General features: G+C 37.3%; 124 protein-coding genes, 1 pseudogene and 2 riboswitches (2 of these 127 cut by a window edge). Of the genes and pseudogenes, 89 read left to right on the plus strand and 36 right to left on the minus strand.

What is annotated here, in order from left to right; translation table 11 throughout:
* Together M3175_RS09180 and M3175_RS09185 are read left to right on the plus strand one after the other, a co-directional pair.
* Positions 1-523: the final stretch of a sensor domain-containing protein gene (locus M3175_RS09180; protein WP_251518200.1), read on the plus strand. It extends 1,742 nt beyond the left edge of the window; the window shows 523 of its 2,265 coding nt (coding positions 1,743-2,265); the start codon falls outside the window, past its left edge; it ends in the stop codon at positions 521-523.
* 132 nt (positions 524-655) lie between these two features.
* A complete protein-coding gene (locus tag M3175_RS09185; RefSeq protein ID WP_251518201.1) occupies positions 656-1,801 on the plus strand; it encodes a PstS family phosphate ABC transporter substrate-binding protein in 1,146 nt (381 codons plus the stop codon).
* Between the two features lie 92 nt (positions 1,802-1,893).
* Here the strand turns inward: M3175_RS09185 and M3175_RS09190 are convergent, their stop codons facing one another.
* Together M3175_RS09190 and M3175_RS09195 are read right to left on the minus strand one after the other, a co-directional pair.
* On the minus strand, positions 1,894-2,331 hold the full coding sequence (locus M3175_RS09190) for a GNAT family N-acetyltransferase (RefSeq protein ID WP_251518202.1): 438 nt from the start codon (positions 2,329-2,331) through the stop codon (positions 1,894-1,896).
* A 46-nt stretch (positions 2,332-2,377) separates the two neighbouring features.
* Positions 2,378-3,583, minus strand: a complete 1,206-nt coding sequence (locus tag M3175_RS09195) for an MFS transporter (protein ID WP_251518203.1) — start codon at positions 3,581-3,583, stop codon at positions 2,378-2,380.
* Between the two features lie 109 nt (positions 3,584-3,692).
* On the opposite strand from M3175_RS09195, the gene M3175_RS09200 reads away from it, so the two are divergent.
* The 3 genes from M3175_RS09200 to M3175_RS09210 all read left to right on the plus strand — a co-directional run bounded on the left by M3175_RS09200 (position 3,693) and on the right by M3175_RS09210 (position 6,532).
* Positions 3,693-5,663, plus strand: coding sequence for a methyl-accepting chemotaxis protein (locus tag M3175_RS09200; protein ID WP_251518204.1), 1,971 nt, complete (start codon positions 3,693-3,695; stop codon positions 5,661-5,663).
* Between the two features lie 116 nt (positions 5,664-5,779).
* Complete coding sequence (locus M3175_RS09205; protein WP_251518205.1) at positions 5,780-6,025, plus strand: phospholipase A2 family protein; 246 nt, start codon at positions 5,780-5,782, stop codon at positions 6,023-6,025.
* Between the two features lie 333 nt (positions 6,026-6,358).
* Entirely contained in the window at positions 6,359-6,532 is a 174-nt protein-coding gene (locus tag M3175_RS09210; RefSeq protein WP_251518206.1) for a hypothetical protein, read from the plus strand.
* 54 nt (positions 6,533-6,586) lie between these two features.
* Here the strand turns inward: M3175_RS09210 and M3175_RS09215 are convergent, their stop codons facing one another.
* From M3175_RS09215 to pdxR, 3 genes are all read right to left on the minus strand, one after another.
* Positions 6,587-7,957: an aldehyde dehydrogenase gene (locus M3175_RS09215; RefSeq protein ID WP_251518207.1), complete on the minus strand. Its 1,371-nt coding sequence runs from the start codon at positions 7,955-7,957 to the stop codon at positions 6,587-6,589.
* Positions 7,958-7,972: 15 nt separating this feature from the next.
* A complete protein-coding gene (locus tag M3175_RS09220) occupies positions 7,973-9,172 on the minus strand; it encodes an iron-containing alcohol dehydrogenase (RefSeq protein ID WP_251518208.1) in 1,200 nt (399 codons plus the stop codon).
* Positions 9,173-9,236: 64 nt separating this feature from the next.
* Positions 9,237-10,616 (minus strand): MocR-like pyridoxine biosynthesis transcription factor PdxR, encoded by a 1,380-nt coding sequence (pdxR, locus tag M3175_RS09225; protein ID WP_251518210.1) that lies wholly within the window; start codon positions 10,614-10,616, stop codon positions 9,237-9,239.
* Positions 10,617-10,721: 105 nt separating this feature from the next.
* On the opposite strand from pdxR, the gene M3175_RS09230 reads away from it, so the two are divergent.
* Positions 10,722-11,162 carry a GNAT family N-acetyltransferase gene (locus M3175_RS09230; protein ID WP_251518211.1) on the plus strand — a complete coding sequence of 147 codons (441 nt, stop codon included), beginning with the start codon at positions 10,722-10,724 and terminating at the stop codon, positions 11,160-11,162.
* Positions 11,163-11,233: 71 nt separating this feature from the next.
* Here M3175_RS09230 and M3175_RS09235 read toward each other — a convergent pair whose 3' ends face one another.
* Positions 11,234-11,476 carry a hypothetical protein gene (locus tag M3175_RS09235; protein WP_251518212.1) on the minus strand — a complete coding sequence of 81 codons (243 nt, stop codon included), beginning with the start codon at positions 11,474-11,476 and terminating at the stop codon, positions 11,234-11,236.
* Positions 11,477-11,641: 165 nt separating this feature from the next.
* Between M3175_RS09235 and M3175_RS09240 the strand changes: the two genes are divergently transcribed.
* From M3175_RS09240 to M3175_RS09260, 5 genes are all read left to right on the plus strand, one after another.
* Complete coding sequence (locus tag M3175_RS09240) at positions 11,642-12,163, plus strand: acyl-CoA thioesterase (protein ID WP_251518213.1); 522 nt, start codon at positions 11,642-11,644, stop codon at positions 12,161-12,163.
* Between the two features lie 276 nt (positions 12,164-12,439).
* Positions 12,440-13,084: a pentapeptide repeat-containing protein gene (locus M3175_RS09245; protein ID WP_251518214.1), complete on the plus strand. Its 645-nt coding sequence runs from the start codon at positions 12,440-12,442 to the stop codon at positions 13,082-13,084.
* Positions 13,085-13,257: 173 nt separating this feature from the next.
* Complete coding sequence (locus M3175_RS09250; protein WP_251518215.1) at positions 13,258-13,725, plus strand: DUF2062 domain-containing protein; 468 nt, start codon at positions 13,258-13,260, stop codon at positions 13,723-13,725.
* A gap of 19 nt (positions 13,726-13,744) precedes the next feature.
* Positions 13,745-13,921 (plus strand): hypothetical protein, encoded by a 177-nt coding sequence (locus M3175_RS09255; protein ID WP_251518216.1) that lies wholly within the window; start codon positions 13,745-13,747, stop codon positions 13,919-13,921.
* Between the two features lie 154 nt (positions 13,922-14,075).
* Entirely contained in the window at positions 14,076-15,782 is a 1,707-nt protein-coding gene (locus tag M3175_RS09260) for a methyl-accepting chemotaxis protein (protein WP_251518217.1), read from the plus strand.
* Between the two features lie 70 nt (positions 15,783-15,852).
* Here the strand turns inward: M3175_RS09260 and M3175_RS09265 are convergent, their stop codons facing one another.
* On the minus strand, positions 15,853-16,053 hold the full coding sequence (locus M3175_RS09265) for an aspartyl-phosphate phosphatase Spo0E family protein (protein WP_160546738.1): 201 nt from the start codon (positions 16,051-16,053) through the stop codon (positions 15,853-15,855).
* Positions 16,054-16,281: 228 nt separating this feature from the next.
* On the opposite strand from M3175_RS09265, the gene M3175_RS09270 reads away from it, so the two are divergent.
* Positions 16,282-16,659: a VOC family protein gene (locus tag M3175_RS09270; protein WP_251518218.1), complete on the plus strand. Its 378-nt coding sequence runs from the start codon at positions 16,282-16,284 to the stop codon at positions 16,657-16,659.
* A gap of 81 nt (positions 16,660-16,740) precedes the next feature.
* On the opposite strand, the gene yeiL is transcribed toward M3175_RS09270, so the two are convergent.
* A complete protein-coding gene (yeiL, locus tag M3175_RS09275) occupies positions 16,741-17,397 on the minus strand; it encodes a transcriptional regulator YeiL (protein ID WP_251518219.1) in 657 nt (218 codons plus the stop codon).
* An 83-nt stretch (positions 17,398-17,480) separates the two neighbouring features.
* Between yeiL and M3175_RS09280 the strand changes: the two genes are divergently transcribed.
* From M3175_RS09280 to M3175_RS09290, 3 genes are all read left to right on the plus strand, one after another.
* Positions 17,481-18,632 carry an MFS transporter gene (locus M3175_RS09280; protein ID WP_251518220.1) on the plus strand — a complete coding sequence of 384 codons (1,152 nt, stop codon included), beginning with the start codon at positions 17,481-17,483 and terminating at the stop codon, positions 18,630-18,632.
* 139 nt (positions 18,633-18,771) lie between these two features.
* A complete protein-coding gene (locus tag M3175_RS09285; protein WP_251518221.1) occupies positions 18,772-18,912 on the plus strand; it encodes a hypothetical protein in 141 nt (46 codons plus the stop codon).
* Between the two features lie 185 nt (positions 18,913-19,097).
* The gene (locus M3175_RS09290; protein WP_251518642.1) at positions 19,098-21,170 is read left to right on the plus strand and encodes a transglycosylase domain-containing protein; all 2,073 of its coding nucleotides are present in this window, start codon (positions 19,098-19,100) and stop codon (positions 21,168-21,170) included.
* Between the two features lie 54 nt (positions 21,171-21,224).
* Here the strand turns inward: M3175_RS09290 and M3175_RS09295 are convergent, their stop codons facing one another.
* On the minus strand, positions 21,225-22,667 hold the full coding sequence (locus tag M3175_RS09295) for an alkaline phosphatase PhoX (protein WP_251518222.1): 1,443 nt from the start codon (positions 22,665-22,667) through the stop codon (positions 21,225-21,227).
* Positions 22,668-22,957: 290 nt separating this feature from the next.
* Here M3175_RS09295 and M3175_RS09300 point away from each other — a divergent pair, with 290 nt between their 5' ends.
* The 6 genes from M3175_RS09300 (at position 22,958) to M3175_RS09325 (ending at position 27,847) form a co-directional block, all read left to right on the plus strand.
* Positions 22,958-23,146 carry a twin-arginine translocase TatA/TatE family subunit gene (locus M3175_RS09300; protein WP_251518223.1) on the plus strand — a complete coding sequence of 63 codons (189 nt, stop codon included), beginning with the start codon at positions 22,958-22,960 and terminating at the stop codon, positions 23,144-23,146.
* Between the two features lie 77 nt (positions 23,147-23,223).
* On the plus strand, positions 23,224-23,958 hold the full coding sequence (gene tatC / locus M3175_RS09305) for a twin-arginine translocase subunit TatC (RefSeq protein ID WP_251518224.1): 735 nt from the start codon (positions 23,224-23,226) through the stop codon (positions 23,956-23,958).
* Positions 23,959-24,091: 133 nt separating this feature from the next.
* A complete protein-coding gene (locus M3175_RS09310; protein WP_251518225.1) occupies positions 24,092-24,343 on the plus strand; it encodes a FeoA family protein in 252 nt (83 codons plus the stop codon).
* The gene (locus M3175_RS09315) at positions 24,336-25,028 is read left to right on the plus strand and encodes a FeoB small GTPase domain-containing protein (RefSeq protein WP_251518226.1); all 693 of its coding nucleotides are present in this window, start codon (positions 24,336-24,338) and stop codon (positions 25,026-25,028) included. Before M3175_RS09310 ends, M3175_RS09315 begins: the two co-directional genes overlap by 8 nt.
* Complete coding sequence (locus M3175_RS09320) at positions 25,029-26,432, plus strand: nucleoside recognition domain-containing protein (protein WP_251518227.1); 1,404 nt, start codon at positions 25,029-25,031, stop codon at positions 26,430-26,432.
* A gap of 176 nt (positions 26,433-26,608) precedes the next feature.
* Positions 26,609-27,847, plus strand: coding sequence for an ATP-binding protein (locus M3175_RS09325; protein WP_251518228.1), 1,239 nt, complete (start codon positions 26,609-26,611; stop codon positions 27,845-27,847).
* A 109-nt stretch (positions 27,848-27,956) separates the two neighbouring features.
* Here the strand turns inward: M3175_RS09325 and gltC are convergent, their stop codons facing one another.
* Positions 27,957-28,868 (minus strand): glutamate biosynthesis transcriptional regulator GltC, encoded by a 912-nt coding sequence (gltC, locus tag M3175_RS09330; RefSeq protein WP_251518229.1) that lies wholly within the window; start codon positions 28,866-28,868, stop codon positions 27,957-27,959.
* 147 nt (positions 28,869-29,015) lie between these two features.
* Here gltC and gdhA point away from each other — a divergent pair, with 147 nt between their 5' ends.
* Positions 29,016-30,398 carry an NADP-specific glutamate dehydrogenase gene (gdhA, locus tag M3175_RS09335; protein ID WP_251518230.1) on the plus strand — a complete coding sequence of 461 codons (1,383 nt, stop codon included), beginning with the start codon at positions 29,016-29,018 and terminating at the stop codon, positions 30,396-30,398.
* A 441-nt stretch (positions 30,399-30,839) separates the two neighbouring features.
* On the opposite strand, the gene M3175_RS09340 is transcribed toward gdhA, so the two are convergent.
* On the minus strand, positions 30,840-31,460 hold the full coding sequence (locus M3175_RS09340; RefSeq protein WP_251518231.1) for a helix-turn-helix transcriptional regulator: 621 nt from the start codon (positions 31,458-31,460) through the stop codon (positions 30,840-30,842).
* A 213-nt stretch (positions 31,461-31,673) separates the two neighbouring features.
* On the opposite strand from M3175_RS09340, the gene M3175_RS09345 reads away from it, so the two are divergent.
* From M3175_RS09345 to M3175_RS09360, 4 genes are all read left to right on the plus strand, one after another.
* Entirely contained in the window at positions 31,674-32,291 is a 618-nt protein-coding gene (locus M3175_RS09345) for a superoxide dismutase (protein WP_251518258.1), read from the plus strand.
* A 188-nt stretch (positions 32,292-32,479) separates the two neighbouring features.
* The gene (locus tag M3175_RS09350) at positions 32,480-32,686 is read left to right on the plus strand and encodes a hypothetical protein (protein ID WP_251518270.1); all 207 of its coding nucleotides are present in this window, start codon (positions 32,480-32,482) and stop codon (positions 32,684-32,686) included.
* 275 nt (positions 32,687-32,961) lie between these two features.
* The gene (locus M3175_RS09355) at positions 32,962-33,819 is read left to right on the plus strand and encodes a hypothetical protein (RefSeq protein WP_251518272.1); all 858 of its coding nucleotides are present in this window, start codon (positions 32,962-32,964) and stop codon (positions 33,817-33,819) included.
* A gap of 83 nt (positions 33,820-33,902) precedes the next feature.
* Complete coding sequence (locus M3175_RS09360; protein ID WP_251518274.1) at positions 33,903-35,087, plus strand: LL-diaminopimelate aminotransferase; 1,185 nt, start codon at positions 33,903-33,905, stop codon at positions 35,085-35,087.
* Between the two features lie 153 nt (positions 35,088-35,240).
* A riboswitch (cyclic di-GMP riboswitch) is annotated at positions 35,241-35,323 on the minus strand.
* Positions 35,324-35,328: 5 nt separating this feature from the next.
* Here the strand turns inward: M3175_RS09360 and sda are convergent.
* Positions 35,329-35,643 (minus strand): sporulation histidine kinase inhibitor Sda, encoded by a 315-nt coding sequence (sda, locus tag M3175_RS09365; protein ID WP_251518276.1) that lies wholly within the window; start codon positions 35,641-35,643, stop codon positions 35,329-35,331.
* A gap of 252 nt (positions 35,644-35,895) precedes the next feature.
* On the opposite strand from sda, the gene M3175_RS09370 reads away from it, so the two are divergent.
* The 8 genes from M3175_RS09370 to M3175_RS09410 all read left to right on the plus strand — a co-directional run bounded on the left by M3175_RS09370 (position 35,896) and on the right by M3175_RS09410 (position 43,681).
* On the plus strand, positions 35,896-36,462 hold the full coding sequence (locus M3175_RS09370) for a nitroreductase family protein (RefSeq protein WP_251518278.1): 567 nt from the start codon (positions 35,896-35,898) through the stop codon (positions 36,460-36,462).
* A 928-nt stretch (positions 36,463-37,390) separates the two neighbouring features.
* Positions 37,391-38,350, plus strand: a complete 960-nt coding sequence (locus M3175_RS09380; protein ID WP_251518280.1) for an MBL fold metallo-hydrolase — start codon at positions 37,391-37,393, stop codon at positions 38,348-38,350.
* A 425-nt stretch (positions 38,351-38,775) separates the two neighbouring features.
* Positions 38,776-39,870, plus strand: coding sequence for a mechanosensitive ion channel family protein (locus M3175_RS09385; RefSeq protein ID WP_251518289.1), 1,095 nt, complete (start codon positions 38,776-38,778; stop codon positions 39,868-39,870).
* Positions 39,871-39,990: 120 nt separating this feature from the next.
* Positions 39,991-40,836, plus strand: a complete 846-nt coding sequence (locus M3175_RS09390; RefSeq protein WP_251518291.1) for an STAS domain-containing protein — start codon at positions 39,991-39,993, stop codon at positions 40,834-40,836.
* A gap of 180 nt (positions 40,837-41,016) precedes the next feature.
* Positions 41,017-41,580 (plus strand): VanZ family protein, encoded by a 564-nt coding sequence (locus M3175_RS09395; protein ID WP_251518293.1) that lies wholly within the window; start codon positions 41,017-41,019, stop codon positions 41,578-41,580.
* Between the two features lie 20 nt (positions 41,581-41,600).
* Positions 41,601-42,284 (plus strand): response regulator transcription factor, encoded by a 684-nt coding sequence (locus M3175_RS09400; RefSeq protein WP_251518295.1) that lies wholly within the window; start codon positions 41,601-41,603, stop codon positions 42,282-42,284.
* The gene (locus tag M3175_RS09405; RefSeq protein WP_251518297.1) at positions 42,274-43,377 is read left to right on the plus strand and encodes a sensor histidine kinase; all 1,104 of its coding nucleotides are present in this window, start codon (positions 42,274-42,276) and stop codon (positions 43,375-43,377) included. Before M3175_RS09400 ends, M3175_RS09405 begins: the two co-directional genes overlap by 11 nt.
* Before the next feature lie 160 nt (positions 43,378-43,537).
* A complete protein-coding gene (locus M3175_RS09410) occupies positions 43,538-43,681 on the plus strand; it encodes a hypothetical protein (protein ID WP_251518299.1) in 144 nt (47 codons plus the stop codon).
* A 64-nt stretch (positions 43,682-43,745) separates the two neighbouring features.
* On the opposite strand, the gene M3175_RS09415 is transcribed toward M3175_RS09410, so the two are convergent.
* Positions 43,746-43,916 carry a hypothetical protein gene (locus tag M3175_RS09415; RefSeq protein ID WP_251518301.1) on the minus strand — a complete coding sequence of 57 codons (171 nt, stop codon included), beginning with the start codon at positions 43,914-43,916 and terminating at the stop codon, positions 43,746-43,748.
* 233 nt (positions 43,917-44,149) lie between these two features.
* Here M3175_RS09415 and M3175_RS09420 point away from each other — a divergent pair, with 233 nt between their 5' ends.
* The 3 genes from M3175_RS09420 to M3175_RS09430 all read left to right on the plus strand — a co-directional run bounded on the left by M3175_RS09420 (position 44,150) and on the right by M3175_RS09430 (position 45,717).
* Positions 44,150-44,467 carry a hypothetical protein gene (locus M3175_RS09420; protein WP_251518303.1) on the plus strand — a complete coding sequence of 106 codons (318 nt, stop codon included), beginning with the start codon at positions 44,150-44,152 and terminating at the stop codon, positions 44,465-44,467.
* A gap of 139 nt (positions 44,468-44,606) precedes the next feature.
* The gene (locus M3175_RS09425) at positions 44,607-45,203 is read left to right on the plus strand and encodes a nucleotidyltransferase family protein (RefSeq protein ID WP_251518305.1); all 597 of its coding nucleotides are present in this window, start codon (positions 44,607-44,609) and stop codon (positions 45,201-45,203) included.
* Positions 45,190-45,717, plus strand: coding sequence for a hypothetical protein (locus M3175_RS09430; protein ID WP_251518307.1), 528 nt, complete (start codon positions 45,190-45,192; stop codon positions 45,715-45,717). The genes M3175_RS09425 and M3175_RS09430 overlap by 14 nt, the downstream gene beginning before the upstream one ends.
* Before the next feature lie 75 nt (positions 45,718-45,792).
* On the opposite strand, the gene M3175_RS09435 is transcribed toward M3175_RS09430, so the two are convergent.
* Positions 45,793-47,496 carry a methyl-accepting chemotaxis protein gene (locus M3175_RS09435; protein ID WP_251518309.1) on the minus strand — a complete coding sequence of 568 codons (1,704 nt, stop codon included), beginning with the start codon at positions 47,494-47,496 and terminating at the stop codon, positions 45,793-45,795.
* Positions 47,497-47,807: 311 nt separating this feature from the next.
* On the opposite strand from M3175_RS09435, the gene M3175_RS09440 reads away from it, so the two are divergent.
* On the plus strand, positions 47,808-48,302 hold the full coding sequence (locus tag M3175_RS09440; protein ID WP_251518311.1) for a GNAT family N-acetyltransferase: 495 nt from the start codon (positions 47,808-47,810) through the stop codon (positions 48,300-48,302).
* A 40-nt stretch (positions 48,303-48,342) separates the two neighbouring features.
* Here the strand turns inward: M3175_RS09440 and M3175_RS09445 are convergent, their stop codons facing one another.
* Together M3175_RS09445 and M3175_RS09450 are read right to left on the minus strand one after the other, a co-directional pair.
* Positions 48,343-48,537, minus strand: coding sequence for a hypothetical protein (locus M3175_RS09445; RefSeq protein WP_251518313.1), 195 nt, complete (start codon positions 48,535-48,537; stop codon positions 48,343-48,345).
* 35 nt (positions 48,538-48,572) lie between these two features.
* Complete coding sequence (locus M3175_RS09450; protein ID WP_251518315.1) at positions 48,573-49,094, minus strand: J domain-containing protein; 522 nt, start codon at positions 49,092-49,094, stop codon at positions 48,573-48,575.
* A 442-nt stretch (positions 49,095-49,536) separates the two neighbouring features.
* Here M3175_RS09450 and M3175_RS09455 point away from each other — a divergent pair, with 442 nt between their 5' ends.
* Positions 49,537-50,556: an STAS domain-containing protein gene (locus tag M3175_RS09455; protein WP_251518316.1), complete on the plus strand. Its 1,020-nt coding sequence runs from the start codon at positions 49,537-49,539 to the stop codon at positions 50,554-50,556.
* Positions 50,557-50,812: 256 nt separating this feature from the next.
* Here M3175_RS09455 and M3175_RS09460 read toward each other — a convergent pair whose 3' ends face one another.
* On the minus strand, positions 50,813-50,935 hold the full coding sequence (locus M3175_RS09460) for an FbpB family small basic protein (protein WP_119708019.1): 123 nt from the start codon (positions 50,933-50,935) through the stop codon (positions 50,813-50,815).
* A gap of 391 nt (positions 50,936-51,326) precedes the next feature.
* On the opposite strand from M3175_RS09460, the gene M3175_RS09465 reads away from it, so the two are divergent.
* Positions 51,327-52,202, plus strand: a complete 876-nt coding sequence (locus M3175_RS09465; protein WP_251518318.1) for an alpha/beta fold hydrolase — start codon at positions 51,327-51,329, stop codon at positions 52,200-52,202.
* A 340-nt stretch (positions 52,203-52,542) separates the two neighbouring features.
* Here M3175_RS09465 and M3175_RS09470 read toward each other — a convergent pair whose 3' ends face one another.
* On the minus strand, positions 52,543-52,935 hold the full coding sequence (locus M3175_RS09470; protein ID WP_251518320.1) for a hypothetical protein: 393 nt from the start codon (positions 52,933-52,935) through the stop codon (positions 52,543-52,545).
* Between the two features lie 208 nt (positions 52,936-53,143).
* Between M3175_RS09470 and M3175_RS09475 the strand changes: the two genes are divergently transcribed.
* On the plus strand, positions 53,144-55,186 hold the full coding sequence (locus M3175_RS09475; RefSeq protein ID WP_251518321.1) for a methyl-accepting chemotaxis protein: 2,043 nt from the start codon (positions 53,144-53,146) through the stop codon (positions 55,184-55,186).
* A gap of 74 nt (positions 55,187-55,260) precedes the next feature.
* Here the strand turns inward: M3175_RS09475 and M3175_RS09480 are convergent, their stop codons facing one another.
* Positions 55,261-56,208, minus strand: coding sequence for a nucleoside hydrolase (locus M3175_RS09480; RefSeq protein WP_251518323.1), 948 nt, complete (start codon positions 56,206-56,208; stop codon positions 55,261-55,263).
* A 233-nt stretch (positions 56,209-56,441) separates the two neighbouring features.
* Here M3175_RS09480 and M3175_RS09485 point away from each other — a divergent pair, with 233 nt between their 5' ends.
* Positions 56,442-57,215 carry an SDR family oxidoreductase gene (locus tag M3175_RS09485; protein ID WP_251518325.1) on the plus strand — a complete coding sequence of 258 codons (774 nt, stop codon included), beginning with the start codon at positions 56,442-56,444 and terminating at the stop codon, positions 57,213-57,215.
* 26 nt (positions 57,216-57,241) lie between these two features.
* Here M3175_RS09485 and M3175_RS09490 read toward each other — a convergent pair whose 3' ends face one another.
* Both M3175_RS09490 and M3175_RS09495 read right to left on the minus strand, forming a co-directional pair.
* Complete coding sequence (locus tag M3175_RS09490) at positions 57,242-58,510, minus strand: MFS transporter (protein ID WP_251518327.1); 1,269 nt, start codon at positions 58,508-58,510, stop codon at positions 57,242-57,244.
* 30 nt (positions 58,511-58,540) lie between these two features.
* Positions 58,541-59,827: an ATP-binding protein gene (locus tag M3175_RS09495; protein ID WP_251518329.1), complete on the minus strand. Its 1,287-nt coding sequence runs from the start codon at positions 59,825-59,827 to the stop codon at positions 58,541-58,543.
* A gap of 116 nt (positions 59,828-59,943) precedes the next feature.
* Here M3175_RS09495 and M3175_RS09500 point away from each other — a divergent pair, with 116 nt between their 5' ends.
* The 15 genes from M3175_RS09500 (at position 59,944) to M3175_RS09575 (ending at position 71,033) form a co-directional block, all read left to right on the plus strand.
* Positions 59,944-60,426, plus strand: a complete 483-nt coding sequence (locus M3175_RS09500; RefSeq protein WP_251518331.1) for a hypothetical protein — start codon at positions 59,944-59,946, stop codon at positions 60,424-60,426.
* A 1,038-nt stretch (positions 60,427-61,464) separates the two neighbouring features.
* Positions 61,465-61,770, plus strand: a complete 306-nt coding sequence (locus M3175_RS09510) for a PTS sugar transporter subunit IIB (protein ID WP_251518333.1) — start codon at positions 61,465-61,467, stop codon at positions 61,768-61,770.
* Between the two features lie 12 nt (positions 61,771-61,782).
* Entirely contained in the window at positions 61,783-63,096 is a 1,314-nt protein-coding gene (gene celB, locus M3175_RS09515; protein ID WP_251518335.1) for a PTS cellobiose transporter subunit IIC, read from the plus strand.
* 19 nt (positions 63,097-63,115) lie between these two features.
* The gene (gene chbG / locus M3175_RS09520; protein WP_251518337.1) at positions 63,116-63,862 is read left to right on the plus strand and encodes a chitin disaccharide deacetylase; all 747 of its coding nucleotides are present in this window, start codon (positions 63,116-63,118) and stop codon (positions 63,860-63,862) included.
* Between the two features lie 13 nt (positions 63,863-63,875).
* Entirely contained in the window at positions 63,876-64,202 is a 327-nt protein-coding gene (locus tag M3175_RS09525) for a PTS lactose/cellobiose transporter subunit IIA (protein WP_251518339.1), read from the plus strand.
* Entirely contained in the window at positions 64,199-65,527 is a 1,329-nt protein-coding gene (locus M3175_RS09530; RefSeq protein WP_251518341.1) for a 6-phospho-beta-glucosidase, read from the plus strand. The genes M3175_RS09525 and M3175_RS09530 overlap by 4 nt, the downstream gene beginning before the upstream one ends.
* 452 nt (positions 65,528-65,979) lie before the next feature.
* On the plus strand, positions 65,980-66,195 hold the full coding sequence (locus M3175_RS09535; RefSeq protein ID WP_251518343.1) for a hypothetical protein: 216 nt from the start codon (positions 65,980-65,982) through the stop codon (positions 66,193-66,195).
* 26 nt (positions 66,196-66,221) lie between these two features.
* Positions 66,222-66,749 carry a GNAT family N-acetyltransferase gene (locus M3175_RS09540; protein WP_285852238.1) on the plus strand — a complete coding sequence of 176 codons (528 nt, stop codon included), beginning with the start codon at positions 66,222-66,224 and terminating at the stop codon, positions 66,747-66,749.
* 12 nt (positions 66,750-66,761) lie between these two features.
* Entirely contained in the window at positions 66,762-68,018 is a 1,257-nt protein-coding gene (locus M3175_RS09545) for a hypothetical protein (RefSeq protein ID WP_251518347.1), read from the plus strand.
* A 167-nt stretch (positions 68,019-68,185) separates the two neighbouring features.
* Positions 68,186-68,629: a MarR family winged helix-turn-helix transcriptional regulator gene (locus tag M3175_RS09550; RefSeq protein WP_251518349.1), complete on the plus strand. Its 444-nt coding sequence runs from the start codon at positions 68,186-68,188 to the stop codon at positions 68,627-68,629.
* Positions 68,629-69,138: a hypothetical protein gene (locus M3175_RS09555; protein ID WP_251518351.1), complete on the plus strand. Its 510-nt coding sequence runs from the start codon at positions 68,629-68,631 to the stop codon at positions 69,136-69,138. Before M3175_RS09550 ends, M3175_RS09555 begins: the two co-directional genes overlap by 1 nt.
* Positions 69,135-69,263: a programmed cell death 2 domain-containing protein gene (locus tag M3175_RS09560; RefSeq protein ID WP_251518353.1), complete on the plus strand. Its 129-nt coding sequence runs from the start codon at positions 69,135-69,137 to the stop codon at positions 69,261-69,263. Before M3175_RS09555 ends, M3175_RS09560 begins: the two co-directional genes overlap by 4 nt.
* Before the next feature lie 7 nt (positions 69,264-69,270).
* Complete coding sequence (locus tag M3175_RS09565; protein ID WP_251518355.1) at positions 69,271-69,573, plus strand: hypothetical protein; 303 nt, start codon at positions 69,271-69,273, stop codon at positions 69,571-69,573.
* Positions 69,552-69,836, plus strand: a complete 285-nt coding sequence (locus tag M3175_RS09570; RefSeq protein ID WP_251518358.1) for a CPBP family intramembrane glutamic endopeptidase — start codon at positions 69,552-69,554, stop codon at positions 69,834-69,836. The genes M3175_RS09565 and M3175_RS09570 overlap by 22 nt, the downstream gene beginning before the upstream one ends.
* 210 nt (positions 69,837-70,046) lie before the next feature.
* Positions 70,047-71,033 (plus strand): phosphotransferase, encoded by a 987-nt coding sequence (locus M3175_RS09575; protein WP_251518360.1) that lies wholly within the window; start codon positions 70,047-70,049, stop codon positions 71,031-71,033.
* A gap of 63 nt (positions 71,034-71,096) precedes the next feature.
* Here M3175_RS09575 and M3175_RS09580 read toward each other — a convergent pair whose 3' ends face one another.
* Genes M3175_RS09580 through M3175_RS09590 form a run of 3 tightly spaced genes read right to left on the minus strand, consistent with a single transcriptional unit; the run spans position 71,097 to position 72,135 of the window.
* Positions 71,097-71,399 carry a hypothetical protein gene (locus M3175_RS09580; protein ID WP_251518362.1) on the minus strand — a complete coding sequence of 101 codons (303 nt, stop codon included), beginning with the start codon at positions 71,397-71,399 and terminating at the stop codon, positions 71,097-71,099.
* Positions 71,371-71,760 carry an SHOCT-like domain-containing protein gene (locus M3175_RS09585; RefSeq protein WP_251518364.1) on the minus strand — a complete coding sequence of 130 codons (390 nt, stop codon included), beginning with the start codon at positions 71,758-71,760 and terminating at the stop codon, positions 71,371-71,373. Before M3175_RS09585 ends, M3175_RS09580 begins: the two co-directional genes overlap by 29 nt.
* Positions 71,761-72,135: a DUF2089 domain-containing protein gene (locus tag M3175_RS09590; RefSeq protein ID WP_251518366.1), complete on the minus strand. Its 375-nt coding sequence runs from the start codon at positions 72,133-72,135 to the stop codon at positions 71,761-71,763.
* A 285-nt stretch (positions 72,136-72,420) separates the two neighbouring features.
* Here M3175_RS09590 and M3175_RS09595 point away from each other — a divergent pair, with 285 nt between their 5' ends.
* From M3175_RS09595 to M3175_RS09635, 9 genes are all read left to right on the plus strand, one after another.
* Positions 72,421-72,927: an RNA polymerase sigma factor gene (locus M3175_RS09595; RefSeq protein WP_251518368.1), complete on the plus strand. Its 507-nt coding sequence runs from the start codon at positions 72,421-72,423 to the stop codon at positions 72,925-72,927.
* Positions 72,917-73,654 (plus strand): hypothetical protein, encoded by a 738-nt coding sequence (locus tag M3175_RS09600; protein WP_251518370.1) that lies wholly within the window; start codon positions 72,917-72,919, stop codon positions 73,652-73,654. The genes M3175_RS09595 and M3175_RS09600 overlap by 11 nt, the downstream gene beginning before the upstream one ends.
* 219 nt (positions 73,655-73,873) lie before the next feature.
* Positions 73,874-74,443 (plus strand): polysaccharide deacetylase family protein, encoded by a 570-nt coding sequence (locus M3175_RS09605; RefSeq protein ID WP_306663949.1) that lies wholly within the window; start codon positions 73,874-73,876, stop codon positions 74,441-74,443.
* 166 nt (positions 74,444-74,609) lie between these two features.
* Entirely contained in the window at positions 74,610-74,972 is a 363-nt protein-coding gene (locus tag M3175_RS09610; RefSeq protein WP_251518374.1) for a DUF4181 domain-containing protein, read from the plus strand.
* Between the two features lie 39 nt (positions 74,973-75,011).
* Complete coding sequence (locus M3175_RS09615; RefSeq protein ID WP_251518376.1) at positions 75,012-75,173, plus strand: hypothetical protein; 162 nt, start codon at positions 75,012-75,014, stop codon at positions 75,171-75,173.
* A gap of 100 nt (positions 75,174-75,273) precedes the next feature.
* Entirely contained in the window at positions 75,274-75,591 is a 318-nt protein-coding gene (gene ppnP, locus M3175_RS09620) for a pyrimidine/purine nucleoside phosphorylase (RefSeq protein ID WP_251518378.1), read from the plus strand.
* A gap of 158 nt (positions 75,592-75,749) precedes the next feature.
* Positions 75,750-76,196: a hypothetical protein gene (locus tag M3175_RS09625; protein WP_251518380.1), complete on the plus strand. Its 447-nt coding sequence runs from the start codon at positions 75,750-75,752 to the stop codon at positions 76,194-76,196.
* 1 nt (position 76,197) lies between these two features.
* Complete coding sequence (locus M3175_RS09630; protein WP_160549424.1) at positions 76,198-76,422, plus strand: helix-turn-helix transcriptional regulator; 225 nt, start codon at positions 76,198-76,200, stop codon at positions 76,420-76,422.
* A gap of 60 nt (positions 76,423-76,482) precedes the next feature.
* Entirely contained in the window at positions 76,483-77,187 is a 705-nt protein-coding gene (locus tag M3175_RS09635) for a DUF4386 domain-containing protein (RefSeq protein ID WP_251518382.1), read from the plus strand.
* A 542-nt stretch (positions 77,188-77,729) separates the two neighbouring features.
* On the opposite strand, the gene M3175_RS09640 is transcribed toward M3175_RS09635, so the two are convergent.
* A complete protein-coding gene (locus tag M3175_RS09640) occupies positions 77,730-78,128 on the minus strand; it encodes a (deoxy)nucleoside triphosphate pyrophosphohydrolase (RefSeq protein ID WP_251518384.1) in 399 nt (132 codons plus the stop codon).
* A 633-nt stretch (positions 78,129-78,761) separates the two neighbouring features.
* On the opposite strand from M3175_RS09640, the gene glnA reads away from it, so the two are divergent.
* Positions 78,762-80,117 carry a type I glutamate--ammonia ligase gene (gene glnA / locus M3175_RS09645; RefSeq protein ID WP_251518386.1) on the plus strand — a complete coding sequence of 452 codons (1,356 nt, stop codon included), beginning with the start codon at positions 78,762-78,764 and terminating at the stop codon, positions 80,115-80,117.
* 140 nt (positions 80,118-80,257) lie between these two features.
* On the opposite strand, the gene M3175_RS09650 is transcribed toward glnA, so the two are convergent.
* On the minus strand, positions 80,258-81,175 hold the full coding sequence (locus M3175_RS09650; RefSeq protein ID WP_251518388.1) for an AraC family transcriptional regulator: 918 nt from the start codon (positions 81,173-81,175) through the stop codon (positions 80,258-80,260).
* A 194-nt stretch (positions 81,176-81,369) separates the two neighbouring features.
* On the opposite strand from M3175_RS09650, the gene M3175_RS09655 reads away from it, so the two are divergent.
* Both M3175_RS09655 and M3175_RS25065 read left to right on the plus strand, forming a co-directional pair.
* Positions 81,370-82,221, plus strand: coding sequence for an aldo/keto reductase (locus M3175_RS09655; protein ID WP_251518390.1), 852 nt, complete (start codon positions 81,370-81,372; stop codon positions 82,219-82,221).
* Between the two features lie 33 nt (positions 82,222-82,254).
* Positions 82,255-82,867 (plus strand): annotated as a pseudogene (locus tag M3175_RS25065) (histidine phosphatase family protein).
* Positions 82,868-82,994: 127 nt separating this feature from the next.
* On the opposite strand, the gene M3175_RS09670 reads toward M3175_RS25065, so the two are convergent.
* Positions 82,995-83,459: a hypothetical protein gene (locus M3175_RS09670; RefSeq protein ID WP_251518394.1), complete on the minus strand. Its 465-nt coding sequence runs from the start codon at positions 83,457-83,459 to the stop codon at positions 82,995-82,997.
* Positions 83,460-83,642: 183 nt separating this feature from the next.
* Complete coding sequence (locus tag M3175_RS09675; RefSeq protein ID WP_251518396.1) at positions 83,643-85,073, minus strand: ATP-binding protein; 1,431 nt, start codon at positions 85,071-85,073, stop codon at positions 83,643-83,645.
* Positions 85,074-85,238: 165 nt separating this feature from the next.
* On the opposite strand from M3175_RS09675, the gene M3175_RS09680 reads away from it, so the two are divergent.
* Positions 85,239-85,709 (plus strand): peptide-methionine (S)-S-oxide reductase, encoded by a 471-nt coding sequence (locus M3175_RS09680; protein ID WP_251518398.1) that lies wholly within the window; start codon positions 85,239-85,241, stop codon positions 85,707-85,709.
* Positions 85,710-85,825: 116 nt separating this feature from the next.
* Here M3175_RS09680 and fabF read toward each other — a convergent pair whose 3' ends face one another.
* A complete protein-coding gene (fabF, locus tag M3175_RS09685) occupies positions 85,826-87,061 on the minus strand; it encodes a beta-ketoacyl-ACP synthase II (protein WP_251518400.1) in 1,236 nt (411 codons plus the stop codon).
* A gap of 121 nt (positions 87,062-87,182) precedes the next feature.
* Between fabF and M3175_RS09690 the strand changes: the two genes are divergently transcribed.
* Positions 87,183-88,031 carry a helix-turn-helix transcriptional regulator gene (locus tag M3175_RS09690; protein ID WP_251518402.1) on the plus strand — a complete coding sequence of 283 codons (849 nt, stop codon included), beginning with the start codon at positions 87,183-87,185 and terminating at the stop codon, positions 88,029-88,031.
* 130 nt (positions 88,032-88,161) lie between these two features.
* Here the strand turns inward: M3175_RS09690 and M3175_RS09695 are convergent, their stop codons facing one another.
* Positions 88,162-88,749: a TetR/AcrR family transcriptional regulator gene (locus M3175_RS09695; protein WP_251518404.1), complete on the minus strand. Its 588-nt coding sequence runs from the start codon at positions 88,747-88,749 to the stop codon at positions 88,162-88,164.
* A 161-nt stretch (positions 88,750-88,910) separates the two neighbouring features.
* On the opposite strand from M3175_RS09695, the gene M3175_RS09700 reads away from it, so the two are divergent.
* The 6 genes from M3175_RS09700 (at position 88,911) to M3175_RS09725 (ending at position 95,575) form a co-directional block, all read left to right on the plus strand.
* On the plus strand, positions 88,911-89,537 hold the full coding sequence (locus M3175_RS09700; RefSeq protein ID WP_251518406.1) for an FMN-dependent NADH-azoreductase: 627 nt from the start codon (positions 88,911-88,913) through the stop codon (positions 89,535-89,537).
* Positions 89,538-89,923: 386 nt separating this feature from the next.
* On the plus strand, positions 89,924-90,778 hold the full coding sequence (locus M3175_RS09705) for an oxidoreductase (protein ID WP_251518408.1): 855 nt from the start codon (positions 89,924-89,926) through the stop codon (positions 90,776-90,778).
* Positions 90,779-90,993: 215 nt separating this feature from the next.
* Complete coding sequence (locus M3175_RS09710; protein WP_251518410.1) at positions 90,994-92,493, plus strand: spore germination protein; 1,500 nt, start codon at positions 90,994-90,996, stop codon at positions 92,491-92,493.
* Positions 92,486-93,568, plus strand: a complete 1,083-nt coding sequence (locus tag M3175_RS09715) for a Ger(x)C family spore germination protein (protein ID WP_251518412.1) — start codon at positions 92,486-92,488, stop codon at positions 93,566-93,568. Before M3175_RS09710 ends, M3175_RS09715 begins: the two co-directional genes overlap by 8 nt.
* Positions 93,568-94,674 (plus strand): GerAB/ArcD/ProY family transporter, encoded by a 1,107-nt coding sequence (locus tag M3175_RS09720; RefSeq protein ID WP_251518414.1) that lies wholly within the window; start codon positions 93,568-93,570, stop codon positions 94,672-94,674. The genes M3175_RS09715 and M3175_RS09720 overlap by 1 nt, the downstream gene beginning before the upstream one ends.
* Positions 94,675-94,678: 4 nt before the next feature.
* Complete coding sequence (locus tag M3175_RS09725) at positions 94,679-95,575, plus strand: helix-turn-helix domain-containing protein (RefSeq protein WP_251518415.1); 897 nt, start codon at positions 94,679-94,681, stop codon at positions 95,573-95,575.
* A 117-nt stretch (positions 95,576-95,692) separates the two neighbouring features.
* On the opposite strand, the gene M3175_RS09730 is transcribed toward M3175_RS09725, so the two are convergent.
* Positions 95,693-96,445, minus strand: a complete 753-nt coding sequence (locus M3175_RS09730) for an SDR family NAD(P)-dependent oxidoreductase (protein ID WP_251518416.1) — start codon at positions 96,443-96,445, stop codon at positions 95,693-95,695.
* A gap of 274 nt (positions 96,446-96,719) precedes the next feature.
* On the opposite strand from M3175_RS09730, the gene M3175_RS09735 reads away from it, so the two are divergent.
* From M3175_RS09735 to M3175_RS09745, 3 genes are all read left to right on the plus strand, one after another.
* Complete coding sequence (locus M3175_RS09735) at positions 96,720-97,283, plus strand: TetR family transcriptional regulator (protein WP_251518417.1); 564 nt, start codon at positions 96,720-96,722, stop codon at positions 97,281-97,283.
* A 100-nt stretch (positions 97,284-97,383) separates the two neighbouring features.
* Positions 97,384-97,821 (plus strand): alpha/beta hydrolase, encoded by a 438-nt coding sequence (locus M3175_RS09740; RefSeq protein ID WP_251518418.1) that lies wholly within the window; start codon positions 97,384-97,386, stop codon positions 97,819-97,821.
* Positions 97,818-99,035, plus strand: coding sequence for a TolB family protein (locus M3175_RS09745; RefSeq protein ID WP_251518419.1), 1,218 nt, complete (start codon positions 97,818-97,820; stop codon positions 99,033-99,035). The genes M3175_RS09740 and M3175_RS09745 overlap by 4 nt, the downstream gene beginning before the upstream one ends.
* Before the next feature lie 369 nt (positions 99,036-99,404).
* Here the strand turns inward: M3175_RS09745 and M3175_RS09750 are convergent, their stop codons facing one another.
* Positions 99,405-100,133: a ZIP family metal transporter gene (locus M3175_RS09750; RefSeq protein WP_251518420.1), complete on the minus strand. Its 729-nt coding sequence runs from the start codon at positions 100,131-100,133 to the stop codon at positions 99,405-99,407.
* A gap of 136 nt (positions 100,134-100,269) precedes the next feature.
* Positions 100,270-100,551 carry a hypothetical protein gene (locus M3175_RS09755; RefSeq protein WP_251518421.1) on the minus strand — a complete coding sequence of 94 codons (282 nt, stop codon included), beginning with the start codon at positions 100,549-100,551 and terminating at the stop codon, positions 100,270-100,272.
* Positions 100,552-100,672: 121 nt separating this feature from the next.
* On the opposite strand from M3175_RS09755, the gene M3175_RS25140 reads away from it, so the two are divergent.
* From M3175_RS25140 to M3175_RS09765, 3 genes are all read left to right on the plus strand, one after another.
* Positions 100,673-100,759, plus strand: a complete 87-nt coding sequence (locus M3175_RS25140; RefSeq protein ID WP_371321680.1) for a MerR family DNA-binding transcriptional regulator — start codon at positions 100,673-100,675, stop codon at positions 100,757-100,759.
* A gap of 1,111 nt (positions 100,760-101,870) precedes the next feature.
* Positions 101,871-104,012: a transglycosylase domain-containing protein gene (locus M3175_RS09760; RefSeq protein WP_251518423.1), complete on the plus strand. Its 2,142-nt coding sequence runs from the start codon at positions 101,871-101,873 to the stop codon at positions 104,010-104,012.
* Positions 104,013-104,154: 142 nt separating this feature from the next.
* The gene (locus tag M3175_RS09765; protein ID WP_251518425.1) at positions 104,155-106,323 is read left to right on the plus strand and encodes a SpoIID/LytB domain-containing protein; all 2,169 of its coding nucleotides are present in this window, start codon (positions 104,155-104,157) and stop codon (positions 106,321-106,323) included.
* 91 nt (positions 106,324-106,414) lie between these two features.
* Here the strand turns inward: M3175_RS09765 and modB are convergent, their stop codons facing one another.
* Both modB and modA read right to left on the minus strand, forming a co-directional pair.
* On the minus strand, positions 106,415-107,071 hold the full coding sequence (gene modB / locus M3175_RS09770; protein WP_251518427.1) for a molybdate ABC transporter permease subunit: 657 nt from the start codon (positions 107,069-107,071) through the stop codon (positions 106,415-106,417).
* Positions 107,068-107,814, minus strand: a complete 747-nt coding sequence (modA, locus tag M3175_RS09775) for a molybdate ABC transporter substrate-binding protein (RefSeq protein WP_251518430.1) — start codon at positions 107,812-107,814, stop codon at positions 107,068-107,070. The genes modB and modA overlap by 4 nt, the downstream gene beginning before the upstream one ends.
* A gap of 250 nt (positions 107,815-108,064) precedes the next feature.
* Positions 108,065-108,191, plus strand: a riboswitch (cyclic di-AMP (ydaO/yuaA leader).
* A gap of 70 nt (positions 108,192-108,261) precedes the next feature.
* Between modA and M3175_RS09780 the strand changes: the two genes are divergently transcribed.
* From M3175_RS09780 to M3175_RS09790, 3 genes are all read left to right on the plus strand, one after another.
* Positions 108,262-108,915 carry a potassium channel family protein gene (locus M3175_RS09780; protein WP_251518431.1) on the plus strand — a complete coding sequence of 218 codons (654 nt, stop codon included), beginning with the start codon at positions 108,262-108,264 and terminating at the stop codon, positions 108,913-108,915.
* A 2-nt stretch (positions 108,916-108,917) separates the two neighbouring features.
* Positions 108,918-110,237, plus strand: coding sequence for a TrkH family potassium uptake protein (locus M3175_RS09785; RefSeq protein WP_251518433.1), 1,320 nt, complete (start codon positions 108,918-108,920; stop codon positions 110,235-110,237).
* A 314-nt stretch (positions 110,238-110,551) separates the two neighbouring features.
* Entirely contained in the window at positions 110,552-111,049 is a 498-nt protein-coding gene (locus tag M3175_RS09790) for a P-loop nucleotide/nucleoside kinase family protein (RefSeq protein ID WP_251518435.1), read from the plus strand.
* A gap of 278 nt (positions 111,050-111,327) precedes the next feature.
* Here the strand turns inward: M3175_RS09790 and M3175_RS09795 are convergent, their stop codons facing one another.
* Positions 111,328-112,239: an EamA family transporter gene (locus M3175_RS09795; protein WP_251518437.1), complete on the minus strand. Its 912-nt coding sequence runs from the start codon at positions 112,237-112,239 to the stop codon at positions 111,328-111,330.
* A gap of 115 nt (positions 112,240-112,354) precedes the next feature.
* Between M3175_RS09795 and M3175_RS09800 the strand changes: the two genes are divergently transcribed.
* The 3 genes from M3175_RS09800 to M3175_RS09810 form a co-directional block, all read left to right on the plus strand.
* Positions 112,355-113,239, plus strand: a complete 885-nt coding sequence (locus M3175_RS09800; RefSeq protein ID WP_251518439.1) for an AraC family transcriptional regulator — start codon at positions 112,355-112,357, stop codon at positions 113,237-113,239.
* A gap of 19 nt (positions 113,240-113,258) precedes the next feature.
* A complete protein-coding gene (locus tag M3175_RS09805) occupies positions 113,259-113,852 on the plus strand; it encodes a dienelactone hydrolase family protein (RefSeq protein ID WP_251518441.1) in 594 nt (197 codons plus the stop codon).
* Positions 113,853-114,060: 208 nt separating this feature from the next.
* A protein-coding gene (locus M3175_RS09810; protein WP_251518443.1) for a hypothetical protein crosses the window boundary here: on the plus strand, positions 114,061-114,280 show its beginning. 338 nt of this gene lie beyond the right edge of the window; the window shows 220 of its 558 coding nt (coding positions 1-220); the start codon lies at positions 114,061-114,063; its stop codon lies off the right edge, out of view.

Here is a 114,280-nt window from a genome sequence, read left to right on the forward strand (position 1 = left end):
TGACTTGGGTTTAACGATTGAGGGTGTAGCGGTAAATGTATCTCCCTTACAATTTCGAGAGAAAAACTTTGTTGCTTCCGTTAATCAAATATTAGAAGAGTATGACCTCGAGCCGAGATATCTCGAACTAGAAATTACCGAAAGTGTAACTAGCAATGTTGAACAAGCCTTAAGCATTATGAAAAAGATTAAAGATCTAGGGGTGAAATTTGCCATAGATGACTTTGGGACGGGGTATTCTTCTTTAAATTACTTAAGACACTTCCCAATTGATAAATTAAAAATTGATAAATCATTTATTGATGAAATCAATCAGCATGAAGACGGAGAGGTGATCGTAAAAACGATTATCGAACTTGGCAACCGGTTACGATTTCAAGTCATTGCTGAAGGAGTAGAAAATGAACAACAAATGACTTTTTTAAAAGAAAATAGCTGTTATTTTGCCCAAGGGTATTACTTTAGTAAGCCCCTTCCCGCTAAGGAGATAGAAGTTCTTTTAAGAAAGCAAATAGTGGAGTAAAGACCTTCCAACAGTAATTAGTTGGAAGGTCTTTTGATTTTCCTATAAAATTTTCCAAATCCTCTTCCTTTGAATTGTAAATAAAGTTATAATTAGTGTAAAAATACACTATTTGTTTATTGGGAGGAAAATATGAAGTTATTTGGGGCGATTGTTGTTGTTATCGTTTTTGGATTTATTGGTTTTTATGGAACTATTATTTTAGCAATCTCAAGATCTGCAGAATTTTATTCGATTTTTACACCCATTGTGGTACTAGGTTTGATTGTTATCTCGATACTGGGTGTTTATAATCAATTGAAGAAAAAGGTAGTAAAACGTATTACTTTGGCATTTATCAGTCTTGCTCTATGTACGGTGGGTGGTTTTGAGGGATATCAGTATTATGTAAAAAGTCTAGAAGTGGTAAGTACGCAAGATGTGGATTTATCTCAATATCGCCCGTTTGTTGAAAACTCGAAGGTTGTTACGTTAAATGAGGCATCTACATTTAAAATTGAAGAAAATCTTCCAACGCTGGATGGGGCGACGGCCCTCTATCCTGTTTATGCGGGATTTGTTCAAGCCGTTTACCCGGATAAAAATTATTCATTGGATGAAAGTGAAGTCGTGTCAACGCAAACGAGTTTTGCGTTCGAGCGTTTAGTTAAAGGTGAGGTTGATATGGTTTTTATGGCACATCCATCTGAAGAACAAATGGAGTTCGCTAGACTTCAAGGGGTGGAACTAACTTTAACACCGATTGGAAGAGAAGCATTTGTGTTTTTCGTTCACAAAGACAATCCAGTGGAAGAGCTATCTATTAAGGAAATTCAAGAAATTTATGCAGGAGAAATTACAAATTGGAAGGTAGTAGGAGGAGAAGACGAAGAAATTCGTGCCTACCAACGACCAGAAGGAAGTGGCAGTCAATCAGCGTTAATCAATTTTATGGGGGATACACCTATTATGGACCCTCCCTCAAAGGATATCGTCACAGGGATGGGAGGCATCATTCGTGAATCAAGTAATTATCAAAACCGTCCGAACGCTATCGGTTACTCATTCAGACATTTTGCCGAGGAGATGGTTCAGAATGGGAAAATAAAGAACATTGCCGTTAATGGAGTGGTGCCGACAAAAGATAATATTCAGAATGAAACATATCCAATTGTCGCCAATTTCTATGCTATTACGGGAAACAGTCAAAACCCTCATCTTGAAGGGTTTATTCAATGGATTCAATCAGGGCAGGGTCAGGAAATTGTCGAGAGATCGGGGTATGTACCGCTGAAGTAGTTTCGTTCCTGTAGTAATTTTACACAAAACATGTATAGGTTAAAAAGCGTATTGCTTAGAACACGCAATACGCTTTTTATTGTTGAAAATAATTATTTCATAAAGATTTTTATCATTAAAACATGGGGGATGTCTGCGTCCATAAAAACATCGGAGGCGGTGTAATAGCCCAGTTTTTGATAAAAGCCTTCAGCCTGTGTTTGTCCGTGTAATTTTGCGTGTGTCATGCCTTTTTCAAGTGCGATCTCTTCTAGTGCTGATATAATTAATTTCCCTAGGCCATATTTCCGATAATCTTTTAATATACAAATTCTTTCTAATTTGCCAAAATGGTCAACATATCTTACTCGTCCAGTACCGACCGCTTCATCCTGATAATAAACTAAAATATGTTCACAATCTGCGTCTAAAGTATCAAACTGATCAAACTCTTCCTCTAGTGGCACACCTTGTTCCTCAACAAAAACCTTTTCTCTAATGGAAAAAGCTTTTTGTAAGTCTTCTTGATGGGTGATTCTTTTTGAAAACATGTACTCATTCCTTTTCATGATTGATTGAATATAATATAACAAATTTTTAATTGCTTGGCTTGACTTTAACCTGTGCTGAAGAGGTCATTTTTATAAAGAAGGAAAGGAAAACAGCAACCATCAATATACATCCCAATACACTAAAGGACAATTGGTAAATTCCTGTTTCATTTAAGGTCAATGCCAAAATAGGTCCAGTACTTGCTCCAACAAATAAAATAAAGGCATTGAACGAAACGGCACTGCCTCTTGCATGGCCAGCTAGTTGGCTAACAACAGAGATAACGATTGGATTGGCTGTCGCAATTCCCAATACAAAAATAATACTGAAAAAAATAATTAACGGGAGAGACGGGCTTGCTCCTATTCCAAACAATCCAGCAGCAGCAAGAGCCAATCCTATTTTCAGGATCATTGTTGTCCCTAGTCTTTGTGCCAGTCTTCCGGCAAACAGGGATAAGAGCATTCCTATAATACCAACTGCACGAACAAATAAGATCTCTTTTTCTGTTAGACCAAACTGATTTGATAGATAGCTTCCTAGAATTGTATACATACCAACTAATGAAAATAGTAGGGAGAATGTAATACAAAAGGCCAGTAGTAGCTGTGGTTGTTTTCCTAATAAGGTCATTTTTTTGAAAGCATCCAGCATATGTACATGAGGTCTCGTCATTTCATCTTTTGGTAAGAAGACAATAATTAGTACAAGTGTTAGGAAATAAAGAATGCCTAGCTGGAAAAATATAGCCTGCCAGCCCCAAAGTTCATTGACTAGTCCACTATATACTTGGCCTACAACTCCAGCCATCAAAAGTCCTGAACTGACAAATCCAACAGCTGTTAACCTTTTTTCTGGTGGAAACATTTCCCCTGCATACACCAAGGAGATAGGAGCAAAGGCAGCAGAAATAAGTCCTTGTAACCCTCTCAGGATAAGTAGAATGTAAAAATTGTCTACAAAACCTATCGCAAAAGTGAGCACTGTTAAAAGGCTAAGACTCCCAACTAAAAATACTTTTCGTCCATAACGATCGGAAAATGGACCGTAAAGTAAACATCCAACCGCATAACAAATGGAATAGGAACTTGCAAGCGAAGCCACCTGAGTCATACTTTTATGAAAACTATCAGACAGCACGGTGGCTAAAGGGATGGTCACGTACATGCTACTTAATACGACTAACCCACACCAGAACAAGATGGTTGTCATTTGGGGATAGTTATATGATTGTTTGTTTGACTGTGTCATTTTTGACCCTCCTGTTCACAATTTAGATAAAAATAAAACTAATCATTGTAGTGGTTAAACCGATATACATAGTGACATTGTTAAAATAGATCATCTTGGAGGGTTTAACTTGCTGAAAAAATTTGTATCACTAAAAATTAGAACGAAACTAATATTGTTTTCCCTAGGTATTCTTTTGTTACCATCAACCATTATCGGTACACTTGCGTATTCAAGTGCAGAGCAGGAAATCGAAAAACAAATGATGTCCACTTCCAAAGAAAGTATATTGTTACTAGACTCTTTCATTACAAGTTCCATCAGTCTAAAAGTACATGATGCTGAAACCTTTGCAAAAATGGTCACATCTGACTTGGTTAATGGCGAGGATAGCCCACAATTACGTGTGAAATTAGAACAATATACAAACCTTCATCCTGAAACTGTTAGTATCTTTTTAGGAACAACAGACGGTTTGATGATTCAAAATCCAAGAAAAGAACTAGCTGCTGATTATGACCCTCGTCAACGTCCGTGGTATCAAGAAGCGATGGCGAATAAAGGACAAGTAATCATTACAGATCCGTATGAAGCTTCTTCAGGTGGAATGGTTATTACTGTTGCAAGAACAACAGATGACGGCAGTGGTGTTATCGGTATTAACTTAATGATAGACAATATTACACAGTCGGCAAGCAAAATTAAAATTGGAAATGAAGGTTATGTAATTATTCTTGGAAGAGAAAAGAATATGATTTATCACCCAACGGTAGAAGCAGGAACCATAGCTGAAGAAGATCATTATCAGCTTATGTACAAGGACAACAAGGGTGAATTTGACTATGTATTAGACTCCAAAGATAAAAAGATGAGTTTTACAACGAATGAACTAACAGGCTGGAAAATTGGTGGTACGATGTATACAAATGAAATTAAAGAGAGTGCTTCTCCCATTTTTAATAAGACATTAATCACCGTTGTGATTGCTCTAATAGTCGGAACTGTCGTAACTTATTTCATCGTCCGTTCCATTGTACAACCAATTCGTCGTTTAATTGGCAGCACTTTAGCGATAAGTGAAGGGGACCTAACTCACGAAATTGGAGTTGAAGGTAAGGATGAAATTGCTGAGTTGGCTGTTTCGTTTAGAAATATGACTAACAATCTTAAAGATATCATTACTCAAGTGGATATGAACACAGAGCAAGTAGCGGCAGCTGCAGAAGAATTAACGGCATCATCTGATGAAACAACGATTGCTACCAAACAGGTTGCAAACTCTATCCAACAAGTAGCAAATGGTGCGGAAAGTCAAACAATCGGAATCGATAAAACGGTAAGTACGATGAATGAAATTAGTCAAGGTATGGAAACCATGACAACCAATTTTATTCAGGTAAATTCACTCACACAACAAGCGGTGAAACATGCTGAAGAGGGCGGAGAATCGGTTCAACATACAGTGGCACAAATGAACGAGATTCATAGGCAAGTAGAAAGTTCTGATGCGATAATTAAATCACTTTATGACCGTTCAAAGCAAGTAAATGAGATTATCGGTGTGATAAGTGATATTTCTAATCAAACGAACTTGTTAGCGTTAAATGCAGCGATTGAAGCAGCAAGAGCTGGTGAGCAAGGGAAGGGCTTTGCTGTTGTGGCAGATGAAGTTCGTAAACTCGCTGATCAATCTCAAAGCTCAGCAAGTCAAATAGCAGAACTCATTCGAGCAATTCAAGTAGATACTGAGAAATCGGTAGAAACGATGCAACTCGCAACAAAAAGTGTGCAAGATGGAATACTTGTATCCAATCAAACGATTGAGAAGTTTGACGAGATTTTAAATGGGGTCAGAGTCATGGCACCTCAAATTGAAGAAGTATCACAAATAGCAGAACAAATTACTGCAGAAATCAAAAATGTAACAGACACATCTTATGAATTATCTGAAATCGCAAAGGAAAACGCGTCGTCTTCAGAAAATGTGGCCGCATCCACTGAGGAACAACTCGCATCACTTGAAGAAGTAAGTTTATCAGCCAAATCACTATCAGAAATGGCTGAAAACCTTCAGGAACTCGTAAGGAAGTTTAAGTTATAATAGTAGAAGGGGTCCTAAAAAATTTTTGGGCTCCTATTTTTGTTGGACATCCCTCCATACAAAAGAACGGGGAGTGGCATAAACTGTTAGTAACATGAAAATAAGGAGGGGATAACGTGCCTTGTTATCCAGGTTATCGTTATTGTGGTCCAGGTTGTAGTGGACCAGGACGTCCCGTCAATCAATTAGACGCACTTTGTATGAAGCATGATAATTGTCTTCGTCGCCATGGATCACCTCGAGTGTGTGACGAAATATTTATGCAGCACATGAGACCTATTAGGAATCAACGGAACAAAATGGGAAGAGATGCCGCTGTTATGAACGGTTTTATGAAGCTGAAACGAATGCTTTTGAGGTAACTATGGAAATAGAAAATCCCTTACGAATGAGTAAGGGATTCATAGATTATGCTTCTTGTTGAAGTGGATTTATTTTTTTGTTAAAAGCTTATTGAATAAAATGTGAACACTAGGGAAATAGCCGGTACGTTTCCATGTATCTTAGGTACAATACAAATTAATAAACTATAATATTTTTATGTAAACTAGTTTGAATCGAAACCGCCAATACGTATAAGATGAATCAATAATTTTTATGAAATAGTAGAATTTATATTAAAAAAATGTTTAACAAATAGTATAAAGGGTATATATCTGAGAAATCACATTTTATCGACTAGGAGGGGATGTTCTTTGGAAGGAACAATGGTCGTACATAGAAATCAAGATTACATAATTATGCACGATTACAAGAACGGAATGGTAGAGATACGCAATAGAAATTATAAGTTTGATATCCGATTGGTTTCTATTCATGAGCTACTTTTTTCTAGTGGACAACAAGAAGGGTACGGCCAAACGGGTTGATCATGCGATTTCGTGAAGCCTTTACGCAACAAAAAGCGTAAAGGCTTTTTCACTTTATTTCAGAAACCACTTTAATTTTTTCAAACCATCCTTCACATCCGGATAGCGGAAGGGTAAATCAAATTTTGTTGTTTGCTTTAGTACGCTTTTACGATGAGAAAATGTGTCAAAGCTTCCTTTTCCATGGTATGCACCTATTCCGCTTGAGCCTACTCCACCAAAAGGAAGGTAGGGAGAGGCAAGATGATAAACGGTATCATTGATACAGCCACCACCGAAAGAAATATGTTGTAAAACCTCTTGTTGAACGCGTTCATTCTCTGAGAAAAGATACAGTGCTAAAGGATTCGGGTGTTTATGTATACCATCAATAACCTCTGAAAGTTCACGATACGGAAGTACGGGGAGAATCGGACCGAATATTTCATCCTGCATAATGGGTTCATCCCATGAGATTCCTGTCAAAACAGTTGGTTCAATCGTTAGCATTTCCTCATTAGAAACACCACCCATGAACATGTGTCCATTATTTAAAAAGGTTAGCAATCGGTCAAAATGTCGTTTGCTCACGATACGTGTGTAATCAGGATTTTCGAGTGCTTTTTCACCATACAGCTCTTGAGTTGCCAACTGAAATTCCTGTAAAAACTCATCTCTTATACTTTCATGAACATACAAGTAATCAGGTGCCACACAGGTTTGACCGGCATTAATAAATTTCCCCCAGGCAATTCGTTTGGCAGCGAGCTTCATATTCGCATCGTGATGAACGATACAAGGACTTTTTCCGCCTAATTCGAGTGTAACGGGAGTCAGATTTTTGGCTGCTGCCTCCATAATGACTTTTCCAACAGGAACGCTACCGGTAAAGAAAATGTAGTCCACATTCTCTGCAAGAAGTGCTTGACTTGCTTCGACTCCGCCTTCCACTACGGCAATATATTCTTCTGGAAAAAGTTCAGTAATCATCCTTTTTAACAATGCAGAGGTTTTGGGTGTTAACTCTGACGGTTTTAATATCGCACAGTTCCCCGCTGCCATGGCTCCTATAAGTGGTGCTATAGCCAGTTGAAATGGATAATTCCATGGTGCAATAATAAGGGACACACCGTAAGGCTCTGAGTATATATAGCTGGTCGAACCAATATGACTAACAGGTGTTTTTACTTTTTCTGGTTTGACCCAGTCGCTTAGATGCTTAAGAGTAAAACGAAATTCCTCAAGAACGACCCCAATTTCAGTGGCATACGCTTCAAATTCGGATTTATTTAAATCCTCTTTTAAGGTATGAAAAAGGGACTGCTCATTTTTCCGAATGGCTTCCCGAAGTGCTTCTAATGACTGAATTCGATAGTTCAATTCCTTTGTTGTTCCTGAACGAAAAAAAGCTTTTTGTTTTAATATGATTGATTGGTAGTTCTCCATATGTGCAACTCCTATTTATTCCTTAATCATTTCATATAATCTAAATAAATCGTGTTTGTCTAATATTTTTGGAACCGGATATAGCGGGTTTGCTTCACGAAACGCACGATCCACCATGATCGGAAGATCCTGATTCCGTAGACAATCGAAGGTATTAGGGATATTCATGTCCCAGTTTAGCTTTTTAATTTCTTCAATAAATTTTTGGGCTTTATAAGAGTCTGTTTCGTCAACTGTGGTAATACCGATTAAATCAGCTAATTCAGCTAACGGTTGATGGACGCTCTCTCCATAATACTCTAGCACATAAGGGAGAATAATGGCATTCGCTAGGCCATGGGGAACCGAATAAAATCCACCTAATGTATGGGCGATGGCGTGAACATAGCCAACATACGCACGAGTGAACGCAACCCCGGCCAAATACGACGCCTTTTGCATGTTTTTTCGAGCCACTATATTTGATCCATTCGAATACGCCTCATATAGATTTTCAAAGATTAATTGAACTGCTTCTTTGCTGCATTGAATGGTTTCCTCGGTATTGCTTCGGCCAATGTATGCTTCAACCGCGTGAGTGAGTGCATCCATTCCGGTTGTCGAGGTTATTTGAGGGGGAAGCTTTACGGTAAGCATCGGATCGAGAACGGCCAGATCCGGGATTAACATATGGTCATTAATGGCATATTTTTCGTGTGTTGCACTGTTTGAAATGACCGCAGCTACCGTTGCTTCGCTCCCTGTTCCGGCAGTTGTTGGTACCGCAATGAGTGGAGGAGTGGGCTTTCTTACCTTCAGCTGTCCCTTCATTTCAGGTATCGTTTTATCTGGTCGTGCGACTCGAGCAGCGACTCCTTTTGCACAATCCATTGGTGAGCCGCCGCCAAAGCCGATAATTCCATGGCATTGATGGTCTTTGTATAATTGCAAAGCTTCTTCAATATTTTCTATCGTTGGATTTGGTACGGTTTCGTCATAAATAACATAGTCAATTTCTTTCCCTTCTAACCCAGCTAGGAAGCGATCGAGCAATCCAATGGATGTAATCCCTTTATCAGTCACAATTAAAACGCTCCCAATTCCTTTTAGTTTTAAGAGTGGAGGAAGCTTGAACAGACTGTTTTCTCCTTCTAAAAGCTCAGGCTTTCTCCAATTAAAAAAAGGAGCGGCAGTTTTATAGGCGAATTGGTACATTCGACAATAGAGGTTGTACATCGCAATTTCCTCATTTCTATAAAAGGTCTACTATTATTAAATGAGGAAATATTTGGAGAAATGCCTAAAACCTCCAAGCTTGTTTCAGCAACTGCACGCCTAATTGAATTTGTTCTATTGATAGATTACTAAAACCAAGCTTAAGAATGGTTCTTTGTTCGTTTGTTACAAAGTAATTGGATGTAGGATACACTTTCACTCCGTGTGATAGTGCTTGTTGAATCAATTGTTCTTCCTTTGTTGATCCACGAAAACGTATTAGTACATACAATCCTGATTGAGAACCAATGATTTCAATTTTTTCACCGAATGTATTCTGTAAGCAGGTGACAAGTGTGTGCATTTTTCGTTTGTATGTGGTTCGCATTTTCCGTATATGTGAATTCCAAAAACCTTGTTCCATGAAACGTGCCATCGTTCGCTGATGAATGCTCGAGGTACCTTGTTCGAGTCCGGAGAACTGCTTTACATAAGGTTTGATTAGAATAGATGGCAATACCATGTAGCTTAAACGAATCGAAGGGATAAATGCTTTTGAAAAAGTACCAAGATATATCACACGTGCACCTGGCTGTAAGGAAACTAAGGCTGGAATCGGCTGCTGCTTATAACGGAATTCGCTATCATAATCATCTTCTATAATAAAACCATTCTGCGCTTCTGCCCATTTCAATAATTGCTGACGTTCTGGAACAGGCATGGTAACACCAGTTGGAAACTGGTGGGACGGAGTGATGTATACAAGCTTGGAGTCTGTCCTTTCAAGCTGTTTAAGTGATAGTCCTTTTGATCCGACTTCTATGGGATGAAGGTGATAGTCATGAAGTTGAAAAACTACCCGAGCTCCGTCATAGCCAGGATTTTCTACTGCAATGCTTGAAAAATCTTTTTGTAGAAATAGAGACAAATGCATCAGAAGCTGCTGTGTGCTGCTACCGATGATGATCTGTTCCGGTGTGGTTTGGATTCCCCTTGACTGAAGTAAATAGCTAGATAGTTGAGATCTAAGAAGGGGATCTCCTTGATTATCTCCGTAACAATAGATCATGTCTTCCTTTAATACATCGTTACTACATTTTCGCCAAGCTTTTAAGGGAAAAGCTTGTTGATCGATTGTTCCGGCACGGAAATTCACTTTAATCGATGTTTCACTAGAAGGGAGGTGATTCTCTATTCGAAGTGATTGCTGTAAATCCATGGGCTCATACACTTCAACAAAGTATCCTTTTTTTTCTTCACTTCGTATATAACCCTCAGCTACTAACTGTTCGTAAGCAATAAGAGTCGTGTTTCGGCTCACATGCAAAATTATAGCTAACTGACGAATGGACGGAAGCTTCGTATCTTTTAGAAGTAGTCCTTCTTCGATAAGGGAACGAACGTGTTCATAGATTTGTTTATATTTAGGACTTTTATCGTTTAGTTGTAGAACTAGCTCTTTCATCTATACTCCTATCTGACATGTAAAATTAATGAAAACTGTTCCTTTTATTATGTCAGATTGCTTGTAAGATATAAATAGATTTAGTGAAAAGAAGGGAAGAGAAAGATGGATATTATGAAGGCAGATATAGCTTCACTAGAAAAAATCACTCCACTATTCAATGCGTACCGGATGTTTTACGATCAAACTAGCAATCTCGAAGGCGCAAGACAATTTCTTCAAGAAAGAATAGGAAATCAAGAGTCGGTCATTTTTCTAGCGATGGAGGGAGAAGTGGCAGTTGGATTCGCGCAGCTTTATCCAACCTTTTCGTCTGTTGGTATGAAAAAAGGATACATCCTAAACGATTTATTTGTGGAAACAACCTATAGAAAGAAGGGTATAGGAAGAGCTTTAATACAGGAAGTTTTTCAGTTTTGTAAAGAAAGACATGCATATTTTGTGCAATTAGAGACGGCTCCAGATAATGTTCAGGCCAAGACCTTATACGAAATCATGGGAATGCAACTATCAAATGATTATGATTGTTATGTGAAAAGGTTCTAGAATAGGTGAAAAAGTGAACCAGGGCTTGGAATCAAAGCTTTGGTTTTTCACTGCTTAAATGGGATTTCTTTTTACGGTTGCGATAACTTAATCATTATTTTTTCTACGGTTTCTTTTTCAGTTGATGATCTTACAATCGTTGCAATGTCAGAAAGTACTTTTTTGCATTGTTCGGCTTCTTTCGCTAATGAGACGAGATGTTTTAGATCGCTGTAGGATAATTCATTTACTAAAGCTTCCCATTTGTACCCATCCTCGTAATCTCGTAATATTCCTTCCACATTCCCTATCACAGAATTCTTCACCCTATGCATGGTTTTTCCTCCTTGATCATTCATTTGATTTAATTATAAAACAGGAACATGAAGTTAGTTTTAACGTTGTGTAAATTTCATGAAATGGTTTTTAAATAAAAACAGAGGATAGTACGTGCCAAAAATTAGAGTATAATAATCAAAAAGAAGAAGCGAGGAAGAGCGATGACAGATAGAATAACAAAAACATGTTCACAATCTAGAGTGATTAAGACAAGCAGGGTATTTCCGCTGGATACCAATAATCATGGAACATTATTTGGTGGAAAATTGATGAGCATGATCGATGATGTCGCATCCATTTCTGCCTCAAGGCATGCACGATGTGAAATCGTGACGGCTTCAACCGATTCAGTGGATTTCCTATTTCCCATCCAAAAGGATCATTCAGTCTGCTTGGAATCATATGTCACATGGGTCGGAAAATCCTCCATGGAAGTGTTTGTTAAAGTAATCTCAGAGAATCTGATGACAGGGGAAAGGCAATTAGCTGCAACCTCATTTCTAACGTTTGTGGCCCTTTCAAAAGAAGGAAAAGCATTGACGGTACCTTACGTAAAACCTGTAAGTGAAGAAGAAATCATGATGAATGAAAGTGCACCGATGAGGGCGGAGAATCGAAAGAAAAGAAGAGAGCATAGCAAGACATTAGCGGAAAAGATCAATGTGAACGTTCCTTGGGGTTGAAATTAATTTTGCCAAGGTGTATAAAAGACTCTCGACCAAAAAGGTGGAGAGTCTTTACAAGATTTATTGATTTTTTTCTAGCATGGCGATGACGATTTGAGCTTTATTGGACAATTTTAGTTTTCCCGCAGAAGACAGATCGTTTTCATTGGGATAGAGTACGAAAGAAGGGTCCAGTTTGCACACAATTCTATTAAAAAATAAAGACTTAAATATGATTTGATTTTTTAGTATGGTTTAGGAATGAATGGTAATTGAAAGGTTTAGAGGTGTAGTATGTCAAAATTAAAAATAGATCGTCCAAAAGTCTCAACCGATTTGCCACATGCTAATTTTCATGATGTTTTTTATGAAGAAGAAGCGGAGATAGTTAACTGTTTGGTGATAAATTCGCAAATCGAGAATGAGGAAATCGAAAGGCTGATTCTCTCAAAAGTTATTTTTAGAAACGTTACGTTTTTAAGCAGTTCCTTTGTCAATATAGATGTAACCGATGTGATATTTGAGAATTGTAATTTATCGAATGTACGTTTTTGTGGAGGAAATCTACATCGAGTGGAGTTTAAAGATTGCAAACTTTTGGGGTTAGATTTGTCTGACGCAATCTTAGGGAATGTTCTTTTTGAAAACTGTGATTTGAACCTGAGTAACTTTGCTGATACTCGTTTAAAACAAGTGAATTACGAGCAGTCCACATTGAGAAGTGCTAATTTTTTTAACTCTAAATTTACAAAAGTAGGCTTTAACCGATGTGATCTAAATGATGTAGATTTTACCCAAACACTCCTTAAAGGGGTTGATATTAGCACTTGTACGTTCGAACAGATCAATGTGTCACCAGAAAGTTTGGTAGGGTGCGAGGTTTCTTCAAATCAAGCAATTGGGTTTTCAAGGTTATTAGGATTGAAGATTAAAGAATAAATTCATCGTATTTGGTTTATAATCTTTGATGTAAATAAAAGAGTTTCCATTTTAATTAAGTGCCTGTATCAAGCCAAGCTCGATACAGGTTTTTTTATGGAAAAAATATTTGGATATTCAGAGAAATACTATTATAGTTTAACTATCATTAAATGAAGTATGGGGTGTCTAGAATGAGCCTAAGGCGTCGAATAAAATACTATCTGCTCCGATTGTTTCGTATAAAGGTCAGCCCCCAAGAAGTGGCATGTGGCCTGGCGCTTGGTTTTATCCCTAGTTGGTTCCCAACGTTTGGTTTAGGGCCACTTTTATCCATTGGAATGGCAAAGGCTTTTAGGGTAAATGTAATAGCTGCTTTGATAGGAGGAGTGATTGGAACACCTATTTGGCCCATTCTCTTTTTCTGTAACTATAAAGTGGGCAGCCTTATCTTAGAAAGACAACACAAAGTGGATGAAATAGAAGATGTTAATTACGATCATGTTGTTAACGAAACATTGGGCAGCCTTCAATCAGGTGGTATCACCTTCCTCACTGGGGCATGTGTCAATATGATTATTTCCACTATTGCTATATATATAATCGTATATATTCTATTTAAAAGGTACCGAGGGACCATCTTACAAAAGATTAATTTCTAAAGAAGTTGGAGAGGGTTATATGAGATGTGGTGCAAAATGCTTTCTGGTCACAATTGAAAGGAATGGAGAAAAGCAAATCAAGCCCGTAACTGCGAGGTCACCGGTGGACGCAAGAAAAACCATCCGAATGGAATACGGATCAGAGACACAGATCTTATCGGTTATAAAAGAGGAAAAGAATCGACGAACTAATTAAGGAGCGTTAATGAAAAATTAACCTCCTTTTTTTATGTTAATTATAAGATTTGTGTCTAAATTTTGAACAAAGTAATAAACAATGTCAATTATAGTCCGATAGTACTGATAGTAGAATCTACTTTTTTATATGTAATAGGACAGGAGAGAGCAACATGGGGAAAAACATCATAAGAGTAAATCTTAAGCTAGGAACAAAGATCAATTTAATTGTTATATCAATTATCACTGTTCTATCCTTAGTTATTGGTTTTGTCGTAAACGAAGAGATTACAAGGGGAATTAAAGAGTTTGCTACCGAAAAAGCAAAAGGTGATTTAGGACTCGCTTATAGATATGTGGATAGTAAATATCCTGGAAATTGGGAAGTCAAGGATAATACCCTTTATAAGGGAACAACCATGATAAATGATAATTACGATATTGTAGATACCATTGGGGAAGATACGGGAGACACCGTTACGATTTTTCTGGGAGATACTCGAGTAACAACTAATGTATTGATAGATGGAGAACGTGCGATTGGTACACAGGCTTCTGATGAAGTAGTCGATACGGTTCTTACAAAAGGAGAGTCTTTTTATGGGGAAGCAAATGTAGCTGGTAATATGTATCAAACAGCTTATATGCCGTTAGAAAATGCTTCTGGAGATGTAATCGGAATTATGTATGTAGGTGCTTCAGAAGACATTATCCAAAATATCTTATCTTCTTTTCTAACTAAATTTATTATTGTTTTAGTAATTATGATAGGAATTGCCTCTGGTGCTGTGTATTGGTTCACATGGAAAGTGAAAAAGAGACTTTCGAATCTTACTAAGGCACTTGATATGGCAGGTAATGGTGATTTCACAGCAAAAGTAGAAGATCACTCAAGTGATGAGTTAGGTACTTTATCTGATAGCTATAACAAAATGTCAGGAAGTCTTAAAGACATGATGAATGAGGTTATTTCTACTTCTGAACTTTTAGCTTCTTCATCCGAAGAATTAACAGCAAGCTCAGAACAGACAAGTAAAGCAACAGAGACCATTACAGATTCCATTCAACAAGTAGCTGATGGTGCAGAACAATCCACATCAAGCGTACAAGAGAGCGCCATAGCATTAGAAGAAGTCACGAAGGGAATACAGTCTATTGCTGATAATGCGTCAAACGTTTCAGAAGTAAGTGTGCAGGCTACTAAAAAAGCAAAAGAGGGCGGATTGTTTGTTGATAAAACGGTTAACCAAATCAATGAAATTAATCAGTCTGTTGTTGCAAGTGGAGAAGTTATCAAAACGCTTGAACATCGTTCGCAGGAAATTGAGAAAATCACAAATGTAATCACTGCCATTGCCAATCAAACGAATTTATTAGCTTTAAACGCTGCTATTGAGGCGGCAAGGGCTGGGGAACATGGAAAAGGGTTTGCGGTTGTTGCGGATGAAGTAAGAAAGCTTGCTGAACAATCACAGCAATCCTCTTCACAAATTTCAGCATTAATTAAAACCATTCAAGAAGACATGACCCAATCCTCTCAGTCCATTGAACAAGTTTCAGACGACGTAAAAGAGGGTCTAGTGATTGTTAACCAAACTAAAGAAACCTTTAAAGAAATTCTTGAGTTTATGGGGAATTTAACAGGGCAAATCAATGATATGGCAGCAACTTCGGAAGAAATTTCTGCAAGCACACAAGAAGTTTCCGCCACAGTATCTGGTATTATAAATATTTCTGAACACACATCCATGCATTCGCAGAACGTAGCAGCTTCAGCAGAGGAACAACTTGCATCTATGGAGGAAATCGCCACGTCCGCATCGGCTTTATCAAATTTAGCAGAAGATTTAAAAATGTTAATCGGTAAGTTTAAGGTATAAATGAATCATTCATGTAAAATGACTGGCCGGTTTGGTCAGTCATTTTTGGTTCAAAGTTTCAATTATTCAGTTATTTATAGAGAAAAGTACGGCGGTTTTTTGAAAATAAACGTTGGTAGATGGTGAGATAACTGTCTAGTCTTTGACTGATACGAATGGTATTTTGGCTGCCAAAGCCTTCTTGCATTCCTGTGTAAATTAATTCCCCACGAATAAGTTCAATTTTAATATATAAGTATACTTCATCATTTTCAAAAATAATGGGCGGCATATCAATGACTCCTATGACAATAATTTCTCTAGGTCGTATTATATTATTATTACATATTTTTAAAAGAAAAGGGAATATTTGATAGCAATTTTAATAAAATGTTTATTTTTTGTAAAAAAGTCTCTTGCTACCTTAATTGTAGAAAAGATGGTACGATGATATCTCAAGCGTTATACTTAATACAGGTACGTAAATGTCTTTTAAATCCATCTAAAAGGGGTAGAGTGAATGATTAACAAAGTTGGTCAAATCATGTTGTATGTTACGAACCAAGATGAGGCAAAAGCGTTTTGGACAGAAAAAGTAGGCTTTCAGGTCGTTTCTGAAGAAGATAACGGTCAAGGATTTAGATGGATTGAGGTTGCTCCAAAAAACGCTGAGACTAGTATAATCTTACATAACAAGGAATTTATAGCGAAAATGTCACCTGAATTGAATTTGGGAACACCATCACTAATGTTTTTCACCGAAAATCTTGAATACTTATATAACGATCTTCGAAATAAAAATATTACAGTTGGAGAATTGGTCAAAATGCCTTCTGGAAAAGTCTTTAACTTTGCAGATGATGAAGGAAATTACTTTGCGGTTATGGAAAGAGAATAGAGCTAGACAACGGAATTAAGTTTAGGTAAGAGGATACTTTGCTTATTTTTGGCAATTATCCTCTTTTTTTTCCATTCAGTATTATTTAGCCAATTGTTGCAATCGAAATCGATCTACAATCATAAATCCTCGTGACTGTTTCTTTATCATTCCTTCTTCACAGAGCTTTGCAAATACATGCAATAAATGACGGTACGACACGCCTAAGTATTCACATACTTCGGTGTGTTTTTCTTTGTAGAAATCATGATCCGCAGATACTAGTATAAAAGCAGCGAGCCGGTTAATTAGGGGATATACCTGATTCTCGGTGTACTTCGCAGAAATGGTTGTCGCTTTTTGACTTAGAAAAATACATAACTGCCTTAAAAAGGTAGCGTCGGTGAGCAGCTTCTCTTTACAAGTATGAATCGGAATCGCTAGACAAGTAACTTTCGTGACGGTTTGAATTGCTTTGGATATACGTTCTTCATTTAATAGTTCTATTTCTCCCATAAAAGTAGGAGCTTGCAAAAAATTGATCAGTGATACTTTCCCATTTTCATGTGTCACATATAGCTTTGCTTTACCCTCGACAAGATAATATAAGTACTCAGGATAAGAGCCTTCTTTGAAAATAAATTCACCACGCTCAAACTGACATACTTGAATATAGGGTGTAATGGGAAAGGAAAACAAGGTTTCGATTGGGTATTTTGTTAGATAGTAATTGCGTAAAGGTTCAACTAAGTATTGCATGAATTCCTCCAGAAAAATATGAGATATCTCATATTATTGTATGGGTGTTCGTGGTATGATGCAAGAATCACGGAGGTATGAAAATGAATATTCAACATTGGCTCTCTCGAAATTTCTTTGTATTTTTTATTACATGGGGTGCTTTTTTACCCTATTGGACTGGTTGGCTCGTACAAGACAAGGGATTAAGCGTTTCTGAAGCAAGTCTAATTATGGGAGTAGGCTTAGTAGCAAGAGGACTTTCCACGCTGTTCGCTTTTCCTTTTGCATCTAGATTTTTAAGTGCTCATAAGGTGATTCTGAGTTTGACGGTAATTTCACTCATTGCCACCATTCTGTATATACCATCTTCTTCGTTTACAACACTATTTGTTGTAACGATCCTATTTAGTGCTGTATATCCGACACTCCTTCCTGCTGTCGAAAGTGCCGCGGCAGTGTTGGTGAGTCAACATGGAGTGCATTATGGAAAAAGTCGTAAATACGGCTCAATTGGATTTGTAGTTTCTGTTTTTATTATTAGTATGTTAACCGGGCAATGGGGAGAACAAGCCATATTGTGGAGTATGTTCGTCGGTCTTGGATTCTTACTAATCATGTGTTTTTTACCAACACCGCCGATTTTATTAGAAGCTCCAACAAAACAAAATCGAAAAGGGGCATTATCTGTCCAAAAATTATTTGAAGTTAAAAGCTTTCCGATCGTCTTACTTATTGTTGTTTTATTACAAGGAGCACATGCTTCTTATTACAACTATGGATATATTTATTTACAAGACTTAGAGGTCAATCAATATTATATCGGTTTGATTATTAACATAGCAGTCATTTTTGAAATCTTCTATTTTATGAAGGCAGATTCCTTGTTTCAAAAATGGAATACATCCTCATTATTATTACTAGCTGCCACAGGTTCGACTTTAAGATGGATTCTTTTGTTTGTGTTCCCTAATATCTGGGTGTTTATCCTCTCTCAAAGCTTACATGCCTTATCCTTTGGAGTGGCACATTATGCATTTATCACTTATATTACAAAGAATCTACCAAAACAACAGATTCCAAATGCACAAGGAATGTATTCCGCAATTGCCTTAAGCTTTAGTACGGCTGTGTTAACACTATTAGGAGGATTCTTATATGAGATTTCCCCGAATCTGGCCTTTTTGGGTATGATTGTTTGTACCGTTCCTGCGATTCTTGTCATAGTTGCGTCAAGAAGGCGGTTTAATTTCTAAAATTTTGTGAGAAGAGCATCGAACGTAAAAGTTCATGCTCTTTTTTAAAGAAAGAAATTGCAAATGATTAGCATCCTAAGGTTATAAACTTTTTCTTATGACGCACCCTAAATACATATTAAGTTTTGGGAGGGCCCATATGGAAAAAGAAAACATTGAGTACAAAAGTATTCATCAGATGAAAGCAGAAAATGAAGAAAAGCTAGAGATTAGTTCAACAGGATATGGTTTAGAAAATGCTATTGAAGAGAATGTAACAAAGAAATCAGACAAGAGTTAAAAAAGGTAAACTCATATAAGCAGGGCGTTTATCTCTAGGATGAACGCCCTATTTATTGAAAAAACATTTGAACGTGAAGTTTTATTATTTATAATGATTCAGTGCATTACTTCTGATAAAAACGGGTAGGTACACCAGTAGAGATTTTTTATGTTTAAGTAGTGGGGGAAAATGACGTGGGAAGAATGGAAAGACGACAACAACGAAGGGCGTCAAAGTTTTCTTGGAGTGCCTTCACTTCAAAGAGAGCAAAAACGAAGATTCTCGCAGCGGTTATAGGTGTGGCGCTCGTATTCTTTATGATTTTTAATATTTTCATATGGACAACAGACGTAAGTAAGCTAGAAGAACCTGCACCACAACCAACCATTATCTTTGATCAAAGAGGAGAGGTTGCAAGTAAAATTGCCTCTTCAAATATTGAAGGAGTTAGTATGGAGATAATTCCTGAAGAACTTGTACATGCTGTGATTGCAACCGAGGACCAGCGGTTTTATAAGCATGACGGAATTAACTTTTTTGCCATTGCGAAGGCATTGATAAAAAATACCCTGAGCGGAGAAATCGTGGCTGGTGGTAGTACATTAACACAGCAGCTAGCGAAAAATGCTTTTTTAACACAAGAGCGAACATATACAAGGAAGTTTAAGGAACTTATTATTACAAAAAGAATCGAACAAAAATATTCGAAAGATGAAATCATGGAGAGGTATTTAAACCAAATCTACTTTGGTGAAGGAGCATGGGGAATTCAACGTGCCGCCCAGACGTACTTTGGAAAGGATGTTAGTGAATTAACTCTTGGGGAATCAGCCATGATTGCGGGGTTAATTAAAGCACCGTCCATTTTATCTCCATTTAAGGATATGGACCGATCAGTTGAACGAAGAGATCTTGTTTTATCACTAATGGAAAAAGAAGGATATATTACGGAAAATGAACGAAACCAAGCAAAAGAACAGCCAATTGTTCTTGAAGTGAAAAAGATCGATGGATATAAAGGTAAATATCCTTATTATGTCGACCATATCATTGCAGAAGCGATCGAACAATATGACCTTACCGAAAACGAGATTCTGTCAGGTGGGTTAAGGATTTATACAGAGCTAAATCCAGTCATTCAGAATGCAGCTGAAGAAGTATATAACGATAATAGCTTATTTCCTGAAAGTACGTCTGATCAATTGCTTCAAAGTGGGGCAGCCTTTATCGACCCAGCGACTGGAGGAATCACCGCTCTTGTGGGAGGCAGAGGGGAACATGTGTTTAGAGGCTTTAATCATGCAACTCAATTAGAGCGTCAGCCAGGATCTACGATGAAGCCATTAGCTGCGTATACTCCTGCTCTCGAACAAGGATATGACATATTTGATAAACTGCAAGATCGTCCGATCGATATTAATGGATATCAACCGTTGAATTATGATAAACGCTTCCGTGGAGAGGTAACGATGTATGATGCGTTGGCCAACTCCTATAATGTGCCTCCTGTATGGCTTTTGCAGAAAATGGGGGTGAAATATGGGGTCAATGCCGTAGAACGCTTTGGACTTTCATTGGAGGAAGAAGACCAAACCGTCGGTATGACACTGGGTGGCTTACACAAAGGTGTATCACCTTTAACGATGGCACAGGCCTATTCTACATTCGCGAACAAAGGGGTACGAATACCAGCCCATTCGATCACCCGAATTGAGGATGCGGAAGGAAAGGTCATCGCAAAATGGAAAAGTCATGCGATCAAGGTGACGGACGCAGAGGTTGCCGAGAAAATGACGTATATGTTAAAAGGGGTTGTTGAAGAAGGGACAGGAGAAAATGCAAAGGTAAGTGGTTGGGATATTGCAGGAAAAACAGGTACGACCGAACTTCCTTTTGCTAACGAGGCAGGAACAAAGGATCACTGGTTTGTCGGGTATTCTCCTGAAATGGTAGGGGCGGTATGGATGGGATACGATCAAACCGACGAGAATCATTTTCTAACAGAATCAAGCAGTTCTACCGTAACGATTTTATTTAAAGAAATATTTAGTCGATCGTCATCTGTGTTGACCGAAAGAGAATTTAACCTTTCTTCAATTGAAAAAGAGTATCGTGACGCAAGAAAAGAAGAGGAAGAGGAGAAGAAAGAAGAAGAGGACGAAGACGAAGAAGAAGAAGAAGAAGAGGAAGATGAGAAAGAAAGCAAAAAAGAAGAAAAGGAAAGAGAGAAAGAAGAGAAAAAGAACGAGAAAAAAAATAAGAAGAACGATGATTAGGATCAATCGTTTAAAAGGCAACTACATGTAGTTGCCTTTTACTTTTAATTTTACTTAAATTTTCACTCCATGACGCTCAAATGCAGCTGCTTCAAGAATAGAGATCCCTTGGCTTTCAGCGAATGCCGTTAGTTTATCCGACACTTGTGGTGCAAACAGCTTGCCAGGGGAAGAGTAAGACATTTCTCTCGCACGTGCTGAGTTGCTGCGGGCAAATGGTCCCCAAATCGCAAATGTTTTACCTGGAGTTTGAATGTTTACAAATAATGTTTTGCCATCAGGTGAGAAAATCGGTCCTGCTAATTCTGAACCGCTTAAACGGTTGTTAGCGAAAGGATAGATTTGGCCTTCAGGTGTAATTCCCATAATACGGTCGTTCCCAGAACCGTCTTCTGCAAACCACAGGTCACCCCAAGGAGTCATACAAATATTATCTGGTGATTCCATAAGTTCTCGATCAGTTGCTTCATAGAATAGCTCCAAGGAATTGGTAGCTGGTATGTAGCGGTAAATACGGCCAAGATTTTTCTCGCCAGCAGAGCTGTCATCAAACCAGAACACACCAGCTTGGAAAAATGCTCCTTCTAGCTTTTTAAACTCGATACAGCCTTGTGCGTTTGCATCCTCACGACATAAATCCGGATTCAATTCCTTCCACACAATTCCTATCGTTTGACCCGTTTTAAAGGTACTAGCTTTTGGAGAAGCGATTTCTTCGATGGCAGCTGCGTATAACTTACCACCTTTTTGTAGGGCACCTGGTTTTTTGCTCGTGTCGTTAGGGATGAAGCGGTATAAATAGCTTGGGCTTGCATCTTCAGTCAAGTACACATATCCTGTGGCTGGATCGATCGCACAAGCTTCATGAGAGAAGCGGCCCATGTCCTTGATTGGCGTCCTTGATAGTTCGTTTTCAGGATCTAGTGGATCGACTTCGAATACATAACCATGTGTGGAGGAACGTGTTTCTTCACAAGTTAACCATGTTCCCCATAGAGTTGCACCACCTGCACAATTTCTGATCGTTCCTGAAGAACTAACATATTCTTTTACTACGTTTCTAGCATTATTAATGATAAGTGTTGTTGTACCACCTACTGCTGCAGAGCTATACGGATTTGTTCCAATTACTGGATTGGTGGCGCTTGTCCCTAATTCATGGTTACGAACAAGAATGGTTGTGTTGTTCGGTCCTTCGAAAGCGGCCATTCCATCAAATGCTCCAGGAATCGCTGTTCCGTTGGTCATTGGTTTCCCTTCTTCGGAGATGATCTTATAATGAAAGCCTTGTGGAAGATCAAGAATCCCATTTGGATCCGGAACTAATGGTCCGTAGCCTCCAAACCCGCTTGTAGGATTATCGGTAGAATCGGCTAAAACCTTCGAGCCTAAAGAGAAAATTCCAGTGGAACCAAGAGTTAGGGCAAGTGTTCCCACGCCTCCTGCTTTTAGAAAATCACGGCGGTTAAATCCATTTTGAGTTGTTTCTTTTTTCATAAAAATTCCTCCCTCAAATTGTTAGTTTTCAAAAACTAGTTTTATAGTAAAGGTAAAGGATTAAGTTGAAATGGAGGTATTGTAAGAATTTTATGGATATAACTAATGAAATGTAAAAGATTTCTTGTTACTTATTTCCTAAAGTGCTGTTGGGGAGAGATATATCCTATTTCTCTATTAATAATTTCTTAACACTTTTTTACAGTAGCTTCATTGGCTTTGGTTTTTTACTCCCCTATAATCAAAACTATTAATAAAACAAACTACTAGTGAATTGGGAGGTTTTTCAATTGTTTCAGAATATAGGAGTACCTGGCTTAATCCTTTTGCTTGTGATTGCATTAATCATTTTTGGTCCCTCCAAGCTGCCTGAACTTGGTCGAGCAGTGGGTTCAACGTTAAAAGAGTTCAAAAAATCCACTCGAGAGTTAGTATCAGATGATGTGCCTGTGAAAAAAGAGGAAAAAACAAATTCATAGAAATGGTACGTTGTAAGATGTAAGTGGATACTCCTACTTACATCTTATTTTATGGAATGAAAAGAGGGGGCAAACAGATGCAAGACAAGGATGTTTATTTAGTAGAGCATTTAGAAGAACTTCGGAAACGAATCATCATTACATTAGGTGCCTTCATGATTTTTCTTATGTGCGCTTTTATATTTGTAAAAGATTTATATAACTGGTTGATAAGGGACCTAGATGAAAAACTTGCCGTACTTGGGCCAAGTGATATTTTGTGGGTGTATATGATATTATCAGGAGTTTGTGCTTTTGCATGCACCATTCCTGTAGCGGCTTATCAAGTGTGGAGATTTGTCACGCCAGCATTACATAAGAAGGAAAGGGAGGTAACGCTGCGGTTTATCCCTGGCTTTTTTCTATTATTTATTTTAGGAGTTGGTTTCGGGTACTTTGTTTTATTTCCTATCGTTTTAGGATTCTTGATGGGGCTATCTGAGGGACAATTTCAGACCATGTTTACGGCAGAAAGATACTTTAGCTTCTTAATCAATCTCACATTACCCTTTGGTTTTCTGTTTGAAATGCCGCTTGTCGTCTTATTTTTAACAAGATTAGGCATTCTCAATCCAATGAGACTAGTAAAAGCGAGAAAGCTTTCGTATTTTGTTCTTATCGTCATATCAATTCTTATCACACCACCGGATTTTATTTCTGATTTTCTAGTGATCATTCCCTTACTTACGCTCTATGAGGTAAGCTTAACTCTTTCCAGGATCGTTTATAAAAAGAAGTTAAAGGAAGAGGTAGGGGTTCCAGAGTTTAATTAAGTTGCAAAGGCCAACAAACAAATGTTGGTCTTTTTTTATTCAATTTTAAAATTGATTGACAATTTGGAAAAAAAACCATATGATGATTTCAAAAGTTGCACTAGGGAAAAAATAAAGCGGGAGGGAAATAAAAATGAATGGGTCAAAAATATTAAAATTGTTTGATGCTAATATTGGTGATGCTGTTCGGATCACTCATTTAGATATTAATGGAGTGATGAGAAGGAGGTTACTAGACTTGGGTTTTGTTCCTGGAGCAATCGTTAAAGTGCTTAGGAAGAGTCCGCTTGGAGATCCGATTGCTTTTCGTGTAAGTCAAACGACGATTGCTTTGAGAAAAGAAGAAAGTACAAAAATTGAGGGGGAGCTGGTTAGCTATGAATGATAACCTCAGAATTGCACTTGCTGGAAATCCAAACACAGGGAAAAGTACGCTATTTAATCTGCTGACAGGACTAAAACAACATACGGGTAACTGGGCAGGAAAGACGGTAGACTTAATGGCCGGCACCTTTACCTTTAAAGGAATTTCTTATGAGATGATTGATTTGCCTGGAACCTATTCTTTATTTTCAAATTCAAAAGATGAAGAGGTTGCTAGAGATTACATCGTTTTCGAAAAGCCAGATATTACATTAGTTGTTTTGGATGCGACTGCACTCGAAAGAAACCTGAATTTAGCCCTTCAAGTCATGGAAATCACAGAAAAGGTAGTTATTTGTATTAATTTAATTGATGAATCAGAAAAGATGGGAATTAGCATAAATGAAAAAATTCTTATGAAACGGTTAGGAGTCCCAGTGATTAAAATTTCCGCTAGAAATAAGATTGGCATCCCTATGTTATTAGATACGATTGATCGTCTGATAAAGGGGAATATTCCCTGTAATCCATACAAAATGACGTATGATGAAGAAACTGAAATGAAAATTGAGCAGTTAATCCCTTTTGTGCAGAACATTACTGGTGAGCAATTATCAGCTAGGTGGCTTTCTCTAAGATTAATAGATGGAGATAAGTCCCTTTTAAAGGAAATAGAACAAAGACTAGCGAAAAAGGATGCGATATAGATGACTAGTGAGGGATTGGAATTAAAAAACCAAATTCAACAACTTACCCGTCAAGCTGAAAAGCTATCCACACCAGATATTCGTGATCATATTGTTGAGCAATTATATAAGAAAAGTAATAATCTGATGAAAGAAGGAGTAACTTTTACGAATGCAAAAATGGACGAGAGAACTGAGAAATTAGATGCCATTTTAACCTCCCGTATTTGGGGGTTTCCAATTATGCTGATCATGTTGGGAGCTATATTTTATTTAACGATTGCTGGTGCAAACATTCCTTCGTCTATGTTAGCTAATTTTTTCGGGTGGATGGAAGGATATATAACAATAGCATTCTCCTATTTCCAAGCACCAGATTGGCTCCACGGTGTTTTGGTTTTAGGGTTATATAGAGGTACCACTTGGGTAATCAGTGTCATGCTTCCTCCAATGGCTATATTCTTTCCTGTATTTGCGCTTCTTGAAAATTATGGATATCTCCCGCGTGTCGCCTTTAATATGGATCGATTATTTAAGTCAGTAGGGGCACATGGTAAGCAATCCTTAACCATGGCTATGGGATTTGGGTGCAACGCAGCAGCAGTTATCTCTTCAAGGATCATTGAGTCTCCTCGTGAAAGAATGTTGTCTATCTTAACAAATAATTTTGTCCCTTGTAATGGACGATGGGGTACATTAATTGTGTTAGCTTCTTTGTTTATGGCAACAGGGTTTACAGGTGGAATGCAAACGTTGGTAACAACTCTAGTAGTAGTTGGTCTGGTTATGTTTGGGATTTTCGTCACTTTCATTGTGTCCTGGACATTATCAAAAACAGCATTGAGAGGGGTACCGACACACTATACATTGGAACTACCACCGTATCGCAAGCCAAAACTCTTTGATACTGTCATTCGGGCATCATTAACAAAGTCTATTTCTGTATTAAATCGAGCGGTGAAAGTAGCTGCACCAGCAGCCATTTTAACTTGGATAATCGCTAATATACAAATTGGGGATACAAGCATTTTGATGCACATCGTAAGCTTCTTAAATCCGTTAGGTCAAGCAATTGGTTTAGATGGGTTTATCCTTATGGCTTTTCTGATAGGGTTACCTGCTAATGAAATTGTACTGCCTGTATTATTAATGGGGTATCTATCAACTGGAGCATTAGTGGATGTGGATAGTATTCAAGATTTAAAGCAAATTTTTCTTACCAACGGTTGGACTTGGTTAACGGCTTTAAATATGATGTTATTCTCCTTGCTTCATTATCCATGCGGAACAACTTTAGTAAATATTTATAAAGAAACGAAGAGTTTAAAGTGGACATTTTGGTCCTTTGTCATACCTACCGGGATTGCGTTCTTTGTCACATGGTTAGTGACCGAGTTTGTGCATTATATGAGATTATTAAGTTAAAAGAAAAGGAGAGAAACGGCAGCGAATTTGCTGTCGTTTTCTTGTACGACGGTTGTATCTAATAATAAGAATCGTGGCTTTTTTTGTAGGAAAAAGGAATTAGAAAGTTTTTATCGAATATGTGATGTAGTAAAAAATATTATTGCTGGGCAATTATTTACAGGGGGAAAGGCTCCATGCTTCATGGGATAGAACTCATTTTAAATCAAGTGTTAATGGTGCTGTTTCCTATTTGGACGTATCATCTGTTATATCAGAAAGGGTCTAGACAAGGGTTTAAACCAATGCTTGTAGTGGTTCTAACCATCTCTCTCTTGCTTACCCTAATATTTTCAATTAATTATAAAGATACATTTTATTTTGATTTAAAAATGGTTCCTATCATTATTGCTTTTCTATACGGGAGCAATCTATGTGGATTACTGATCATCGGTATTACCGTTGTTTATAAAATTACTTTTAATGATGATCCCCCATTAATAACAGTGATGAATTTTGGAATTATAAGTATATTACTCATGCTTGTTACAAAGAAATTTCGTACCTATAGTGATTTTAAAAAGATCTTTTTAATAAGTACTCTTTACGGGTTTATAACTATTTCGAGGGGAATTTTGCTCGTTTATTCAAATCATTCACAGGAAATTGGAATCGTATTTACTTTTTCATTCATTACTTGGCTTACTTTACTGTCCGCTATGTTTATTTTTGAAAATATGAACAAGCAGATGGAATTAGAGTCTAAGGTTCAACGGGCAGAAAAATTTGATGTGGTTGGTCAACTGGCAGCATCTGTCGCTCATGAGGTGAGAAACCCGATGACCGCTGTTCGCGGCTTTTTACAGCTTTTGAGAGATGCTGAAAATTTAACTGAATCTCAGAGAAGATACATAACTATTTCCATGGAAGAAATCGATCATTCTCAGGTCATCTTATCTGAGTACCTATCACTAGCCAAGCCGGCTACGACCGATCTGAAAATCCTTAACTTAAAGTCGGATTTAGAAAATATTATTGAATTGATGAGGTCATTTACGAACCTTCAAACCATTTCGATCGTTTCTTCTTTAGAAGATAGACTTTTGATCAAAGGGGATAGTTCTGAAATCAAGCAACTATTTGTCAATCTTCTCAAGAACAGCATAGAAGCGATTGGAGAAAAAGGCGAAATAATGGTTAGTGCCTATCAAAATGGAAAACATGTAATAGTAGAGATTGAAGATAATGGACAAGGAATGTCAGAGACTCAACTGAAATATCTCGGTACCCCTTTTTATTCGACTAAAGATAAAGGAACGGGAGTAGGGCTGTCTTTATGCTATAAAATTGTACACTCGATGAAGGGTACGATAAAGGTGAGAAGTAAACAAGGAAGAGGGACCAGATTTTCGATCCAATTTCCGTCAGTGGAGTGAAAAACTCTCAAGCAAATATAAAACCCGAATAGTTCCCACTCCTTACTAAGTGGTAAGCTATTCGGGCTTTTTTAACTAAACGTAAATTTATAACCTTCTCCAACGATGGCTACTTTTTAAACTCATTCAATCTTTCAAACGTTTCAAGCAGGAAGTCATAAAACAAAGCTTCGGTAGGGAGCAGTTTCCGCTGGGTTGGGTAGATGACACCGACCGTTCGGGTAAGACTCGCATCTGATAAGGGAATCATTACGGTTGATCGTGGGGTATTATCCACTAATGTCATTTCTGGCATCAAGGCAACACCTAATCCAGCTGAGACCAAGCCTTTTAAGGCATCGATATCCTTTCCTTCGAACGCTATTTTTGGAGAAAAGCCAGCGTCATGACAGGCTTGAACGACTTGTTCACGAAAGATAAAACCTTCAGGCAAGACACAGAACGAATCGTCTAGTAAGTCACGCAGCCGAATGGTTTCTCGATCCGCTAATGGGTGGTGAAGAGGGATGAGGGCAACGATATTTTCTGTGAAAAGAATGTCTCCTTTGATTTTTTTCTCCTTTTCTTGATTCGGCATAGGTGCAATCATGGCTAAGTTGTATTCCCCATTTACGACACCATCGATTAAATCCGAATAAAGGGCATTGCTCATATGAAACTTAGCTTCAGGGAATCTGTTACGGAACGCATAGATTATAGATGGCAAGGTATGGGCAGCCATGCTAATCGGAAACGCAATACGAACCGTGCCTTTTTCCGGATTAAGATATTCTTCTACTTCTCGTTTGGCATCCTCCATCATGTTCCACACTTGCTTCATCCGATCGTAAAAGATTCTACCGAGTGGGGTTAACCGTACACTTCTACCTTCCCGAATAAATAATTCGACCCCTAATTCATCTTCTAAATTGAATATTTGTCGGCTAACGGAAGACTGAGCAACATGCAAAGCATCTGCTGCTTCTGTCACATGCTCTCTTTTTGCCACTTCTAGAAAATATTGAATTTGCCTTGTTTCCAATTTTACCCGCTCCTGATTGATGCGTTTTATGCATTGATTTCATCGAATTTTGATATTGGAACTATCAATTACAAAATTATAAAATGAAAACACATTTAAGAAAAGAAAATATTCTTAACTTTATAATAGATGAGGGGCGAAATTTTTATGAAAGTGTTAGAAAAAGTAGAAGAGAGCCAAACGCAAATCGTTAAAGATTATGTAAACCGTTTATTTACAAAGGTTCAAGAGAGCAATCCGAATGAAGGAGAGTTTCTGCAGGCGGTAAAAGAAGTGCTGGATTCTCTAGTACCCGTTCTTGTGAAAAATCCGATTTATATCAAACAAGCGGTATTAGAAAGAATGATTGAACCTGAGCGCTTGATTTCGTTCCGAGTTCCATGGGTAGATGACAATGGAAATGTAAAAGTCAATCGCGGATATCGTGTTCAGTTTAATAGTGCGATTGGACCTTATAAGGGGGGACTAAGATTTCACCCCTCTGTGAACGCAAGTATTATTAAATTCCTTGGCTTTGAGCAAATCTTTAAGAACTCCTTAACTGGCCAGCCAATCGGCGGTGGTAAAGGGGGATCTGATTTTGATCCAAAAGGAAAATCGGATTTTGAAATTATGCGTTTTTGTCAAAGCTTTATGACAGAGCTTAGCAAACATATCGGACCAGACACTGATGTTCCCGCTGGAGATATTGGTGTAGGAGCCAAAGAAATCGGGTATATGTTCGGTCAATATAGGAAACTAAGAGGCGCTTATGAGGCCGGCGTATTAACAGGCAAAGGAATTGGGTATGGAGGAAGCTTAGGCCGAAAAGAAGCAACTGGTTACGGTACGGTTTACTTTGTGGATGAAATGCTAAAAAGCAAAGGATATAGCTTTGATGGTAGTACGGTGGTGGTATCTGGATCAGGAAATGTTTCCATTTATGCGATGGAAAAAGCGATCCAATTCGGTGCAAAAGTGGTCGCATGCAGTGATTCATCAGGCTATGTTTATGACCCTAATGGCATTCATCTAGATACTGTGAAGCGCTTAAAAGAAGTAGAAAATAAAAGAATATCTGAATATATTAAGGAACATCCTGGAGCGATCTATCAAGAAGGTTGTTCAGGTATTTGGACCATTCCATGCGATATTGCATTGCCATGTGCGACGCAAAACGAGTTAAATAAAGATGCAGCAGAATTGCTCGTATCGAATGGAGTAAAGGCAGTAGGCGAGGGGGCAAACATGCCTTCTACACTAGAAGCCGTCGATATTTTTCTGGAGAATCAGGTATTATTTGCTCCTGCCAAAGCAGCCAATGCCGGGGGAGTTGCTGTCTCCGCATTAGAAATGGCGCAAAATAGTGCAAGGTTAGCTTGGACACAAGAAGAAGTGGATCTCAAATTACAACAGATTATGAAAGATATATATAGTAAGAGTCAACTCGCAGCAGAAGATTATGAAGCACCAGGGAATTTAGTAGTCGGAGCAAATATCGCTGGGTTTGTAAAAGTAGCGGACGCGATGATTGCACAGGGAGTTATCTAACTATTTTAGACAAAAGGTCACTATGTTGGTGGCCTTTTTCGATTTAAGAGAAGGAAAAAGAATAATCTAAGCAAAAACAAAATATATAAAAAGTAATAGAAAATGTATCCCTAAGGTGCTGATTCTTTGTATAGAAATAAAAATGTGAATTTAATTATTATTTTGCTGTTTTGCTTATTTATCGTTCTTTTGGTTCATGTGATTCTTCATGTTAAAGTGTATATAGTATACAGCGCTAGTATAGGTTCTATCTTCATGATTGGACTTATCATTTTTCTTATGGTGTTACTTTATTTAAGAGGATAATAGAGTGAAGAAAACTCGCTGTCTATGAGCGAGTTTTTTATGTGTTCCTATTCTTCATATATCAATCCGTATCCAAATGCGCCTTCCACCATGCAGATGGTTGCGGCATACTTTGCTGGTTGGTAAGTCCCTTTGTTAGGCGTGAAAAATAAATCGACAGTGGTCATCTCCATCTGTTTTGCAGCAAATTCGATCCACATGTTCTGTACCTACTACTTTTTTGAACATGTCTGTTTCACATCGGCAAGCGATTTTAAATTCTTTGGCTACCGCATAGATCGGACAGTTGTACTCAATCATTTCATAAGAGTGTTCATCGAGTTGATTCACTTCGGTCATATAGCCTTTGTCGTTTTGTAGTGATGAAAGCTCTATTATTTTTTCAGACAAATGCTTTTTCTCTTGAACCTTTACTTTATATTCATCAGTAATTCGTTTTTCTCTTTTATCAAATAAAAGCTGAATCGTTTCCTCACCATGTAGTTCTTGGATATCTCGAAGAAACTCAATACTAATGCTTTCATAATTTTTAGGGAAGAGCTGTTCACCTTTTTCAGTTAAGGAGTACATTTGTAAGGGACGACCCATGGGCTGCTTGACTTCTACCGATCGGATGAGATGATCTTTTTCAAGAATATTTAAGTGCTTTCTAACAGCCATATGGGTAATGTTTAAGTGTTCGGTCAACTCATTAACTGCCAGTGACACTTCCTTCTTCAGCAAATCCAATATATGTTCTCTGGTGTTTTTACTCACGACTGTTACACCTCAATTCTATCTCAATATAAGACTTATTATACTATATAGTATAAATAATGAAAAGAAACGCTCCTCAGGTGGAGAGAAAATAAGAAAATTTTAGAAAAAAATGAAGCAAATGAATTGAATAATTTGAAAGATTAAGGTAAATTAAAAATATACTTTTTAAACTATAAAGTATAAAAAGAACGTATAAAGGGGATTGTTATTATGACAACTTACACATTACCAACATTAGCTTATGAATTTAATGCATTAGAGCCTCACATTGACCAGCAAACAATGGAAATCCATTACGGAAAACATCATCAAACATATGTAAATAATTTAAATGCAGCTCTTGAAGGAAAAACAGAACTTCTAGAAAAAGACCTAGAAAGCTTATTAAAAAATTTAAATGAAGTGCCTGAAGCGATTCGTACAGCTGTTAGAAATAACGGTGGAGGACACTTAAACCACACATTATTTTGGGAAGTGATTGCACCAGCAGGGAATGCTGCACCAAGCAGTGAATTAGCAGCAGCGATTGAAAAAGCTTTCGGTAATGTTGACAGCTTCAAAGCAGAATTTACAAAAGCGGCACTCACACGTTTTGGATCAGGTTGGGCTTGGCTAGTTGTTAATGAACAAGGCGAACTTGAAGTAACAAGCACACCAAATCAAGACAACCCGATCATGGAAGGAAAAGTGGCTATCCTAGGCCTTGATGTATGGGAGCATGCATATTACCTAAATTATCAAAACAGAAGACCAGATTATATTGAAAGCTTCTTCAATATCATTAACTGGGACGCTGTTTCTAGCAAGTTTGAGCAAGCAACAAAATAATATTCATATAAAGGAAGCGATGCTTATATTAAGCATCGCTTTTATTATTTTACCACTTGTTATGATGTGGGAGAGAAAGATAAAAAATTTCTGATTATGCCTTTGTAGTAAATGTAGTTATTACCTATTATAAAAATATTATGGAAGGTAATTATATTACAGTAGTAAATACAAAAGGAGAGATAGTCATGACTCAAATTGATGTAAATCAGCTAAACCAAGCAAAAGCAAATGTAGCACTCACGCAAGAGTTATTAACAAAAGCAATTGAAAAAGCAAATTCTGATCCTACTCTCGCTCAAGAAGCTATTAAGCAGGCATCAAATGAAATTTCGTCTGCTTTAAGTGCGGTTACTCAAGTCCAAAATACATCACAAGCTCAATCGACAGAATGATAAATATTGCACCTAGATTTTCAAAAGTTTTTATATCCCCATGACCTAGTCAATGGGGTTTTTATCGTAGGATACACTTTTTACAGTAATCATATTCTTATCATTCCTGTCTAATCAACATTTTTGGATTGCTTTGGCAATCCTTTTTGATGTCATACTCAGAAAAAATTCCTAATGGATAGCCGTTTTACCTCCCTTATGAATCTTCAGGTAATTTTACGTTTCCTAAATATTTAATCTTTGGATGGAAAAGAATATGAGAAGTGAGGTGTAATATGAGAAACTTTGTCAAAATAGGAATTCTTATTTATCTTTTCATTCTTCCAGCAGAGGCTAAAGCAAATGTACAAAAATATGACGATGACGACCTTCCCATTAGCTTTGAAATTGAAATCCTACCTTGGGAAAAGGCAAAAGACATCCTGCCAAAGGGGAAGAAGTTTACTGTGATCGATGTTGAAACGGGCAAACAATTCAAAGTTCAACGACGAGCGGGAAGCAGGCATGCAGATGTTCAGCCTTTAACGACAAGAGACACGAAGATTATGAAAGAAATCTATGATGGGAAGTGGAGTTGGAAAAGAAGAGGCATTATCGTGAAGGTGGGAGATCAATTTATTGCGGCTTCCATGCATGGAATGCCTCACGGAGCAGGGGCACTCCAAAACGGATTTCCAGGTCATTTTTGCATTCACTTTTTAGGAAGTACGACCCATCGCTCAGGTAAGATGGATAAACTCCATCAATTAATGATTTTAAAAGCGGGCGGAAAAGAAGAGGAGTACTTATATACTGTTGACCCGTATGAAATGATCGAATTCTTTGTGACAGGCTTAAATTATCAAGATCCCCATTTACTAAAAGTAACTAGTGTAGAAAACAAACCTCCCACAAAATTGAAGAAAATAGCAAAGTCATTTACTTACTTCCGAATTACATCCATGTCCTTTTTACCTGTGGAAGATCTGGAAGGTCAGCTAGTGTTAGAGGTTCCAATCGGAGCAAAATATCACACAGATAGAACTGGAAAAGTTACAAAGAACATGACCTTTATTTTAAGAAAAAATAGTGTAATCGATCGTTGGAGAATTGACACGGAGCATTTTTTTAATCAAATAGAGGGGAAAAGTTGAAAACCTATGTGATTAGGTTTTCTTTTTTTGCTATACTAAAAAAATTGGTAGTATAGTTTTGAACAATAAGGAGACAACTGGATATGAAATTACAGGCATCAGCTAAAATGGACAAACTAACAACATCCATTTTTATAGACTTATCCAATCGAAAAAATGAACTCATGAATCATGGGAAAGATGTGATTGATTTAAGTGTTGGTAGTCCCGATTTACCTCCATCGTCATTAGTTATGGATACAATTAGTACATACAGTAAAGACTCAGCAAATTATGGATATACGCTAAAAGGAACATCTGAGTTTAGTGAAGCAGTAAGCTATTTTTATAAAAATCGTTATGGTGTGGAGCTTAACCCGACCGATGAAGTTTTACAGCTCATGGGTTCACAGGATGGACTTTCCCACTTGGCAACCGCCATGGTCAATCCGGGTGAATATGTTCTCGTACCTGACCCAGGTTATCCAATATACGAGGCGAGTGTCACGATTGCGGGTGGAATGGTGTATCCGATGCCATTATTAGAAGAAAATGATTTCCTGCCCATTTTAGAGGACATCCCGGAAGAAGTGTTAGTGAAAACAAAAATGATGATCTTGAGCTACCCGGGAAATCCGGTAACAGCCATTGCGGACAGAAGCTTTTTTGAAAAGTTAGTCGCTTTTGCTAGGAAGCATAACATTCTTGTGGCACACGATTTCGCTTATTCGGAACTTATATTTGATGATCATCCACAATTGAGCTTTATGGCGATTGAAGGGGCAAAAGAAGTTGGCATTGAGTTCAATTCTTTATCAAAAACTTTTAATATGGCTGGCTGCCGAATTGGGTACGTGGTCGGAAATGCTCAAGCTTTACAAATACTTGCCTCTTTAAAGTCACATATGGACTATGGCGTGTTTTTACCAATCCAAAAAGCAGCTGTAGCTGTGTTAACTTCCGATTTTAACATGCTAGCTGAACAGAAAAGAATTTACGAAGATCGAAGAAATACACTAATTGCGGGACTCAATCAGGGCGGTTGGGAAGTAAAAACTACGCCGGCTACGATGTTCATTTGGACGAAAATCCCTCAAGGTTGGACCTCTCGTCAGTTTGCTTTTGAATTGCTTGAACACGCGGGTGTGGCCGTTGTACCAGGAGATGCATTCGGTGCAGGGGGAGAAGGGTACGTGCGAATTGCATTAGTACAGCCATCTGAAAGATTAGCAGAAGCCGCAGATCGAATTCAGAAGTTTTTACAGACCTATCGACCAGAAAACATTTAATATAAATCCCTTTCATAGTAGGAACTTTAATGCTATGAAAGGGATTTTTTTGTTAAAAGTCTAGAAAGGGAAATGTCAGATTAGGAAATTAATATAGGTGTACTTAGTAGTGGGTAATTGTAAGTGTAGTAGTGAATAAAAAAGAGGAATTGTCCTGGCGGCTCGGCTACCATAGCGATTGCGTTAGGCCCGTGGCTTTGCGTCTCTTATTTTCATAAGATTTGCCTTTGCAGGATGGTGGTTATTTCATCTGTTCGGTTGCTAATTCAATGACAGACTGTAAAAGGTCAATGTCGATCCATATTTGCTCTCTTATAGCATCTTCTGTACATTTCGATTGTTCATATTGCAAAAGCTCTAATTCTTTCTTGAAATAAATGACATCAAGGGCATCTTGAAGACTTTGCTTAGAAATAAGTTCTTGCTGTGAATAAGTCAACCTTCGTATCGCCTCATTTTTTAAAAAATTGAGAAAGTCATTTTCTAAGTTTAACTTGATGGCTTGAATAATGAGATTTGACAATTGTTCATCATCTAGTCTGTGTAGCGAATTCATAGGGAAATCCTTTCTTACATTCTACTAAAAATAGTATATATAGGATAAGTTCAATAGTCCAAAGGTAACTGCATTCTACATAAGATATTTTTCGACAAAATTCGTAGAGGTTGATTATTTGTGTGCTGACGTATATCATTACCCGCTATTGAAGAAATGTAGACATAAAAAAGCAAAAAAATTGTAGGGAAATTATGGTTGAAGTAAAATGGGTATTGATATTGGAATATTTTCACAAAGGGAGTAATGTATATGACCGAAATTCAAGCAAAACAGGTTCGTCAAGCTGAGTATGATATTGATTCAAGCTATTTAAATCGTTGGTCGCCCCGTTCGTTTGTAGAGAAAGAAGTAGCTGAGGACGTTCTTATGAGTGTATTAGAAGCAGCACATTGGGCTCCATCTGCAAATAACTCTCAGCCTTGGAGATTTGTGATTGCACGCACACAGGAGGATCGTGAAAAGTTTCATTCTTTTATCAAGGAAGGAAATCGTAAATGGTGTGAAAAGGCTCCTGTTTTTGTGGCGATTCTATCTGATAAAAAATTGGGTTATCATGCTTTCGATTCCGGTTCGGCTTGGGGGTATTTAGCGCTACAGGCGAGCCAAAAAGGGTTAATCACTCACCCGATGGCAGGTTTTTATCAAGAGCAAGCTCGAGAAGCACTAAATGTCCCGGCTGACTTCGACATTCAAGTGATTGTCGCCATTGGCTATCAGGGAGAGAAAGAAGCCCTACCAGCAGAATTACAAGAACGTGAGCAACCATCGGGGAGACGACCTCTGAAGGAGTTAGTGTTTGAAGGGGAATATAAGTAATCGGTCGTTGAGCAAATCACTCTGTGGTTTGCTTTTTTTATGATGGTATTTGTTAATGGTGGTTTATTAGGCTTGGTAGGGTGGACTTGTGATATGTGACTGCGAATAGGGGGGGAGTTTGGATTTAGTGCCTGTGATTTCCAGGAATTAGTGGAATGAGGCAACTAAGTGTGGATTTAGTGCCCGTGGTTTCCAGGAATTAGTGGAATGAGGGAACTAAGTTGTCGTTTAGCGCCTGTGATTTCCAGGAATTAGTAGAATTAGAGAACCAAGTTGACGTTTAGAAACGTAATTTACATAAAATAATGAGATAAGGGAGCTAAACATAAGCTTAGTACCGCGAGTTCGACTACAATTAAAGGAAAGCCTCCGCCAACAACGTATACGTCTCTATTTTATCCTCAAAGTTAAAAACATTATGAATAATCATAAATTCATCTGTTCGATACCGTTCGCTTAACCTAAGTATGTCCTCTTTCACTTTCTGTGGTTCATGCGTTTTCGGTTTTCTTGGATTTTCATTATGTCTGCATTTGTTAGAGGAATCCTTTTTGCCTCCTCAACAGACAATGATGTTCAGCAACCCAAAACCGAGTATAATCTAATTCCTCGGTTAATTGCGCGAGTTTCAAGGTATTTTGTAGTGCTGTCGAGGCTGTTGACCCTTTACTGATAACTGATTGATCAAGAACACTGAGTTTCAAAACATTTCCCCCATTGAAAGAATTAATTCCACTTTAAATGATGAAGGATCATGAAGCAAGAAAAGTAACGCCCCTTCACTTTTTACTTAAGTAGTAGAAAAGAATCCTCTTAAAGGCATGGGAAAATCGGTCAACCATTGATTGATGTGAAATGAATTTATACCAGAAGTCATCTATAATGAGATAATGATTAAAATTAATGAACCAAGAAGGAAGATTCCTCAATGAAAAAATTCGAAAATCAAATACCAACCTCTATGAATATGAATCTAAAGTCCATGATCAGTATGATGAAAGACTCTGTAACAAGTAAAAGCACCCGCAGGCCAAGCGGTCTTATCCAGGTAGAAAATTATGTAGAAGAAACCTCGTCTCATCCAAGAGTTACCTGGTTCGGTCACTCGGCTTTTCTTCTTGAGCTAGAAGGGAAGAGACTTTTCTTTGATCCGATGCTTAGCGATCGGCCCTCACCCGTTTCATGGGCTGGTACGAAACGTTACAGCACAAACTTGTCGATTGAACCTAAAGAGCTTTCCAGTATTGATGCAATTGTGATTTCTCATGACCACTATGATCATCTGGATGTTTCATCAATTCGTAGATTAAAAGATAAAACACAAAGATTTATTGTACCGTTAGGGGTACGACGATGTTTAATGAATTGGGGTGTTCCTTCAGAAAAAATTACTGAGCATGAGTGGGGCGATGAAGTCCAGCTTGAGAATCTCACCCTAGCTTGTATGCCTGCCAGACATTTCTCCGGAAGAGGTTTATTAGATCGAAATTCTACCTTGTGGTGTTCATGGGTAATAGCAGGACGTGAAACAAAAGTATACTACAGTGGCGACAGCGGTTATGGTCCACACTTTAAGGAAATCGGTGAAACCTACGGACCTTTTGACGTAACTTTGATGGAATGCGGTCAATATGATGAGCGTTGGTCTCATATCCATATGCTACCAGAAGAAACGGTACAAGCTCATCTTGATGTGCGCGGTGATTTATTAATTCCTGTTCATTGGGGAGCCTTTACCCTTGCTTTCCATTCGTGGATTGATCCGGTAGAACGGGTTACAAAAGCAGCATCTCAGTATCAGGTGAACATTGCTACTCCGAAAATTGGGGAAACCGTTTGCATAGGTAGTGATGAATGTCCGAGAACTCCTTGGTGGAGAGAGAAGTAGACGTAAGTTTGCTTCTTTTTTAGTACAATCCTTTATTGTAACCGATCTATTTGACCCTCGTGTACGAGGAGAACTTCATCCAAGCATAAGATCTCGAGATTTCCATTTCCATAATCAAATACTACATTACACTTTAGGCCTTTATAAAGGACTATTTCATAAATCAATTTCCACACACCTTTCAAAGTGATTATTTTTCAACACAAAAACTATTTTAACAACAATAGTTTGTAAATAAAACCATTTTTTACCAACATTTTTAGTCAATAACCAACAAATTTCTACGATTCTTTGTCGACGCTCGTTCGTCTACCTTCTTTTTTCCTTTTTTATAAACAAGACTTTGGTTGTATTCAAATATTTTGATGATGAGAGTAATATATGAGGATGTATGCTGCGAATTACAAAGAGAGAAGGTAAGTAAGATGGATTTTTTATCGGTCCAACTCGACTATGATATGTTAAAAGATTTAGGGATCTCTATAGGAATTTTGCTTTTGTTTATACTATTTAGAAACCTATTTACGAAGTATGTATTTCAGCTGATTTTAAAATTGTCTAGAAAGACACCCACTGATTTTTTTACACAAATTTGCTTAAGTTTTGAACGACCGATCGGATGGCTGTTTATTATTATTGGTTTGTACGTAGCGATGGATTATTTCCCGTTTATCGAACAGCACAATGCGCTATTTTTAAAATTCTTACGATCGATGGTGATAGTGACCATTACGTGGGGATTATTTAATCTTTCTTCACCAACCACTGGAATTATTATGAGTGTGAATCAAAAGATTAATAATAAGATAGATTTAATTTTGATCCCATTTATCTCAAGAACGATTCGTGTAATTCTTGTTGCCATCAGTATCAGTATTATTGGGCAGGAATTTGATTATGACGTAAATGGCTTGGTTGCTGGACTAGGGCTGGGCGGTCTCGCTTTTGCATTAGCTGCGAAAGAAGCGGTAGGTAACCTGATTGGTGGTATTGTTATTGTAACGGAGAAACCTTTTTCAATTGGAGATTGGATTTTAACTCCTAGTGTCGAGGGTACAGTGGAAGATATTAATTTCAGAAGTACGAAGGTACGAACGTTTAGTCAGGCTTTAGTGACTGTTCCGAATTCCACTCTAGCAAACGAACCAATCACGAACTGGAGTCGAATGGGGAAAAGACGAATTACGTTCCACTTAGGACTAAATTATAAATCCACCAAAGATCAAATTCAAAGAGTCGTTCAGCGGGTGGAACTTATGCTAAGAAATCATGAGGACGTTCATCCGGATACGATTATGGTGGCATTCGATCAATATAATGATAGCAGTCTAGATATTCTCTTATACTTTTTCACCAACACCACCGTTTGGGGAGAGCATGTGAAAATTAAACATGAAATCAATATAGCGATTATGGGGATTTTAGAAGAAGAGGGTGTCGAAGTGGCGTTCCCAAGTAGAACCATTTACGTATCTCAGGAATCTAGTGACTTGCTTCAAACCATGGGGTCGTATGATTAACCATGACCAACCGTTTTTTACGGTTGGTTCTTTTTTATATCGCTTAGCAGTAAAGAAGGATTCTTCCGGATTGTTGTTGAATTATACTATGCTGGCATATAGAAAAGGGAGATTATGAATGTGAAAAGGGAATTACGTTATATTGGAGAAAAGATTGTAAAAAATGAGGAAATATTGGCTAACAGAATATCGCAACTAATTGATTCGGATTATTCATCTAGTCTAAGTAGAGCGGGAGCTCCAGACCAAGAGTTGCTTGCATATAGAGCGGAACTCGTCAGATACTTTGGACTGGCATTATATGAGGAAAAGGAAATGATACAGGAGCATGTAATTCGTTGGGGGAGAAAAGCAGCTAGATTTGCGATGAAATATCAGGTGTCATTAAGCAATGCCTTACGTGCTGTTAGCTTTTACCGGACTATTCTATGGGATGTATTTACCGACGAGTTGGCAGAAAAACAGTTTGCAGCCATTACGATGCTTGATGTGTCTAAAATTATTGATCCTTTAATAGATAAAGTTTTACAAGTGATGAGTGAAGTGTATGAAAAGAGAAACACGGAATTAATGAATATTGCCTATTCTGCGGTAGAGGAATTATCCGTTCCGGTGGTTGTTGTTACCAAAGGGATTGCGGTGATTCCATTGATCGGGACGATAGATACCAATCGAGCACAATTAATTATGGAAACAGCCCTCAATGAAGGATCACGCCTTCAGCTGGATTCACTGATTTTAGATGTATCCGGTGTTCCCATCATTGATACAATGGTAGCTGACCAGCTTTATAAGATCATAACAGCTCTTAAACTAAGTGGGATAGAGCCTCTAATCACAGGGATTCGCCCAGAATTGGCGCAAACGATTGTGAATATTGGATTGCATTTTAATGAAGTAACCACACAATCATCACTCGAGAATGCATTGAAGCAATTAGGGTTTAGAATAGAAAAAAGCTGGTGAAATATAAATAATTTCATCTGGCCTAAAGAAAGTAGTAGGACATTAAAGAGAAACCGCAAAGCAATGAAGCTTTGTGGTTTTTTTATTGAATTTTTTAGGCAACCTTAAACTTCTCTTTAGAAAATCTTTAGAACTGGTACCTATACTAAATTTGTAGTAAGAAACTAAGGAGGATGAACGATGGAAGAATCAAAATCAATCATGTTCACGATACAATCGTGGCAGGTGTTGGGGCCAGTTTTTCTAGTAGGACTTTTATGGCTGGTGAGGTGGGTTAACCGTCAAGAAAGGAAAGTAAAGGTAATGCAGTTAGCCGTTCTGCTATCTTTTGGGATATACTTACTTTGCGTCATACATTTCGTGTTCTTTCCAATAGATGTAAATATTGGACAATATTCTAATCAGACACCGTGGTACAAGACAATAAACTTTATTCCTATTTTAACGATTGATGTAACTACATTTTTATTAAATATTATCATGCTCATTCCTTTCGGGATGTATATTCCCTTTTTAAACAAGCATGTGGATTCTGTGAAACAGGTTGCCAAGCATGGTTTAATGATGAGTCTATCTTTAGAGATTCTTCAGTTACTCATTCGTGTGACGTTAGGTAGTGGAAGAAGTACCGATATCAATGATTTGTTGGCAAATACAGTAGGTACGGTGATTGGTTTTTTCATTATAAATGTATTATGGAAAGCGGAATCGTTAAAAACCGTGCTAAGATCATTTCAGCTTTAACTTTGTAAGGAGATAATAATATGACTCGAGTACTAATAGTAGAAGATGATCAACAAATTGCGGAGTTGGTCGAATTATATATGAAAAATGATGGGTATGAAATTGAGAAAGCGGGAGATGGTCAAGAGGCTCTCCAAATGTTAGAGCGTACTCTCCCTGACCTCATCATTTTGGACATTATGATGCCGAAGATGGATGGGCTCAAATTTTGTAAAGAAGTACGTAAAAACAATCAAGTTCCCATTTTGATGGTAAGTGCAAAGGTAGAAGATATGGACAAAATTATCGGACTGATGACAGGAGCCGACGACTATATGAGCAAGCCATTTAACCCTTTGGAGCTAAGTGCTAGAGTAAAAGCTTTGCTACGCCGGTCGAATTATCAACCTTCTGATAAGGATGACGATGAACTACACGTCGGATCCTTAACCATCGATAAAAGAAGTCATATGGTTACGGCCGGGGATGTAGTGATGAAACTGACAGCAAGGGAATTTGAGATTTTATATTTGCTTGCTAAAAATCGTGGACGTGTGTTTGCATCAGAAGAGATTTTTGAAAGGGTTTGGAATGAACCAGGGGAAGGTTCGAATAAAACCGTGATGGTTCATATTAGTAATCTTCGCGATAAGATAGAAACGGCGGTTCCTGGAGAAACAATTATTCAAACCGTCTGGGGAGTGGGTTATAAAATTGAAAAATAATTTAATTGAACTTGTAAGGTTTCTTCCTAAATGGAAGATTCTCATGTATGTTTTTCTATCAGTCTGCTTAGCGGCAATAACAGGAATCATTCTGCTCCCAGGACTATGGTATTTAGAAGACAATTCACGTTTCTTTGAAAGTCTGCTGTTTCTATTATCTTATTTTCGTGAGTTTGTATTTTTCGTTTTTTATAGTCTAACAGTTGTATTATACCTGTTCCTCTTCTATCAATATGAGAGGAAACAATATTTACTTTATTATTTGAAAAAAATTACTGATAATGTTCAAGCATTTGGTGAGAGAAAAATGGGTGATTTCTCCGTTCCACCTGAATTCAAAGCACTGTCTATGGGGATTAATAGCATCATTGAAGAGACGGAAGCAGCGATTAAGGAAGTCAAAAGGGTCGAACAGTTAAAGAATGAGCTTGTCACCAATGTGGCTCACGATCTTCGGTCACCACTGACGTCGATTATTGGTTATTTGGAACTAATAAATAACGACCAATATCGAGATGAGGTGGAGCTTCGGCATTTTGTTCAAGTGATACATGATAAAGCAATTAGCTTGCATTCACTTATTAACGACATTTTTGAGTATACGTATGTCCAAAATCAGCAGATTAAGCTTAAGAAGCAACCAATTCACCTTGAAGAAATGCTTAATCAGTTGGCGGTTCAATCCAAAATGCAGGTAGAGGAAGCAGGGATGGAGTGGAGATTTATTTCTCATGCTAAAACGCCAATTGTTCTGGGAGATGGGGAAAAACTCGTTCGAGTATTTGAAAATCTGATACAAAATGCCATTCGATACGGTCATGAAGGCAAGTACATAGATATCATGCTTAGTGACACCGAAGAATCGATAGTGATTGAAATCAGCAACTATGGCCAAGCGATCCCGATTGCTGACCTTCCTCATATTTTTGAACGGTTTTATCGTGTAGAAAAATCTCGTTCCAACTTTACGGGGGGATCTGGATTAGGACTTGCCATCGCCAAGAGCATAGTTGATCTCCATCAGGGACAAATTGAGGTGAAGAGTACAGTGGGGAGAACGGTATTTATAGTGACGCTTAAAAAGGACGGATGAAAGTAAATAATAAAAAGACTACTAAGAAAAATGTCTCTTAGTAGTCTTTTTATGTCTTTAAATGGTTAAAAGGTAATGTAGATTCCGAAGCTCGTTTAATAATTCCTCTCCTTTTCGGAGAATCTAACAGTAGTTCATAACAAAGTATGGAGGAATTATCTTGGGCGTTGAAGCGGAACAAATTCAATATTGTGAGAACTGCAAAGAAGATACTCTTCACAAAACCTATGAAGATGTGATGGAAATTACATATCGTTGTTCACAATGCGAAAAAGAGTCAGAGGTTTTTAAATCTTTTTTCTAATTTATGGGGATATTATTAGCTAAAGGTGATAACCCCCCTGTCAGCATCTGACAGGGGGAATTCTTTATTCGTTATTAGTTTCTTCTGTGCTCTCTTCCGTGCCTTCTTCTGTTTGGTTTTCTTCTGTTTCAGTTTCTTCTGTTGTGTCTTCGCTACAACCTGTGGCAAATCCAATTACCATAAAAGTTGCTAGCAAAGCGAATAACCCTTTTTGTAGTTTCTTTAATTTTTCCATTTTCATTGCCTCCTCATTGGCGCTTAAGTAACTTACAATCCTATCATACATGAGAAAACGCGAGAGAATGTCCAAGTTACCAATTATTTACACAATCAAGGAAGAATATTTAACTTTTTAATACTGTGTATACAAAATTTTCAATTCATTAATACTCGATTCTAATGCTCTCCTGATTAATGGTCATACTAATGCTATAGTTATCGCTTAAAAACTAATTAAGGAGAGGTAAGATGCCAAGAAAACCTGCACAGACGGAAGAAGAGGTAGAAAAAGAAAAAATTGTTCATTTGCCGAGCAATCAATCGAATAAAGATGAAGTCGAAAGCCTTTCCCATATGTTAGCAGAGGTATTGGAGTATATATCAGACGAAGAGGTAGAAGAAATTGATTTTGAATACATATTGGACCATACAGAAGGTCTCAGAAATTGGTGGGAACGTTATCAAGAAAACAACCGAAAAAAAATTGAGGATGAAATAAGAAATTCACTAAGTGGTTTATCCTTTGAAGAACTGCAAAAGATTCGGGAACAGATCAAAGAAAAATAGGAACTATACTGTCTGCATTCCTTATTTAGGGATGCTTTTTGTATGTATAAATTTGTATTTTTTTCTATGTAAAAAGATAGAATCATATCAATTTTTTGTTAAAATAGGAATATATGTTCGGAAAAGTGGGGAGCTAGCTATGCTAAAGAATGAACAAGATATATGTAATCTAATCTATGAAGATGAGAAAATGATGGATGTGTTAAGGGCAGCCCAATCACTGAATTTACCAGACTGGTGGATATGTGCGGGGTTTGTTCGTTCAAAAATTTGGGATACGTTGCACAACTTAAGTGTAAGAACCAACATACCGGATGTGGATGTTATTTACTTTGACCGTGATAACACAGAGGAAATAACAGAAAAGATGTATGAAGATGCGTTAAAGAGAAAGCTTCCTGGTATCCCTTGGTCAGTAAAAAATGAGGCCAGAATGCATCTCGCAAACCATCTTCCGCCTTATTCATCATCTGAGGATGCCATTTCAAAATTTCCAGAAACAGCAACGGCACTTGGAGTGAAATTAGACGAGAAGGACCAAGTGATTCTAACTGCCCCATGTGGAATAAAAGATGTGATCAACTTAGAAGTAAGACCCACTACATTTTTCACTGAATCAAAAGAGCGTTCTGCCATCTATGAGGAGCGTATAAGAAAGAAGAAATGGGAATCTATATGGTATAAGATAAAAGTTTATCATATAGATATAGACGGAGTTGAGAATGAGACAGAATGAAATTGTATTGGTTGAAAGTGTGAGTGTTATGAAAGATACAAGGAGTTGTGTTAAGACAAAAAGTTGCCGCATAGAAGAGTGGTCAATTTTATCCAACGACCCTGGTAAAGAAGAAATAAGGAATATGAAACCTAATCATAAATCTAATCGTGATATGGAAGGTGTGATTATTTTGAAAAAGTTACTACTTTTTTCGTACCTGATGTTCCTATACATATCACTAACTGGATGTCGTGTATGGGACTTGAAAAGTAATACACCCTTGGAAATGGTTGCATTTAATAGCCTGACGGATGAGGAGAAAGATTTGATTCCAGTTAGTCCGAAAGATTCAAAGGTTGAGAAGGTGGCTGTTAGTCAAGAAAACATATCCATGATTAATGAGGACTATGAAAAAGATGAAGTATACTCTGTGACCTTTAACAACACAAAGTCCGAAGAAACTGGAAACCTAGTGGTCTTTTTAGACTTGGACAAAGAAACCGTTGTTGGAAAAGGAGTTACTAGAGATTGATTTGAACTCCATTTGTACTCGTTATTACATACGGGATTGGTGGGCCTAAGAATCATTCTTAGGCCCACTTTTTGGTTATATTTGGAACTTTCCTAGCTCTTCCTGTAACTCCTCTGATATACGATTTAGTGCGAAGGCAGATGCAGCCATTTCCTGCATAGTAGCCAATTGTTGTTCAGATGCTGCAGCTACATTTTGAGAGTTAGAAGAGGTTTCATGTGCAATGGCAGCTAGTGATTGAACGTTATTTGTTGTATTTTCAGTGGTTTTGGCCATCTGTTCGGCAGAAGAAGATACCACTTTAATACGATTGGTCACCATTTGAACGGAATCGAAAATGTGTTTGAAGTTTTCTCCGGTCTCGTGTATGACTGTTGTTCCAACCTCGACTTCCTTTAATCCAGAAGCCATAGATTCTACTGCAGTGGATGTATGGAATTGAATGTGGTGAATGAGTTTCGCAATTTGGTCTGCTGAAGATTTTGATTGCTCCGCTAATAATCTTACTTCGTCTGCTACAACTGCAAAACCTCGACCGTGCTCTCCCGCACGTGCCGCTTCAATAGCCGCATTAAGTGCTAATAGGTTGGTTTGATCGGCTATTCCAGTAATAACACCAACAATTTGACCAATTTTCTTAGAACTTTCCCCTAATGTAAGAACAAGATTAGAGGTGTGACCAACGGATTGCTGAATCGAATCCATTTGTTGTACCGCTTTTTGAACCAGTTCATTTCCTTCTTTTGCTCGTTGTGTAGAATCTTGAGATGCTAGACATACTTTGTTGGAAGCTTCGGCGATTTTTAACATATTATGAGCCATTTCATTCATTGTCAAAACGGTTTCTTGTGCACTGACCGATGATGTTTTAGCACCTGATGCAATTCCTTGGATAGAAAAAGTAATTTGCTCTGCTGAAGAAGAGGTTTGTTCAGCGGAAGCATGAAATTCCTGTGAAGCTAGAGTCACTTGATTGGATGTTTCAGAGACTTTTTGGATTAATGACTTTAAATTACCTAGCATGATGTTTGTCGCAGCCATTAAGCGCCCAAGTTCATCTTGTGATTGGGTTTGTAAGTCCTCTCCACGTAAATCACCATTCGCTATTTTTTCTAACCGGTTCACGACAAGGGTGATATGTTTTGAGATAACTGTTGCATTATATAACCCAATCACAATCGCAATCATAATAGCGATCAGAGAGCCAAAAGTAATCAGACTTACAGAACGATCAGCTAAAGATTCCACATTCTCTGCTTCAGTCACGGTAATCTTATTTTGCATGTCCACGACTTGTACCCATGCATCGATGGCTTCTTGGCTGTAAGGTAAGCATTTTTCCTCCATTAGTGCGATGGCTCCTTCCACGTCACCGCTATCATAGAGAGGAATAATTTCATCGGTTACAAGTTTTTTCCACTTACTTGTTTTTTCATCCGCATCAATCAAAGCAGACTCGATTTCTTTAGAAATACGACCTTCATTAATTGCAGCTTGTAGGAATTGTTCGGTTTCCTTTGAAGTTTCTGTTTCGGTTAGAAATTTCTCTTTAAACTTACTTTCATTAAAAAGTATGTAATCTCTTGCGATTTTCGCGCGATTGGCCACACTAAAGCTCATCGAGTTCGCAGCTTCCAAAAATTTCATATCATTTGCAGTGATGTTTTCTACATCTTTTGATATGGAAAAAATTGAATAGTAGCTGTAGGAGGCAATAATGACCAATATAGCCAGAATCAGACCAAAACTGAATAATATTTTTCCCTTTATACTCCTCATAAAAATTCCCCTTTTACAATAAAAATGTGGTGCTAGACATAGGTGGATCGAAGAAATACGAGGACTAAAACTAAGGTCTGTACTCACAATTTATCATTTGAGTCTTTTGGCCTATAATCAAAACAAAAAAATAATTTGAATTAAAGATAAAAAAGTACAAACGGGTTTCTATTTTTGCAACCCAATCAGCATTCTAGTATCCTCGTAAGTAGAATTTTATTTTATATACGAGAATGCTAGAAGGCAATTTTAAATGTGCTGTGTCTTACAAATTCAGGGGGATCAATTTAGGAAAGGGGCTTTAAATACAGATGATTACTTTAAGAAATGTACAATCTACAGATTTGGAACAGCTTCTATTAATAGAGAATGAAGGGTTTTCTAAAGAAGAAGCTGCCACGAAAGAAGCATTTGTGGAGAGGATTCAGTTGATACCTGATACATTTATTGTGGCAGAAAAAGAAGGGGAGATTCTTGGGTATATTAATGGTCCAATTATTAATCAAACTTACATAACCGATAATCTTTTTAAAAAAATTAAAGAGAACCCATCAAGAGGAGGGTATCAGAGCATTTTAGGATTAGCTGTGTCCGAGCAGTCAAGAGGTAAAGGCATTGCAAAAATCTTGATTAAAAAAATGGAAGAGCTTGTGGAAGAAAAAGAGAGAGATGGAATCACGTTAACTTGTAAACAGAATTTAGTGTCTTTTTATGAAAAATTTGGTTTTGTTAACCATGGATTATCCGAATCACAACATGGAGGAGTACGCTGGTATAACATGGTCAAACGAAACACTCTTACATAGAAAAAGGAGGACATCTTTTGAAAGAATGTCCTCCGATGCATTATCGAGGTTGGTTCGTATGAGTGGGACTTGATAAAGAGTAACTTTTAATCATTTTTTGTAAATTGATATGTCCTTCTCTTAATTTAATCGTTTCTTGAAGGATTTTCTGAAATCCTTCCAAGTCGCGATCAGAAGCATTTAATACAGATTTGGGTATCGCCTCTACTAGTTGTTGTAAGCTTAAGTCTGCCATAAAATGACCACCTTTCTTTTCTTTATATTATAAAATTATTTAAGAACCATTTTTTCGTAGTGTTCGTAAAACACTTTAAATAGTCTCTCATCTCCACCACGATCAGGATGAAGGAATTTTAATAGTTTTCTTAGTTCTTTTTTCAAGAAGTCTTTGTCAGATTCCTCCTCAATCCCTAATAAGGTGTAGATGGTAGATGGAGCAGGTGTGAATAAAGCATTCTCAGATCTGACCATTTTTTTCAACGAGCGAACTTTGGCTCGTTCAATTCGAATCATTATTTCTAGTTCTTCCATTTTCTCTTTTAATTTTGTATTTTCATGAAACGTTTTTTCCCAATGTTCATAATCAATGCCGAATTGTTGACTCATTCTTTCATGTTTCTTTTCAACAATAAAAGTGGCTAAATCGAATGGATCAATAGAAAAGTTGATGTTCAAATCTTTTGTCCTTTTGGCCCTTATTTTCCCATCGAGAATCCAACGAATAACCATCTCTTCATTATCCGCAATGCCTTCACTGCGAAGTAATTCCGTAGTTTCTTTCACATTTAACATAATATCAACTCTTTAATCTTACTTGTAAATTTAATGTATCATAGGATTCACTATTACAAATTTACAGGTTTGTTTAAATTAGATGTTAAATGTAACTAATGTAACGTTTATATTAAATTTAAAAGTAGAAAGAAGGGGATTTTGAGTTTTTCTATCATTTAAATGGAAAAATATAAGGTTTATAGTAAAATTAGGAAGAGAGTGGTTGGGCTAAAGAAGAATAGCTTGAGTATTTGGGAGATACCAAAGTGGACTCCGTACTTACGAAAGAATAGGAACTATTCAGGCAAATTTGCTTAAAAGTATACATACGTTAGAGAAGCATTAAAAAATCACCAAGAGTTGTAAATTGTAAAGAAGACCATGCACTTTTAGGAAAAGGCAACTGCCATTTCTTTCAAAGCATTTTAGTGACGATACTATAAGACAAGGGGTGGCAGGAATGAGCAAGAACTCGAAGGTGAATATAGAAGGACTTGGTTTTAATTGGGATGTTGAAAATGGAAGGTTTCAATATGAAAATCAGGATTCGGTCCTTTTTTGGATCAATAGTGCAATGAAGTCTTTCTTCGACACCATTGAAGAGGTATCTGGGGAAGAGGCGTCCAACTTGGTGCTAGAGACGACTGGGTATCGTCAAGGGATTGTAGTAGGGGACTATTTTCGAAAAATAAAGGACTTTGATGTGTCTGAAGCGGCAAAAATGATTACCAATACATATGCTTCTGCCGGTTGGGGAAGAGCAGAAATAAAATACCTCGATTATGAAACGAAAACGCTTGTGGCTCATATAAGAGACAGTTGGGAATATAAAATCAACCTGGCTCAAGGGAAGAGTAAGGGAACCGCTTTTTTAGCAGCTCATTTTGCCGGCCTATTCAGCAGCCTTTTTGATACGAACATTTGGTACGAATATGAACAAGACCAACTCGAAGGATCTGAGTACAGCATTGTTAAGTACTTTCCTTCCGATATTACAGCAACCAAAAACATACATCAGTTAGCTCGAAAAAACGAGTCTGAACAGATTATACGCTTAGAAGAAATGGTGGAACAGAAGACAAGTGAACTTCGAAGCTTAGTGAAAAAACTTTCCTCTCCGATCATACCTGTTTTTGATGGAATTGTTGTTGTACCACTGATTGGGAAATACGAGGAGGACCGTTCAGAAGATCTGATGATCAACACCTTGAGCAATTTGCCAAAGCATAAAGCCAATTATCTTATTCTTGACTTAACAGGTCTTGATACGGAAGTGGATCAATTTACAATTGATCTGATTGTGAAAATTGGGTCAGCCGCTTCCTTAATAGGCACGAAATCGATATTGGTAGGTATTCCTGTCAACTTAGCTATAAAAATGGTTCAATCTCATGTGACACTTGGTCGTTTTGAAGTATTTCAAACAATGCAGCATGGGATTCAATATGCGCTGGCTCAGCTGGGGAAAACAGTTAGTTAAGTCATGCTGGGTAGAGGTGTGTATGCTGAGGATGAAGGATGTTTTGTATTGAAAAGTTAGGAGAAATGGTCTTCATCAGAGGAATGAAGGACGTTTTGGATTGGAAATTTAGTGGAAATGGTCTTCAACGGAGGAATGAAGACCATTTTTGCATGAAAAGTCGATAGGAATTGCCTTCATGAGGAGATAAAGGTGATATTGTGGAGAATTCCTAAATTAACAAAGGCCCCCCATTGTTCAGAAGGGGCCTTACTTGTTATTGCTTAATAATTTTTTCTTCTACGCGTTTTTCGATTCTCTCCACTAGTAACTTATCCTTTAGTAATTCCTCTCTGTTTCGTTTCATGAGCTCTTCTAAAGTTGGTTTTCCAGGTTTCATCTCTTTCTTCCTTCCTAGTATTAAAGTTTGATTTTTCTGACAATACACTTCAATAAAAAACCTCTACCACTATGGTAAAGGTTTAATGTAAATAAACCTTTACAAACAGGTAAAGGTCTTGCTAACAACGACAAATGGTTGCCAACAAAGCCGGGAGTGAAGTGACTCCGTAATGACGACTTTGCTGTAAAAGCTACTCCCCTTTAAGGAGATATTTGTTTGTATGCGTTAATCATAAAAGATTGTGAATTATTAGTCAAATGAAATGCATGACTTTAGGAAAAAAATAAAGATTTAATTGGAAAAAGTAAGGAGGATAATTGTAGAATAAGATAAAAAGTAAAAAAAGGAAAATAGACAGAAGTAAATTTTTAGATGGGAGTCCTCTGGTATGGTGAAGAGTATTTATAAAAGTGTGGAAGGCAAAAGGATTTTGCACGAGCATTATGAACGTTATGTAAAATCATTTCCTTTTCCAGTGGAACGAAGATACGTGAGTACGAGTTTTGGAGAAACGCATGTGCTTGTGGCAGGTCCGCCAGAAGGGAAACCCGTATTTTTATTTCAGGGAGGCAACTGTATCAATCCCATGACATTCTCTTGGTTCACTCCGTTACTAAGTAAGTATCGTATCTATGCACCAGATACAATCGGTCATCCTGGCTACAGTGCCGAAACGAGAATTTCCGCAAAAGACGAGAGCTTTGCTAAGTGGATTGAAGAGTTAATGAATGAGTTTGACATAGCTAGCTGTGCATTTATCGGCCCCTCTTATGGAGCGGGAATTATTTTAAGACTAGCAACCTACCTGCCTAATAAAATTTCTTGCTCCGTCCTGGTGTCACCAGCAGGAATCAAATTGGGATCCAAAAGAAAGATGATAAAAGAAATTTTACTTCCTTTACTTTTATTTCATTCTTTCTCCCCAGACAAAAATTTAAACAAAATTGCTGCGGTCATGTCGAATGATAGCATGAAAGAAGTAGACAAACAGATTATCGGTGATGTGTTTCGATACACTAGACTTGAACAAGACATGCCAAAATTAACGGAGGCGGACGAGTTAGTTCATTATGATGCACCGACACTTGTTATCACAGGGAAAAAAGATGTTTTTTTCCCTGAAAAAAATATTAGACCTGCAGCAAAGAACATTTTTTCCAATGTAATTGATATTAAGTCATATGATATGGGCCATTTTCCATCAGATGAATATTTATCCACCATTAATAAAGAAATTTTAGAGTTTCTTCAAAAGTATTACTAGTTTTCTAGTTTAAAAATCGTTCGGGGCTAGGCGGCTCCGAACGTTTTTTCTTTACTTCGTTACAGACTGATTAGAGCCTGTATTTATTTTACTGTTGTTTGGAGCTTTTCCTAAGATGATGTTAGCTAATATGTATCCAAGTATAGTGTGATTCCGAATCATTCGAAGGTATGTATTCTTAGATTCGCAGGTCACTTCCGAATCATTCGGATGTATATCTTCCTAGGTTCGAAGGTTGCTTTTGAATCACTCAGAGGGTGAAAATGTTCTTTCGAAGGTCGTATCCGAATCATTCGGAGGTATGAAGACGCTCTGAGTGATTCATAGGGTGAATGGAAGCTTACTCCATACCGATTCGAAATAGGAAAAGTGAAAGTAAAGCGGTGATTGGAGTCATTATGATGGTTTCAAATAACGAACTAGATGCTAAATTTCCTATCGTATTTAAAATCATCAGTACAAACATAGTCCAAATTCCTATATTAACAACTCTTTTGAATTTTCCCTTGAACATATATCCTGCTTTTATCAAGATTACCAAGAGAAATAGGATTTGCACCGTGATGGAGATCGTTTCAAAGATGTACAAGTCAGTCGAACTGTTTAGTCGTCCTCCCCAAACAAAATGATACGGAATAACTTGAAAAAGGATCAGTATATGCATGAAAAGGGCTAGTGTACAGATGGTTATGATACTAGTGCTTGCAAGTTTAAAACTAATAATTTTCTTCATTCTTATCCTCCTATTAAAGCTAGTTCTCTCTTTTGTATATTATTCATCGAGAACGGAGATATGTTAGTTGAGCTTTTTTATCCTCCAACCACACACCTGTAAGAATTGGAAATTAAGTTTTGTAGGAGATGGCCGATATAAGGTACGAGGGGACTAGATAGTGTTTTAGATGTATATTTATTCAAGCTCAACTTCCTGGAGGTAGGTTATGATAAAGAGAAAAAGTAGTATTAAACTGAAAATGTTAGGTTTGTTTTTACCTATTATTCTTATTTCAACCATTGCAATCACGACCTTAAGCTTCTTTAGCTCGAAAAAGGAAATTACGGTGCTTACAGATTCTAGTGTAAATAACCAAATGGCAAAAGTTTTAGAGGAAATGGAGCATGGTTTTACGGCCCATACTAGGCTTGCTGAGTCCATTGCTACATTGTACAAGGTAAAAGGGAATGCTTTAGTAAAAGAAGATTACAAAAAGACCTTAGAAGAAACCATCAAATTAAACTCCAATACGTTCGGGCTAGGGATCTGGTTGGAACCATTCCAATATAGCCAGGAAACTGAATTTTTTGGACCGTATGTTTATAGAGATGGTGAAGCGATTGCTTACACAGAGGAGTATGAAAATGCTGATTATAATTACCCGGAACTAGATTGGTATATTCAGGGGAAAGAAGTCGGGGAAGGGAAGATCGCCTGGTCACCGCCTTACTTCGATGAGGCATTAAATAAAACGTTAATTACAGCTTCTGTTCCTATTTTTGTTGATGGGAAGTTTATTGGAAATATTACCGCAGATTATGATTTGACAACCATACAAGACTTGATTGTCACTCAAAAGTTTGAACAGTCTGGCCATTTGTTCCTTGTAGGCTTAGCGGGAGAATTTATCGCCCATAAAGAAAAATCGATGACAGATCATATCATGGATGATTCCGAGCTAAAACTACTTGGAGAAGAGGTACTAAATCATGAAAGTGGAACCAAGGTTTTTACATTAAACAATCAGGAATGGGAGGCTTTTTACTCTAGCTTTCCTGAAACAGGTTGGAAACTGGTTGCTGTAGCCCCTGCAAGTGAACTATATGATGGTGTTACTTCTTTGCTAATGAAATCAGTTGGTATCACTGCATTCTTTTTAGTAATATCTATTTCTTTAATTGTTGTATTTAGTTCGAGCATGTCAAAAAAGATGAAACAATTTGTTGAGAAAATCGGATTCCTTGCCGAGGGTGATTTAACGCACCCAATCCAAATCAAATCAAGTGATGAACTGGGACAAATGGGTGAACATTATAACCAAGCATTAAGTCACTTGAACCAAATGTTTTATACGATTCGTTCCTCTTCAGAGCAAGTAGCAGCAAGTGCAGAGGAATTATCGGCGAGTGCCGAACAGACAAGTTCTTCAGTGGCAGAAGTGGCTGGCTCTATTCAAGATGTTGCTGCGAATAATAATGAGCAAAACCAATATACAAGCCAAATGAAGACTAGTACGAGTTCTATATATCAAAGTATGGAGCAAATTACGACTAATATAGAAAATGTAAAAAATTCTTCTGTCCAAACATCGATTCTTGCCCATGATGGAACGGACGATGTAAAAAGGGCCATTGAACAAATGAATGAAATCCATTCAACAGTTCAACAAACAGCTCAATCAATTGATCAATTAGATAACAAATCTAGAAAAATTGAAGAAATCGTTGGTTTAATTAATTCGATCGCGGAACAAACCAACTTGCTGGCATTAAATGCAGCGATTGAAGCTGCGAGAGCTGGGGAGCATGGGAAGGGATTTGCCGTTGTGGCAGATGAAGTGAGAAAGCTAGCAGAGCAGTCAAGTAAAGCATCTGGAGATATTAAGGATTTAATTCACGAAATTCAGAATGAAATCAGCACCTCCGTATCAGTTATGAAATCGAGCACAGAGTCTACTCAGTCAGGAATTCATGTGGTGGAACAAACAGGCCAATCCTTCCATCAAATTTATGATGCGATTGGCCATATGACGAAGCATACCGAAGAGGTATATCACTCGATCGTTCATATCCTAAAAGAAGTGGATCAAATGAAAAACGTAGTAGATGCGGTGAACGAATTGGCTGTAACCAATGATGAAAAAGCTCAAAATGTATCAGCAGCAACGGAAGAACAAGCTGCCATGGTACAAGAAATGACGGCATCAAGTGAAGCATTAGCTCAAATTGCAACCGATCTTCAACTGGAACTTGCCAAATTTAAGCTGTGAGGAAGAGAAGGAAAGATGGGAATCATCCATCTTTCCTTTTTTAATAAATTTTAATCATTTTTCGCTCCATGGTTTTATTGTAATCTCGATGACATGACAGAAACAAAATTCTGTATAAAGGCATTGTAATTGAAAGATAAAGCGATTTTATCAAGTGTTTCCACTGGTTCGACATCCGGTTTTGCTCGGAAATCAGCACTTGATGTTCCCCTAGAAAAATTCGAAATGTCAACTCTTGCTCTTCTCGAAATGAATTGAAAGGACTCAGGGCTGACGAGGGAGTATAGAGTTAGAACATCATGAACTGCGGCAGCCTGTAATCCAGGGATTAGTTTATTATACGCATCAATATAGTAATCCATTATGGGCTTAATTAATGATGTAAAAGGATTGCTGTTAAGGGAGGAAAGATAGTTTACTATTTGAGGAGATACAAGAGAATAATTCGTAACATTTAGTGGCAAAATCGTAATGTTCTTTCCCTTTTCTAAGACCAAATCACTTGCGATTGGGTCACCATAAAAATTAGCCTCTGCCGAAGCCGTTACATTTCCTGGGTGATTAAATGCCCCTCCCATAATATACATGGAGTTCACTTGATTCATAAACTCTGGTCCTGCTAGTATAAATGCGGTTGCAAGTGAGGTCGAGCGACCAACATCAACGATCGTTAATTCGTTTCTGTACGTATCAATAATATTAAATATGCTAGAAAAATCCTGAATATTGGCTGTAAAGGTATCGGGTGGACGTATCGGTCCAAGCCCTTCTGGCCCATGTATTTCAGGATAATACTCTACTAATTCTCCGGAAAAAGGTCCTTTTGCCCCTCGTATTATCGGAATTTCTTGTTTCCCACCTAATTGGAGCAAATAAGAGGCATTTTTAGCAGCCTGTGTTTCATTCACATTTCCATATCCTGTAACCACACCCACTAATTCTATATCTGGATGTAATAGGGCGTAGATAATGGCAACTGCGTCATCAATCCCTGGATCACCAAATAGCAAAACTTTCTTCATTTCATTCACCTGTTTTACTAAGACTTTTTTATAATATATACCTCTCAATAAAAACACGTGACTTGTACGTTGATTTGGTCATCCTTTTCGGAGGTAGAGAGGAGAGAGTGTGAAACTCGAAAAATACGTTTTCAAGCCAAGACTTTATTGGTAAAATGGGTGCGTTGGATATATTTGGCAAAGTGAGTGTTTATATTTTAAGTTGACCTATTTTTCTTATGGAGGAATATAAAATGAGCTATTTAAAAAATAAAATTGCGATTGTTACAGGGGTTAGTCGATTGAAAGGAATTGGCGCGGCTATTTGTCAGGAGTTAGCGGAAGATGGCTATCATCTGTTTTTTACATACTGGACACCTTATGATCAAACGATGCCGTGGAGTATACAGAGTGATGAGCCCATAAAATTAAAAGAAGAGCTGTTGAAAAAAGGGGTAAAGGTAGGATGTATGGAGTTAGATTTAACGCTAGATGATGCGCCTACTCAACTACTCAATCAGGTTTGTGAAGAGTTGGGAGAGCCTGATATTTTAATTAATAATGCCGCTTATTCTACGAGTAATGATTATTCAAATCTAACCTTGGAAGATTTAGATAAACATTATTTTGTAAACATTCGGGCAACCACATTAGTTAGCACCACATTTGCTAAAAGATTTCAAAAAAAAACGGGTGGAAGAATTGTTAATCTTACTTCGGGTCAATTTAAGGGACCTATGCCAGGTGAAGTAGCGTATGCTACCACAAAGGGGGCCATTGATGCGCTAACGATTACGCTGTCGGCTGAAGTGGCTGCTTTAGGTATCACAGTGAATGCGGTGAACCCTGGGCCAACGGATACCGGCTGGATGACCGAGGAACTGAAAGAGCAGTTAACACCCATGTTTCCTTTCGGTCGAGTAGGGATGCCGAGGGATGTGGCAAAAACGATTAAATTTCTCATTAGTGAAGAAGCAAACTGGATCACAGGGCAAATTATTCATTCAGAAGGTGGATTTAAGAGATAACAAAAAGGCGGGAAATATCCCGCCTTTTATGTGACGCTTAGAACCCGCTTTTCTTCCTTTTTAGGTTCTTTGATTAGCATAACTCCAATCAATCCCATAAAGGAAAAAAGCACAGGAATTAAAAACCCATAATGATAGCCAATATGAATCGCGTGTTGAGGGAAAATATCTAGCACTTTTCCAAAAATACTAGGTAATAAGACGGCACTTAGAAATCCGCCTGTATTGGCAAACCCTGATACGACACCAACTTCTTCGATTGGAAACGACTTTCGAACGACAGCAAATGTTAATGAACTCGCTCCATTTCCAAATCCAATGATAAAAAGCAAAGCCACGACCATGAAAAAGGAAGGATTCACACCAGCAAAAAATAGTCCTCCCCAACTAAAAAAGACGGTTATATGAATGAGGGTGTAAACTCTTTTGATAGAATCTAATCTGCTTGTAATCCAACTGATTAACGGTCCACCGATAATGGAGCCAAATAGACAATACATAATCAGTTGACTGGCCTCCGAACGTGACAAGTCAAACACTTGGATTCCATAAGGAACACCCCATGAACCAATAAATCCGATATAGGTACCGACGATTCCAAAGTGGCAGAGGAATGTGGCCCACCCTTGCTGAGTGGAAAATACTCGCTTTAGAATGACCCAAACACTTTCACGCTTCTTGGTTGGACGTTTTTTTGATCTTGGACTTTCTTTAAAAAGTTTTTTAGGTTTTGAAACGAGAACGGTATAGAGAAGAACCGATGCTCCCACTAAGATAAGTCCGATGGTAAGAAAGGGGGGTCTCCAACCGGAAAATGAAATCCATGCGGAGAAGGGAACGGTGGATGATAGGGATCCAAGACTGGCTGTCATCGAAACAATACCTAATAAACTAATAAATTCTTGAACTTTAAACCACTGATTCATAATTAAGACAAAGTTGACAAAAATCGTGGCGTCTCCCATTCCTACTAATATTCGAGAGAGCAATAAGACATACTCATTCGGAGCCACACTGTAAATGATGCTTCCAATTCCATTAAGGAGGGTTCCGAAAATCAGAAAATGATTAGGACCATATCGATCAGACAACAAGCCCACCGGAATTTGCAGTCCTGCATAAGCCAAAAATTGAATACCCGTAATGAGTCCTATGAGAGAGGCGGAAACTTGAAAATCAGTCATTAACTGGTCAGTAATGAGCCCCGGTGCAGTTCGTTGACTGACGATTAAAAAATAGGCAAACAAGACGGTGCCAAACACGACCCATCTGTAGCTGCTTTCCTGCTTGTTCATGTAGATTAGATCCCTTCTGAATTTTGAATATTATTCAATAGCATTTGGTGTTTTACTTCGAAAAAAGCCACCAAGATCGGCGATCGAAGGAAAGATAAAACGAAAGGTTGTCCCGATTCCTACTTCGCTTTGTACACGAATTATTCCATTCATGGCTTTCACAATGCTGTATACTACCATCATTCCAAGACCCGTACCCTTTGACCCTTTTGTGGAATAATAAGGCTCTCCCAATCGATCTAGTTGTTCTTTTGTCATTCCTATTCCGTGATCAATGACTGATATCGACACATTTCTTTTGCTCGTCTCTGTACGAATGATTAACTGTCCACCCGTAGGCATGGATTCAATTCCGTTTTTTATCACATTCAAAAGGCATTGGTGAAACTTCAGTCGATCTCCGATAATATGTCCTTCTTTTTCAATGTGAGTGATTACTTCAACAGAATTTTGATTGGCTGTTGGTTGAAGCATTTTAACAATAAGAGTAAGTTCCTTACTAACATCAATGGGTTCCACTTGTTCTAATGATGGTTTTGAAAAGGTTAGATAATCTTTTATGACCTGTTCAGCTAATATCAATTCATGTGAAATGATTTTAAGATACTCGGTATGTTTTTGAGAAGTTTGTGGACCTTCTAAAAGCAATTGCACAAACCCTTTTGCTGAGGTAAGGGGATTTCGAATCTCATGGGAGATGGCAGCGCCCATTTGTTCGACGACTTCTAGTTTACCTGATTTAATTAATTGATTTTGTAAATGGAAATTCTTTATTACAAACTCACTTGTGATGGAAATCATGGCGATTCCTAAATTAGGTACAAGTAGATACGCTATGTATGCATCTAATCGATTGACATCTAAATTCATATATTCCAAGCTAGATAGGGTTATGATACTAAGTACAATACCGAATGAGATGGAAATGAGGACCCGACGAGATGATCGCTGATTCCAAAACCAGGGGTAAATTTTCCAAAAGAAAAGAGCTAAAGGCAAATAAAGACCGATATTGGCATAAAATCCTGCATCGATTCCATATAACCCTCTAATAAAAATAACCATGATCGAAAGGATGGGTCCAATACCTAAATAAAGTCCACCAATCAACACGGGAAGCTCTCGTAAATCCATTGAGATATGTGGAACGGGATGGTAAGAAAATTGGAAGCATGACCATAGGAGAACAATACCCCAAAACAATGAAAAACGTTTCGATATTGAAAAATTTCTCATTTTGGCTGACCATACAAGGGCAAAGAACAAAAGAATGATGATTAAGGAAAGATTAAAAAAGAAGTGTTGAGTGATTTCCATGAGACTTCCTCCGACAAATTCAACCATTTGATTCTATTATATATAGGGTGATTAGAAAAAACATTAACATATTTTGTCTTACATTCATATTAAATTATAATATGGAAATTTATGTTATGATAGATAAAAATAAAAGTAGAGGGAGAGTGATAGAAATTTTACCTAGAAAAATCATTGCTGCGTCCATTTCGGGGTCTATTTTTGCGGTTATTTTTGGATGTATTTTTAATACACTCGGTGAAGGAGGAAGCCAAGAGTATTTGGTTTCAGCTATTACGAGCATTCCTTTTTATATGATGTACAGCTTTCCGGTTATTTTAGTTTACGGAGTAAGTACATCGATGGTTAGTGACAAGATTAGTGAGATTATTACCAAACAGAATAAAACGACCGAATGGGTGGTTTCAGGAATTTTACATATTCTCTTCGGGTCCATATTAAAGTGGATTAGCCTTGGAGCCTCCGTCCTATTTTTTATTACTGATCGTCTATTAAAAAGACATAAGCCTCATTACCCCTGGGGACAAGCGTTGAAGAGTTTGTGTATACCTATTGGAGTATGGCTCGTATGTATGGGGATGGTTTGGGCTGGATTTTAAAAACGAGATATGATTTTTTGTATTACGTTACATGAGGATAAATGAAAAAGTGAAAAAAAAGAACTTGGAGCAGTGCCATAATGCATTTTATGGCCAAGGTACTGTTATAAAACTGAAGTTGATTCACTGTGTTTGAAAAATAACCGGAAAAATTCCGTTTAAATTGGGAAATACGTCTATTTCCTTAAGAATAAGCGGAGTTTTTCCGCTTATGTGATCCAAATCTTTGAATTTTGGCTTATTTGGAGCAGTTAACCGGAATTCCTCCGCTTATTTCTGCTTCTTAAGCGTCCTCTATATACATTAGCCGGAAATTCTCCGCCTATTCATTCTCTTACCTATACAAAATCATCAATGAATAATTGCAGAACCAAATCAAAAGAAAAACGTGGTTTTGTAAATAAAAAACACAGCATTTTCTAGTCCCATTTGCGAGGTAACAGTAATCTCTGTAACCTTAATTGGACTATAAAAAAACCAGCTTCCCGAGGGAAACTGGTTTTCGTATGTAGCGCCGCCTTTGCCGTACGTAGTGTAAGAAAGTTTTAAACCACCACTCCTCAAAGTGGGTGTCCGCAGAAACATTCCTGCCTGTCCTCCAAATCATATAGATGGAGACTTGTCATTCATGTTTCAATGTTAAACTCCCTATTACAGCTTAAAGGTTAAAACTTACTTATGAATACGAACAATGCAGCTTGTGTTGTTATATTAATATAATAGTTGTCGTTGTTCAATGTTAATTATTTACCAGTTGATAGTTGGAACCTTCTTCATGAGGGGGATGAAAGATGTTACGGCATAGTTTTAGGTTTAAAATAATCTTCATCGGGGCAATGAAGATCTTACCATCACACATATCCGCTACATTCCACAGTTACTCCCACTCCCATCTCCATATAAATCGCAAGCTCTCCAATTTAGAACCATTTTTTTCACTCAGAGTTGGGAAAAGAAGAATATGAAAACGGTTTCAACATAAAATGAAATACACCGAGAATCATCCAGCTAGATATGAAACGAAAGGGAGGGGACAGAGTGAGGATTTTATTATGCTGTGCCGCGGGAATGTCTACGAGTCTATTAGTGACGAAAATGGAGAAGTCCGCGGAGGAACAGGGGTTAGAGGCAAAAATTTGGGCGGTATCCGCGGATGTGGTTCGAAATCACGTCGATAACGCAGACGTGCTGCTCGTGGGTCCGCAGGTTCGCTACATGCTGCCTCAACTGAAAAAACTAGGCCAGGAAAAAGGGATTCCGGTGGACATGATTAATACCGTGCACTATGGAACATGTAATGGCGCCGAAGTGTTGAAATTTGCAAAACAGTTAGTCACCAAATAAGGAGTGATTGGAATGAGCAAATTTACGGATGTGTTGGAAAATAAGGTAATGCCAGTGGCTGGACGCATTGCCGGACAGCGTCATTTACAAGCGTTGCGTGATGGACTTATTTTAACGATGCCTCTTATTATCGTCGGTTCGATTTTCTTAATACTCGGATTTTTACCGATTCCTGGCTATGAAGAATTCATGGCGAATACGTTTGGGGACCAGTGGCTCACAAAGCTGCTCTATCCTGTGGGTGCGACATTCGACATCATGGCGCTCATCGCCGGATTTGGGATTGCCTACCGATTAGCGGAGAAGTACAATGTGGAACCATTGTCTGCAGGTGCGATTTCGGTTTCTGCCTTCCTACTTGCCACTCCATTTCAAGTGTCCTTTTTAGCAGAAGGAGCATCAGAAGCCGTCATGGTTGGCGGAGCGATTCCTGCTGCCTTAATGGGAAGTAAAGGATTATTTGTTGCGATGTTAATCGCGATGCTGTCTACTGAAATTTATCGATACATTATCCAGAAGAATATTGTATTCAGACTACCTGACGGGGTTCCTCCCGCAGTTAGTAAATCGTTCGTTGCGTTAATTCCAGGTGCGATTGTTATTTTTGTAGTTTGGATTTTACGTATTATCGTAGAAAATACCGATTTTGGTAGTTTACACAATATTGTCGGAGAGCTTCTTGGGAAGCCATTGGGTGTGCTCGGCGGAAGCTTGATTGGTAGTTTAGTAGCTGTATTCCTTGTACAACTCTTATGGTCCTGTGGGTTACATGGTGCCTCTATCGTAGGTGGCGTTATGGGGCCGATTTGGTTAGCGTCAACGGATGCAAACCGTCTTGCTTTCCAAGAGGGAGCGGAAGAGTTACCAAATATTTTCACGGCTCAGTTCTTTGACCTGTTCGTGTATATCGGTGGATCGGGTGCGACCTTCGCGCTTGTCGTCATGATGTTACTTCGGGCTCGAAGTCAACAAATGAAGCAGCTCGGACGGTTAGCGTTCGGACCGGGACTCTTCAATATTAACGAACCGATCACGTTCGGGATGCCAATCGTAATGAACCCGCTCATGATTGTGCCGTTCATTTTAGCCCCATTAACAATCGTTATTACGACGTATATCGCGATGAGCACCGGTCTTGTGGCGAAACCAGCCGGTATTGCTGTGCCATGGACGATGCCACCAATCATTGGAGGTTATTTAGCAACTGGAGGGAAGATTTCTGGAGCCCTTTTGCAACTCTTTAACTTCTGCGTAACTTTTGCGATTTACTATCCATTCTTTAGAATGTGGGATCGCCAGAAATATGCCGAGGAACAAGGGAATTAAAGCATGTTAGGAGGAGCTTATGACAAAGTTAGTAATCAACGCCGATGATTTCGGGTACTCGAAAGGAGTCAATCTCGGAATTCTCGAAGCGTACAAACACGGAGTCGTCTCCTCAACCACAATGATGGTCAATATGCCTGGAGCTGCACATGCTGCAGCTCTAGCGCTTGCCCATCCAGGGTTGGGAGTTGGGATTCATCTGGTTTTAGATTGTGGGTATCCTGTCCACCCAAACGTTCCATCACTTGTCGATGAGACGGGCCGATTTTACAAAATGGAAGAAATGCTGGAAAAAGCAAAACTTACCGATATCGAAAAAGAACTCAATGCTCAAGTCGAGCAATTTTTCAAGTATGGTTTATCTCCAACGCATTTGGACGGGCATCATCATGTTCATGGAAAGGAAATGGTTTATCCGATTGTGGAAAAATTGGCCAGAAACTACAAGCTTCCTATCCGAAAAGTGTCAGCGGATGACAGTCATCCAAGCAACCAGCTACTTCAAACAACCGAAACCTTCCTGTATGAATTTTATGGAAACACATTAACTCCCACTTCTCTCATAGACTTAGTAGTGAAGTCCACTTCCTTTGAAACCGCAGAAATCATGTGTCACCCAGCGTATATTGACGAAGAAGTACTAACGGGCAGTTCGTACAATGTCCAGCGTGCACGGGAGTTATTGATTTTAACCAACCCTGAAGTCAAACAGATGATTGAGGATAACCACATCGAGCTTGTTACATACAAAAACGTATTCAAGTAAGAGGGGGAGAAACATGGAGCAAGAACAAATTGTGTTTCAAATCATTTTACATGGGGGAAACGGCAGGAGTTCTTCGATGGAGGCGATCATTGCAGCGAAGGCTGGAGATTTTGCGAGAGCACGAGCCAAGCTTCAGGAAGCGGCGGATGAGTTACATGAAGCACATAAGATACAAACAAGTCTTATTCAATCAGAAATTAGAGAAGGTCCATCTACAGTTTCGCTATTAATGGTTCATGCACAGGATCATTTAATGAACGCGATCGTTGTAAAGGATTTGGCATCTGAATTTGTGGATTTGTATGAAACATTAGGGTGTTCACAGGAGGGTGAAGCATGACCAAAAAATTGAAGATAGCCACGATTGGCGGAGGATCAAGTTATACTCCAGAATTAGTGGAGGGATTTATTAAACGATACGACGAATTCCCGGTCAGTGAGCTTTGGTTAGTCGACATCGAGGCAGGGAAAGAGAAGCTCGAAATTGTCGGAAATCTAGCGAAACGAATGGTGAAAAAAGCAGGGCTTCCCATTGATGTACATTTAACATTGGATCGCCGGGAAGCGTTAAAGTATGCGGACTTTGTGACAACTCAATTCCGGGTTGGATTGCTAGAAGCCCGCGCGAAGGATGAGCGAATTCCGTTAAAATACGGCGTACTCGGTCAGGAGACAAATGGTCCGGGAGGCTTGTTTAAGGGATTACGAACGATTCCTGTGATTTTAGATATTTGTCGCGACATGGAGGAGCTATGTCCAAACGCGTGGTTGATCAATTTTACAAACCCAGCTGGTATGGTGACAGAAGCGGTTTTACGGTATTCGTCTATTAAAAAAGTCGTCGGGCTCTGTAATGTACCAATTGGAATGGAGATGGGGATTGCAAAGCTATTGGGTGTGGAACACTCCCGTATCCGCATTGATTTTGCAGGGCTCAATCATATGGTGTATGGTTTGGATGTGTTTGTAGACGGAGAGAGTGTAAAGGAAAAGGTATTCAGCCTGTTAACGGACCCGAACAACACAAGTTTTGTGAAAAACATCCCAGGTTACGGCTGGGAGCCACAGTTTTTGAAGGCTTTGAATGCTCTTCCATGTCCGTATCATATGTATTATTACAAAACAAAAACGATGGTCGACAAAACACTTGAAAGTGCCGAAAAAGAAGGAACGCGAGCCGAAGTCGTTCAACGGCTCGAAAAAGACTTGTTCGAGTTATACAAGGATGAAAATTTAGATATCAAGCCACCACAGCTCGAAAAAAGGGGAGGCGCGTATTATTCCGATGCAGCCGTGCGACTCATTACTTCTATTTATAATGATAAAGGGGACATCCAGCCAGTTAATACAATGAACGCCGGTGCGATCGCTAGCATTCCGTACGACTCGGCCGTGGAAGTAAGCTGCATTATCACTAAAGACGGGCCACGCCCGATTACGATGGGAGACCTCCCAGTTGCGGTTCGCGGATTGGTTCAGCAAATCAAATCATTTGAACGAGTAGCAGCTGAGGCTGCAGTGACCGGTGACTATGCGACCGCGTTACTTGCCATGTGCATCAACCCGCTAATACCGTCGGATACCGCTGCGAAAGAGATCTTGGACGAAATGTTAGAGGCGCATAAGGAGCATCTGCCTCAATTTTTTAAAGTTAACGGCGTGTAAAAACACGTCGTTTTTTTGTTGTATTCCAGAAATTAGTGTGGAGAGGGAACTAAGTTTGGATTTAGGATGGGTGAGTTCTAGAATCTAGGTGGGTGAGAGAACTAAGTTTGGATTTAGGACGTGTGGGTTCCAGAATTTAGTGGGATGAATGAACTAAGTTTGGATTTAGAACGTGAGAATTCCAGAATCTAGTGGGTTGGGTGAACTAAGTTGTGATTTAGGACATATGAGTTCCAGAATTTAGTAGAATTAGTGAACTAATTTCGGAATTATGACGTGTAAATTCCATAATCTAGTAGAATGAGTGAACTAAGTTAGCGTTTAGCACATACAAATACTAAAAATTAGTCATTTGTGGATACAAAACTAGTAAAAACTCATTAAAACTGTTCTTCATATATCAAAAATGGTAAAATTTACATCAAGGAAATGCAAAGGAGGTTCGGTCCAGTATGCCTGTTATCATGGCTAGTATTTTTTCAGCCCTTATTATCCTGATGACCGTATCATTCATGATCAAAGTGTTACATATCGCTTATAAGCGTAAAGAAATTAGTTTTCGCCAACTAATCTTGTACGTTGGTTCCTCCGTGACTGTTGGATCAATCGTTGCTATATGCCTGCCCTTTGCTTATACAAAGGTTTTTCACTGGGTATTAGGAGCTTAAATTTAAAGAAGGGAGTGGCGCTAGTGTTGCTATCAACCGAAAGATTAATCCTTAGGAAGCTAGAAACAACCGACGCCCTGCGAATTGAAGATTTAGCAGGAGACTACGATGTGGCGAAAACGACCTTGAATATTCCTCATCCCTATCCAAAGGGCTCCGCATTGATATTTATTCATAGTGTTAGAGAATCTGAGATCCAGGGGAAACTGGTCACTTATGGTATTACTAAAAAAGATACGAGCGAGTTAATCGGACTTATGGCCATTAGCATCAACTCCACCTTTAACCGTGGCGAGCTTGCGTACTGGGTCGGCAAGCCTTATTGGGGACAAGGGTACGGCACGGAAGCCGCAAAAGCTCTTCTTCAATATGGATTTGACGTACTTGAACTCAATCGAATTTATGCCCAAAGCTTTACCACAAACCCAGGTTCGTGGAGAATCATGGAGAAAATCGGACTAAAATACGAAGGAACCCTCAGACAGCATGTATCACGCTTCGGCGAGTACTATGATCTGGCTCAATACGGAATTCTTAAAGAAGAATACCAATAGGGAGGACTGAGGTTGGATAAGAAGACTGAGATAAAGCTAGAGTATAAAAAGGTTCTACTTTGGGTGGTTGGATTAACCATGGTCACTGGAGTTATGATTTATTTTGACAAGCAAAAGGTATACAAAGAAGAGAAGCCTCCGATACCTGTCGTTTCTTTAGGAGAGCAACAAACCGAGGTATTTCTAGGTTCGTATACATGGAATGACGGAGAGGTGAAAAAGGAACTAGCTGATCTTAAAGAAGTCAATTTTAAAAGAGTGGAATATCGGGATCAACTTCATATTGATTTTCCAGAAGGTAAGGAACCTTTATACCTATCAAAAGGTGCATATGATCCGACGGGAAAGGCTAAGTATCCCATTCCGAGTATGTTTAATGATGAAAACGTTAGCTTTTTAGGAAATTATCCGAGCGTACTAACTCTATCGTTAAAAGCTTTCTGGAAAAATGGCAGGCGGGCGGAGTATATCGTCCCATTAAACGTTGAAGCCAATCCTCCTGAGAAAGAGTATTTACCAGTCAATAAAGGATTTTATTCCTTACTAGGCGTTTACAGTGGAGAATCAGAGATTGATACAACAATAAGACAACAAATCTCAGAAGCATCTCCGAATTTTTTAATGGAAACTAAGGGGAATGTCCATTTAGAAATGGCTCGAAATTATTATCCGGAGCTACAGATTCATAGTGCTCCTATGTATCTACTGTTTAACCAAGAAAAAGAAGTTTTTCGAACCGATTCCGTTGAACCTTTGTTGCGATATATTAAAGATCATACTTATGTGAGTAAAAAAACGATGGAGGGGATGGTAACGAAAGTAGATCGGGAATTTGGGTTCGTTTATGTAGATAACTATCCTTTTTATCTTATGGATCCTGGGATAAGAGTAGGTCAAAAAATTCAACTCGAGATAGCAAACTTAAATAACGAACTTCCTTATCAGGAAATCGTTGAAAAAGTAGAGGTGCTTGAGGAGCCCGATCAAATTCTTTTGAATAAAGACTGGTTATCAAACACAAAAGACAATCTATCCCTATTAGTCATAGGAGATACTGCATTCATTAACCCCTTTAAAAACCCACAAAGAGAAGATTTAACGTTAATTGACCAGATCACCAGTAAGAAGTCACTTTCCTCCATTAAAAGTCCATCGATATTTGTGTTTAATACCGAAGAATTGGTATTTCAAACGGATGACTATGACAATCTTTTAAAATACTTATTTGAAACGGAACAACTGCTGCCTTTAAAGAAAGATCTGAAATAATATTTGTAACTATCCAAAGCTGGAGACTATATTCGGTCTTCAGTTTTTTATTGAAAGCATTTCCATTTTTGTATAGATTCCAGGGAAAATATGGTGTAAAATTTAAGTGAACTTAATAATTTAAAAAACTAAACAATTGATAATAATAACCATTAGAAGGTGACACTATGGATCTAAAACAAATGCTCATCGAAGCCAATCGTTTTTCAGAAGACATTAAATTTGTGTTTCTCAACGAATACAAAAAGCTACTCGACGAAAATGAGTTATCCCAGAAGCAATCTCTCGTTTTAAGCATTCTAGAGAAGAAACAACAACTGACGATGAACGAAGTTGCCGATATCATCAGTGGAACCCCAAGTGCAGCCAGTCAGTTGATCCAAAAGCTGGAGAAAAAGCAGTACGTGAAACGGGAGGTGAACAAGAATAACCGAAGAGAGGTGTTTGTGTTACTTGATGAAAAGGGAGAGGCGTTTTTTAACGAAATGACTGCGATTGACGAAAGGGTGTTAGAAAAATACTTTCTGCAGCTTCCAGAAGAGGATATTATCAAGTATCACGAAATTTTGAAAAAGCTCCACCAAATTGTCGTGAGAGGAGATGAAGGGTAATGGAGACGGCTGTCGTCAATCAGCAATTCACGTATCATAAGAAGTCCGGGTACACGGGGTTTATCATTGCGATGATTTGTGTATGTATGCTTGAAACGGTGGGGGTATCCTATCTCCTTTACAAATGGAGCCCCGTTCTTCATTGGATTCATCTATTTTTATCGGTCTCTACTATTTTATTCCTCATCCTTGATTTACGAGCGGTCAGCAAGAACCCAATCATCCTTCAAAACGAAGAACTCGTCATAAACGTAGGACTACGCCCAGCTGTTCATATTCAGCTTCCAACCATCTTAGAGATCAAGAGTGGAAAATTGAACTTTGAGAATGACCGAAAAAATAAAGAAGTACTCGATCTCTCGTTATTAGGGTTTGACGAACCGACTTTTGAACTCGTTTTAGCAGAGCCTATGCAATTCAAAAACAAGAGCATTCAACGTATCTTTTTTACCGTCGACGATGAACGAGCCTTTTACGAACTGGTGAATCAAAGGAGGGGAAATCAATGAGTCTTTTCTATTGGATCGTCCTTCTATTTCTCGTGACTTACGAACCTGTCTATGGATATTATGATTTTCAAAAGTTTAAACGGAGAGTCGCGCAAAACCCGGAAGAGAGAGTGAAGTATTTATAAAAAAGTCATGCTCGGACTTTGGATTCCGACCGTTATAATCTTAGTAGGAACTACATTTCGACCTTTGAGCCTCCAAGATATCGGCCTTAAAGGAATTACCATTAATACCTCAACTTTAGGTCCGTGGGTCACTTATTTTGCTTTCGGTCTAGCCGGAATCTATATGGTTAGCCTCATATATTATTTAGTAGGTTCAAAGGTTAGTAGAAAAATGAGAACCGAAATGGTTGAACTAAAGAAAAGAGAGCACGAGAAAATCCCGTTTAAAGACATCTTGCCTCATTCTATGTGTCATGGACAGCGGGAATAACAGAAGAAATTATTTACCGAGGATTTTTAATTTTTGCTCTTACTCAGCTATTTCCGTCCTTTTCTGTGTGGATGGTGTTCATTCTATCCTCCTTGTTATTCGGTTTGGCTCACACGTATCAGGGATTTCTGAATGTGATCAAAACCTCCTTGTTCGGCTTATTTTTTGCTATTTTATATATGGGATTAGACTCAATTGTCCCTCTGATGATTTTGCACTTCCTCATCGATTATGTAGGAAAGATTGGGGATGACGAGGCATGATGTTTTTCTCAAGTAAGTGAAACTTCTTTTCTATTTTTAGATATTCTGTAATCACCTCAGTTATTGCGGTCATACTTGTTGCTGGTTATATACTGACAAATAAGAATGGTTCGGAATAAACTTAATAAGTCTTTATGAGGTCAGTCTACGGGTGAAGGAAGGCAAATTTACAAATGAAAACAAAGCTTTTGAAAAGGATTTTTGAATAAGATGAAAAAATATATTGAAGAAATCGTACCTTTGTACTTCCCGATTGAAAAATGGGAGGTTGTTCCCGGGCCGAGTGGGGAAAACAATACAACTCTATTTATTCTGGCAGCCAATAAGAAATACGTGCTAAGAATTTATGAAACTCATCAAGATGAAGAGAAGGTAAACTTTGAGCATGCTGTATTGCTTGCATTAAAAGAACAGCAGCTTCCCTTATCCTTTCCAGTACCAGTGAGGACAAAAGATGGGCAAACCCTTGTCAAAACTCAATCCGGATCACTTGCAGGATTATTTAAGTTTCTTAATGGGGTGAATCCTGACCTAAAAACCTTTGAACAAATATATTCATTTGGTAAGGCGACTGGTCAACTTACTGAAGCACTTGCCAAGGTGAGTGTAAAACAACGGCCGGTATATAGACCTTATTATGACATGGATAGTACACACCCAAAGTGTTCTCTAGATCAGATTAATGATTTTTCCCTAAATCCACCAGAGGACTTTGTGGAATTAGCTCAAGAATTATTAATGATCCACAAACAACTAGTTTCATTTCAAAACAGAATCCCGTTTTTAAAAAGGCTTCCTCACCGGCTCGTCCATGGAGATTTAAATGCTTCTAACATTCTTACTGCTAGAGATGGAAGTATTTCCGCCATTCTTGATTTTGAATTTGTTACCCATGATTTACGAGTAATGGAAGTTGCGGTGTCACTTTCCGACTTTATAGATGATACAGAGGATGAAAAGATTATTTTCAAAAAGATTGAATCTTTCCTATCGGGCTATGGAAGTAGAATTAAGCTGACAGAAGAAGAAATGAATGCTCTTCCGCTTTTAATTCAGCTTCGAAGTTTAGATGTATTTATCCATTTTCTTGGCCGATATTGGGACGGAGTTGACTCCATTGAGACGGTTAAGAAGTATATTCGTAAGGCTGCACGAAGAGTTTCGTGGATTTTAATACATCAAGAAAAATTCAGGTAAGATGACCGCCATTTTACTGGTCCAACCAGAAAAAAGCACAATTCCAAATGAAGGAATTGTGCTTTATAATCTAATAGAAACCTCTGTTCCATCCTTAAGGCTTGTTTCAACAAGCATTAGGCCTCTTTGCTTTGAAAGTTCCCTTAGTAAAGGCTTCAAATCACTCTTGTTTATATAAGGAACTTGAAATTTGTTCTTTGAATTTTTTTCAATTGCACGATTTACAAGCACCAGGATTCGCTTTGAAGTGAGGATCCCAATGAATAGATCTAAAAGAGCATACGGGACTGGAATAATAAATCGTTTCGCATTTACTTTGATGGTTATTTTGATCATCTTACTCAATAATAACCAGTACTTTGTCACCTTTTGCTGAGGTAACATCTACAATTTGTCCGTCCAATTCATTATCAATAGCTTCAATTAAAAGTTCCACGTCGATATCCTTTACATACTTTTCGGATTCGGGAATCATTTTAGCAATATTGGTTCCTACCTTTAAAACAGCTTTTATGAGTTTTATTGGCAGATTCACGTTTACATTGTCACCATCTTCAGAAGTCACACGAATTTTTAGCATTTTGTTTAAGTAGGAGTCTGCGGTCCTTTTATTTAGATCAACCTGATTATCCTTTCCTTGCAATACACCGATTAATTCAGCAGCCTTCTCTTTGTTCAACTTTCCTTCTTCAACCATGGTTAATACTCTTGAAATTTCGTCACTCATTTAGGATTCCTCCCCATTTAATATCCCAATCGCTTCTTCGGCTGTTATTTCGCCTTTTTCCAGCATTGAGATTACTTTTTTTCGATCAATTTTTTCAGTCTTCTTAGTGGTGGAATATCCAAGGGAAGAGATAATGTCATCCAATTTCCCTCTTACAGTGGGATAGGATATTCCAAGTTCTTTTTCAACTTCTTTAATATTTCCACGGCACTTTAGAAAAGTTTCAATAAAACTAAGCTGTTCCTTGCCAAGAGTTGCAAAATTAGAGAGTTCAAATTCATTTTCAATGGTGGTATGACAATGAGTACACTGTAGCTTTGTGATTTTTAATTGCTTATCACAAACAGGACACTCTGAAATAAGCGGATATGCCATAATTCCCTCCTTCATTATTTATATTACAAATATACATCAAGTGTTTCGAGAATTAAATACATTAATTAAAAAATTTTAAATTTTATTTATCGAAAATCAATTAATTTAATTTTGTTATTAAATAAATTGATTTTTAAGGGGTACCTTTAGAAAAGGTTTGAGGTTGTGAAATTTTTAACGCGGATCCCAGAATAAATATTTTGTAAAAATGTGAAATAAATGTGGCTGTCAATCGACTAATTGATGAGGATAAAAAATCGGAGGGAAAATGGAGTTGACCAGCTGATGATTAGCAATAAAATTTCCGAGTGGTTTTACTTGTATAACAAAGATATTTATCATTTTTTGATTTATTACATTGGATCGAGTGATGTAGAAGATCTGGTGCAGGAAGTTTTTATCCGAGCTATTAAAGGCTTTGATACGTATCAGCAAAAATCGAGTCCTAAAACCTGGCTTTTTTCGATTGCGCGCCATGTGGGGATGGATGAAATGAGAAAAAGGAAGCGTGTAAGAATGAAGCAAAAGTTATTGTTTTGGGAAGAGCATACGGAAATGAAAACACCGGAAAACATTCTTCATCTAAATGAAAATAACCGGATCCTATACCAAGCGATTCAGTCTTTAAAAGCAAATTATCGAGATGTTATTATCCTTAGAGGAATTAAAGAACTTTCTGTATCTGAAACCGCATCCATATTACATTGGAATGAAAATAAGGTTCGAATAACCTATCATCGTGCATTAAAGGCACTACAAAAAGCAAAGGAGGAGTTTCTATATGAAAGATAATGAGAGATTTCATGATTTAGAGAAAACCATTCGTTCCTTACCAAAACCGGATTATAATAAAAAGTTCACTAAAGATGCCCAAGATACGATCCATGAAAACCTAATTCAATTTGCGATTTCCTATGAAAAAAAGAAAAAGAGAGTGACCATCATGAAAAAAATTTCATTAGGTTTAGCTAGTGTTGCCACCCTCGTGATTTTCGCCATTCTTACATTTCCAATAAATGAAGATCGTCCATCTAGTTCAGATCAAAATGAACACACGACAACAGATGAAAATATAGTGGATGATGAAAAAGAGACTAGTGATCAGAATGAAAATAATGTCACAGACATTCTTTATGAAAATACAGAATATGGCTTTACTTTTACACTGCCAAAAAGTTGGAGTAATTACCAGATTGTATCGGATTCCTGGGAAGGTATTTCAGAACAAAATAATCCAATGGAACATGGACCGATTCTCTCTATTAGGCATCCTCAATGGTCAGAGGCAAAACCAAGACAAGATATTCCGATCTTGATTTTTACTCTTACTCAATGGTCTTCACTTGAAAAAGGGGAATTTCATATAGGAGCTGCACCAATTGGTCCAACGATGTTAGGGCAAAATAAGGAGTATGTTTTTGCGCTTCCAGCTAGATATAATTTTGCCTTTTTAGAGGGGTACGAAGAAGTAGAAAACATTTTAGCAAACCATCCACTTCAAACAAATAAAGAGAGATAGAGAACAAATAATTGCGGAACACTAATTGGAAAAGGTATAAAAGCGAGGAGATTTATGAAAAAGAGTGCCCTGTTTTTCCTGTGTTTTCTTATCGTACTGCCTCCATTACATGTTTTCGCACAACAAAAAGTCCCTATTTTAATATATCATTCGATCGATGAATTTAAGGGGCAGGGCTCGAAGGAGTTATATGTAACACCTGGAAATTTTGAGAAACAAATGATATATTTACGTGATCATGGGTTTACACTATTAACGTTTGAACAATGGGATGACCGAAAGAAAGTTAAAAAACCAATTTTCATTACCTTTGATGACGGATACAAAAACAATTTAAATGCATATAACATTTTTCAAAAACTAAAAAACGAAAAATTTCAACCAAAAGCTACGGTGTTTGTACTTTCTGACTTTATCGGCCGGTCCAACCGATTATCTCAATCAGATCTCAAAATGATGGTTGATTCGGGAGTGGTCTCGATTCAGTCACATACGGCAACACACCCTGATCTGACGAAAATAACTAATTTTGAATATGAACTAAAGAAGTCTAAAGAAAAAATTCAACACATAACGGGTAAACCTGTGATCGCTCTTGCTTACCCATATGGAAATACGGATAAACAGGTGGTAGGAGAAACCAATAAATTCTATTCATTTGGACTTACGACAACTCCTGAACTTTTTTCTGAGAAAGGTATGAAAGATGAGCTTTACTATTTGCCAAGAATGTACATTAAGTATTCCACTACTCTTGATGAATTTGGAAAGATTGTTGAGGGAAAATGAGAATTATATATGGATGAATCAGCTGCTAACCAGGCAGCTTTTCTTTTTGGAAATAATAACAAGTGAAGCCAATATTCTTTTTTAATCAACGATGGTTAGATTGAAACCTTTTTCCTTTGTAAGCGTAAATAAGCAAGTGACCAACTCGTGCAAAGGAGGGAATAGGATGAAATTTATTTTACTTCTAGCGGTTCTGCTTTTATTGCTTTTTGCATTAGAAAAACTATTAAATAAGTTCCTTAAAGTAGAAAAAAAGAAAATCTCTGATACACCTGGGAAAAAAATTGATCAATGGGGTAGAGGTATCATTCTCGTTATTTTTTTAAGTGCCTTATGGTCTGTTGTAAATAATGATTCCTTCCTTATAAAAAAGCAGTTTTGGATGGGTTACCTTATCCTTTTAGGGGGTTTTGAAGCTATCTTAGAATATGTTTATCTGAAGAATTCAAAACAGTATATTACTACGATTATTATGGTATTAGTAACTCTAATTTTCATATTAAATATTGAACGTTTTATAGAGTTATAGTAATCATTCGAGACTCAGTTTCAGGAGGGGGCTATTCTTATGGTATCAATCACTATGGTAATTTTCGTTTTCTTCGTATGTTTTTTGATTAGTTCCGTGTTAAATCTTCTTTTTAAAAAGACAGAGAAAAGGGATTGGCTTATTACATTTTTAATCAGTGTAGGTTTTTCTGTGATCATCGTTCCCTTGCTAGCTGGTTAAGAAATTAATTGAATAATAGACCATTGAACTCTCAACTTTTTGTTTCCCGACGGAAGTTTTTATGATTAAATGAGGACAGAAAAGGGAGAGGATGGATCCAATGGCAGAATTTACGAATGTAACAATCTCTACGAAGGCAAATATTTACTTTGAGGGAAAGGTAACAAGTAGAACGGTAGTTTTTCAAGATGGTACTCGAAAAACGTTAGGTATCATGCTTCCAGGAGAATATGAATTTTCAACATCTCAAAAAGAAGAGATGGATATTCAAGCGGGAGTACTTGACTATAAATTACAGGGACAAGAATGGCAAACGATCGAAAATAACGGCGTGTTTTATGTGCCTGCAAACGAAAGCTTTTCTTTAAAAGTTCATTCGGTTGTGGATTATTGTTGTTCTTATCTTTCTGAGGAGTAAATTCCTAAATACATCATCAAAAAGGCCGTTACACTATCCAATTAGGTAGTGTAACGGCCTTTTTGGTAAAATTTTCTTGACTATATGTAAAGTTTACTATACATTATGTATAAGGAGTTTAACATGATGTAAAAGTAAATTGACAAGGGAGGTTTATTATGACGTATCAAGAAAAGAAGAGTATCGTATCGTTGATTAGTGCTATTCTCATTTTTGGGTTTTATTGTTTGTATATGTATCCTCAGTATCCTGAAGGAGGACTAGAGTCTCCTGAAGTTTTTCGCTTTTGGGGTAGCTTTGTCCTCGTCTTGACGGTTGTTTCAATTGTCGCCCACATCGTAATCAGCATTATATTTAACATCATTTTCAGAATAACAACCAGAGAAAAGGAACCAAAATTTGCGGATGAACTCGATAAGTTAATCGACTTGAAAGCATTCCGAAATTCGTTTTTTGTGTTTGTCATCGGCTTCCTTTTTGCCATGGGATCATTGATTTTCTACCAGCCGTTGCACGTTATGTTCCTGATTCTGATCATTTCGGGCTTCGTTTCCGATGTGACTGGATCGGCTACAAAACTGTATCACTATCGGAGAGGAGTATAAAATGGGTAAAAATCTTGTCGGCAATCACATTCGAAAATTACGATTCAATCATGATGAAATGACTCAGCAGCAATTAGCTGACAAGGTGGGCGTAACCAGACAAACCATCGTGGCTCTCGAAAAGGGAAACTACTCCCCATCTCTTGAACTCGCTTTTCGTATTGCTCACGCCTTTCACTTGCCGTTGGAAGAAGTATTCTTTTATGGAGATGACCCAACGCAGTAAGATTCTTTGATTGCTTTTGCTTTACCGTTTGTCAATTTATGAACAAAAGGGGAGAAATAAATGATGATAAACAAAAGCGCAGCCAAACTAGTGGGAGTATTGTTTATTCTTGCAGCCGTCTCGGCGGTAGCAGGTGTGATATTATACGATCCGATTCTTAACGGTTCGGATTACTTGATCAATGGTTCCAAACACGACAACCAAGTCATATTGGGAGCACTAATGGAATTAATTCTTGTCGTTTCAGCAGTTGGTACAGCAACGACGATGTTTCCGATTTTAAGAAGATATAACGAAACCATCGCATTATGGCATGTTTGTTTTCGGTTTCTTGAAGCGATTGTTATTACGGTTGGTGTGATCAGCGTGCTGTCCCTTCTGACCTTAAGTCGAGAATTTGTTGAAGCTGGTGCTCCAGATGTAGCAGCTTTTCAAACGTCAGGTACCGTATTAAAAGCCATTCATGAATGGACATTTATGCTTGGCCCCAATTTCATGCTCGGTATCAATACGATGATGTACAGTTATATCTTTTATAAAACCAAGCTCGTACCGAGGTTTATCCCAATCATAGGTATGACAGGGGCAGCTCTTGTGTTTGTTTGTGCCTTGTTAGTCATGTTTGGTGTGATTGAACAAGTGTCTGTTTGGGGTGGGTTGTTGGCACTTCCAGTAGCAGCGAATGAAATGATTTTGGCTGTATGGTTGATCGTGAAAGGGTTCAATTCCACTGTCCTTACTAGTTTATTTTCAAAAAGGGATTAAGATGAATACACATGTTGCGGACCTTCATATCAGTGGAAGTCCGCTTTTTGGGGCTAGGTTGAGTGTGATTCAAGTAATTCTTAGGTAAGGGGCGATAATTTTTGCTTTAGTATCTGATAATAATTGAATCGAGTGGAAGGGGGTTACAAAGTTAGCATTTAGGACGTATGGATTCCAGAATCTAGTAGAATAAGTGAACTAAATTAGCATTTAGGACGTGTGTATTCCAAAATTTAGTGGGATAAGAAAACTAAGTTGGGATTCAGGACAGATGAATTCCAATATCTAGTAGAATAAGTGAACTAAATTAGCATTTAGGACGTGTGTATTCCAAAATTTAGTGGGATAAGTAGACTAAGTTTGGATTTAAGACAGGTTAATTCCAAAATTTAGTAGAATAAGTGAACTAAATTAGCATTTAGGGCATTAAGAGCGAGATATATGGTTAAAATCAATCGAGGCGAACTACATTTTTCCTATGTAAGAGCTTCTAATAAAGCTTGAAATGGGTGGGGAAGAGTGAACTTCCTTTCCCACCCATTCTACGTCCATCCCTTCCTTAACAACTCCACAGCAGGAATATCGGCAGGCGCCCAAACAAGGGAAGACAGATGTTCTCGTTTCAACCAGAGAAGCTTTGAGTGTTCACTTGGCAATGGTGTTCCATCCACCAACCGACACTTAATCGCAATTAACTGAATGATAAAGGTCTCATACTCATGCACATGCTCGTTATGTAATTCTTCAGGTTCAACAACACAACCTAATTCTTCCTGAATCTCGCGCTGGATCGCTGTATGCAAATCCTCGTCCTCTTCAACCTTCCCACCAGGAAACTCCCACATATTTGGCATGGTCATGGTTGGAGAGCGGAGGGCACATAAAATTTCTTCGTGTTCATTTTCAATCACAGCAGCCACAACTTTGATTTTTTTCTTCATGTGTACCTCCACAAGTTTTGTTTCTTTTCCCATAGTATCGCTTTCTTTTTCCCATTAAAAACATGTAAAAGTAGCCTTGTCCATGAAATATGAACCATGCAAGAAAACGGTTTCAATAGTATAATAGAAGAAACGAGGATATTTAACTAAAAAAGATGTAGTTTTACAAGCCTAGGCCTCATACACATATTAGTACCTAATTTCGTTAAAAACAAACAAAAATGTTTGAATGGGAGTGAGGTCCATGAAAAAGAGTGAATATTTATTCTTCTGCCAGCATTGTGGAGTGCCTCAACGCATTCCAGAGTTTGCGTTAAAAACGTACCTGTGTGATGAATTGGTGAAGCAGTATTATTGTAATAATTGCAGTCAAGAAAATAAAATTCCGGAATACGTGAAAAAATTGAAATCGGAGCTCTAGGTAGGGCAAGGATTCCACATATGGCTACACAGATACCATGTAAATGCTTACATGGTATTTTTTTATTGTTATAGATTTTTTTAGTCAAATAGAAGTTAGAAAAAAAGTTATCAAAAAATTTAAAAAAGATGTTGTCGAATTCTGAAACATCTATTATAATTCATTTTAATGAATGTCATATAACATAACACAATGGCGGGGGATTATCTAACATGACAAAAACTTTAGTAGAATTAGAAACTTCAACTTTAGACCAAATTAAAGAAACGATAAAAGAAAAGAGTGTAGAACTATTACACTTACAATTCGTTGATATTGAAGGAATCTTAAAGCATGTAACAGTAACAGTTGAACAATTAGAGGATGTAGTAGAAGGAAAAATGATGTTTGACGGATCTTCTGTTAAAGGGTTCTCACCTATTAATAAATCCGACCTTTATTTACAACCTGATTTAACAACATTTGCTGTTCTTCCTTGGTCAGTAGAAGAAGGGTATGCAGAAGCTAGATTTTTATGTTCTGTAAAAAATCCAGACGGAACACCATTTGATGGAGATACAAGAAATGTTTTAAAGAAAACAGTTGAGCGTGCGGCTGAAAGTGGATATACGATTTCAGTTGGACCTGAGCTAGAGTTCTTCTTATTCAAAACAGATGAAAATGGCTACGCAACTCAAGAGCTAAGTGATAAAGCAGGCTATTTCGAGCCATCACCACACGATCTTGGAGAAAGAGTTCGTTTAGAAATTTACCGTGCGTTAAAGGCAATGGGCTTCACCATTGAAGCATCTCACCATGAGGTAGCTGAAGGACAACATGAAATCAATTTCAAGTATGCAGATGCTTTAACAGCAGCAGATTTGTCTACTACGTATAAGTGGGTAGTTAAGACGATTGCTCAGAAATTTGGATTACATGCAACATTCATGCCGAAGCCAGCATTTGGAATCAATGGTTCTGGAATGCACGTGAATATGTCATTCTTCGAAGGAAGCGAAAATGCCTTCTTTGATCCAACTGATGAGTTACAATTATCGAAGAAAGCGTACCATTTCATTGCAGGTGTACTTGAAAACGTAAAGAGCTTCGCGGCTGTAACAAACCCGCTAGTAAACTCTTATAAGCGTTTAGTTCCAGGCTATGAAGCACCTTGCTACCTTGCTTGGTCAGCGTCTAACCGTTCGGCTCTTATCCGTATTCCAGCAAAGAAAGGTCTTGCGACTCGTGTAGAATTACGTTGTCCAGATCCATCTGCAAACCCATACTTAACGTTTGCAGTCATTGCGGCTGCAGGTTTAGATGGAATTGAAAAAGAACTAGAAGCTCCAGCTCCAATTAACGAAGATATCTTCCATATGACAGATGAGAGAAGAGCTCTTTTAGGAATTGAGAACCTTCCTGGTAGCTTAAAAGAAGCTGTAGTTGAATTAGAAGCTAGCAATTTTGGTGCAAAAGCATTAGGTGAGCACGTATATGGTGAATATGTAGCTATGAAAAAAGCAGAGTGGGATAGCTACCGCATCTCCGTTCACGCTTGGGAAATTGAGAACTATCACTCTAAATTCTAATATTTATAATCATGTAATATAGAGGAATCCAAGGATGGAACATAAATGTTCCATCCTTTATTTTTGATTGTCCTAGAGAAAGTGGAAACCGTGGGCTGATGTGAATATCCTAACCTGGCTCGTAACTGCTCCTTGATTTTTTATGCGTTTTTCTTTTTATCATAGGTTTCTCTTAGTCGCTTCATATCTTCTTTCGGTGGTACACCAAATAGTCTAGAATATTCACGGCTAAATTGGGATGGACTTTCATAACCTACTCGAAAAGCAACATCGGCAGCACTTGCTGTCTCAATTAATAACAAATGGCGAGCTTCCTGTAATCGTAGCTGTTTTTGGAACTGAATGGGGCTCATGGCTGTAACTTCTTTAAAAAGTCTATGAAACGAAGAGACACTCAAATTCGCTATTTCCGCCAGTTCCTCCACTCGTATCGCTCGATCATAATGTTTCATGATATGTTCAATTGCGTCGCTGACTTGATAGGTAGAACTTCCTTCAACTGCAATTTGCCCAAGAGCATGACCATGTCGACCTTGTAGAACTCTATAGATGATTTCCTTTTTAATAAGAGGAAAGAGGATTGGGATATCTTCAGGATAATCAAGCAGACGAACCAATCGGGTGACGGCGTCTAACAAAGGTAACTCGATCAAGTTCACATACATTCCTCTGTTCCTATTTTCCTTTGTATTCACCCCTATTTGAAATTCTCCTAACACTTCTAAAATTTCATTTGGTGTAAATTCAAGTTTAAGAGCCAAATATGGAACCTCGGAAGAAGCTACGGTTACATGCCCAATAATGGGCAAGTTAACAGATGAAACAAGGTAATCGGCAGGTCCGTACCTAAAGAGCTCCCGTGAAAGTAGGGCCTCTTTCATCCCTTGGACGACGATACATAAGGAAGGTTTCGTAACACCGTAAAATGGTCCGGCGACATTCGAGTAATGAGAGAAAAATAAAGATGGAATAGCCGTCTCATGACCACCGTCCTGACCTGTGTGGGACTTAATAAGTTTGGCAAGTTCAGCCTGGTATTTATGGACTTCCATAGACATACAGTTCTCCTTTGTTCCATTTTGATAATTTCATTGTAAAGGATGGAACTCTGTTGTGAAAGGGGAGTGAGAGGATTAGGCAAGGAATTGATAGGAATGAGATATCTGTCGTCTAAGGATCTGTTGCATAATCATTCTTACAAAGCTCTCTTAATCGTCTCATAGATAAAATATAAAATACAGGAGGAATTACTATGCAAAAATTAATATTGAATAATGGTCTTGAGATGCCGATACTAGGCTTCGGTGTTTTTCAAATGACTGATCCAGAAGAATGTGAACAAGCCGTATACGATGCTCTTATGGCAGGTTATCGTCTGATTGATACAGCTGCCTCTTATTTAAATGAAGAAGCCGTGGGCACAGCCATTAAGCGAAGTGGTGTACCAAGAGAGGAATTGTTTATTACAACCAAACTGTGGGTTCAGGATGCTGGGTATGACAGCACAAAGAATGCATTCGCAAAATCACTAGAAAGACTGCAACTAGATTACTTAGACTTGTATTTAATTCATCAACCATATGGTGATGTTCACTGTTCTTGGCGTGCAATGGAAGAATTATATCGAGAAGGTAAAATTAAGGCGATCGGAGTAAGTAACTTCCATCCAGACCGTTTGGTTGATTTAATCCTTCATAATGAAGTCGTTCCTGCTGTTAACCAGGTAGAAACCCATCCATTCAACCAGCAAATGGAAAGTGCAATATTCATGAAAGAGCATAATGTACAAATACAGTCTTGGGGACCTTTCGCTGAAGGTAAAAATGATATTTTCCAGAATGAAGTCTTAGCTTCGATTGCAGAAAAGCATAATAAATCCGTTGCTCAAGTGATTTTACGTTGGTTGGCACAAAGAGAAGTGGTTGCCATTCCAAAGTCTGTTCATAAAGAAAGAATTATTGAAAACCTCCATATCTTTGACTTTGAGTTAAGCCCAGAAGATATGGAGGCCATCTCTACGTTAGATACAAAACAGAGCTTGTTCTTTTCACATAGAGATCCTGAAATGGTGAAATGGATTGGTACTCGTACACTCAATATTTAACTGTTCATTTATGTTTTAATGAGGGGGATACAAATGAAAAAGACGATCTATCTAATGAGGCATGGACAAACCTTATTTAATCAAAGAAGAAAAGTTCAAGGTTGGTGTGATTCACCGCTAACAGAATTAGGAATAATGCAAGCAGGAATGGCTGCTAAGTATTTTAAAGAGAACCATATTGTTTTTGACCATGCTTATTGTTCTACCTCTGAACGAGCGAGTGACACGTTAGAATTAGTGACGGACCTGCCATATAGACCTGCCATATACTAGATTAAAAGGATTAAAGGAATGGAATTTTGGAACGTTTGAAGGGGAAAGTGAAGATTTAAATCCACCACTGCCTTATGTTGATTTCTTTGTTAATTACGGTGGAGAAGCAGAAAAAGAATTTCAAAGAAGAATGGTTACTACTGTCCAAAAAATCATAGAAGAAGATAATGAAGTCATTTTAATCGTGTCTCACGGGGCAGCTTGTCGAAAATTTATGCAGTATTGGGAACATACAAGTTCCATTAGACAAAAAGAAAGACTTGGGAACTGTTGCATTTTGAAGTTTGAGTATGAGAACAAAGAATTTAAATTAGTAGAAATTATTAATCATGATTTTAGTAGTTTAAGTCAGGCTTCTGCAGTACTTACTTGATATTATAGAACGATTATTATTTGCGATAATCGAATTAGAGGTGCTATTAACATGAAAATTAGCACCTCTTTTTTTGTTGTTTCAGAGATCAAAAGCACAAACTATGGCGGCAGATATGCTATCCGATTTAAGAATTTTGTTTATCTGTTTTTTGAATGTATGTTTGAAACCCATAATTTAAAAGCGCAAGGGAATAGGAGATAACAAAAATTATCTTTGAATTAAATTTTTTAAATTTATAATGTCCAATTTTCTGAAAGAAGGAGCTTAAAGGATATGCAAAGATAAGGTCAATAATTAAGTTAAGACCAGCGTATAAAATAAATCTTCCGTATGTAAAATGTAATACCCATAAATTGGTTGTAAAAAAAGCCCCAAAAATAAAAGATAAGGCATCAAAAACCATGTATTTTGTTCCTCCTTTTACCTTCCACCATTTAAAAATAAGGTTTAGGAGAGTTTCTACTAATAAAATGCAGGAACAAAATAATGTTACCGGCAAATATTTTTTGAATGATTGTTTAGGTAGAAAAACGATGACGATTGCCCATAAAAAAATTGGTGTAAGTATTCGAGAAATATTCGCGATCACTTAAATCCACTCCAATTCAAATTGCATTCCTTTTAGTATTTCACTGCTTATGATAAATATGTATGGTTAACTTTAAAGCTGAAGCAACTATTTTTGTATGGGCATAGCTAAATAGTTATTTGTCTAGTTACAGAAAAAACCGATTATCTCATCCTAGTGGAAAAGAAACCGGCTTTTTCGTTTTTATATGTCACTTCCCAATTGAGGGATCAGAATTTTAAAGTGAGTTCCTAATGATGTACTATCCACAACAACAATATCTCCACGGTGTTCAAAGATGATTTTTTTAACAAACGGAAGTCCCATTCCTGTTCCATCACCTTTGGACGATACAAAGGGATCAAAAATATGGTCCCAATCAGATTCGGGGATCCCTTTTCCCGTATCGAAAAAGTCAATTACAATATAATCTTCATTCAAATTTGTAAGAATCGTTATCTTTCGTTCTTCTCTACCTGGGGGAGTCGCTTCTGAACTATTTTTAATAAGATTGATAAACACTTGCTGCAAATACGATTTATTTACAAAGGCTTTTAAAGATTTATAGGAGTCAATGAACTCAATATCTATATGGTTTTGCTTGGTAAATTCGCTAGACAGTTCAATTGAATCTCTAATTATTGAGACAATGTTCTCTGTCCTAAAGCTCATTTTAGAATGAATAATATATTCGTTATAATTAGTTGCGAGTTGTTCCAATTGATCCGTCGCTTTACGAATCATATCCAAGGCATCTTGCTGACTCTTAGTTAGTTCTTTATCTTCCATGATAAGCTTTGAGAAACCTATGATAATGGTCGAGGTATTTTTCATCTCATGTATAAGACTTCCAACAAAGTTCCCTGTAAAGTCTAACTTTTTTTGCCTTTCGCTTAGTTGGTAATAATTAAATTCAATAATGGCGTTCAATTTAATAAATTCAAACATAACCATTATGGCAAAAATAATGACTCCTAAACTTCCCATGATAATTCCTGTTTCAGGATTAAAGTTAAACATCCCGAGAAGAAACAAAAATAATGTGTAAATGGAGAAATGTTTTAAGAAACTCCTAATGTTTGTGTTGCTAATTTTTGTGGAGATATAATATAAAAAGAGCAAAAATATAATTAAACTAGCCATATGAAAAACATAAAGCGCAGCCCATTCCCCGTATACAGGAAAATAAAACTCAATAGCAGACTTGGAAATACTCCTTGTTTCTAAGCCCTTCATTCCCAAGTCTGTCCAACTAATGAAATATACAATAGAAGTCCATACAATTAAACTAATCAACATTTTCTTAGTAAATATATAATTGACGACTCTATTTAAGATAGAATCATTTTTTAAGGTAACCGAAAAACTATTTATGGTACTATAGGCTACAAAAAAGGTAGCTGGTACGGAGAAGGTTGGAGCAAACCTAAAAATTCTAAATAACCAAAAAGCTGATTGTTCGTCTAGCAAAGACGTGAAGTACAACACACCTATCCCTTGTTGCCAACCTGATATTATCACCATTAACAAGGTAATCCCTAGAGTTAGATTCGACTTTTTATAAATTTTATTAACACTAAACGCCAACAAAATAGGGATCAAGCCAATAGCACAAATCAATAATCCAACAATCATACCAGTTTACTCCTATTACACTAAACTTAAAAAAATGTACATGAGAAAATTCGTACATAGTCATAAGATAAAATTATAACATAGATAAAAACAAATACTACTTTTAAAATATGTAGAATTTGTTTCTATTGTATTAGGAAATTAGTCACAAAGAGGAGAGTTAATATGGAAATAGTATATTTTGCAGGTGGATGTTTATGGGGAGTACAAGCTTTTATAAAAACTTTACCTGGAGTTACGTTTACAGAAGCGGGAAGAGCTAATGGAACAAGTCAAACATTAGAGGGTGATTATGATGGCTATGCCGAATGTGTAAAAACAGGATTTGATCCGAAGGTTGTAACGATCAGGGAATTAATGGGATATTTTTTTGAAATTATTGATCCATACAGCTTGAATAAACAAGGACAGGATGTTGGTAAGAAATACAGAACAGGAGTATATAGTGAAAAGCCTGAACACTTAATAGAGGCGAAGGCATTTCTTAGGGAGAGAAATGATTATGACCTTATAGTGGTTGAAATATTACCACTTTCAAACTATGTAAGAAGCGCAGAAGAACATCAAGATCGGTTAGCTAGATGTCCAAATGATTATTGTCATATTCCAGAAGAAATATTAAGTAGGTATAAGTAAGGGAGAATATTAAAGGATGGTGTTACTTATTTAACAAAAGGGACTTTACTAATGGAGCATAATATAAAATCTAACCGTTTACTCTAGAAACGGTTAGATTGAAGAGGGGAACTATATTACTCGTATTTCTTTAAAATAATAGCTGCGTTATGACCTCCGAAACCAAATGAGTTAGATAGCCCCGTATTTATATTCACTTTGCGTGCAACAGAGGGTACATAATCTAGATCACATAATGGATCAGGATTTTTTAAGTTGATTGTTGGAGGAATGATTCCTTCCTTTAAACTCATCGCTAATGCAATTGCTTCTGCTCCTCCAGCCGCTCCTAGCATATGACCAAGCATAGATTTATTAGCTGTTACAGGAATTTGATAAGCTTGTTTTCCGAATAGCTGTTTAGTAGCCATCGTTTCTGAAATGTCCCCCACTTTTGTACTTGTTGCATGTGCACTAATCACATCAATGTCTTCAGGAGATATATGGGCATTTTTTAAAGCTGATTTCATGGCAAGATAAGCGCCTCTACCTTCCGGATGTGTAGCTACGATATGGTGTGCATCTGAACTTGCACCATACCCAATGATTTCAGCATAAATCTTTGCTTCTCTACGTAAAGCATGAGATAAAGATTCTAAGATTAAAATTCCAGCTCCTTCTGACATAACAAATCCATCTCGATCTTCATCAAAAGGACGACTAGCTTTAGCAGGATCATCGTTTCTTGTTGATAATGCTGTTGCATTACCAAAGCTAGCTATTGATAAGTCTGTTATAGCTGCCTCTGTTCCACCCGCAAACACAACGTCAACTTCTCCAGAACGAATAAGTCTAAAGGCTTCTCCAATAGCGGTATTTCCAATTGCGCAAGCGGATACAGGGGACATAGATGGTCCCATCGCGTTCCATTTGATACTGATTTGTGCTGCAGCAGCATTGGAAATCATGGCAGGTACTAGAGTGGGACTGACTCTTCTTGGCCCCTTCTGCCTAAGTGTATCAATATTTTCAATTAAGGTTTGAATTCCTCCTATGCCTGAACCAACGTATACGCCTAACCTTTCTACATCGATACGATCGCGTTCTAACTTAGAATCTGCCCAAGCCTGTTCAGCTGCAGCCAAAGCAAACTGAGAAAAACGATCTAATAGTCTTGCTTCTTTCTTTCCTAAAACTTCATCTGCATTAAAATCTTTGACGATACCAGCAATTTTTGTTTTATGATTACTAACATCAAAGGTATCAATAGCAGATATACCAGATTCCCCGTTAATTAGATTGTTCCAAAATGTTTGAATGTTGTTTCCAATAGGAGAAACTACTCCCATACCGGTAATCACGACTCTTTCCACTGTTCATTCCTCCAAATCAATAATATACTTGTATTTTACATCCCCTTTATGCTATTACAAGTGGTTGTTTATGCTAGTATAATTACTACTAGGTTAAATGAATTCAATGAGGAGTCTAAAAATGAACGATAAAACTAGGCTTGAAGCTTTGTCGACATTCTTAAAAACAAAGCGTGCCCAAATTAAGCCAGAGTCGATTGGTTTACCTACCGGATCCCGTAGAAGGACACCGGGGTTACGAAGGGAAGAGGTTGCACAATTGGCGGGGGTAAGTACCACTTGGTATACATGGTTAGAGCAAGGAAGAGATATAAAAGTTTCTTCAAGCGTACTTGATTGTATTTCTGCCGCTTTGCAATTAAACAGTGATGAAACAGACTACTTATATGACCTGACCTTAGAAGCAAAATCAGAAATGACAAATTCAAAAAAGGATCAATCGGAGCTTAGCCCCTCACTAAAACGAATTTTAGCTGAATTAAGATATTGTCCGACGATCATTACAGATCGACATTGCCATATCGTGGGTTGGAACTCAGCTGCTGCTCATGTGTTTTTAGACTTTGAACAAATACCGAATGATCAAAGAAATTTGATTCGTTTAGTTTTTACTAGAAAAGAATTTAAAGCATTGGCTGTCAATTGGGAACATTTCGCGAAAGGTTTTCTGGCCATTTTCCGTACCTATTACGGACACTATTTAGGTGATGAATGGTATAACCAATTTATTAAAGAAATGAGTTATTTACATCCAGAATTCCGGGATTTATGGCAAGAAAGTCAGGTAAGTAAAGCCCCAGAAATGATCATTGAATTTCGACATGCTAAAGCAGGGAAAATGTTGTTTAATTTAACCTCTCTTCAAGTTCAAGGTGATATGGATTTACGATGCAGTATCTATACACCTGTAGAGGAAACAGAAAATAAATTAAAGCGTTTAATGAAGAAGGTTACCGCTGAAAATTTATAAAGTAATTTCAATTCACTAGTAGAATGGGACTGAATGGTTTTTGTATTAAAATTCCGTCAAATTTTTAATATATATTAAGCACCAAAAGGACACGAAATAGTGTCCTTTTCTTGTTTTTTCTATCATTCAACTAAAAAATAATAGAATCTAACCCATCCATTATTATTGGCAGCATATTTGTTATAAATTCCTCTGTAGAGATTTTCCTACCCTCTTTATTCCAAGAGTATGTAGCTCCATAGATACTCCAACTAAGCGTGGTTGAAATAATTTTAATTGATTCTAGTTTGGATAAACCTGGTGTTTGGTCATTAGTATGAACTAAAGAGTTATAGATAAAGTTGTGTAATTCTTCAATAATATTATTTTGAATTACCGGGCCTAAAGATTGATACCTGCTAGAACAAAGGGTACTAAGATTTTTATGATAATCACACATAACTAAAAGGATATTAGTAAGTGTCTCTTGATTAAATACACTATGACAGTTGAGCTTTTGCTTAAGATAATCTCTGAAATCATTAGTTATTGTCGAATCCAATAGTTCGAATTTATCAGTAAAATGTGCATAAAACGTTGCTCGATTAACGGTGGCCCTTGTTGTAATATCTCCTACTGTAATAGAATTGAAGTCTTTCTCCCGTATTAAGCTAGTGAAGGCATCTTCAAGTAGTTTTCTGGTGCGTATAATTCTTGGGTCAAGTTTCTGTGTTGTCATTTCTTCACCTCAGTTATAAGACAATTTTTAAGATTTGTTGGATAAACAATATTTTTAAAGATTTGATGATTGTAGCTTCTTCTTACCTATCTTATCATAAACTATGCAACGGGTGTTGCGTAAGTGTGAAGGATAAAATCAAATCAAGGAGTGTAGTTAAAATGGCAAAAGTTTTATTTATTAAAGCAAATTCTCGACCATTAGATCAATCAGTAAGTGTACAACTTTATCAATCATTCTTAGAGAGTTATATAGAGACTCATCCTGGGGATGAAATAATAGAGCTTGATATCTTTAAAGAGAATTTACCTTATTACGATACAGATAAGATAAATGGGATGTTTAAGTTGAGTAAGGGACTCGAATTAAGCCCTGAAGAAAAAACAGCGACAAACCTAGTCAATAAATACTTGGACCAGTTCCTTTCTGCTGATAAAGTGGTATTCGCTTTTCCTCTTTGGAATTTTACAATACCTGCTCCATTGCATACCTATTTAGATTATATAGGTCAGGTAGGGAAAACTTTTAGTTACACAGCAGAAGGACCTAAAGGATTACTCAGTGACAAGAAAATAGTTTTATTAAATGCAAGTGGAGGAGTTTACTCTGAAGGACCTGCCAAGTCATTGGAAATGGCAGTGAGTTATCTAAAAGTAATATTAAACTTCTGGGGGGTAAAAGATATAACAACCGTCATAATAGAAGGGCATAATCAATACCCAGAACAAGCACAGGAGATTATTCATGTTGGTATTGAGAAAGCTGTGAAAGTTGCTCATACATTCTAATAGGATGATGAATATGATAGGGAGCTAATTGTTTAGTTAGCTCTCTTTTTTATGAGCAAAATCAGATTTCAGTATTTACGTTGAAATTTGATTATGAACCAAATAAACAATTATTTTGACCTTAATAGAAAAGTGAGGATGAAGATTTATTAGTATAGTTACCTTATCAGCTAAAAGATAACCAATTTGCTGAAATCGTGATATGGAGGAGATTAACGATAAATTGAAATGGTCACTTATTTTATTTGTCCTTATCAGTTCTATTCAAACTCATGTAGATTTAAATTCCCTTTAAATAGATAACTAAGTAATTGTATTGAATTTATATATATTTAGAAACTGTTCAACTGAAACATTTCATAAAAACAATAAAAGGGTGGATAAAGATGTCAAAAAAACAAAAAATTTGGTTCATAACTGGTGCGTCAAGAGGTATTGGATTAGAAATTGTAAAGGCCGTACTTGATTCAGGTGATATTGTAGTGGCTACAGTTAGAAACTCAGTAGAACTTCTATCAGATAAATTAGGGAATCCCAAAAATCTTAGTGTTGTGGTTATGGATGTAACGAATGAACAACAGACTCTTGAGGCAGTTAATGAAACAATAGAAAAATACGGAAAGATCGATATTCTAGTAAACAACGCTGGATACGGACTTCTGGCCGCTGTTGAAGAAACCTCCACTGATGAGGCAAGATCAAACTTTGAAACCAATGTGTTTGGTTTATTGAATGTTACTAGAGCAGTATTGCCATACATGCGTAAAGAGAGAACCGGTCATGTAATTAACATTTCATCAATTGGCGGATTGAGTGGGTTTATTGGTTGGGGAGTATATGGAGCAACCAAGTTTGCAGTAGAAGGATTGACTGAATCCCTTGCACAAGAGTTGGCCCCACTTGGAATAAAAGCAACTGTTGTAGCACCGGGATTCTTTAGAACAGATTTCTTGGATAACTCTTCCCTAATTCAATCAAGCCACATTATTCCTGATTATGATGAAACAGTTGGTGAGATGAGAAGAATTGCAAATAATTTAAATAAAAAACAACCTGGTGATCCAGTGAAACTAGCCAAAGCAATTGTTTTGTTAGGAAATGCCAAAGAAGCACCCGTACATCTCCCACTAGGTAGTGATACTCTTCAAATGTTTAAAGAAAAAACAGCAAACTTTGAAAGAGATATTCAAGCCTGGAATGATGTTATCACCAGTACAGATCATGAGGATATAAATAATTGATAATAATTAAGTATGAAACAGAGTGCAAGATAAAAGAAGCCGAAAAAAATTATTAAGACGTTTATATTTTAAAGCAAGGAGACTTCATGGTTTCCTTGCTTTTTTTACAAGGTGGGATCTAGTGTGTTAAATATTTTTAATCCGTGTATATCTTAAAATTGTGAAGATAACATTATTAGAATGAACGATAGAGACTATAGAAGGGGAGTAAGGCAATGGTTTCCCTTAAAAGTACATTACCTGAATTTAAAAATATTAACGATATTATTGCCTACTATTCTCAATCCAGTGACTTCTCAAATTTAATTTTAAGTAGTGAATTATCATTATCTATTGCCTATTTTGATTCCTTAGTGGATGAAAATATTATCCACGAAAATATCTCCACACCGATTCTGGAAAACCTCGAAGAAATATCAAGTTTAGAGGAAATAAGAAAAATACTGCCTATAAAAGATACAAAAACAAATAATAATATGAAAGAGATTTCCGAGCAAGTATTACAGGGGAGTTCAATAATATTTTTCAAAAATAATGCAGATACGTGTATTGTGGTTAACTCGTTAACCACTTCTAAAGGGTATCGTGAACAAAATGATGCTGAAAACGAGTCTAGTGTTATCGGCCCAAAAGTTGGTTTTGTAGAAAATATCGATACAAATTTACGCTTATTAAGAAAAAGTTTGAATACACCTAATCTTAAATTTGAGGAAATGATTGTCGGATCCACTTCAAATACAAAAGTTGTAATTGCATATCTGGAAGGGGTCATAAATGAAGAATATCTAAATACAGCTAGACAAAGAATTAAAGAACTTGACTATGATTTAATCTGTGATAGTTCAATGCTAGACCAATTAATTACTGATAATTCAAATACTCCCTTTCCTTTGTTATTGACTACTGAGCGAGTAGATCGTGCAGCCTTTTGTTTAATAAACGGACAACTTACTATACTATGTGATGGTTCTCCTTACGCAATTAATGCTCCAACATCCATTTTCGACTTTTTTGTTTCTCCCGAAGATTATTTATTACCGTGGGTACTTGGGAGCTTTTTTCGAATGATAAGGTTTTTAGGGGTTATGTTTTCAATTACAGCAACTCCTATTTATGTAGCGGTTCTAACTTATCACATTGCGATAATACCAAAGGATATGCTTGGACCTATCATTGATTCGAGAGTAAACGTTCCTTTTCCGCCATTAATAGAGGCACTCTTCTTGGAGATTATTATTGAGTTTCTACGGGAAGCTGGTGCTCGACTTCCAACAAAGGTGGGGCAAACATTAGGAATTGTAGGAGGGATTGTTATTGGACAAGCAGCTGTTGAAGCAGCATTAACCAGTAACATTTTACTAATCATTGTTGCTTTGTCTGCATTAGCCTCATTTACCACACCGACTTTTAAAATGTCTAACACGATTCGTTTTTTAAGGTTCCCTTTAATTATACTAGCTTCAATATGGGGAGGTTTAGGGTTAGTTGCGGGAGTAATAGTCCTATTCACACATATTATTCGTCTGAAATCATTTGGAATCCCTTACCTAGCCCCACTTTATCCCTTTCGCTATCGTGATTTGACAGACGGTTTTGTTAGGTTCCCTTTGCCTTACATTAATAAGAGACGAACAATTTTCAGACCACTCATCCTGTCCAGATTCTATGTGAATGGAAGGAGAAAAGACAAGAGGGATGACTTCAATAATGAATAAAAACAATTTGTGTAGGAGATTTGTAGGCATTTTTTTTATTTGTATATTTATAAGTGGTTGTTCAAGGACAACGATAATAGATGATGTAAAGATCATTCAGAGCCTAGGTTATGATTTAGAAAATAACAAAATAAAAGGTACAGCGTCATATCCTGTTTATGTTGAATCGATGCAGGAATCTCACCCAAGAAAGTTGTTTACATCTGAATCAAACACGACAACGGGCGTATACACGTCCTTTTCAAACCAAACTGCTCATAGGATTGATATGTCCCAATTGGGTTCAGTTTTCTTTAGTGAAAATTTCGCTAAAAATGGCATTTCAGATCTAATAGGCAATTTAAATAGTGATCCCAATATAAGCAGCAATAGTACCCTTATTATTTCTAGTAAATCTGCAAGTGACCTATTAGAGGAAAGTATGAACTATCCCCCTTACTTTCTATCTTCCGTATTAGACCAGAGTATGCGTAATGGAAATATTCCCTTAAGTAATCTTCATACAGTAAGTTATCAATATTACAGTGAGGGGCAAGATATGTATATCCCTAAAATGGATATAAATGAAAAGGGTTTGTTTGTGAGTGAGGGAGTAGGGGTTTTTAAAGATGAGAAGCTTGCATTATCTCTTAATAATAAAGAGTCTCTAATGTTGAAAATTTTAGTTGATAAACTTGGTTTTAACAGTACATATGAGTTTACAACGAGTGATAATAAACAACTATTAATAAAAATAGTCTCAAACAATAAGAACTCACATGTCCAGATAAATAATTCTGAGGTAACATACAAGTTCAAATTAAAGGTTTATCTTAAAGAACAAGCCTCTAAATTGTCTGTTGCAAATATAAATAATAAACTTACAAAAGAAATTGAAACGAATATACGAACAGAATTAACGAACCTATTAGAAAAACTAAAAAAAGAAAATGTTGATCCAGTAGGGGTTGGGGAACTATTCAGAGGGGCTCAGAGAGATTGGAAAAGATACGAATTCTATGAACGAGTCTATCCCAATATAAAATTTAATATCAAAGCTAATGTAAATATCGTAAATACAGGAGCAGCCAAATAATGCAGAATGAACCGAAGGAAAGTTATGTAGTTTCCAACTTTTTTATCTTTTTTATTATGATCTCATCCATAAATGGAACAGGACTTTTGGGGTTTCAAAATATCCTTGCCAAAAATGCAAAACAGGATGGATGGATTGTCGTATTGTCAATCGGAATTAGTATTCTCCTTATTTTATGGTTAATTTATAAAATATTGCAGGCAGAAAGCAACGATATAATGGCTGTTCATAATGACATTTTCGGTAAATTTACTGGGAGTGTACTATCAGTAATTATTTCTATTTATTTTTTATCTGCATCAATATTTGTTTTTCGCACGTACTTAGAAATCGTTCGAGTGTGGGCTTTCCCATCGGTAAGTGTTATAGAGTTAGGTGTCCTTATGCTACTAATTATCTATTATATCGTGTCTGGTGGTTTCCGGGTGGTAACCGGAATATGTTTTCTATTTGCGCTTATCCCAAGTATCTTGTTTTTATTTAGTTTGTTTTTTCCATTGAAATTCGTCCATCTAAATAATCTATCCCCAATATTAAATATATCCTTTCCGGATTTTATTAAAGGATTTAAGGAAAGCAGTCCCATTTTTTTTGGTTTTGAAACATTACTGATTTATTTTCCCTTATTAAAAAACGGTGAGAGTTCTAAAAAATGGGCGAGTTATGCCATCATATATACAATCTTTTTGTTTACTATAGTCACCTTAATAAGTTTCACCTATTTTAGTATTGGACAATTAATAAATAGTAAGTGGCCGACATTAGAGATGATCAAGATTATTGAGCTTCCATTTGTTGAAAGATTTGATTTTATATTTGTCTTTAGTTGGTTAGCTGTTATTATCCCGACAATATGTCTACATATATGGAGTGTCTGCCGAATTTATAAGAGATTGTTTGATATTAAGCCAAGAATTTCACTAGTTATTTCACTTGGAATTGTATTTTTGTCTACAGTTGGAATTGATAATTATTTTAAATTAGAGATGTTTAATAAATATGTTTACGCTGCAGGGTTTTATTTTGTTTATTTTTATATCCCCTTGATTTTTGTAATTAAAATAGGTAGGAACATGATGAAAAATAGGCTTAGAAATGGGGGTTAGGATATTGTTAAACGTTATAAGTGAGCTAATTAAAGTACCAGAAGGAATGTCGAAGGAACCTTCTAATCAAAGTATTATAAAAATGAATGGTCTGACTGTTATTGAATCGTGCTTACCTACCAAAAAAACAGAGGGGAGAATGTTTTTAGAGGATCATATGCTATTATTTGTCCTTAAGGGTAGGTATTTATTAAAGTTCGGTAACCAGTCCTACTTAGTCAAGGATAGAGAAATGCTCTTAATTCATAAATCCATTGTAGTTAGTTACGAGAAATTTGGTGATGAAAGAGCGGATGATTTGCTTGATTACATGATGTTCTTTTTAAAAGATGAATTACTAAATGAGTTTATTAAAATGACTAATTTGCAATCCTCATTCCCATCCACGGTGATTCCAATATCAGTTTATCCTATGAATGAGCGTTTAACAGGATATATTGAATCATTAAAACCTATATTAAAAGAGTCAAATAGAATTCAAGAAGGATTAGTCAGATTAAAACTGCTTGAGTTACTATATGATGTTGCAGATACAGATGAAAAGTTTCTATACCAATTTCTACATTTAAGACATAACGAACGAAAAAGTATTAGTCAGGTAGTTGAGGAAAACATATACAATCCTGTATCTATAGATGATTTGGCCTATCTATCTGGAAGAAGCTTGTCTACATTCAAAAGAGAGTTTAAAGAAATATACAATTCACCACCTCTTAAATGGATTCGCAATCGTAGACTAGATAAGGCAAGGGAACTTTTATTACATACTCCTTTTTCTATTACAGAAATATGTTTTTCAACTGGGTTTGAAAATGTAGCTCATTTCTCGCGGGTATTTAAAGAGAGATTTGGTGTATCGCCATCCATGTATAAGCAGTCATTAAATAGACTTATTAATTAGTTATTTTCCATCAGTAAGTAATGTGTAAATGAATTGTAATCTTAAAAGGGGACAGGAAATCCGTCATATTTGTTGAATGAGAATCCTGTCCTCTTATTAGTTTAGTTTCTTATATTGTTATGGTCGCAAGCCGCCGGAGACGAGTAAAACTTCGCCTGTGAGCCAACGAGCGTCCTCCGATGCAAGGAAGGTGGCAACGAGTCCAATATCCTCTGGCTGACCGAGACGACCTAATGGAGTACGATTGACGAGATCGATAATGTAAGGGCTCCCGATTAAGCCGTGTTTATGTCCTCCTTCTGTCTCTGTTCCTCCAGGGTTAACAGAATTTACACGAATATTTCGTGGACCTAGTTCCTTGGAAAGAACTCGTGTGACGGCATCGACTGCGCTTTTTGTTGCGGTATAAACGACTTTTTCTGTTTCAGATATTTGCGTCGCAGTTGAACCAATATTGACAATGCTGCCACCATGATCGCCCAAACGTCGTACAGCTTCCCCAATAACTAGTAATAGCCCAGTTACGTTTACATCAAATTGAAAGCGAATTTTTTCTGTCGTGAGGTCCTCAACTTTACCAAACTCATAGACACCAGCATTGTTTACGATAACATCAACAAGTCCAAAATTCATCTCGGCTTCATCAAACATTGCTCTGATTTCATCAGCTTTGGTCACATCCGCATGGATATGAATGGCTTGTCCCCCATCGGCTTTTATATCATCTACGACCTTTTGTGCTTCAGCTGGAGAATTCAAGTGGTTAACAATTACCTTTGCACCTGCTTTGGCCATCGTTTTGGCAATACCTGCACCAATTCCTTGTGAAGCTCCAGTGATAAGGGCTACTCTTCCTGTTAAATTATTCATCCTATATTCCCTCCAATAAATATGAGTTATTGTTAAAGATTGGCAAATGAGTTTGGTTTAACAAATCAGTTACTCCCCATTCTTGTTAACATTTGTGCTAATATTTGGTGTGTTCTGTTTGTTAACCAATATCTTTTGTCTATACAACAGTTGTTGTATAATTGAAGTATAAGTTCAGGACCTATTATCTACAATCAATACTTTTCCATGTTTATCGTATATACGACATTCATAAGGAAAAGTCTAAAAACCAATAAGAAATGGGGTATATCTTATGGCTGAGACAAGGCAAGATCCCCGTGTAATGCGGACAAGAAAATTAATCATGGATTCATTTTTAAAAGTTTCAAAGAAAAAGGATTTTAAAGATATTAAAATTATAGATATTACAACGGAAGCAACGGTTAATCGTGCGACATTTTATTATCACTTTATGGATAAGTATGATTTAAGAGAAAAGCTTATAAAGGAAGATTTGATGGTAAATGTGCTAGACGAAATTGATGAGGAAGATGAACTGAACGAGGCAATGATTATTAAAATATTTTTAGCCATGACAAGATATCTAGACACATTGAAAACAAAATGTAATAGGAATTACCAGGAATTATCATCTACAATTGAAGCTGTTATGAAAAAAGAGTTACAAGGTATATTGTATAAGAGGTTATTAAAACAAAACTACATTGATAACGAGGAGTCTTTGAGAATGACAGCTGTCATGTTAAGCTGGGCATTTTATGGGGCAATGCTAGATTGGCAGGCGAATAGTGCACTAACCGCTGAGGATTATATTAAAAAAGCCATGCCCAATATGGAAATGTATCTTAAAGTTTAAGGGACTAGGTAAAAGCGATGCCAGAAATGCATCGCTTTTACTTTTCTAGTTTCTATATTACTTAGAGATTATTTGTTTAGCCCTGCGTACCGATCTCTACTTGCCAAAAGACTTTGATGAGACAAAGAAACATGCAGTTGTTATTATAGGTGCCCCCTATGGTGGTGTTAAGGAGCAGGACTCAGGTAATTATGCTCAAAACTTGGCAGAACGTGGTATGGTTGCTTTAGCATTTGACCCTTCGTACAATGGGTATAGTGGTGGAGAGCCACGGCACATTTCTTCGCCTGATCTATTCGTAGAGGATTTCAGCGCAGCCGTTGACTATGTTGGTAAAAGACCATTTGTAGATAGAAATCGAATAGGAGTCTTAGGTTTGTGTGGTAGTGGAGGTTTTGCGATTAGTGCAGCGCAGGTGGATAGAAGAATTAAGGCTGTAGCAACGGTCAGCATGTACGATATGTCTCGGGCACATATTAAAAAAGCATTAGAAGTAAGAACTAGGGCATCTTATTGGGTGAATGGAGGGTGCCTATGAAATGTCGAATGGTCCTGTTACTGTTATTTATCTTTTTTTTCCTCTCTGAAAACGTTAGTGCAGAAATTCCATTAACAGCTGCGTTTGTTCGAGACAATCAATTATGGTTAAAGCAAGGGGATATAGAAACAAAGCTAACACACACACAGTATGTATACTCACCAAAGTGGTCATACGATGGACGGTACATAGCGTACATCGATGGAGATGAACAGGGGGGAAAGTCGGACCTATTCATCTATGATATGGAGAAAAAAGAAAGTTACCAGCCCTATATAAAAGTAGAGGCTACTGATTTTAAATGGTCACCTATAAGAAATCAACTTGCCTATAACGATAGGGGTTTACTTAATGTAACCAAGATGAAAGATGGCAGACCTCATGGGTTCGAGAACGTATCATTGGGCGTAAGTGGATTTGAGTGGTCACCGAATGGGAAAGAGTTCATCGTGTCTTCTCAATCGAATCTACTACCAACTGGTTGGGGGCCAATTGAATTATTTAGGATTCCAGTTGATGCCAATCTAAAAAAAGAAAAGATGGCACATTTCTATACGATTCAAACAAATGACGATTTATTTGCAATAAGTGCAGATAACTTTAAATGGAGTCACGATGGTAAATGGGTTAGCTTTATAGGGGTCCCAACGGCTTCTTGGTCTATGGATAGTAATTCGTTGTGTGTAATTTCTTCTGAGGGGAAATCCTTTCAAGAAGTCGGAAAGATGCTTGGGTTTGCTGATTGGTTCAAATGGGCACCAATAAAAAATCAACTGGCCTACATATCTGGAGAAGGAAGATTTTTTGTAGAAAATAAAGGAACGAAGATAGCTGAGATGCCTGTTGCTTTACAGCAAAAAGAATATACACCAAAAGGATATGTGGACTTGGATCTAGAGTGGTATTCTCCTGAAAAAGTGATTGTCGCACGTGCAAAGGAGAATAAGGATTGGAAGGAAGGGCCAGTGCCAACCATGTTCACAAACCTGTACCTCATTGATATAAATTCAAATGCCCAAAAACAATTGACATCTCCTGGTGAAAACATACGCGATCAAGACCCACAAGTGATTAATCAGTATGTAACATGGGTCCGTTATACTGGAAATGAGCTGAAAGGCGATGTGTGGGTTAAGGATGGGCTCGATGGAAAAGAACAGAAGTGGATCAGTATCGTTGATTATGCACCTGAGTTTTATACACGGGATAAATGACAGCACCTATGAGTAAAATGATGGATGCTTGTTTAATAATTACCTTCCAATTTATGTTAACATATAGAATAAAGTGTTTGGTGGATAGATAGATGAGGAATTTTTCGTTAGAGAAAACCTCACGCTTCATTGATATTATATGTTTTAAACAGTTCTTTAGCGTTCTCCATTCCTTTTTCTGTAACTATAGGGGACAAGAGCTGGAGATCTGGTTGGAACAGCAAGGATCTTTTCTTATTTGATTAACGAAGCGGGAGTGATTAAGATGCAATCAATTATTACCGTGCAGAATCAAAACCCCCTTCAGATTTGGTTGAAGAGGGGAATATGAATCTTTCAGTTAAATAACCAGTAGTACAATTGTTCCAATTAGGAATAGTTGTCAAGGATTATGGAGGCTAGGAGACCTAAAGCAGCACTTAGTCCTGTTATAGGTCCGCTATCTTCATAAGCTTCCGGCATCATCGTCGAGGCGACCATCGCTATAATACCGCCACCTGCAAAAGCAGCAATACCAGACTTAACGTTTACTGAAGCCCCATCTAATAAGAAGTATCCTCCCAAAGATGCCAACGCCGATGCAACGAGAACTGCGATCCAAAGGAAGAGCACTTTTTTGTTTGAATAGCCGCTGTCTTTCATTCCAACCGTACTTGATAAACCTTCGGGGATATTACTTATAAAAATTGAAATAACTAATAGGGAGTTTACGGATTGTTGCTCTATCAGGCTGGCTCCTATCATAATTGATTCTGGAATAGCATCCATTATTGTGCCAAAAAAGATGGCTAAGCCTCCACCTGCGGCAACTTTTGGGACGGATCTTTTTCTTTGAGAAGCCCCATTCTTAGAAACTATATAATCAAATATCGTGAAAACCAAGGCACCAGATACAAACCCGATACTAGTAGGTATAATCCCTGCATCTTCTACAGCCTCACCAAGTAATTCATAAGATGCAGCCCCAATTAAAACTCCAGTACCAAATGCCATTATTAGCCCGATAATTTTTTTGGGAATCGAAATAAACATGGAGAGCAAGGCACCTATAAGAACTGCGGAGCCTGAAATCGCTCCCCATATTGTGGCATTCCACAAAGAAATTCACCTCTCTCATAAAACCCTGATAATTTTTGGATAAACGTTTGAAATGTATCTTTATTTTAAAAACCATTCCCTTAAGTGGAATGGCCTGAAATGGACGAAGATTTAATTTTATTCTATATTTTTGTTTTTATTGGTAGCTCTGATTTCTAATGGACTTTATAGTTGTTTTTAATGAGGAGTAAGTTCCAATGGCTGAATATCCATAAAACCAACCCATAAAGACACCCGAAATAAAATGATGACGATGACTAATAAAGATGGAGATAACTAAACCCAGAATAAGAGCAATTGTAGGAACATATTTCCTGTTTACTTTAGTAAATACCTTAATAAGTTGAGTAACAAACATTACAGTGGGAACGGCGATTACTGCATCCCAAAAATTTGTATGAATAGTTGGAAAGTCCACTTTAAATAACACACCTTTTTATAGTTATTATGTACAAACTATTAAAAAACTTTCGAGATTGTGTATATATAATTTTAAGGAGTGAATTGGTCTTTTGAGCAGTTGGTTCCGTGGGAGGTAAATGCGGTATTCAATAGGAGAAGTAGCTAAGAAATTCAATGTGAATATCTCAACCCTTAGAAAATACGATAAGACTCGAAAAGAATGAAAGCGGAAATCGATGGCCAAGGTACTGTTATAAAACTGATGCTATTTCATTGTGTTTGAAAAATAACCGGAAAAATTCCGTTTAAATTGGGAAATACCCATATTTCCTTGAGAATAAGCGGAGTTTTTCCGCTTATGTGACCCAAATCTTTGAAATTTGGCTTATTTAGAGCAGTTAACCGGAATTCCTCCGCTTATTTCGGCTTCCTGAGCTTCCTCTAGATACATTAGCCGGAAATTCTCCGTCTATTCATTCTCTTTCCTATACGAAATCCTCAATGAATAATTACAGAGTCAAACACAGCGTTTTGCATGCCAATTTGCTAGGTAACAGAACCCGTTACGCTGCGGCGGTCTTTTTCTTCTTCCACAAAAGGGACAGTTTTATGGAAGAAGAGCTTTCTATTCTTTGCAGGTAATTCATCTACCTATCTGGAATTATTTTACTAAATGAAAAGTAAGGGTGGGGATAAATTGTGAAGCTCTTATTAACATTTTCTTTTTATTAGCTAAGGTTATTCCAGTATTAGAACAAAAGCCAAAAAAGCTTAGCTAGAATAAAGGAGCTGGCACCATAAACTTATTGTTGTTTAGGAGACTTGATTTTTTGGCTGTTATTAACGATAGCCGTTTATTTACGTGTCTAAGATTAGTAGAAGGGGTGTCACGTTTTTAAGACTCCATTCGAAATGATTTTTCCTCACAGTTAGCCTGTCCATAAATGATATTCTTCGTTGCTCAAAATACATCTAAAGACCCTCATAAAATTAGGAACCTCTCCGAAATGTTTAAAATGAACTTTACTAATCTAAAAGCATATTTAATTGGATGTAAAGGAGAGTTTTTCTTTGAAGGAATTTATTGTTTGTTATATCTATGATAATGAGATTAAACGAGAAAAAATAGTAAAAGAACTATGTATCCAGAAGACAGATATCATACAAGAAATATTAGAGAAAATTAGTCAACACCAGTTCTTCCTTTTAGAAGATGGTCAAGAGGATCATTTAATAAATAGTTCGATGGTGAGGTATATAAAAGTGTCTGAACGAACTATAGTTTCATAATAAAGTAAATCATCATGTTTAATCGTAAACGGGAGAGAGAACGAAATGTCAGAAGAAAGATATAGATATCGTCAGGAACGAAAGCAAGCGGAAAAAGAGAGAAAGCTTCAGAACAGAAGTAGGATAAAAAAAGGGAAACAGCTCAAAACCTGGTTAATCATTTTTAGTATCATAGGATTTTTAGTATTTGGAGGAGGCGCAATAGCCTTTTCTTCTATGGTGAAAGATGCTCCCGAATTAGACTCTGCCAAACTAGTAGACCCGCTTTCAACGAAATTCTACGATATCCATGGAAACTTTATATATGAATACGGGTTAGAAAAGAGAACGAAGATTACATATGAGCAAATTCCAAAAGTGTTGGAACAAGCATTTATAGCCACAGAAGATTCCCGATTTTTCGAACACCATGGAATTGATTTGAAAAGAACGACGAAGGCCATCTGGGTGAACGTAACAGGAGACTTTGGGTCTCAAGGTGGAAGCACCATTACACAGCAAGTGATCAAAAATTCATTCTTGAATCCAGAAAAAACGATCAAGAGAAAAGTACAAGAATGGAATTTAGCATATCAATTGGAACAAGAATATTCCAAGCAAGACATATTGATGATGTATTTAAATAAAATATTTCTTGGTAACCGCTCGTATGGAGTAGCAGCTGCAGCTCAAAACTACTTTGGGATTGGGGAGAAAGATTTAAAAAACTTAACTCTTTCTCAAGCAGCCTTATTGGCTGGATTACCTCAGAGTCCGAATAATTATGATCCGACGATTCCAGAGAACGTGGAAGCAGCGACTGAGCGTCGCAATATTGTTCTAAGGTCGATGGTAAGAGAAGGCTATATAACAGAACAACAGATGGAAGAGGCAGCAAAAGTTCCAGTAACAGAGGGGGTTATTCCGAAAGATCAACAACCAAATATGCCTTATGAAGCATTTTTGGATGCAACGTTTAAAGAGGTAAAGAAGAAGCTAAAGGATGTTGACATCAGTACGGATGGGTTAGCGATATATACTACTTTAGATCCTAAAGCTCAGGAATATGCGGAAACGATGTTAAACACAAATGAGATCGTTCAATATCCAGATGATGAGTTTCAAGGTGCTTTTGCCTTATTAGATACGAAAACAGGTGAAGTGAGGGCACTTGGAAGTGGAAGAAACCATTATAAAGCAAAGCTTCTAGGGACGAATATGGCAATTGAAATGCAACGCCAACCAGGTTCCACGTTTAAGCCGATCTTTGACTACGGTCCTGCCATTGAATATTTAAAGTGGTCCACAGGTCATTTAATTAATGATCAAGCTACATCCTATGAAACAGGTCAACCCCTGATGAACTGGGATAAACAATACCATGGAATGGTAAGCATTCGTAAGGCACTTCAATATTCCTATAATATTCCAGCCTTACTTGCCATGAGAGAAGTTGGGATAGAGAAGGCAGAAAGCTTTTCGGAACAACTCGGTATTACTTACGATACGGTGTATGAATCTTATTCCATTGGAGCCAATGCGGTAAACCCTTTATCAATGGCTGGAGCTTACAGTGCCTTTGGGAATAATGGTGTTTTTAATCAACCTCATTTTGTAAAAAAGGTCGTCTACCCGGATGGGAAGGAAGTTGCTTTTACAAATGAACCAAAGCAAGTGATGCAAGATTATACTGCTTTTATGGTAACAGATATGCTTCGTACTGTGGTCGATTCGGGTACGGGTACGATGGCAAATATCCCTGAATTAGATATGGCTGGGAAAACAGGGACAACAAATTTTAATGCGGAGACACGAGCAAAACTCAATTACCCTGACAATGCGACAAATGATAGCTGGTTTGTTGGATATACCCCTCAATACACCATGGCTGTCTGGACTGGTTATGTGAAAAATGAACCGAATATATTCATGGCTGGTGATACCACGAAAATCGCCCATGTCATGTTTAGAGAAATGATGAGAACCTTCAATACAGACAACAGTCAGTTTTTACAACCGGCAAGTGTGTACAGTGAGAACAATGAAACGTTTATAACAGGGGTTCCATCAGCAGAAACTCCAGCCCAAACCATGATCAATAAAGGACCACAAAATTCAGTTGAAAATAAAGCAGTTAAAGAAATAAAACAAAAAGGGAAAAAACAGCAAGGGAAAGGCAAAGGGAATGGCAAGGGGAAAAATAAATAAAAAAACGGACTCTCAGTAAACATTGCTGGGAGTTTTTGGTAGTAGCTACTTAAAATTCTGGAAGAAACCCACCATTGCTATAGGTCTAAACTATTAATATAGTAATACTAAGAGTGCATATTAATAGGTTTGGAGGCCTAGCATGAAAAAACAGCTCGTGATAATCATGATTTTTGCCCTTATTTCGTCATTATTTCCATATCATCATGGACAAGCTCTTGCTACAGAGCCGATTGTAAAAGTTAAGCTCGTCAATTATTTAGGAAATAAGTCCGAAATTACCATTAAGCCAAATGGCGATTATCTCACGAATGATTCGAATATCGTTTTAAAAACAGGAGAAACGTATGTATTAAAACTTGTTAACGGAAAACTATCTTTATATCAAAATGATAGTTTACTAAATTCATATAATACGTTCTCTGCTCAACCGGTTCAACCTAGAACAGCCCTTTCCATCAACGGCCGTTTATATTTAGGCAGTTTTGATTTTGAAATTGAAAACAATCAATATGTTCGCCCGATCAATTCCGTTTATATGGAAGATTACCTAAAGGGTGTGGTTCCGATTGAGATGTACCCTTCTTGGAACCTTGAAGCGTTAAAAACACAAGCAGTTGCAGCGAGAACGTACGCGATGAGCTATTTAAGTCGCGGACTGATCAATGACACCATTTCGTATCAAGTGTATGGTGGATATATCTGGACACCCAATACGACGAAAGCGGTAGACGACACCAAAGGTCAAGTATTGTTATCTAATGGTCGTTTAATTGATGCAGTATACTCCGCTAGTAATGGTGGAATGACGGAAAGCAATGCCAATGCATGGGGAAATATACAAGTTCCTTATTTAACCGTTAAGGAAGATGCATTTGATCCAAAAACACCATGGAGTTTTTCGTTTAATAAAACACAAATCGATCTAACTGGGAAAGATTTATCTAAGTCTTCGGAATGGTGGACAGTCGTCAAAGAAGCAGATGCAACCATTGCGTATAATCTTAAGATGTGGTTAAGCACGAATGGTTATGCCAATAAAGATATAAAAATTGTTTCCATTTCTGATTTCTCTCTTCATAACAAGGGGACTGGCGGCCGTGTAAGCCTTGGGAATATAACGGTTGATTTTCTGGTCAAAGATCTGGTGGATGCAAACGGAAAATTAATTCCTCAGCGTGTTTCCTACAAAGACGTGGGAGTATCTAGAATTCGTGCCATGATGGGGAACCGAGTCATGTTAAGCTATCTTGTTGATACTGTGAACACAGAAACTGCTGTTGTTTCTGTGAAAGGCCGTGGAGATGGCCATGGGGTAGGGATGAGCCAATGGGGAGCGAAATACATGGGCGATGCTGGTAAATCTTATGAGGACATTCTTAAGTTTTACTACACAGGTGTAACGATTACACCATCTTACGCTGAAGCGGATAAATCGGTAGCGCCAGCGACCATCACTCCGGTTCAAGCTCCTGTCACACAGCAGGAAGCCGTATCCACTGAGATCGTAGAACCAGTGGTTGTCGCAGATACAACGGCACCGATTATTAAAGACGTAACCAATTCTTATAACGCAGCAAATAAGGCTTATTCTTTAACCTATTCAATCAATGAGGAATCTCTTGTTACGGTTTACGTAAAAGACTCAAAAGGGGTCATCCTTAAACAGCTAGAGACAGAGGTTAAAAAGACAGCTGGAAAATACACGGTCGACTGGGCCGTATCGTCTCTAGCGAATGGAGAGTATACATTTGGAATGATTGCGACTGATTTAGCGGGCAATAAAGCTTCAGCAGTAAGCAAGTTCACCGTAAATAATCCGGTGAAGGATACAACAGCTCCAAGTGTCAAGAACATTACCGCTACGCATAACAATAATTCAAAAACAGTAGCATTGGCTTACTCTGTAGACGAAACCTCCTACATGACCATCAACATTAAGGATTCAAAAGGCAAGATCATTAAAACACTTCAGTCAAATGTCAAAATAACAGCCGGAAAAGCTATTGTTGCTTGGGATTCATCAAAGAACGTAAATGGTATCTATACGTTTGAGATCATTGCTAGTGATGAAGCAAAAAACAAAGCCACTGCCACCCATAAGTTCACATTGAATAATGTGTTTAAAGGAAAAATCACTGTGAACAATGTAGTCATCAGACAAAAAACGTCTAGCAGTTCGAAGTCGTTAGGAAGGCTAAACAAGAACCATGAAGTGATCGTTTTACAACAGACAGGCTCTTGGTACTATATTCAAAGCGGGAAAACGAAAGGATATATTACTTCTAGGCAGATTACTAATATAAAGTAACGTAAAAAGGCCCTCAAACTAGGGCCTTTTTTAATGATTTCCAAGTCACTAAGCAACAATTAACCAAAATGCTCTTATGGATTAATAACATTCACTTAAACCATTTATGTATAAGATATAAAAAAGAGATAGTAGAAATACTTAAAATAATAACCATGACATGAGCATCCATCATTCTGTTCGCTTGAACCGCATCATATATCGCGATCGAAAGGGTTTGTGTTTTTCCGGGTATATTTCCTGCTACCATTAATGTGGCACCAAATTCACCCATGGCTCGTGCAAAACCTAACACCAAGCCTGCTAGTACTCCTTTATACGCAAGAGGAAGGATAATATACAATAATACTTGGAATTTGTTTGCTCCATCTATTTCGGCTGCCCCAATGGTTTCTTTATTGATGGATTCAAAAGAAGCTTGTATAGGTCTAATTAATAATGGTAAAGCAGCAATGGTCGCTGCGATCACTGCTGCTTTCCAAGTGAACACAATAGGTTGACCTAATATTTTCTCTATCCATTTTCCTGTCAGGCTGCCATGACCCAATAACAAAAGCAAATAATAACCTAATACGGTCGGAGGAATGACAAGTGGAATGGTAATAAGAATAGACAAAAAATCAGTTAACTTGTTCTTATTAAAAGCAAACCACCATGATAGTAAAATACCAGATATAAATGCAATAATAGTAGCGATGATAGAAATTCTTAAGGTCAGTAGTAAAGGTGTAAGGATCGCATCAATCACGGGAGATCAAATCCATATTTTTTTAAGGTTTCTTTTCCTTTATCGCTTAAGATAAAATCAGAAAACTGTCTACTCCATTCTTCTTTATCTGTTTGAGACGGTATCGCTAATGCTTGAACAATGGGCTGATGATTATCTTCATCAATGACTTCATAAGGATATTCTGTTTCAGTCATTAAAGCTAATGCAATGAGTCCGGCATCAGCATTACCTGATTCAACATACTGATACGCTTGTCTAATATTTTCAGCGTAAACGATTTTAGGTTCAATTTCTTCCCAAATCCCCCATGCTTCCAATGTTTCTTTTGCTGCTTTTCCATAAGGCGCATGTTCGGGGTTAGCAATTGTTATCGTTTTTACCTCGGGACTTAACAAATAATTCTTGTCTAGAATGACATCTTCTTTCTTATTTGCCATTAGAACGATTCTACCGATCGCATAATATTCTTTTGAATCTTCTAACACCGATTCACTGTCCAATAAATCGTCAATATATGACTCATGAGCAGCTGCAAACAGATCAAAAGGTGCTCCCTCTTTAATTTGCTTGGTTAACAAACCCGTTGATCCAAATGTAAATTCTACTTTGATTCCGGTTTCTTCTGTGAATTCTTTTCCAATTTCCGTGAATGCATGTGACAAGTCAGCTGCAGCTGCTACATTTATGGCTTTTTCTTCTGTTTTATTATTCACACATCCACTTACAATAAATAAAGATAGTATTAATAGTAAAATTCTCATCCATCTACATTACCTTTCCAAAACTAAGATAAATCTTATTATAACATGAACCATTTTAGAGTTTGTTCAATATTTTTGCTCCTAAAATATCCGTTATATTCAAGGCCCGTGGTTAAAAAATATTATATCTTTACACGGATAAAAATAAAAGACTTACGAATTTTACTTCAACATCGAAAGGATGGGGTAATCGTCCTATAAAAGGTATTGACAGTATAATGTGTGAGTAATATATTGGTCTAAGATAAAACTAAATAAGTAGCCGAATCATTCTTGAGCGGGGGAACCAATCTTTTGGGGTGTATCTACAATTTGTAGAAGGAGACTCTCAACTCCTAATCCGTCAGCTAACTCCGTAGGCGTTATTGAGGGTGGATGTATTTTTTACATACGGGCCATTCTATTATTTAGAATGGTCTTTTTTATTGAGAAAGGAAGGAAGTTCATATGAAACAAATAGCTGTGCTTGGTTTAGGTAGATTTGGAGGAAGTTTAGTAAAGGAATTTAATGAATTAGGATTAGATACGATGGCGGTGGATAAGAGTATTGATAAAGTAAACGAATTCTCTCAATACGCCACACATACAATTCAAGCCAATACACTTGACGAGTCCACTCTAAAGCAATTGGGTATAAGAAACTTTGATTTAGTGGTTGTTTCATTTGGAGAAGACATTGAAGCGAGTATTTTAACGACCCTTCACTTAAAAGAGCTGGGAATTAAACAGGTTTGGGCAAAGGCACAGAATGATTACCATCATAAAGTTCTTGAGAAAATAGGTGCCGACCGGATTATTCATCCAGAGAGGGACATGGCTAAACGAGTCGCTCATCATATTGCATCGGAGAAAATTATTGATTTTATTGAACTGTCAAAAGAACATAGTATCGTTGAAATTATCGCTTCAGAAAAACTTCATAACCAGACTTTGTTAGAGCTTGATATTCGTGCGAAATATGGATGTAGCATTGTAGGAATTCAGCGTAATGAGGATGTGATTGTGGCTCCATTAGCAGAAGAAGTTCTCCATAAAGGGGATGTGTTAATTGTAATTGGTCACAATATGGATTTGAATCGGTTTGAAGAAAAAGGTGTATAAAAATGAAAAACAGGATCATCAGCATTAATCCTTCTCAATTATTAGTCTTGGTGTTTACTACTTTTATTATAGTAGGAACCATTCTACTCAAACTTCCGTGGGCAACCACGTCATCGGTTAGTTGGTTGGATGCGTTTTTCACTGCTACTTCAGCTATGACGGTTACAGGCTTGGTAGTGGTTGATACGGGAACGGCATACACCTTATTCGGTGAGATTGTTATTGCCTCATTAATCCAATTAGGTGGATTAGGAATCATGTCATTTGCTGTTTTAATTTATATGGTACTAGGCAAAAAAATTGGGTTTAAGGAACGAATTCTTGTGCAGCAATCATTGAATCAAACTTCGCTTGGTGGCGTGGTTCAATTAGTTCGGAACCTGTTTGTTTTCTCGATAGGTATTGAATTCATTGCTATGATTTTGTTGTCATTACGTTGGGTTCCAGAGATGGGGTTGTCGAAGGGGATTTATTACAGCTTTTTTCACTCTATATCTGCATTCAATAACGCAGGCTTTGCCTTATGGCCGGATGGGCTCAATAGGTACGTAGGTGACCCTGTGACGAATATTGTTATTACTTTATTGTTTATTATTGGAGGTCTTGGATTTACCGTTTTAGCTGACTTAAAACGAAAAAATACGTTTCGAAAACTAAGTCTACATTCAAAAATTATGATTATCGGGACCTTTTCGATTAATCTGGTTGCCATGCTTTTCATTTTCTTTTTAGAATATGGAAATCCCAATACACTTGGCTCGTTAACACTTGTTGAAAAATGGTGGGCTTCTTATTTTCAAGCAGTTACTCCTAGAACAGCTGGATTTAACACGCTTGATATAGGGAGTTTGAGTGATCCGACCATTCATTTAATGATATTACTCATGTTTGTAGGTGCAGGAAGTGCATCGACTGGTGGAGGAATCAAACTTACAACATTCATTGTGATCGTATTAGCGGTTGTTACGTACTTAAAAGGAAAGAAAGAGATTGTCGTTGCAAGAAGGGCAATTTCTGAAACGATCATATTCCGCTCATTAGCCATTACCATGATAGCATTAACATTAATTTTCTTGGCTGTCTTTGTTTTAACTATCACTGAAGATGCGGCCTTTTTACAAATTCTGTTTGAAGTAGTTTCTGCCTTTGGGACCGTAGGGTTATCAATGGGGATCACCGGTAATCTCTCCATAATCGGTAAGGTGGTCATTATTATTGTCATGTTTACTGGCAAATTGGGTCCTTTAACATTAGCTTTCTCACTTGCCCGTCAAGAAAAATCGAAAATCCGATACCCGCAGGAAGATGTTTTAACGGGTTGAATATCTTACACAAGCTGCCTACTTGGCAGTTTTTTTTATTTCTTTAAAATGGGGAAAGTGTGGAAATTAGATAGGGAATAATAATGCAAACTAGTCATTCGGTTGATTGCCTGTTGGTTGTCTGGTAGTAAGGGGTATTCGGACAGAAGGAGAAGGAATTTGTACTTTCTGAAACTAACGGCGGGGGTTTGTTAATGAAGGAATATAAATATAGTTGGTAGAATAAGTAAATTGGAAGTGTATCTTAACATCTAAGAGGAGAATGTCTATGGGAACTGGTTTAAACTAAAATAAGCACTGGGGGACAAAAAAATATGAAACAATTGGGGACACTATATTTTTTCTGTGGAAAAATGGGAGCTGGAAAATCAACTAAATCAAAACAATTGGCGATTGATAAACATGCGGTACTGTTGTCTGAGGATGAATGGCTTTCATCTCTTTATCCCAATCAGATTGCATCATTTGAGGACTATCTAAAATTCTCAGCGCAGCTGAAGCCGTTGGTGAAAAAGCATGTCCAAAACATATTAAGTGTCGGTACAGACGTAGTGATGGATTTTCCAGCTAATACTCAAAAACTGCGAAAGTGGTTTTTGGATATGGCTTCAGAGGTCAATGCAAGCCATCAACTAATTTTCCTTAATCTAAATAACGAGCAATGCTTACGTCAAATTGCAAAAAGACGCAAAGAACAACCCGAAAGAGCCGCTTTTGACACGGAGGCGGTGTTTATTCATGTGACTAATTTTTTTGAAGCACCAGGGCCATCTGAAGGTTTAAATATTTTAGAGTTTAGCGGAAAAGATTAACAAGGAGTTCAATGATTTGTGTATATAGAGTACCTATTGAAATTAAATCCTTTTCCGGATCAATTGGATAATAGTATATTTAGATTATGGTTAGTGTTAACCATATGGTGATTATACCTGTGATTTATAATCAAAATGATGAATAAACCGCGATATAACAACAAAAAAAGCAGTGCGATTTCTTATGTGAAATGCATTGCTTTTATATATGTTTTTATAGCTGTAGGTACTCCAAAAGAGAACGGCTTAGTCAAGTTCTCAAGCTATTTTTTTTATGTTTAGTAACTAACCTCTGAGCTAGAAGCTTTATTCATGGCCAAAAATACAATCATGAAAAGGATGCAAGTGGTGCCTACCCATTGAAACATGCCAAACGGTTCTTTTAACCAAAAGACGGTCGTTAAAACAGCCGCAAGTGGTTCGATACTTCCAAGAAGGCTGGATTCTTTTGGTAAGAGGCTTTGCAGACTTTCAATATAAAACCAAAAGGCAATCATTGTTCCAAATATGATTACAAAGACAAGGTATAGATAAGCTTCTAAAGGTAAACTCTTCAAATTGATTTGCCATGGGGGATGGATAAAACTTAGCGCAATACCACCGATGATCATCGCCCAACCAACAATCACAAGGGAATCGTATTGTTTTAGTAAGGGAATGGCATATAAGGTATAAAAGGCAAGTGCGACTCCAGATAAAACCCCCCAAATGACGGCTGATGTTGGGACAGATAATTGTGAGATAGAGCCGTTTGTTAATAAGAAAAAGCTTCCAATTAAAGCTAACGAAACGGTGATCAGATCTCGTCGTGTAAGAGCAGCTTGATGGCGCAAAATGAAGTAAACGATGATCATAACAGGTGCTAAATATTGTAGCAGAGTGGCAACCGCCGCATTTCCATGGTGAATGGAAGCCATATAGGTGTATTGAACGGCAAGCATGCCAAGTAATCCAAAAATAATCAATGACATAGCGATGCTTTTGGTCTTCCAAACCCCAAGGATTTGGGCACGATCTTTTCCGAAAAACTGTATGGCTAAAAGTAAAAATCCGGCGATCAGTAATCGGGTCGTTACCAGCCAATCGATATCGATTCCATACTGATCAAAAAGCTTTTTTGCAACGGTTCCACCAATCCCCCAAAATGTTGCTCCTGTCATTACTAGAAAAATCCCTTTGTTTCTACTCATTTGGTTTCTCCTTTAAATACAAAAATAGTGCTATAATATGTACTATCTTACCTTGGAAAACCATGAAATAATATCTAAATTGAATAGAAAAATATAAGAATATTGAGGTGGTATCATGCAAATAAAAAATTTTAAGGTGGACCATAGTTTAAAAGAATTAACCGAACATCGAACCGTGGTGTTACCGTTTGCATGTTACGAAACGACAATTAATCAAAATATAAATGGATATATCCCCCTTCATTGGCATGATGAATTTCAGTTTGTTCGAGTGATCAAGGGAGAGGCACTTTTTCAAATCAATGAGGAAACCGTTACCGTTCGAGAAGGAGAAGGACTTTTTATAAATGGTGGCTGTCTACATATGGCAAAAGACAAGAATGACTCGGGTTGTGTCTATATTTGTTTAAATGTCTTACCAAGCTTTGTCCTCTCACAAGAACTTTATTCCACCTTCGTCTACCCTTATATTCAGGCGACGAATATTCCTTATTTACTCCTAGACCCAAAGGAGCATTGGGCGACTGCGATTCTAGATTCAATGATGAAAATCAGTCAGTTAATAAAAGAAAACCCGCCGTTCTATGAAATCGATATCAGCGTTCATCTAACCCTCCTTTGGAAAAATCTAATCATGAATGGTGTGCAACTAGAGTACGAACAGTCGGAAATCGTAAAAAGCCAACGAATGAAGCAAATGCTCAATTGGATCCATCAACATTATTCGGAGAAGCTCCTTTTAGACGACATTGCGCGAGCAGGTCAATTAAGCCGTTCCGAATGTTGTCGCTATTTTAAACGAATGTTGAAGAAAACACCTTTGAATTACGTCACCGATTACCGAATCCAAAAAAGTCTAATATTATTACAGCAACCCGATTCCAATGTGACGGATGTTGCCTATCAAGTAGGATTTAACAGCACGAGTTATTTCATTGATAAATTCCGAAACACAATAGGCATGACACCATTAGCCTATAAAAAATATAAAAGGAATTAATTTCTCTAGGGGGGACAAAATGATTCAACTCCAAAAAAAGTCTGATACTTTAATCATTGTCATACACGAAATTTATGGGATTAACGAGCATATGCGGAGTTATTGTGAATTATTATCAAAACAGAGTTTTGATGTGATTTGTCCCAATTTATTAAAACGAGATCTACCATTTGATTATTCAGAAGAGGAAGATGCATATCAGAATTTTATAGAAAACGTAGGATTCACTGACGCTTTTCATAAAATAAAAGATATCGTATCAGATTTTATAGAAGAATATCAAAAAATATTTATTATTGGATTTAGTGTAGGGGCAACTGTTGCTTGGTTGTTTAGTGAGGAAGGGGTTGTTGATGGAATAGTTGGGTATTATGGTTCGCGTATTAGAAATTTTGTTGAATTAACACCAAAATGTCCTACAATGTTATTATTTCCGCAAGAAGAACCCTCCTTTGATGTAGACGAGTTAATACGCACTTTAAATAACAAGAATATTGAAGTACATAAATTAAATGGAAGACATGGCTTCAGTGACCCTTACTCTCTAAACTATAATAGAATATCAGCTGAAATAGCTTTTAGTGAAATGGTGAATTTTATTAAAAAACATTAATATTAACAATAGAATACTGCCATACATGTTACCCCCTTTATTATTTAATGGGGGTTTTAGTTCGTTGAGATTCAAAAATAGATGGAAGATTGGGACAAGTGTACTTTCCTTTTAAGAAAGCATTCATAAGATAGTAATAGATTCTGGTAATATTCAAAGTTACAAGTATATACCAGTAATTCTATAAAAAGGAAGGAGGTAACTGTTTATGTCTGATAAGGAGAAAAAAAAGAAACATTTTGAACGAAATTTTAATGATGATGAAAGTAATACTGTTGTCAAGGTCAATGTCAATTTAAACTGTGGTGAGGATAAACAAGAAAGTGCAAATCCATCAGCATTTAGGGCGGTTAATGTTACCGGACCACAAAATTTTCCTGCAAGTGTTAACCCTAAACAAGTTGAATATCCAAATGAAGTATTCGATT

Source organism: Robertmurraya korlensis (assembly GCF_023715225.1).
Classification (GTDB): domain Bacteria; phylum Bacillota; class Bacilli; order Bacillales; family Cytobacillaceae; genus Robertmurraya_A.

What these genes read in the sequence shown, in the direction of transcription:
- M3175_RS09485 (WP_251518325.1), top strand. Translation starts at nt 56,442, where the DNA reads ATGAGCTATTTAAAAAATAAAATTGCGATTGTTACAGGGGTTAGTCGA.
- M3175_RS09250 (WP_251518215.1), top strand. Translation starts at nt 13,258, where the DNA reads ATGAGCCTAAGGCGTCGAATAAAATACTATCTGCTCCGATTGTTTCGT.
- M3175_RS09470 (WP_251518320.1), bottom strand. Translation starts at nt 52,935, where the DNA reads ATGAAGAAAATTATTAGTTTTAAACTTGCAAGCACTAGTATCATAACC.
- M3175_RS09760 (WP_251518423.1), top strand. Translation starts at nt 101,871, where the DNA reads ATGTCAGAAGAAAGATATAGATATCGTCAGGAACGAAAGCAAGCGGAA.
- M3175_RS09535 (WP_251518343.1), top strand. Translation starts at nt 65,980, where the DNA reads ATGCCTGTTATCATGGCTAGTATTTTTTCAGCCCTTATTATCCTGATG.
- ppnP (WP_251518378.1), top strand. Translation starts at nt 75,274, where the DNA reads ATGGCAGAATTTACGAATGTAACAATCTCTACGAAGGCAAATATTTAC.
- M3175_RS09425 (WP_251518305.1), top strand. Translation starts at nt 44,607, where the DNA reads ATGCTAAAGAATGAACAAGATATATGTAATCTAATCTATGAAGATGAG.
- M3175_RS09615 (WP_251518376.1), top strand. Translation starts at nt 75,012, where the DNA reads ATGGTATCAATCACTATGGTAATTTTCGTTTTCTTCGTATGTTTTTTG.
- M3175_RS09260 (WP_251518217.1), top strand. Translation starts at nt 14,076, where the DNA reads ATGGGGAAAAACATCATAAGAGTAAATCTTAAGCTAGGAACAAAGATC.
- M3175_RS25140 (WP_371321680.1), top strand. Translation starts at nt 100,673, where the DNA reads ATGCGGTATTCAATAGGAGAAGTAGCTAAGAAATTCAATGTGAATATC.
- tatC (WP_251518224.1), top strand. Translation starts at nt 23,224, where the DNA reads ATGCAAGACAAGGATGTTTATTTAGTAGAGCATTTAGAAGAACTTCGG.
- M3175_RS09355 (WP_251518272.1), top strand. Translation starts at nt 32,962, where the DNA reads ATGAGAAACTTTGTCAAAATAGGAATTCTTATTTATCTTTTCATTCTT.
- M3175_RS09795 (WP_251518437.1), bottom strand. Translation starts at nt 112,239, where the DNA reads ATGAGTAGAAACAAAGGGATTTTTCTAGTAATGACAGGAGCAACATTT.
- M3175_RS09450 (WP_251518315.1), bottom strand. Translation starts at nt 49,094, where the DNA reads ATGTTAAATGTGAAAGAAACTACGGAATTACTTCGCAGTGAAGGCATT.
- M3175_RS09745 (WP_251518419.1), top strand. Translation starts at nt 97,818, where the DNA reads ATGAAATGTCGAATGGTCCTGTTACTGTTATTTATCTTTTTTTTCCTC.
- M3175_RS09290 (WP_251518642.1), top strand. Translation starts at nt 19,098, where the DNA reads ATGGAAAGACGACAACAACGAAGGGCGTCAAAGTTTTCTTGGAGTGCC.
- M3175_RS09500 (WP_251518331.1), top strand. Translation starts at nt 59,944, where the DNA reads ATGATAGATAAAAATAAAAGTAGAGGGAGAGTGATAGAAATTTTACCT.
- M3175_RS09585 (WP_251518364.1), bottom strand. Translation starts at nt 71,760, where the DNA reads ATGAGTGACGAAATTTCAAGAGTATTAACCATGGTTGAAGAAGGAAAG.
- M3175_RS09765 (WP_251518425.1), top strand. Translation starts at nt 104,155, where the DNA reads ATGAAAAAACAGCTCGTGATAATCATGATTTTTGCCCTTATTTCGTCA.
- M3175_RS09595 (WP_251518368.1), top strand. Translation starts at nt 72,421, where the DNA reads ATGATTAGCAATAAAATTTCCGAGTGGTTTTACTTGTATAACAAAGAT.
- M3175_RS09465 (WP_251518318.1), top strand. Translation starts at nt 51,327, where the DNA reads ATGGTGAAGAGTATTTATAAAAGTGTGGAAGGCAAAAGGATTTTGCAC.
- modA (WP_251518430.1), bottom strand. Translation starts at nt 107,814, where the DNA reads ATGAGAATTTTACTATTAATACTATCTTTATTTATTGTAAGTGGATGT.
- M3175_RS09310 (WP_251518225.1), top strand. Translation starts at nt 24,092, where the DNA reads ATGAATGGGTCAAAAATATTAAAATTGTTTGATGCTAATATTGGTGAT.
- yeiL (WP_251518219.1), bottom strand. Translation starts at nt 17,397, where the DNA reads ATGCAATACTTAGTTGAACCTTTACGCAATTACTATCTAACAAAATAC.
- M3175_RS09295 (WP_251518222.1), bottom strand. Translation starts at nt 22,667, where the DNA reads ATGAAAAAAGAAACAACTCAAAATGGATTTAACCGCCGTGATTTTCTA.
- M3175_RS09440 (WP_251518311.1), top strand. Translation starts at nt 47,808, where the DNA reads ATGATTACTTTAAGAAATGTACAATCTACAGATTTGGAACAGCTTCTA.
- M3175_RS09785 (WP_251518433.1), top strand. Translation starts at nt 108,918, where the DNA reads ATGAAAAACAGGATCATCAGCATTAATCCTTCTCAATTATTAGTCTTG.
- M3175_RS09480 (WP_251518323.1), bottom strand. Translation starts at nt 56,208, where the DNA reads ATGAAGAAAGTTTTGCTATTTGGTGATCCAGGGATTGATGACGCAGTT.
- M3175_RS09705 (WP_251518408.1), top strand. Translation starts at nt 89,924, where the DNA reads ATGTCAAAAAAACAAAAAATTTGGTTCATAACTGGTGCGTCAAGAGGT.
- M3175_RS09345 (WP_251518258.1), top strand. Translation starts at nt 31,674, where the DNA reads ATGACAACTTACACATTACCAACATTAGCTTATGAATTTAATGCATTA.
- M3175_RS09630 (WP_160549424.1), top strand. Translation starts at nt 76,198, where the DNA reads ATGGGTAAAAATCTTGTCGGCAATCACATTCGAAAATTACGATTCAAT.
- M3175_RS09590 (WP_251518366.1), bottom strand. Translation starts at nt 72,135, where the DNA reads ATGGCATATCCGCTTATTTCAGAGTGTCCTGTTTGTGATAAGCAATTA.
- M3175_RS09285 (WP_251518221.1), top strand. Translation starts at nt 18,772, where the DNA reads ATGGAAAAAGAAAACATTGAGTACAAAAGTATTCATCAGATGAAAGCA.
- M3175_RS09185 (WP_251518201.1), top strand. Translation starts at nt 656, where the DNA reads ATGAAGTTATTTGGGGCGATTGTTGTTGTTATCGTTTTTGGATTTATT.
- M3175_RS09445 (WP_251518313.1), bottom strand. Translation starts at nt 48,537, where the DNA reads ATGGCAGACTTAAGCTTACAACAACTAGTAGAGGCGATACCCAAATCT.
- M3175_RS09675 (WP_251518396.1), bottom strand. Translation starts at nt 85,073, where the DNA reads ATGATTGTTGGATTATTGATTTGTGCTATTGGCTTGATCCCTATTTTG.
- M3175_RS09600 (WP_251518370.1), top strand. Translation starts at nt 72,917, where the DNA reads ATGAAAGATAATGAGAGATTTCATGATTTAGAGAAAACCATTCGTTCC.
- M3175_RS09220 (WP_251518208.1), bottom strand. Translation starts at nt 9,172, where the DNA reads ATGTACAACCTCTATTGTCGAATGTACCAATTCGCCTATAAAACTGCC.
- M3175_RS09805 (WP_251518441.1), top strand. Translation starts at nt 113,259, where the DNA reads ATGATTCAACTCCAAAAAAAGTCTGATACTTTAATCATTGTCATACAC.
- M3175_RS09230 (WP_251518211.1), top strand. Translation starts at nt 10,722, where the DNA reads ATGGATATTATGAAGGCAGATATAGCTTCACTAGAAAAAATCACTCCA.
- M3175_RS09435 (WP_251518309.1), bottom strand. Translation starts at nt 47,496, where the DNA reads ATGAGGAGTATAAAGGGAAAAATATTATTCAGTTTTGGTCTGATTCTG.
- M3175_RS09360 (WP_251518274.1), top strand. Translation starts at nt 33,903, where the DNA reads ATGAAATTACAGGCATCAGCTAAAATGGACAAACTAACAACATCCATT.
- M3175_RS09190 (WP_251518202.1), bottom strand. Translation starts at nt 2,331, where the DNA reads ATGTTTTCAAAAAGAATCACCCATCAAGAAGACTTACAAAAAGCTTTT.
- M3175_RS09460 (WP_119708019.1), bottom strand. Translation starts at nt 50,935, where the DNA reads ATGAAACCTGGAAAACCAACTTTAGAAGAGCTCATGAAACGAAACAGA.
- glnA (WP_251518386.1), top strand. Translation starts at nt 78,762, where the DNA reads ATGACAAAAACTTTAGTAGAATTAGAAACTTCAACTTTAGACCAAATT.
- M3175_RS09800 (WP_251518439.1), top strand. Translation starts at nt 112,355, where the DNA reads ATGCAAATAAAAAATTTTAAGGTGGACCATAGTTTAAAAGAATTAACC.
- M3175_RS09400 (WP_251518295.1), top strand. Translation starts at nt 41,601, where the DNA reads ATGACTCGAGTACTAATAGTAGAAGATGATCAACAAATTGCGGAGTTG.
- M3175_RS09455 (WP_251518316.1), top strand. Translation starts at nt 49,537, where the DNA reads ATGAGCAAGAACTCGAAGGTGAATATAGAAGGACTTGGTTTTAATTGG.
- M3175_RS09420 (WP_251518303.1), top strand. Translation starts at nt 44,150, where the DNA reads ATGCCAAGAAAACCTGCACAGACGGAAGAAGAGGTAGAAAAAGAAAAA.
- M3175_RS09690 (WP_251518402.1), top strand. Translation starts at nt 87,183, where the DNA reads ATGAACGATAAAACTAGGCTTGAAGCTTTGTCGACATTCTTAAAAACA.
- M3175_RS09695 (WP_251518404.1), bottom strand. Translation starts at nt 88,749, where the DNA reads ATGACAACACAGAAACTTGACCCAAGAATTATACGCACCAGAAAACTA.
- M3175_RS09255 (WP_251518216.1), top strand. Translation starts at nt 13,745, where the DNA reads ATGAGATGTGGTGCAAAATGCTTTCTGGTCACAATTGAAAGGAATGGA.
- M3175_RS09320 (WP_251518227.1), top strand. Translation starts at nt 25,029, where the DNA reads ATGACTAGTGAGGGATTGGAATTAAAAAACCAAATTCAACAACTTACC.
- M3175_RS09565 (WP_251518355.1), top strand. Translation starts at nt 69,271, where the DNA reads ATGCTCGGACTTTGGATTCCGACCGTTATAATCTTAGTAGGAACTACA.
- pdxR (WP_251518210.1), bottom strand. Translation starts at nt 10,616, where the DNA reads ATGAAAGAGCTAGTTCTACAACTAAACGATAAAAGTCCTAAATATAAA.
- M3175_RS09380 (WP_251518280.1), top strand. Translation starts at nt 37,391, where the DNA reads ATGAAAAAATTCGAAAATCAAATACCAACCTCTATGAATATGAATCTA.
- M3175_RS09530 (WP_251518341.1), top strand. Translation starts at nt 64,199, where the DNA reads ATGACCAAAAAATTGAAGATAGCCACGATTGGCGGAGGATCAAGTTAT.
- M3175_RS09370 (WP_251518278.1), top strand. Translation starts at nt 35,896, where the DNA reads ATGACCGAAATTCAAGCAAAACAGGTTCGTCAAGCTGAGTATGATATT.
- M3175_RS09730 (WP_251518416.1), bottom strand. Translation starts at nt 96,445, where the DNA reads ATGAATAATTTAACAGGAAGAGTAGCCCTTATCACTGGAGCTTCACAA.
- M3175_RS09235 (WP_251518212.1), bottom strand. Translation starts at nt 11,476, where the DNA reads ATGCATAGGGTGAAGAATTCTGTGATAGGGAATGTGGAAGGAATATTA.
- M3175_RS09610 (WP_251518374.1), top strand. Translation starts at nt 74,610, where the DNA reads ATGAAATTTATTTTACTTCTAGCGGTTCTGCTTTTATTGCTTTTTGCA.
- M3175_RS09315 (WP_251518226.1), top strand. Translation starts at nt 24,336, where the DNA reads ATGAATGATAACCTCAGAATTGCACTTGCTGGAAATCCAAACACAGGG.
- sda (WP_251518276.1), bottom strand. Translation starts at nt 35,643, where the DNA reads ATGAATTCGCTACACAGACTAGATGATGAACAATTGTCAAATCTCATT.
- M3175_RS09720 (WP_251518414.1), top strand. Translation starts at nt 93,568, where the DNA reads ATGCAGAATGAACCGAAGGAAAGTTATGTAGTTTCCAACTTTTTTATC.
- M3175_RS09240 (WP_251518213.1), top strand. Translation starts at nt 11,642, where the DNA reads ATGACAGATAGAATAACAAAAACATGTTCACAATCTAGAGTGATTAAG.
- M3175_RS09215 (WP_251518207.1), bottom strand. Translation starts at nt 7,957, where the DNA reads ATGGAGAACTACCAATCAATCATATTAAAACAAAAAGCTTTTTTTCGT.
- chbG (WP_251518337.1), top strand. Translation starts at nt 63,116, where the DNA reads ATGACAAAGTTAGTAATCAACGCCGATGATTTCGGGTACTCGAAAGGA.
- M3175_RS09575 (WP_251518360.1), top strand. Translation starts at nt 70,047, where the DNA reads ATGAAAAAATATATTGAAGAAATCGTACCTTTGTACTTCCCGATTGAA.
- M3175_RS09680 (WP_251518398.1), top strand. Translation starts at nt 85,239, where the DNA reads ATGGAAATAGTATATTTTGCAGGTGGATGTTTATGGGGAGTACAAGCT.
- M3175_RS09385 (WP_251518289.1), top strand. Translation starts at nt 38,776, where the DNA reads ATGGATTTTTTATCGGTCCAACTCGACTATGATATGTTAAAAGATTTA.
- M3175_RS09640 (WP_251518384.1), bottom strand. Translation starts at nt 78,128, where the DNA reads ATGAAGAAAAAAATCAAAGTTGTGGCTGCTGTGATTGAAAATGAACAC.
- M3175_RS09635 (WP_251518382.1), top strand. Translation starts at nt 76,483, where the DNA reads ATGATGATAAACAAAAGCGCAGCCAAACTAGTGGGAGTATTGTTTATT.
- M3175_RS09430 (WP_251518307.1), top strand. Translation starts at nt 45,190, where the DNA reads ATGAGACAGAATGAAATTGTATTGGTTGAAAGTGTGAGTGTTATGAAA.
- M3175_RS09265 (WP_160546738.1), bottom strand. Translation starts at nt 16,053, where the DNA reads ATGCCGCCCATTATTTTTGAAAATGATGAAGTATACTTATATATTAAA.
- M3175_RS09605 (WP_306663949.1), top strand. Translation starts at nt 73,874, where the DNA reads ATGATATATTTACGTGATCATGGGTTTACACTATTAACGTTTGAACAA.
- M3175_RS09550 (WP_251518349.1), top strand. Translation starts at nt 68,186, where the DNA reads ATGGATCTAAAACAAATGCTCATCGAAGCCAATCGTTTTTCAGAAGAC.
- gdhA (WP_251518230.1), top strand. Translation starts at nt 29,016, where the DNA reads ATGAAAGTGTTAGAAAAAGTAGAAGAGAGCCAAACGCAAATCGTTAAA.
- M3175_RS09715 (WP_251518412.1), top strand. Translation starts at nt 92,486, where the DNA reads ATGAATAAAAACAATTTGTGTAGGAGATTTGTAGGCATTTTTTTTATT.
- M3175_RS09350 (WP_251518270.1), top strand. Translation starts at nt 32,480, where the DNA reads ATGACTCAAATTGATGTAAATCAGCTAAACCAAGCAAAAGCAAATGTA.
- M3175_RS09700 (WP_251518406.1), top strand. Translation starts at nt 88,911, where the DNA reads ATGGCAAAAGTTTTATTTATTAAAGCAAATTCTCGACCATTAGATCAA.
- M3175_RS09780 (WP_251518431.1), top strand. Translation starts at nt 108,262, where the DNA reads ATGAAACAAATAGCTGTGCTTGGTTTAGGTAGATTTGGAGGAAGTTTA.
- M3175_RS09270 (WP_251518218.1), top strand. Translation starts at nt 16,282, where the DNA reads ATGATTAACAAAGTTGGTCAAATCATGTTGTATGTTACGAACCAAGAT.
- M3175_RS09710 (WP_251518410.1), top strand. Translation starts at nt 90,994, where the DNA reads ATGGTTTCCCTTAAAAGTACATTACCTGAATTTAAAAATATTAACGAT.
- M3175_RS09625 (WP_251518380.1), top strand. Translation starts at nt 75,750, where the DNA reads ATGACGTATCAAGAAAAGAAGAGTATCGTATCGTTGATTAGTGCTATT.
- M3175_RS09325 (WP_251518228.1), top strand. Translation starts at nt 26,609, where the DNA reads ATGCTTCATGGGATAGAACTCATTTTAAATCAAGTGTTAATGGTGCTG.
- M3175_RS09395 (WP_251518293.1), top strand. Translation starts at nt 41,017, where the DNA reads ATGGAAGAATCAAAATCAATCATGTTCACGATACAATCGTGGCAGGTG.
- M3175_RS09195 (WP_251518203.1), bottom strand. Translation starts at nt 3,583, where the DNA reads ATGACACAGTCAAACAAACAATCATATAACTATCCCCAAATGACAACC.
- M3175_RS09655 (WP_251518390.1), top strand. Translation starts at nt 81,370, where the DNA reads ATGCAAAAATTAATATTGAATAATGGTCTTGAGATGCCGATACTAGGC.
- M3175_RS09525 (WP_251518339.1), top strand. Translation starts at nt 63,876, where the DNA reads ATGGAGCAAGAACAAATTGTGTTTCAAATCATTTTACATGGGGGAAAC.
- M3175_RS09790 (WP_251518435.1), top strand. Translation starts at nt 110,552, where the DNA reads ATGAAACAATTGGGGACACTATATTTTTTCTGTGGAAAAATGGGAGCT.
- M3175_RS09490 (WP_251518327.1), bottom strand. Translation starts at nt 58,510, where the DNA reads ATGAACAAGCAGGAAAGCAGCTACAGATGGGTCGTGTTTGGCACCGTC.
- M3175_RS09495 (WP_251518329.1), bottom strand. Translation starts at nt 59,827, where the DNA reads ATGGAAATCACTCAACACTTCTTTTTTAATCTTTCCTTAATCATCATT.
- M3175_RS09555 (WP_251518351.1), top strand. Translation starts at nt 68,629, where the DNA reads ATGGAGACGGCTGTCGTCAATCAGCAATTCACGTATCATAAGAAGTCC.
- M3175_RS09475 (WP_251518321.1), top strand. Translation starts at nt 53,144, where the DNA reads ATGATAAAGAGAAAAAGTAGTATTAAACTGAAAATGTTAGGTTTGTTT.
- M3175_RS09560 (WP_251518353.1), top strand. Translation starts at nt 69,135, where the DNA reads ATGAGTCTTTTCTATTGGATCGTCCTTCTATTTCTCGTGACTTACGAA.
- M3175_RS09415 (WP_251518301.1), bottom strand. Translation starts at nt 43,916, where the DNA reads ATGGAAAAATTAAAGAAACTACAAAAAGGGTTATTCGCTTTGCTAGCA.
- M3175_RS09735 (WP_251518417.1), top strand. Translation starts at nt 96,720, where the DNA reads ATGGCTGAGACAAGGCAAGATCCCCGTGTAATGCGGACAAGAAAATTA.
- M3175_RS09245 (WP_251518214.1), top strand. Translation starts at nt 12,440, where the DNA reads ATGTCAAAATTAAAAATAGATCGTCCAAAAGTCTCAACCGATTTGCCA.
- celB (WP_251518335.1), top strand. Translation starts at nt 61,783, where the DNA reads ATGAGCAAATTTACGGATGTGTTGGAAAATAAGGTAATGCCAGTGGCT.
- M3175_RS09280 (WP_251518220.1), top strand. Translation starts at nt 17,481, where the DNA reads ATGAATATTCAACATTGGCTCTCTCGAAATTTCTTTGTATTTTTTATT.
- M3175_RS09650 (WP_251518388.1), bottom strand. Translation starts at nt 81,175, where the DNA reads ATGTCTATGGAAGTCCATAAATACCAGGCTGAACTTGCCAAACTTATT.